This is a genomic window from Streptomyces sp. P9-A4 (assembly GCF_036634195.1).
Lineage (GTDB): Bacteria > Actinomycetota > Actinomycetes > Streptomycetales > Streptomycetaceae > Streptomyces.
This window is the reverse complement of sequence record NZ_JAZIFY010000001.1, coordinates 2,991,034-3,106,376: the sequence shown is the minus strand read 5'-3', so window position 1 is coordinate 3,106,376 and position 115,343 is coordinate 2,991,034. Positions and strand designations below refer to the sequence as shown.

Genomic DNA, 115,343 nt, shown 5'->3' with positions numbered 1-115,343 from the left:
GGTGAAGAAGCGCGTCCCCGGCATGCACGTGCACGCCTTCTCCCCGATGGAGGTCGTCAACGGCGCCTCCCGCACCGGGCTCTCGATCCGCGAGTGGCTGACGGCGGCGAAGGAGGCCGGACTCGACTCGATCCCCGGCACCGCCGCCGAGATCCTCGACGACGAGGTCCGCTGGGTCCTCACCAAGGGCAAGCTGCCCACGGCCACCTGGATCGAGGTCATCACCACCGCCCACGAACTCGGCATCCGGTCGAGCTCCACCATGATGTACGGGCACGTGGACCAGCCCCGGCACTGGCTCGGCCACTTCCGCACCCTCTCCCGCATCCAGCAGTCGGCACTGGAAGCAGGGCGGGAGGGCTTCACCGAGTTCGTGACGCTCCCCTTCATCCACACCAACGCCCCGGTCTACCTCGCGGGCATCGCCCGCCCCGGCCCCACGACCCGCGACAACCGCGCGGTCATCGCGATGGCCCGGCTGCTCCTCCACCCGTACATCCCCAACATCCAGACCAGCTGGGTGAAGCTGGGTACGGAGGGCGCCGCCGAGATGCTCCGCTCGGGCGCCAACGACCTCGGCGGCACGCTGATGGAGGAGACCATCTCCCGGATGGCGGGGTCGAGTTACGGCTCGTACCGCTCGATCCGTGACCTGGAGGCCATCGCGGAGGCGGCGGGCCGCCCGGCGAAGCCCCGGACGACCCTGTACGGCGAGGTGCCGGAGGAGCGGCAGCGCGCGGCACGCGCCTCGGACGGCCACCTCCCGGAACTGCTGCCGGTCCTTCCCCAGGAGGGCGGGGCCTGAGAGCAGGGGCCCGCCGGCCGGACACCCGGCCGTCGGGCCCCCGCGCCGGCCTGCCGTAGACCCCTGCGCCGCCCCCCTACGCCAGCCACCCCCGCTGCGCCGCCTGCCACACCAGCTGCGTCCTGGTCAGTGCCCCCGCGCGCTGCATCAGGGTCTGGATCCTGCGCTGCACCGTGCGCTGGCTGACCCACAGCTGGGAGGCGATGGCCTTGTCGGCGACCCCGGCGACGATCAGGGAGAGCAGATACCGCTCGTCGTCGGCCAGGTGCACCGCCGGGCGCGGGCCGCCGTCGACGTCGGCCAGCTCGCCGGAGTCGGTCACGTGCAGCGGGGTCGCCGCCGCCCACTGGCTCTCGAAGAGGGCGATCAGCGCGTCGAGCAGACTGCTGCTGTGGACCACGGCGGCCGTCGGCTCGCCCACCCGGTCGGCCGCCCCCGCCCTCGCCCCCTTGACGGGAGCGCCGCCCTCCCCGCTCTCGTACACCAGAGGGCAGATCGCCATCGAGCTGTCCGCGATCACCAGCCGCACCGGCAGCGTTCCGACGGCCCGCGCCTGCTCGCCCGCGCGGATGCTCCGGGCGACGTTGTCCACCATCCCGGGGCCTTCGAGGAGTTCGCGCTCGTAGATCGTCTTGTACCGCACGCCCCGGGCGAGCAGCTCCCACTCCTCGTCGTTCTCCGCCGCCGCCAGGGCCACCGGGCGGGCCTTGCAGAGCCAGCGCATCTCGGCCGCCCCGTACGCCATCTGCCGCAGCCGCTGCCGGATCACGCTCGCCCCGGTGATCACCTCGACCAGCTGCCCGGCGTCGTGCCGCCGCCCGCCCGCCCGGTACTCCTCGGCGAGCTGCTCCACGCCCCGCCGGGCCGATTCGAGCGCCTCGTGCCCGCGCAGCAGCAGCGGGCGCAGTGCCGCGTCGGGCGCCATCGGCACATACCGTTCGGGCCCGCCGTCCGGTGGTTCGGCGACCCGTCCGACCAGGCCCTTGTCGTGGAGCGAGGCCAGCAGCCAGTGGACCCGGGCCACGTCGAACCCCAACCGGGCGGCGATTGCGGCGGCGTCGGCCTCCCGCACCCCGACGAGGAAGCGGTACACCCGCTCCTCCACGGCGCCGACCCCCGCCGCCTCCAGCATGTGGCCTTCTCCCACGACGCCTTCCCCCACCCCGGTTGCCGTGACCACCCCCGTACCCGGCGTGATCAAATCACATCAGGACCGTCGGAAACGAGGGTCCCCATTACCACGTGGGCCCCAACTCCATGCGGTGCGCGGCGCAATGTGGCGGCGAGTGGACATGTCGCTTCTTCGTCAGCCGCAGCCCGTAGCGAAGGTGATCGTTCCTGTTGACTCTTGTTTCCGCCGGACACGGATCCCTCTCCGCCGGCGGAAGGAGTGCCCTCAGCATGCGCAGCAGACGGAGAACCGCACTGCTCGGCTTCGCCCTGACAGCCACCATGACCGCCGGCGGCCTCGCGTACGGCGCCGCCCCCCTCCCGGCGACCGGGGAGGACGCGGTGACCGCCGCGCCCCGCGACGCCGTCCGCACCGCGACGGTCACCCTGGTGACCGGCGACAAGGTGACGGTGGCCACCCGGGCGGGCAAGACCGTCGCCGTCGACGTCACCCCGTACCGGGACAGCGGCGCCGGACTCCGCACGTACACCGTCGGGACCGACGTGTACGTGATCCCCCGGGAGGCCGAGCCGCTGATCCGCAACGGCCGGGTCGACAAGCGCCTGTTCAACGTCACCCAGCTCGTCGCCCAGGGCTTCGACGACGCCCACCGGGCGTCGACCCCGCTGATCGTGCGCTACGACTCCGCCACCGCCGCCACTCCCGGCGGGGCCCGGCTCACCCGCGAGCTCCCCGGTGTGCGCGGCGCCGCCGTCACCGCCGACAAGTCCAAGGGCGACACCTTCTGGGAGGCCGTCGACGACGACAGCGCCCGCGCCGGAACCCCCGGGGCCCGTCTGTCGGGCGGCATCCAGCGCCTCTGGCTCGACGGCAAGGTGAAGGCGCTCCTGGAGAAGAGCGTCCCGCAGATCGGCGCCCCGGAGGCCTGGGCCGCCGGCTACGACGGCACCGGCGTCAAGGTCGCCGTGCTCGACACCGGCGTCGACGCCACCCACCCCGACCTCGCCGACCGCATCGTCGAGAGCCGCAGCTTCGTCCCCGGCGAGACCGCGCGCGACGGCCACGGCCACGGCACCCACGTCGCCTCCACGATCCTCGGCAGCGGCGCGGGCTCCGGCGGCAAGTACCGGGGCGTCGCCCCCGGCGCCAAGCTGCTCGTGGGCAAGGTGCTCGACGACGGCGGTTCCGGCTCGGAGTCCGGCATCATCGAGGGCATGGACTGGGCCGCGCACTCCGGCGCGAAGGTCGTCTCCATGAGCCTGGGCGGAGGGGAGGGTGCCGACGGCACCGACCCGATGGCGCTCGCGGTCAACGAACTCACCGCGAAGACGGGCGTCCTGTTCACCATCGCGGCCGGCAACAGCGGCCCCGGCGCACGGACCGTCGGCACGCCCGGCGCCGCCGCCGCGGCCCTGACGGTCGGCGCCGTGGACTCCGCCGACGCCGTCGCGAGCTTCTCCAGTCGCGGCCCGCGCGGCGACGGCGGCCTCAAGCCGGAGATCACCGCGCCGGGCGTCCGGATCGTCGCGGCCCGCGCGGCGGGCACGACCATGGGCACCCCGGTCGGCGACCTCTACACCACCGCGAGCGGCACCTCCATGGCGACGCCGCACGTGGCGGGCGCGGCGGCGATCCTCGCCCAGCGCCACCCCGACTGGTCGCCCGCCCGGCTGAAGAGCGGGCTCATCAGCACCGCGAAGACCACCGCCGACACCTCCGTGTACGCCCAGGGCGCCGGCCGGGTCGACGTGGCCCGCGCGGTCCGCCAGCCGGTGACCGCGAGCGGCACCGTCGACTTCGGCCTGCGCGGCTGGGACGACAAGGCCACCGTCGAGAAGAGCGTCCAGTACGTCAACGACGGCGACGCCCCGGTCACGCTGGCGCTCTCGCTGGACGAAGCGGGCGAGACCCTGCCGGCCGGCACCCTCGCCCTGGGCGCCGACTCGGTGACCGTCCCCGCGCACGGCACCGCCGAGGTCGCCGTCACCCTCGACAGCGCCGGCGTCACCACCGGCTCGCACGGCGCGCACGTCACCGCGCGGGCCACCGACGGGACGACGGCGGTGACCGCGATCGGCTTCGGCCGCGACGTGGAGCGCTTCGACGTCACGCTGAAGGTCCTCGACCGCGACGGCAAGCCGACCACCGGCATCGCCGCGATCAGCGACACCAACCTGGACAAGGCGGTCGTCCCGGAGACGTACCCGGTCGGCGAGGACGGCACGGTCGTGGTGCGGGTGCCGCGCGGTGAGCACGCCTTCGTCGCGGAGATCTTCCACTACAGCCCCGACTGGAGCATGCTCCACGAGTACACGTACGCGGCGCAGCCGGGCGCGCTGATCGACTCCGACCGGACCTTCACCTTCGACGGTTCCAAGGCCGGCCGGGTCACCATGACCACGCCCCGCCCGTCGGAGACGAACCGTCTCCGCGTCGGCATCGCCTCCCGTCCCTCCTCGCAGGCCCTGATCCACGACCGCGAGATGTGGCTGGGCGGCGAGACCGCGGTCTACTCCGTGCCGTCGGCCACCACCGACCCCGCGCTCTTCGAGTCCCGCGTCGCCTGGTCGCTCGGCGCCCCCGCGCTCTCGGCCCGGCTCACCGGACACGGCAGCCGTGACCTGGACGTCTCCTACTTCCAGGGCTGGACGGGCTCCGCGCGCTTCGACGGCCGCCGGACCCTCCGGGTCGCCAGGCCCGGTGAGGACGTCAGGGGCAAGCTGGCGCTGGTGAAGCGGGACCCCGACACCACCACGTACGCACAGGTCGACGCGGCGGCCGACGCCGGAGCGCTGGCCGTGCTCGTCTACAACGACACCCCCGGCGGCTGGCTGGCGGGCAACTGGAGCTCCAAGGAGACCCGTATCCCCGCGATGACGGTCTCCGGCACCGAGGGCGAACGGCTCCTCGCCCTGTCCGGCGCCCGCGTCACCTTCTCCGGCACGGCCGTCAGCCCGTACTCCTACGAGCTGCTCAAGTCCCGCGCCGGCTCCGTCCCCGCCGACCAGCGCTACCGCGTCCGCAGCGGTGAACTGGCCACGGTCGACTCCCGGTTCCACAGTGCGACCGCCGGCACCGAGGCCGGATACAGCAGGCAGACGAGCTCGCCGATGCAGCCGGTGGCCAACATCGCCTTCGGGCGGATCACGCTCCCGCGCACCCTGACCGAGTACGTCACCGCGGGCGTGCGGACGTTCGAGGCCATGAAGATCGGCCCCGTGTGGTCGGCGGGCGGCAGCTGGCAGATGACGGCCCCCACCACGTTCACCGCCGGCCAGCAGGTGCGCCGCGACTGGAACAAGGCCGTGGTCCGCACCGCGCTGCCGGGCGCCCTGGACAACGCCGCCGCCCGTGACGGCGGCGTGGCCGGGATCGCCGCGGCGGGGCTGCTCGACAGCGCCACCGGGCAGTGGGCCGTCATGCGCAACAGCACCGACAAGGAGCTGACCACGGTCTACCGGGACGGTGTGCTGCTCGGCACCGCGCCCTCCGTCAGCGTCGCCTTCCCGGTCGTCCCGGAGCGCGCCGAGTACCGCGTGGTCACCGACGTCCAGCGGGACGAGCCCGGCTGGAACACCTCCACCAAGGTGCGCACCGACTGGCGCTTCCACTCCGCGCAGGGCGAGGGCCGGACGCTGCTGCCCGTCCTGTCGGTCGACTACCGCCTCGGCACCGACCTGGCCAACAGCGCCCGGACCGCGTCCCGGACGACCGTCGGCCTCGGCCTGCGGCACCCCAAGGGCCTGGCCGGCCCGGCGATCACCGGGGTGAAGCTGTGGGCCTCGTACGACGACGGCGCCACCTGGCGGCAGGTCCGCCTGGACGGCGGTCTGAACGGCACCGTCGACAACCCGGCGACCGCGGGCTTCGTCTCGCTGAAGGTCACCGCCACCGACGCCGACGGCAACTCCGTCGAGCAGACGGTGACGCGGGCCTACCAGGTCCGGCGGTGACGGACCGGATCTGACGGTCCGCAGCCGAACGGCCGGGGCACCCGCGTGCGGGTGCCCCGGCTTTCCGCGTTCCCGGGCGCTTCCGGGGGAGCGGCGGTCTCAGCCGACCAGCAGTTCCTTCCTCAGCTCCGTCAGCTCCCGGTTGTCGATGCCGAGGCCCTCGGAGCCGGCGGCGACGACCGCGGCGGAGAGGGACTTGACTCGTGTCACGGGGTTCATGACGCGGATCGTTCGATTCGCGATCAAACCTCGGGTGAACTGCGGTCAAAAGCGGCCTGAAGGGCGTCGGATCACATAACGTTCCGGCCCCCGAACCGACGTACCCGGTCCATTACAGTGCTGCGCAGACCGGTCTACGGGGGGAGGGCACGTCGTGGCCACGACAGCCGCGGCCGTGTGGGGCCGCGCCGAACAGCAGGACTTCCGCGCCCGCGTACGGGGCTGTCTGCTCGGCGGCGCCCTCGGCGACGCGCTGGGCGCGCCCGCCGACGGACTCACCCTCGCCGGGATCCACGACGCCCACGGACCTGACGGACTCACCGAGCCGGCCGCCGCCTTCGGCCGGCGCGGCGCCGTCACCGCCGCCACCCAGATGGGGCTGTTCACCGTCGACGGCCTGATCCGTGCCCAGGTCCGCCGCGACACCGGCGCCTGGCACCCGCCCACCGACGTCCACCGGGCCCATCTGCGCTGGGCGGCCACCCAGCGCGACTGGGGCCCCGACGAGCGCCGCAAGGACAACGGCTGGCTGGCCGGCGAGGAGTGGCTCTACGCCCGCCGCAACCCGCCGCGCGCCTGCCTCACCGGCTTCGGCGACGACGTCCTCGGCACCCTCGACAAGCCCAAGAACCCCACCGCCGCCGACTCCGGCGCGCTCGTCCGCTCGGCCCCCTTCGGGCTGCTCGTCGGCTGGGAGCCGCAGCTCGTCTGCCAGCTCGCCGTGGAGTGCGCGGCGCAGACCCACGGCGCCCCCGCCGCCCTCCTCGCGGCGGGCGCCTTCGCCGTCACCGTCCACGGCCTCGCGCGCGGCGCCTCCGTCGGGACGGCCGTCGACGGGGCCCGCGAGCAGCTGGCGGCGCGCCCCGGCCACGAGGCGGTCACCGAGGCGCTCGGCCGGGCCCTCGGAGCCGTACGGGAAGGGGCGCCGGACCCGGAGCGGGTGGCCGCCCTCGGCGCGGACGAGGACCGGGCCGAGGGGCAGTTGGCGGCGGCGGTCTACTGCGCGCTGGTCGGCGAGGACGTACGGCACGGGCTGCGGCTCGCGGTGAACCACGACGGCCCCTCGTCCGTCACGGGGGCGCTCACGGGCGCGCTGCTCGGCGCCCTGCACGGCGAGACGGCCCTCCCGCCGGCCTGGCTGGCCGAACTGGAGGGCCGCGCGACGGTCCTGGAGCTCGCGGACGACTTCTCGATGGAGATGACCCAGGGAGCGGCGCTGCACGGCCCGGCGGAGTCGTCACCGGGGTGGCTGGCGCGGTATCCGAGGGGGTGACGGTTCGGGTGGGCGCCGGGGCGCGGCTCGGGGGAGAGCCGGCCGGTCCGCTCGGGGTCCGGCTCGGGCGAGGTCCGGCGACCCGCCCGGCTCAGCCGAGGGGCTGGTCGGTGCGCGCCCCCGCCTGAGCGGGTACGCCCGCCCCGCCCCCGTCCGAAGCGATCGTGGCCAGGAGCGCGTCCCGCTCCGGGGTGTCCTCGGGCTTCACGTACCCGATGAGGACGTACAGGACGAGCGAGGTCGCGAGCGGCGAGACGATCTGGATCTGGAGCTCGACGCCGTCGAGACCGTAGTTGGTGAGCCAGAAGGCGAAGAGTCCGGCGGCCCAGGAGACGAGCGCCGCGGTCGGGCCGGACTTCCGGAAGGCGCGGAGCAGTCCGAGCATGAAGGGGATCGCGATCGGCCCCATGAGCCCGGCGACCCACTTGATGACGACGGTGATGATGTCCTTGAAGGCGGGGGAGTCGACCTGGGTGGCGACCGCCATCGAGAGCCCGAGGAAGGCGATCGTCGACCAGCGCGCGGCGACGAGCCCGGCCCGCTGGGTCCAGCTCCGGGCGGCCCGGCTGAGGACGGGGGCGATGTCCCGGGTGAAGACGGCCGCGATGGCGTTGGCGTCGGAGGAGCACATGGCCATGGTGTGCGAGAAGAAGCCGACGACGACGAGCCCGAGGAGGCCGTGCGGCAGCAGCTGCTCGGTCATGAGGGCGTACGCGTCGGAGCCGTCGGGCTTCTTCGGGTCGACGAGCAGCGGCGCGACCCACATGGGGAAGAAGAGGACGAGCGGCCAGACGAACCAGAGGACGGCGGAGAGCCGCCCGGAGCGGGTGGCCTCGCGGGCGGACGGGGTGGCCATGTAGCGCTGGGCCTGGTTCCACATGCCGCCGCTGTACTCGAAGGTCTTGATGAAGAGGTACGCGAGGAGGAACGTCATCGTGTACGGGCCGGCCGTGGGCGCGGTGTGGCCCTGGAGTTCGGGCCGGTCCCACACGGTCCACAGCGCGCTGAAACCGCCGAGCCTGCCGAGGACGGCGACGAGCATCGCGACGCCGGCGAGGAGCTGGATGACGAACTGGCCGAGTTCGGTGAGGGCGTCGGCCCAGAGGCCGCCGACCGTGCAGTAGATCCCGGTGACGACGCCGGTGATGAGGATGCCCTGGTCGAGGGAGATCCCGGTGAAGACGGAGAGCAGGGTCGCGATGGCAGCCCACTTGGCGCCGACGTCGACGATCTTCAGGAGGACGCCGGACCAGGCGAGGGCCTGCTGTGTGGGGAGGTTGTAGCGGTCCTTGAGGTATTCCAGCGGGGAGGCGACGCGGAGGCGGGAGCGCAGCCGGTTGAGGCGGGGCGCGAAGAGGTGGGCGCCGATCGCGATGCCGATGGCGATGGGGAAGGACCAGGTGACGTAGGAGGTGACGCCGTAGGTGTAGGCGATGCCCGCGTATCCGGTGAACATCACGGCGCTGTAGCCCGACATGTGGTGGGAGATGCCGGAGAGCCACCAGGGCATCCGGCCGCCCGCGGTGAAGAAGTCGGAGACGGTGTCGACGCGCTTGTGGGACCAGACGCCGATCGCGACCATGACGCCGAAATAGCCGATGAGTACGGCCCAGTCGAGACTGTTCATTGCGCCCTCCATGAGGTCCGGTCCGCCTTGTGAACGCGGTTCATGGTGTGGGGAGTTGGGAGGCGCGGACAATCCAGAGGAGGGTCAAGGGGCAGTAAAATCGTTCGGCTTACTGACCCTTGTTCACGTCCATGAACGTGTCCCGATGGGGCGGGGAAGGGCTCAGCGCATCAGCTCCCCGGCGTTGACCAGCAGCGACTGCCCCGTGATCGCCCGGGCCCGGTCCGAGGCGAGGAACACCGCGGCCTCCGCCACGTCCCCGTCCGTCGCGAGCTCCGGCAGCGCCATCCGCTCGGTGAGCCGTCCGAGCACCTCGGCCTCCGGCACCTGCTCGGTGTGTGCGGTGAACTGGACGAAGGCCTGCACCGGCGGCCCCCACATCCAGCCCGGCAGCACGGTGTTGACCCGGATGCGGTGCGGCCCCAGCTCGTGCGCCAGGGAGTACATCGCTGAGGTCAGCGCCCCCTTCGAGGCCGCGTACGCCGCCTGCCGCACCTGCGTGGGCGCGGCCACCGCCGACTGCGTGCCGATCAGGACGACCGAGCCGCCGCGCTCCTTCAGTGCCGGAAGGCAGGCCCGGGTCATCCGCAGTGTGCCGAGCAGATTGACGTCGAGCACGCCCTGCCAGGTCGCGAAGTCGGCGTCCTCCAGGCCCCCGAAGTAGGAGTCCCAGGCGGCGACGTGGACGACCGCGTCGATCCCGCCGAAACGCTCGACGGCGAGCCCGGCGAGGGCCTCGCACTGCGCCTCGTCGGTGATGTCGGTGACCCGGTACGCGGTACGGCGCCCCTCCGGGTCGATCTCCGCCGCGGACTTGGCGAGGTTGGCCTCGGTGCGCGCGCCGAGGACGGCGTTGCCCCCGTCGCGTACGACCGTCTCCGCGATGCGGTGGCCGAGCCCGGCCCCGACCCCCGACACGACGACCGTCTTCCCCTGGAGCAGCATCATCCGACCCCTTCCGGACCCTGGTCATTCATCTGACGGCCCGTCAGAGTAGGTCCCTGTCACCGACATGGGAAGACTTGGGAGAGGGGTACGAGAGTGAGCGAGGAGACCCGCAGCGAGACGTACGCGGAACTGGCCTCCGTCGGCCCGTACGGCGTCCGGCCCGGCCACGCGCTGATCACCATGGTCGAGCCGCACCCGGGCCACGAGTACGCGTACAACCGCTGGTACGAGGACGACCACTACTACGCCGGCGCCATGGCCATGCCCTGGATGTACGCCGGCCGCCGCTGGGTCGCCACCCGGGAGCTCCAGGAACTGCGCGGCCCCGAGAAGTCGGCGGTCGCCCGGCCGGTCACCGCGGGCTGCTACCTCTCCACGTACTGGATCACCGAGGGCCGCTACGACGACCACATGAGGTGGACCGTCGGCATCAACAAGCGGCTCAACCGCGACGCCCGCGTCCACCAGGAACGGACCCATGTCTTCACCGCGTTCCAGGACCACGTGGCGACCGTCTACCGGGACGGGGCGGCGGGCCCGCGCGACTTCCACGCCCTCGACCACCCCTACGCCGGTCTGATCCTCCAGGTGATCGACGCCGAGGGCCCCGCGGAACGGGACGCACTGCTCGACCGGCTGCGGAACCGCGAACTGCCCCGCCGGCTGGCCGGCTCACCGGCGGCGATGGTCACCGTCTTCCGCCCGACCCCGCTGCCCGGCGACCGCATGACGTACGTGAAACAGGTCGAGGGCGTCGACACCCGACTGACCCTGCTGTGGTTCCTGGAACGCGACCCCAGGGCCTGCTGGCCGGACCACTTCACGGACCTGGAGACCCTGGTCACCCCGGACGGCGAAGCCCCGGGCGGCCGGGTGGAACTGGTGGCCCCGTTCATCCCGACGATCCCGGGGACGGACCGGTACGTGGACGAACTGCGCTGAGGCTCGGACGAGTTCCCGCTGATCCGTTCCGGAAAAGGGCCGAGCCCCCTCGGCCAGGACGGCGGACCGGTCGAAGGGGCTCTACGTACTGCTGGTGGTGCTGGTGGTGCGGGGAGTGCTGGTGGTGCTGTGACGGCTTGAGCGGCGGGGCTCAGAGGGCCCCGTTGCTCACCTCACCGACGAACGCGTTCCACGATCCCGGTCCGAAGGAGAGGGACGGGCCCTCGGGGGCCTTCGAGTCCCGCACCGCGACAGCGGCCACGAGGGGGGACTTCACTTCGACGCAGGCCCCGTTCCCTCCGGAGTAGGAGGACTTCGTCCAGGTGTCCGTGCCGCCCTGAATAATCGCCATGCTGCTCAGCTCCGGTTCTGCTCTGCCATTGGTGTCGCGCCAACGTTCTTGCCGGCGTGATCGACGCTACTCGCCGGTCCGGTCCTGCGGGACCGGCGTTCACACGTCCGAGTGGCATATACCAACTGAGCTTCCGTGGGAGCGAGTCCGGGGTGTACGGTGCTCAGCCCTTGGCGTGCTTCTTGGCCATCTCCGCGATGAACTCCCTGGTCTGCTCGGCGTTCAGCGCCTGCGCCCTGAGGTGCTCGTACATGACGCTGTACTTGCCGACGTCCTGCGTCTTCTCCAGATACAGGTCGCTCGTCACGCCCTCGATGTAGACGACGCTCGAATCCGATGTGTCCGGGAACTCCAGGATCGAGTACTGCCCGCTGATCCCCGGATGCGCGCCCATGTCGAACGGCAGGACCTGCACGGTCACGTGCGGCAGCTGCGACTGCTCGATCAGGTGCTCCAGCTGCTCCACCATCAGCTGCCGGTTGCCGACGGTCCGGTGCAGCGCGCCCTCGTCGATGACCGCCCAGAGGCGCAGCGGCCGTTCCTCGTCCCGGATGCGCTCCTGGCGGCGGGTGCGGACCGTGACCCGCTTCTCGATCTCGGCGGGCGTCGACTCCGGCAGCGCACCGGAGATCACGGCCTCGGCGTACGCGCGCGTCTGGAGCAGTCCCGGGATGATCTGGGGCTCGTACATCCGCAGGCTCTCCGCGTCGGTCTCCAGGCCGATGTAGACGCTGTACGGGATGTCGCCGAAGGCGTGCCACCAGCCCTGCTGGCGGGAGTCCTTGGCCATCTGCATGAGGGAGTCGACCATGCGCTCGTCCTCGACCTCGTACACGCCGCAGAGGTCGCGGACATCGCGCTGGCTGATCGAGCGACGGCCGTTCTCCAGCCGGCTGATCTTGGACTGGGAGACGAGGAGACGCTCGGCGACCTGCTCGGCCGTCATGTTCTTCGCTTCCCGGAGCCTTCGCAGCTCCTGGCCCAATCGGCGTCGCCTGACTGTGGGGTTGACGTTGGACGCCACGGAAACTGCACCTCCGGCTGTCTGCTGCGTAGCTGTGAGTGTCTACCGCTTGGCAGACTGCCACCAATGGCCGGGTGTGCGCTGGAAAACGACCACAACATATGCGTCCGGGAACGCACATGTGCGGGGCGGCCGTCCTGACCGCCCCGCACACCTGTGCGGCTCCCGGTGGGTACCTCGGGGTGGAGCGTGAAGTGCCTGCCGGTGCCTAGTGCGCCGCCACGCGGGCCATGTTGCTGCCGTGTGGCTGCGCCGGGACACCCGCGGCGCTCCGGCGCGGCTGTGCCGCCGCGCCGTTCTGGACGTCCATCACGGCGTGCGCCACGAGTCCGCCCATCGGGTCGTGCCGGATCAGATCGCGCAGCCTCGACCGCGACGACCGTCCTTCGTTTCCGGGGTAGAGGTGCTTCCCGAGTCCGACCGCGTGGGCCAGCGCGGCAAGCGCCGCGGTCCGCGGGTCCGGCGGTACGCCGGTGCGGATCGCACTGTCCAGCCGGGAACGGATCTCCCGACTGATCGCCGTGTCCGTCGCCTGGTAGCGAGTCGTCGGCAACACCCCGCACATCTGGCCCTCCACGGCATGCACCATGCCGCATCGCTCCAGATGCGAGAGATACGTCTGGCGGAGCCCCAGTCGGGGTCCGCCGATCCAATGGACGGCCCGAACCGGACTGCCACGCCTGCGCAGCAGCTCCAGTGCGGAGTCCAAGGTCGGATCTCCGGTCGGCCGTGGCATCACCACGGCGATACGATCCCCGTCAGGGGCTATCCGGCCTGCCAACGCCAGCTCCACTAGCTGTGCGCCGGCCAGGCCGAGGTCGAGCGACTGCGGCTGCGCTGTGGTACCCGTGGTCGGGTCCAGAGCGAGCAGCAGAAGCTCCTCCGGAATGGTTCTGCGGCTCCTGCCCATCCATGCCTCCCCGCGTGGATGAATGACAGGGTGACCCCTCTCACATTCATCTGTCGAGAGTGCCTGGGTGGTTCATCCGGGAACCAGTACGTATGTCGTTCTCGTCTAGCACGGGAGCCAAGGGGTTCACACAGGACACTGGTACACGGACCGGTACACGGTTCGAACGTACGCATGACGCATGGAGGAGGCACGGTGGCGGGCGAGTCCCCCGACAAGGCGGAGCAGCAGGGGTCGTCTCAGGAGACGACGGCCTCGGGCGGCGGCGGCCGGGATCCGCGGCTTTCCGTGCTCGGTGAGTCAGACGCCTCGTCGTCGGCTCCGGTTGCGGCGGCGTCGACGGCGTCGACGGTTCAGGTGGACCAGCCGACGGCCGTCTTCAAGACGCTCGCGCCGCGGACCCCGGAGGACGACGCGCCGGCGACGACGCCGGGGGCGACGGAGGCAGGGGCGGCGGAGCCGGGCGTTACGGAGCCTGAGAGCGCGTCCGAGACCTCGTCCGAGCCGGAGACGGGGGACAAGCCGGAGGGCGACCGTCTGAAGGCGGCCGTGGCGGCGTGGGTCGCGACGGACGAGCCGGAGACCGAGGCGGAGTCCGGGGAGCCGGACGACGGGGCCGAGGACGAGCCCGAAGGCGAGCCGGAGGACGAGACCGCGGCGGACGGCGAGCCGGAGCCCGGGGAAGAGCCGGAGCCGGAGGGCGAGTCCGAGTCCGACGACTCCGAGGCGGAGTCCGAGGACGAGCCGGAGCCCGACGAGGACGCCGAGGGCGACGACGACTCCGACGACGACTCCGACGAGGAGCCCGTCGAGGCGAAGGCGCCCGGGGAGTCCTGGTTCGCCGCGCGGAAGCCGGCGGCGGACGCGAAGCCCGCCCCCGAGGCGAAGGCCCCCACCGCCCCCACCGCCCCCGCGGCCCCTTCCGGCGCCACGAACGGCGACGACGGCGATGACGGCGATGACGGCGACGAGAGCCCGGTCGACCAGCCGACGACCATGTTCAAGGCCGTCAAGCTGCCCGTGGACCAGCCGACGACCGCGTTGAAGCTCCCGCCCTCGCTGACCGGTAACCCCGACAGCGAGCGCACCAGCACCTTCCTGCCGCTGCGCGCGGACATCCCGGCCGAGCGGAAGGCCGAGAAGGCCGAGAAGGCCCGGGCGGCCCAGGAGGCGGAGAAGGCGCCGGGGAAGGCCCCGGCCCCCACCCCCGTACCGAAGACGACCCCCACCCCCCCTCCGGCCCAGGCCCCCGCCCCGGCCGCGTTCGTGGAGGCGGAGCGGACGCGGCAGCAGCCCCTGCCCCCGCTGCCCCCGCTCGACCTGCTCGCCGAGCTGACGAACACGCCGCCCCCCGCGCCGACCCCGATGCGGACGACGCTGCGCCGGGTGCGGATCTGGACCCCGCTCGTCATCCTCCTGCTGATCGCCTTTGCGATCGCGCAGATGGTCCGCCCGCTGCCCGCGCCCGCGCTGACGCTCACCGCCGCGCCTACCTTCACCTTCGAGGGCGGCGAGCTGAAGATGCCGTGGCCGGGTGAGGGACAGGGCGCCGTCGAGGTCGAGGGCGTCGGTTCGGTGGGTACGTACGGGCCGCAGAAGCCCGCCCCGATCGCGAGCGTCACGAAGACGATGACGGCGTACGTGATCCTGCGCGACCACCCGATCAAGGGGAAGCAGCAGGGCCCCGAGATCACGATCGACAAGAAGGCCGCCGACCAGGCGAACGCGTCGCACGAGTCGACGGCGGCGGTCCAGGAGGGCCAGACGTACACGCAGAAGGAGCTCCTGGAGCTCCTCATGATCCCCTCCGCGAACAACGTGGCCCGGCTGCTCGCGCGCTGGGACGCCGGTTCGGAGGCCGCGTTCGTGGCGAAGATGAACGCCGCCGCGAAGGAACTGGGGATGACCGGGTCGACGTACACGGACCCGTCGGGTCTGCTGGACAGCACGGTGTCGACGCCGAAGGACCAGCTGAAGCTGGCGAAGGCGGTCATGCAGTACGACGTGTTCCGCGAGATCGTGAACATGCCGAACCTGACGGTGGACGGCATCCCCGGCCGCATCGAGAACAACAACAACATCCTGCTCGAGCCCGGGGTCAACGGCATCAAGACCGGCTCGTCCACCCCGGCCGGCGGCAACCTGCTGTGGGCGGCGAACACGGTCATCGACGGCAAGAACCGCCGGATCCTCGGCATCGTGATGGGGGCGAAGGACGCCAAGCTGCTGAACGACAAGCTGCAGCTCGCCATCGACAACAGCCTCAAGCTGATCCAGCAGGCCCAGAAGGACGTCACCTCGGCGGCCGTGGTCCGCAAGGGCCAGGTCCTCGGCTACGTCGACGACGGCCTCGGCGGCCGGACCCCGGTCGTGGCGACGAAGGAGCTCAAGGCGATCGGCTGGCCGGGCCTCAAGGTGGACCTGGAGCTCACCGACGGCGGCAAGGCCGTCCCGCACGCGGGCAAGGCGGGCGACATCGTCGGCCAGGTGTCCATCGGCACGGGCGCGGGCAAGGTCAGCTCTCCGGTCGCCCTCCAGGCGGACCTGGTGGAGCCCGGCTTCGACAAGAAGCTGACCCGCGTGGGCTGAGGCACCACCCGCTCGGCCGGGCGCCCCGGGTTGTCCGGGGCGCCCAGCTGTTAGCGTCTCCAGGGGAACGGGAGACGCGTGACACACGCGCGAGAAGCGAGACGGGCAGCACGGGAAAGGGCCGCAGTGACCACCGCCGAGCCGACACGCGCCGACCGCGCGGACTTCGCTCCGGACCCCGCCGCGGGGTCCACCTCGGGCTCCGCCCCGACGTCTTCTCCGGCCCCCACAAAGGCCCGTACTCCGGACCCCACCCAGACCGGCACTCCGGCCTCCGTCCCGGGCTCCGCCCCGGCCTCCACCTCGGACACCGATGACTCCGTATCCGACGCCGACGCGTCTCCCGACGCGTCTCCCGACGCGTCTCCCGACGCGTCTCCCGATTCGCTCCCGCGAATAGTGCTCCCGGCACAGCGGCCCGCCCCGGAGGCGGAAACCCAGGCGACCACGACCCCGGTCACGGCCCCTGCGGCGGCCCCGACGGCTCCGCGCCGGAAGCGCCGCTACACGGTCATGGCCGCCACCGGCCTCGCCGCCGTCACCCACATCCTGTGGTTCTTCTTCTTCGCGAACAGCGGAGGGGATCTGGCGGCGCAGGACGCGTGGGCCGAGTTCGTCGGCCGGCACCCGGACTCGGCGTACAACCTGGCCTGGTACGGCGGGATGCACCCGGTCTCGTACAGCGTCGTGTCGCCGTACCTGATGTCGGTGCTCGGCGTGCGCAGCACGATGATGGTCGCGGGGACCCTGTCGGCGGCGCTGACCGCGCTGATCCTGGTACGGGTACGGGCCGTCCGCAATCCGCTGGCCTGCTCGGTCGCGGCGGTCTTCGCCTTCCTCTGCAACGCCCTGTCGGGGCGGGTGACGTTCGGCCTCGGCATGATGTTCGCGCTGGGCGCGGTCGCGGCGGTCTTCTGCTGGCCGCACCGCTGGCGGCGCAAGCGCTGGGCGAAGGCGGTGGTCGCGGCGCCGCTGGCGGGACTGGCGACGGCGTGCAGCCCGGTCGCGGGCCTCTTCCTGGGGATCGCGGCGGCGGCGCTGTTCCTGAACGGCCGGCGCCCGGGGGCGTACGCGCTCGGGCTGGCCCCGGTGGCGGTCGTCGCGCTCTCCTCCTGGCTGTTCCCCTTCTCGGGCACGCAGCCGATGTCCTTCGGGTCGACGGCGCTGCCGCTGCTGTTCGGGGTGCTGGTGTTCCTGCTGGTCCCGAGGGACTGGCGGACGGTCCGCACGGGCGCGGCGGTGTACACGGTCGGCACGCTGCTGACCTGGCTGATCGACTCGCAGATCGGCTCGAACATCTCGCGGCTCCCGATGCTCTTCGCGGGCGTCGTGCTGCTCGCGGCGCTGCCGTACACGAAGCCGCGCTCGCGCCGCTGGTACGCGCTGCTGCTGGCCTTCGTGGGGCTGAACTTCTGGATCGGCTTCAAGGGCGTCGACGACGTGATCCGCACCGCCCCGGACGCCTCCTGGGCGCGGGAGGTCGCGCCGCTCATCAACCAGCTCCAGGTGCGGGGCGCGGGCAAGGCCAGGGTCGAGGTCGTCCCGGCCTCCAGCCACCGCGAGTCCTCGGCGCTCAGCCCGTACATCAACCTGGCGCGCGGCTGGAACCGGCAGGCCGACATGGAGCGGAACCCGCTCTTCTACGACGACACCCTGAACGCGGTGAACTACGAGGAATGGCTCGACCGCTGGGCCGTCCACTACGTGGTCCTGCCGACCGGGGCCCCGGACTCGGGCGCCCAGCAGGAGGCGGAACTGGTCGACGAGGGCCTGCCGTACCTGGAGCAGGTCTGGTCGGACGCGAACTGGCGGCTGTACGAGGTCGAGAACCCGACGCCCCTCGCGGACCCGCCGGCCGAGGTGCAGAGCGCGGAGGAGAACGAGGTCGTGATCCGGGTCGACAAGCCCGGCCGGGTCCTCATCCGCGTCCCGTACTCGCCGTGGCTGGCCCTGGTGGACGAGAACGGCGGCAAGATCGAGGCCCCGCAGGAGACGGAGGCCTCGAAACTGGCCCGCGAGGAGTCGGAGACGGACCTCCCGAAGGTCTTCGCGAACGAACAGGGCTGCCTGTTCAAGACGGAGGCGGACGCGGAGGGCGACGAATGGACGGAACTGATCGCCCCGAAGGCGGGCGTGTACCGCCTGGCGGCCCCGTACAAACTCTCCAGGGGCACGGCGTGCCCGGAGGAACTGCGGTGAGGGGTGGACGGGAGCCGGCCTGACGACTTCCCGGCGGCCTGCGGCGGGGCTGGTTCGGCAGGCCCCTCTCGGCCTCTGCCTCTGCCTCTGCCTCTGCCTCAGGCGGGGGCGGGGCCGGCCGGGCGATTCCCTCCGCGCTCAGGGCCGACGGTACGCGTCGAGCATCCGCCGCATGGCGAGGGCGTGGCCGCCGCTGCGGATGACGAGGAGCCGGTAGACCCACCCGGCGGCACCGGGAAACGAGGCCCGGGTCTCGGCACGCAGCCGGGACCGCCCGTCCGTCAGCTCCTGGATCCGGAAGACCAGCCGGTACGTGGAGAACAGATGCCGCCCTTCAAGGGCCAGCTCCCGCCCCGGCAGGACCCCGACGACCCGGAACCCGGGAAAGTCCGACCCCAGGGCGAGCGGCCGGGCCCCACCGAACCCCCGGGGAACGGTCCGCACGACCCGCGCGTACCGCGCCCCACCGCCCCGGGAGAGCGACCGCTCGACCCGGGGAAGAAGCCGCGCCCACAGCTCGGTGGCGGCGAGGTCGACGACGACGCAGTGCTCGTCGACGAACGGCAGATCACTCATGAGCCCCCTGCCCACCACGACGGCCCACCGGCCGCGCACCCATGTACGCCGATGGGCACCTGGTAACCACCAGATGCCCATCGGCCCCACTCGTGCCCCCGGCAGGATTCGAACCTGCGACACCCGCTTTAGGAGAGCGGTGCTCTATCCCCTGAGCTACGAAGGCGTGACCGCAGACAGCCTAGCTGATCGGGGTTGGGGAGGTCGCGTCCGATACCGGGATGTGGGGTCCGGGGTGGTCAGGATTGTTGCGGCCGAGGTGTTTGCGGGCTCGCCTTGGTGTTCGAAGCCGCTTGGGTATGGTGGCCGGTGGGGCAACAGTGACGAAGGGGGAACTGATGTCGTTCGACGAGGAATGGGCCCAGGTCCGGGAGGGCTCGGCCGTACATCAGGACTCCGCGATGAGACTGAACTCCGCGGCGGCATCCCCCGGGGGCGGTTCCGGACAGCCGGATCTCCGGACGAACGATCCGGGCAAGGCCGCCGCCGTGAAGGCCCTGGAGACGCGCATCCAGCCCGACACCCAGAAGGCGGGCGTCGTGGCGGACGAGTCCACCAGTGCGGCCCGGACCACCTTCGCCTCCTGGGCGACCAGCGCCGGTCTCAAGAGCGCGCACGAGCAGTGGGCGATGCAGGTCAAGTCGCTCCAGGCCAGGCTGGACGCCGACAAGTCCGCCCTGCAGGGCACCCGCAGCGGATTCACCGGGTTCGACAACGGGCTGCAGCAGCAGTGGCTGCTCCTCCAGCCACCGGCCGCCGGCGGACCACAGGGCCCGTTCGCCCCGTAACCCACGCGGCCCGGAAGCCCGAGGCCCGGAAGCCCGAGCCCCGTACCAGCCGAGGCCCGCACCCACCAAGGCCGTACCCGCCGAGGCCCCGTACCCGCCGAGGCCCGCACCCACCAAGGCCGCACCCGCCGAGCCCCGCACCCACCAGCCCCGTACGCCCGATCCCGTACAGACAGGTAACCCCCGGGGGACCCCATGCTGACCTACCAGGACGTCGTCACGATCGATCTCGCTCCGCTCACCACCGCCGCCGGCAAGTGGGACGAGATGGCGGCGAGTTTCCACACGCTGGAGACCGACTACAAGGATTCGGTGCAGTCCGTCGCCGAGGACGGTGTCTGGCTCGGGTTCAGCGCGAACTCCGCTTCCGGGCAGTTCTCCGGGACCCGTCAGCAGTACGCCGCCGCGCAGGTCGAGGCCAAGGCCATCGCCTCGCTGCTCCGGGACGCGCACACCCAGTTCGTGACGCTGGTCAAGGCCGTCAAGGACGTCGTCGTCCAGGCCCAGGCTGACGAGATGATCGTCGACGGCCAGGGGAAGGCGAGCTGGGACTCCTCCAAGTACAAGACCTCCCGCAACGATCCCGACTACCCCGAGTTCCAGCGCAAGCGGAACCAGGCCTCCGAGGACTGGACGCGACGGATCGACGCCGCCGTGAAGGCCGTCGACGACGCCGACCAGGGCGCGAAGCCGGCCCTGGTCCAGGCGGCCGGCGGGAACAAGGGTGTCATCCCGGGCGTGGCCAACCAGCAGTACGGCTTCAACGCCACCGCCGTCGGTGACATCGAGCTGTACGAGGCGCGCAAGGCCCAGGACATCGCCACCCGCATCAACAGCGGCGAGAAGGTGTCCGCCGCCGACTACGCCGAGCTGAACCGTTCCTTCCGCGACAACGCCGGCAACAAGGAGTTCAGCCAGACCTTCCTGGCCGGGCTCGGCACCGACGGGACCATCAAGCTCTCCGGCAAGCTGAACAACAAGGACCACCAGGACCTGGAACGGGGCCTGGCCAACATGGTGGCCGGCGCGACCCAGGTGCCGGGCAAGGTCTCCGACATGCCCCCGGGGTCGAAGAAGTTCAACGAGTGGCTGAACAGCCCGGACGGGAAGTTCTACAAGGACTGGACCGAGAGCCTCGACAAGACCGGCGTCAAGAACTACGGCTCCAACACCCAGCCGCTGCACGGCTACCAGTCGTTCGTCAGCATGATGCAGCACGCCGACACCGACTTCGACGACCAGTTCCTCTACCAGCTCGGCGACGACCTGATCGCCGCCGAGAAGGAGCACGAGGGCATCTTCACCAAGTGGGGCGGCGGCTGGGAGAAGCGGGGCATCGAGAGCGACCCGATCGACGGCCTCCTCGGCGTGATGAGCAAGAACCCGGACGCCGCGACCGCGTTCTTCGACCCGCAGGGCAACGGGCCGGCCGGCGACCACATCGGCAACAACCACCTGACGTACCTCCTCGGCAGCGGCGACGGCTCCCGCGACTGGCCCGACAACGTCATCACCGGCTACGGCGTCACCACCTACGACGACTACACCAGCCGCATCGGTCTCGGCGCGGCCCTCGAAGCGGCGACCACCGGCCGGGAGCCCGGCGCGCCCGGCGCCGCCTTCGACCAGCACTCGGAGTCCCAGGCCCGGGTGATGCAGGAGACCATCACCGTCCTCGACAAGGGCGGCAAGGGCGACGCGATCGAGCAGAACCTCAAGGTCCCGCTGGGCCGCGCCCTCGCCGACTACACCATGGACACCCACGCCATCCTCAGCGGCACCGAGAAGAGCAGCCCCGAGGGCGGCTCCGGGATCAACGCGAACGGCGAGGACTCCAGCATCACCAACAGCAAGCACAGCCTGCTCCGGGTGATGCGCGGGGTGTCCGACGCCGCGTACGGGACGACTCCCGGCGGCGAGCCCGTCCTCGTCTACGACATGCTGTACGAGAACGAGAAGCTCTACTCGGCGGAGTACCTGGCCACCGCGCGGCCCGCCGTGGACGGCCAGCAGAACAACGTCGTCGGCGACTGGGACAACAAGGCCCGTGACGTCGGCGAGGTGTACGGGGCGATGACCGCCATCGGATCCGACATGATCCTCGACGACCGCGACACCAAGATCGGCAAGCTCAACGACGCCATGCGCTACACGTACCACGGTGTCGGCGGCCTCTTCACCCAGATCCCCGTGGTCGGCGATCCGATCCAGCGCATGGTCGACGCGGCCACCTACGAGTACTCCAAGGACGTCGCGTCCGCCGCGGAGGACGTGGCCAGGTCCAAGGACAGCACCGCGACCTCCGCCGGAGTCGGCGGCACGAACGCGCTCATGGACGCCTGGGGCGGCACCCGCGGCGTCCAGGGCAGCGAGGCGCACGAGCACGCCAAGGGCGAGGCGCAGCAGAGCTTCATCACCGGCCGCGAGGACGCCTACTCGGCCCTGCGGACGAGGAAGTGAGATGGCGGAAGGAAGCGGCCGGGCGGCGCCCGGACGGAAGGTCCTCGCACCCGTCGTGGCGCTCGGCGTCCTGGCGGTGGGCGCGGTGGGCGCGCACCTCTGGCTGAACACCGACCTCCTCTCGGGCGACGAGATGTGCGGCGGCCTGGTGTCCACCGACGCGGCCGACGCCGTCCTCCCGTCGTCCGGCCGGGTCTCCGACCGCGACGGCCTCGACGAACGGCCGGGCGACCGGCTCGCGTTCAGCTGCACCGTCGAGAGCTCGTCGTTCCTGCCGGGCACGGACACCGCGCACATCCGCGTCTCGGCCGGCCGCGAGCGCGGCGACTTCCCCTTCACCGATGACGGCCGCTGGCCGAATCCGGCCACCGTGTCGTTCTTCTCCGGCGGCGCCACGGGCGCGGTGGGCGGGGTCGGCGCGGACCACGGCTGGGTCCTGCTGCCCGCGGGCTGTACGACGCAGGCCGGGCCGGCCGTCGTCGAGGGGTACGCGCCCGAGGGCTCCGACCCCGTGCGGCTCGCCGGGCTCCTGACCGACGTGGCCACCAGGGCGGCCGAACGGGCCGGGTGCCTCACCGGCGGGCCCCTGGTGGCGCCCGCCGCCCTGACGGCGTCCCCGGAACCCCGGCCGGTCGAGGACGGGGCAATGTGCGGGATCGAGGGACTCGGGTTCCCCGGACCGGGCGGCCGGACCCCGGAGGCAGCGGAGGACGCGGTGGAGGAGACCGTGACCGGCGTCCCGGGGGAGAGCGGTCGTCCCACCTGGGCCTGTGCGGTGGAGGGGTACGCCACCTACGCCGTGACCCGGGAGCCCCGGATCGTCGAGGGCATCCGCGCCTCGACCGGGTTCGAGGAACAGCCCCCGGTGGCGGGGCGCCCGGTCTCGGGCTTCGACCCCCGGCACGTGGTGGCCGACTGCGCGGGTGTTCCGACGTACTTCTCCCTGGGGTTCGGCCGGAGCTACCTGGACGCCGTCGGCTCGCCCGGCACCCCCCGTATGCGGGATCTCTTCGATGACTTCGTCCGAGCCGCAGGCAAGCGGCTCGGCTGTTCCGCCCCGACCTCCTGAGGACACGACACGTGACGTACGTACGACCCGGCCGGCCCCGACGCCACCTTCGACAGGGCCTGCTGATCGCCGCCGCCCTGACCACGGCGGCCCTGGTGACCGGCTGCCAGAGCGACACCGACACCGGCAGCGGTGCGGCGGCGCCGCTGAGCCTCGGCGGGCTGACCGGCACCGCCGACAAGATGCCCGACGGCGGGGCGAGCAGCTGCCCGCTGCCGTACGACATGGCCGCGGCGGCGAAGGCGGCGGGCCTGGAGGGGGCCGTCGGCCCGGGGCCGGTGAAGGCGGACGGCGATCCCGTCGCCACGGCCGAGGGCGGCAAGCGGGCGAAGCCCGGGGAGCCGCTGGCCGAGAACCCGGGTGTCCTGGTCAGCTGCACCTTCCACATCGGGAAGGACGACGTGGAGGTGCACACCGTCGCCACCGGCAAGCCGCAGGCGCTGGCCCCGCTCGCCCCCGTGATCCAGCGGCTGTCCGGGTCGTCCGTCGACGAGCTGGTCGCCTATCTGAAGGAGGCCGGTGAGGCGGAGGCCGGGAAGGCGGTCGTCACCGGCAGCGGCAAGGTCGCCGCCGTACGGCTGAAGCTCGACGGCGACGGCGACGCCTCCCTCCTGGTCGGCCTCGGGGAGGCGGGGGCCGGCTCCCCGGACCGTACGAAGCAGGCCGGTGACCTGGCCGGAGCCCTGGCCGCCCAACTGCCTTAGACCGACTGGCACATGGGGGGCGGCGTCTGGGCGGGGGCGGACTCCCGGAGGGTCCTGCGGGTCAGGGTGGCTGCCACGAGCGAGAGGACCGCGGCGGCCAGCACCGCCGTCATGGCCGCCGTGCCGCCCCGGTGCTCGACCACCGCGCCGACGACGATCGGGGCGAGGGAGGCCGCCGCCGTGGCCGAGAGGGCGACGACGCTGATGACCCGGCCCTGGATGTGGGCCGGGGTGGTCGCGGCGATCCGGCCGAAGAGGATCGAGTTGACGGCGGGGGCCAGGAACAGGCCCGTGGCCAGCGGGGCCACCATCGCCAGGCTGCCGTTGAGGACGGTGCTCGCCGCCAGCAGGACCACCAGGGCCGTCAGGGCCGTGAGCAGCAGGCGGTGGAAGGGCAGGAGCCGCTGGATGCGGGCCGCGAAGAGGGCACCGAGAAGGCCGCCGATGGCGATGCAGCCCTGCGCGATGCCGAGGGCGCGGGGGCTGTGGCCGCTCTCGGTGAGGGTCAGCACGGATGCGAACTGGGCACCCGTGAGGGCGAAGTTGACCGGCGCGGCCATCAGGATCACCGCGCGCAGGAAGGGGCTCGCGACGACGTGCCGGAGTCCTTCCAGCATGTCGTGCCGCAGCGAGGCCTTCTTCGCGGCGCCCTCGCCCTTCTCCTGCTCCCCCTTGGGGTCGGCGGGCCTGCGGATGAAGGAGACCGCCAGGAACGACAGCAGGTAGCTGAGGGCGTCGAAGAGGAACGGGACCGAGCGGCCGAACGCGTACAGGAAGCCGCCCAGCGGCGGGCCGGCCAGGGAGGCTCCGTACGAGCGGGCCTCGTTGCTCGCGAAGGCCTCCGGGAGCTGCGAGCGGGGGACGAGCTGGCTGACGATCGACGTCTCGGCCGCGCCGAAGAGGACGTCCAGGACGGCGGCGGCCCCGGCGACCGCGAAGATCACCGCGAGGGGCGCGCTGTCGAGCAGGATCGCCGTGGCGAGGGCCGCGAAGAGGACCGCCCGGCCCGCGTCGCAGACCTGCATGACGCGCTTCCTGTTCCAGCGGTCGGCGAACGCGCCGGCCGGGAGCTGGAAGGTGACCCGGATGACCGCCTGGAGGGTGCCGAGGGCGCCGGCCTGCACGGCGGAGCCGTTCAGGGCCAGGACGAGCAGGGGGAACGCGAGGACGGAGACGGCGGTGCCGAGCTGGGAGACGGTCTGGCCTCCCCAGAGCAGCGTGAAGTCCCTGTTCTTGCGCAGGGGCTTCGTGTCGTCGAGCTCCGTCGGCTCCGCTGCGGTTGCCGCCTCCGCGGTCATGGGTCCCCCTCGTGCGTCGGTGTGTTGTGTGTTGTGTGTGTGGTGTGTGGTGTGTGGTGTCGGGCGTGTGCGGTGGTCGTGGTTCGGCCGGTCCGGTCCGGTCCGGTCCGGCTCAGGCGAACGGGTGCGTGAGGACGACCACTTCGACCGCCTCCGCCTCCGGCGGCCGTGTGGCCGGGTCCCGCAGGCGGTCGCGGTAGCGCATCACCAGCGCGTCGATGTCCGCGCGGAGTTCGGCCGCCTCGTCCGGGGTGACCCACCAGACCGTGTGGGCCCGCTCGGCGCCGTGGTCGTGCGAGCGGTGCCGGTCCAGCTGGCGTTCCAGGGTCATGTCGCCGAGGTGCCGGGCCGCTACCGCGTGCTCCCTGGCCTCGGTGGTGCCGTCGGCCGCGTCGTTCTCCAGGGACCAGCCGAGCCGGGTGATGCGCCAGGGGCGCGAGCGGCCGGGCATGGGCCCCGCCTCCTCCACGAAGCCGTACTTGGCGAGCTGGCGGAGGTGGAAGGAGCAGGTGGTGGGGGTCTCGTCGATCAGTTCGCCGGCCTGGGTCGCCGTCAGTGCCCCCCGGAGCGTGAGGACCTCGATGAGGGCGAGCCGTACGGGGTGGGAGAGCGCCCGCATGGAGGCCGGATCGGTGAGGCGGCGAGGTGCTCGCTCTGCGGTTTCGTTCGACTGCTGCATGTAATGAGAGTGTTCTCTCGATAGAAGTCTGTCAATAGGACGGGGCCGCTCTCGGGGCATCCGGGCAGGGGGGTGCGTCGGTATCCGGCCACACCTGCTCACCTCGGCCGATGTCTGTTGACCCATTGACGTGAACATCTCTAGAGTTCCCCTTGGCCTGCGCGAATTCCTGGGGGGGAGTCGAGAACCGTGGTGCAATCCGAACCAGGACCGAGAGTCGAGTACCGCGTTCTCAGCCCACTCGAAGCCACCGTCGACTCCACCCCGCTCAATCTCGGCGGCATCCGCCAGCAGACCGTGCTGGCCACCCTCCTCCTCGACGCCAACCGCGTCGTCGGCGTCGACCGGCTCGTCCGCGCCGTCTACGAGGAGGCCCCGCCGGCCACCGCCCGCGCCCAGCTCCAGATCAGCGTCTCCGCCCTCCGCCGCCTCTTCGGCAACCACGGGGTCTCCGACGTCATCACCACCCACCCGCAGGGCTACATGGTCCGCGCCGCCGACGAGAACCTCGACGCCCTCCACTTCCGCGGACTCGTCGGCAGGGCGCGCAAGCTCCGCGACGCCGGGCAGCGGGGGGAGGCCGCCGCCACGTACCGCCAGGCGCTCGGGCTCTGGCGCGGGGTCGCCCTCGAAGGGATGTACAGCGAGGTCGTCCGCTCCGGCGCGGGCAAGCTCACCGAGCAGCGGACCGCCGCCGCCGAGGAGTGCATCCAGCTGGAGCTGGCGCTCGGCAAACACAGCGCGCTCGTCGGCGAACTCCTCGGCCTCGTCGACGAGTTCCCGCTCCGCGAGCGGCTGCGCGGACAGCTCATGCTGGCGCTCTACCGCTCCGGGCGGCAGACCGAGGCCCTCCAGGTCTACCGGGACACCCGCCAGTGGATGATCGACGAACTCGGCGTGGAACCCGACCCCCGCCTCAAACGCCTCGAACACTCCATCCTCGCCACGGACCCCCGGCTCGACCTCCCCGGCACCCGCAAGGCCGCCGCCCCCGAGGCCCCGGCAGCCGCCACCGAGGCAGCCGCTCCCGCCGCGCCCGTACCGGAGATGCTCCCCGCCGACATCGCCGACTTCACCGGCCGCGACGACCTGGTCGCCGGCATCAGGGAACGGCTGCTCCTCTGCTCCCACGACCAGTCCCGGCTGGCGGTGCCCATCGTCTCCATCGTCGGCAAGGCCGGCGTCGGCAAGACCGCGATGGCCGTCCACGTGGCCCACGAGGTCGCCGCCGAGTTCCCCGGCGGGCAGCTCTTCGCCGACCTGCACGGCGGCGCCCCCGACATGGTCGGCCCCGCCCAGATCCTCGAACGCTTCCTCCGCGCCCTCGGCGTCAGCGGCACCGCCATCCCCGACGGCCTGGAGGAACGGGCCGAGATGTACCGGGCGCTGCTCGCCGAGCGCCGCATGCTGATCGTCCTCGACAACGTCGCGGGCGAGAGCCAGATCAAACCGCTCCTGCCGGGCAAGCCCACCTCGGCGGTCATCGTCACCAGCCGCCGACACATCGGGAGCCTCGCCGGAGCCGTCCGCGTCGACGTCACCACCTTCGGGCCCGCGCAGTCCGCCGAACTCCTCGGCCGCATCACCGGCGCCGAACGCGTCGAGGCCGAACCCGAGGCCACCGCCGACCTCGCCGAACTCTGCGGCCACCTCCCGCTCGCGCTGCGCATCGCGGGCGCCCGGCTCGCCGCCCGCCCCCACTGGGAGGTCGCGGAGCTGGTCGAGCGCCTGGAGGACGAGACCCGCAGGCTCGACGAGCTGAACTACGCGGACGTCGGCATCCGGGCCAGCCTCTCCCTCACGTACGACAGCGTGAGCGAGGACGCCCGGCGGCTCTTCCGCCGGCTGGCCGTCGTCGAGGAGGGCCCGTTCTCCGCGTGGACCGGCATGGCGCTGCTCGACCTTTCCGAAGCGCCGGTACGGGACCTGATCGACGAACTCTCCGACGCGCAGCTCGTGGACACCGCGGGAACCGCGACCGGCCGCCACTCCCAGTACCAACTGCACAACCTCATCCGGGTCTTCGCCCGCGAACGGCTCGCCGACGAGGAGACCGTGGAGGCGCGCGAGGCCGCCCTGGCCCGGGTGCTCGGCTGCTTCCTCTTCCTGATGACCGAGGCGCGGCACCGCGAGTACGGGCAGGACGTGCTGATCCGCAGCCATGACGTGCCCCTTCATCCGCTGCCCGACAGGACCGTGGACCGCATCCTGGCCGAGCCCCTCCAGTGGTTCGCCCGGGAGCGCCAGATGCTGCTTCCGAGCGTCCGGCAGGCCGCCATGATGGGGCTCACCGCGCATTGCTGGGGTCTCGCCGTGACCGCGGTGACGTTCCTGGAGACCCATGTACGGCTCGACGACTGGCGCGACACCCACGAGGTCGCCCTCGCCGCCGCCCGCAAGGGCGGTGACCTGCTCGGCCAGGCCGCCACGCTCCAGTCCCTCGGTTCGCTCGCCGTGACGAAGCAGAACTTCGCCGCCGCCGAGACCCACTTCCGGCACTCCGCCGAGATCTTCGACGGCATCGGTGACGCGCTCGGCTCCGCCCTCGCCGCCCGCGGCCTGGGCTACCTCGCCCGGCTGCACGGCCGCGCCGAGGAGGCGACCGCCCACTACGAGGCGGCACTCAAGGTCTTCCGCGAGAGTGACGGCACCGTCGCCGTCGCCTACGTCCTGCACAACCTCGCCCAGCTCAGGCTGGGCAGCGGCGACGAGGACGCCGCCGGGCCCCTCCTCGACGAGGCCCTCCGGCTCAGCCGGGAGGGCCGCGGCCGTCGCGTCGAGGCGCAGGTGCTGCACCGGATGGGCCAGACCCGTCTGGAGCGCGGCGAGTACGACGAGGCCCTGGAGGCCTTCACCGAGGTCCACAAGGTGGTCCGGCTCATCGGTGACCACACCGGCGAGGCCTACGCCCTGCACGGCATCGGCTCCGCCCGGTTCCGCCGGGGCGAGACCGCCGAGGCCGCCGACGCGCTGCACCGCGCCCTCGTCCTCGCCGAGTCCTCCGACGAACGCCTCGTCATGGGCCGGACCCTGGTGACCCTCGGCGAACTGGCGCTCGCCATCGGGGAGCCGGGCCGGGCCGTGGCCCATCTGACCCGGGTGCTGCCGCTGTTCCGGCAGATGGAGACCCCCGCCCAGGAGGCCGGCGCACTGGTCCTGCTGCATGCCGCCCACCTGGCGGCCGGCGACCCCGAGGCCGCGGGACGGGCCCTGGCCGACGTACGGGAGCTGACGGCCACGATGGCCCCCGAGGCGGCGGGCCGCGTCCTCGCCCGCCTCACGGAGACGGCGGACCAGGACGCGGTGGCCACGGCGGGCTGAGCCGGTGACGGGCCGGCCCGTGCGGGCCGGCACGACGGTCGTCGCGGTCACGACGAGCTCAGGACCGCCGCGTACCGGTGGGGCGAGAAGGTGAGCGTCACCCGGTGTCCCGCCCCCTCCTCCGAGGCGCGGAACGTGGCCGACACCTCGGGATACCCCGGGGTCAGCCCCAGGCCGGCGAAGTACCGGTCGACGTCGAAGACGATCCGGTAGACCCCCCGGTGCCCGCCCGCGTGACCCCACTCGTCGATCCGGCCCTCCTCGTCCGTCCTGCGCTCGGCGAGCAGCACCCACTCGTTGTCGAGGAGCGATTCGAGGCGGGCGTTCAGCCCGACGGCGCTGCGTCCGTGGACGCTCTCCAGTGCTTCCGCGATGACGTTCAGCATGCTCAGCCCACCTGCTCGGTCACGTTCTCAGGGGTCGGGGACGGGGTGAGGAAGGTACGGAGCACCTTCGCGACCTTCTCGATGGCGGGCAGCTCCGTCATCATCGCCCCGTGGTCGCCGGGCGTCCGCTCCACCGCCGGGGCGGTGGTGTGGAGCGCCTGCCAGTGGCCGAGGTACTCGGCGAGGTCGCGCTCGTTCGCGACGGAACCCTCCTGGCTGAAGGCGACCTCGTCGCTCACGAAGAGCACGGCCGGGGCGGCCGACACCTCGGGCCGGTGCCCCAGCAGGGCGTCGAGGAGCAGACCGAGGGTCTCGTACGGCAGCCACTCGTCGAGCCCGACCGAGTCGGCCGGCACCTCCAAGGGGCCGGTGAGCGCTCGGAGTTCGGCCTCCAGGGCCGCTCTGGTCTCCGGATCGGCGTCCTGGCCGCGCGCCCACAGCTCCGCCGCCCGGCCGTACAGCTCGACGCCGGGCCGCAGCCGCTGCTCCAGGCGCGGGCCGTGGACGGGCGGTTCCACCAGGAAGACCGTGGCGGTCTCGGCCGCTCCCTGGCGGGCGATCTCATGGGCGACGACACCGCCGAGCGACCAGCCGAGGATGTAGTAGGGCCCTTCGGGCTGCACGGACTTGACGGCCTCCCAGTACCGCTCGGCGATGGCCCGGATGTCCCGCAGCGGCAGTTCGGAGCGGTCCATGCCGACGGCCTGGATGCCGTACGTGGTGCAGTCGGCGCGCAGCAGACGGGCGAGCTGCCCGTAGGCGTTCGGGGTGCCGCCGCTGGCGTGGACGCAGAACACGGTCGGGAGCGCGGGGTCGGCCGGGCCGGCCGACAGCTTGTAGACGAGGGGGTCGGAGCCGTCCTGCCTGGCGCTGTGGAGTCCGGTCAGGTCGGTCCCGGCCCCGAGGGCGGCGGCCAGTTCGGCGGCGGTCTGCCACTGCATGATCTGCCGCACCGTCACGTCCAGCCCGGCGTTCCGCAGGCGCTTCGCGGCCTTGGTGGCGAGGAGGGAGTGGCCGCCGAGGTCGAAGAAGTTGTCGTGGATGCCGAGGGGGGTGTTGAGGGTTTCGGCCCAGATGGTGGTGATGGTGGTCTCGGTGGGGGTGCGGGGCGGGGTGTGGCTGGTGGTGTCGCCGGTGGTGAGGGTGGGCGCGGGGAGGGCACGGCGGTCGACCTTGCCGTTGGGAGTGGTGGGGAGCTTGGCGAGGTGGACGAAGTGGTTGGGGACCATGTAGTCGGGGAGGTGGGTGCGGCAGTGGGCGCGGAGGTCGCTGGAGGTGTGGGGGGTGTTGGCGGGGGTCGTGTAGTAGGCGGTGAGTCGTTTGTCGCCGGGGGTGTCCTCTCGGACGATGACGGTGGTGAGGTTGATGTGGGGGTGGGTGGTGAGGGTGGCCTCGATCTCTCCGAGTTCGATGCGGAGGCCCCGGATCTTGACCTGGTTGTCGATCCGCCCGAGGTACTCGATGGTGCCGTCGGGGAGCCAGCGGACGAGGTCGCCGGTGCGGTAGGCACGGGTGGGCTCGGAAGTGTGGTGGGTGGTGGTGAAGCGGTCGGTGGTGAGTTCGGGGCGGTTGAGGTAGCCGCGGGCGAGGCCGGGGCCGGTGATCCACAGCTCGCCGGGGACGCCGATGGACGCCAGGCCGCCGTGCCGGTCCACGACCAGGTTGCCGGTGTTGGAGATCGGACGGCCGATCGGCATCGTCGTCATGTCCGGCCGGTTCTCGTCCACCACGAAGCAGGTCGCGAAGACGGTCGCCTCGGTGGGCCCGTATCCGTTGATCAGGGTGCCGGGGGCGTACGGCCCTGACATCAGGGCGTCGGCGACCGCGCGGTCCACGGCCTCACCGCCGTACATCACCGTCTTCATCCCGGCCACCAGGTCCGGCCGCTCGGACACATGCTGGTTGAACAGCGGGGCCGTCAGCCAGGCGACCGTCACCCGGTCCCGGCGGAACGCGGCGGCGAGCGCGTCGGAGTCGGACAGCTCCTCCTTGTCCACGACGGCGAGCGCCGCGCCCGTGATGAGGGCGCCCCAGCACTCGTACGTGAACACGTCGAAGCAGTAGTTGCACGTCTGCGAGACGACGTCCTCGGCGCCGATCGTGTTGAACCAGTTGTTGATCAGCAGCCGGCAGACGGAGCGGTGCTCGATCTGCACGCCCTTCGGGGTGCCCGTGGAGCCGGAGGTGTAGATGACGTACGCGAGGTCCCGGGGCCCGGTCGGGGTGACCGGGTCGTGCGCGGGGAACGCGTCGAAGTCGAACCGGTCGAGGGCGAGCAGCGGGGTGGGGGTGTGGTCGAGACGGCCGGTGAGCCCCGAGTGGGTGAGGACGAGCGGGGTCTCGCTCTCCTCCAGCATGAAGGCCAGCCGGGAGGCCGGGGTGTCGGGGTCCAGCGGGACGTACGCGCCGCCGGCCTTGAGCACCGCGAGCAGCGCGGTGATCATGTCGACCCCGCGGTCCAGGCAGAGCGCGACGAGGGTGTCGGTGGTGACGCCCCGGTCGATGAGGTGGTGGGCGAGCCGGTTGGCCCGCTCGTTGAGCTGCCGGTAGGTGAGGGTCGCGTCGTGGTGGACGACGGCGAGGGCGTCCGGGGTGAGCGCGGCCTGCTGCTCGAAGAGGCGGTGGACGGTGGTGTCGTCGAGGTAGTCGACGGTGGTGTCGTTGAACTCGTCGAGGATCTGGTGCTGTTCGGCCGGGGTGAGCAGCTGGACGTCACCGACGCGGCGCCCGGGGTCGCGGCAGACGTCGGCGAGGGCGGTGAGGAAGTGACCGGTCAGCCGCTCGACGGTGGCCGCGTCGAACAGTTCGGTGGCGAAGGTCGCCTCACCGGACAGGGTCCCGTCCGACTCCTCCGTCAGAAAGACGGAGACGTCGAACTTCGAGGTCCGCCCCGAGGTCTGGAGCAGTTCGACCGTCGTCCCCGGCAGGCTCCAGTCCTGCACCGGCAGGTTCTGCAGGGCGAACATCGACTGGATCAGCGGGTTGCGGCTGAGGTCGCGGTCGGGGGTGAGGTCTTCGACGAGGCGTTCGAAGGGGAGGTCCTGGTGGGCGTAGGCGTCGAGGGTGGTCCGGCGGACCTGGTCGAGGATGGTGGTGAAGGTGGCTTCGGCGGTGATGTCGGTGCGCATGACGAGGGTGTTGACGAAGAAGCCGACGAGGTCTTCGAGTTCGGTGCGGTTGCGGCCGGCGATGGGGACGCCGACGGTGATGTCGTTCTGTCCGCTCCAGCGGGCCAGGACGAGCTGGAAGACGGCGAGGCCGGTCATGAAGAGGGAGGCGTTGTTCCTGGCGGCGAGTTCGCGCAGGGCGGTGGTGGTGTCGGCGGGGACGGTGAAGGCGTGGGTGTCTCCGGCGCCGGAGCGGATACGGGGACGGGGGCGGTCCGTGGGGAGCTCCAGGGTCTCCAGGCCGGCCAGCTGCGTCCGCCAGTAGTCCAGGTGCCCGTCCAGCGCGTCACCGGTCAGCTGGTCCTGCTGCCAGAGCGCGAAGTCCGCGTACTGGAGCGGCAGTTCGGTCAGTGACGTACCGGCGTAGAGCCGTCGTAGTTCCTCCACCAGGACGCCCATCGACCAGCCGTCGACGACGATGTGATGCATGGCGAGGGCGAGGAGGTGGTCGTCCTCACCGAGGCGGACGGTCATCGCCCGCAGCAGACGGCCGGCGGAGAGGTCGAAGGGACGCTCGCCGAAGGACTCGACGGCGGCGCGACCGGCTTCGAGGGCCTCCGGAGCGACGCCTTCGGGAGTGCCGGTTTCCGGAGTGCCGGTGAGGTCGACGTGTTCGATCCCGACGTGCCAGGGCTCGTCGATCACCTGCACCGGGTCGCCGTCCGCGCCCGTCGTGAACCGGGTCCGCAGCACCTCGTGCCGTACGACCAGGGCATCGAGCGCCGAGTTCAGCGCCGCCGGGTCCAGCGGACCCCGCACCCGGAACGCCGTCGGCACCACGTACTCCGCGCTCCCCGGATCCAGCTCGTCCAGGAACCAGAGGCGCTGCTGCGCGAAGGACAGCGGGACCTCCCGTACCCCCTCCGCCCGGCGGGTGATCGGGGCGACGGTCAGCTCCTCGCACTCGGCGAGGCTCGCGGCCAGCTCGGCCACCGTCGGGTTGCTGAAGAGCCGGCGGACGGAGACCTCGACGCCGAGCGCCTGGCCGATCCGGTTGGCGGCCTTGGTGGCGAGGAGGGAGTGGCCGCCGAGGTCGAAGAAGTTGTCGTGGATGCCGAGGGGGGTGTTGAGGGTTTCGGCCCAGATGGTGGTGATGGTGGTCTCGGTGGGGGTGCGGGGCGGGGTGTGGCTGGTGGTGTCGGCGGTGACGGTCGGGGCGGGGAGAGCGCGGCGGTCGACCTTGCCGTTGGGAGTGGTGGGGAGCTTGGCGAGGTGGACGAAGTAGTTGGGGACCATGTAGTCGGGAAGGTGGGTGCGGCAGTGCGCACGGAGATCGCCCGAGCTGTGGGGGGTGTTCGTGGGGGTCGTGTAGTAGGCGGTGAGTCGTTTGTCGCCGGGGGTGTCCTCTCGGACGATGACGGTGGTGAGGTTGATGTGGGGGTGGGTGGTGAGGGTGGCCTCGATCTCTCCGAGTTCGATGCGGAGGCCCCGGATCTTGACCTGGTTGTCGATCCGCCCGAGGTACTCGATGGTGCCGTCGGGGAGCCGGCGGACGAGGTCGCCGGTGCGGTAGGCACGGGTGGGCTCGGCCGTGTGGTGAGTGGTGGTGAAGCGGTCGGCGGTGAGTTCGGGACGGTCGAGATAGCCGCGGGCGAGACCGGGACCCGTGATCCACAGCTCACCGGGGACGCCGACGGGAGCGAGACCACCGTGCCGGTCGATGACCAGGACCTGGGTGTTGGCCACCGGTGAGCCGATCGGCATGGAGGTGGTGCCCGGCCGGTTCTCGTCCACCACGAAACCGGTCGCGACGACGCCCGCCTCCGTCGGCCCGTAGAGGTGCGCGAGGCGCCCCGGGGCGTACGGACCCGACAGCAGCGCGTCCGCGATCGAACGGTCGCCGGCCTCACCCCCGTAGAAGACGGACTTCAGGTCCTTCAGCAGGTCCGGGCGCTCCACCAGGTACTGGTTGAACAGTGGTGTCGGGATGAGCGCGGTCGTGACGGAGTGGCGCACCAGCGCCTCCGCGAAGGGCTCGCTGCCCGCGAGGACCTTCGGGTCCAGGATCGCCATCGTGGCGCCGGAGGTGAGCACCGGCCAGCATTCGAGCGCGAAGGAGTCCCAGGCGAAGTTCAGGATCTGGGAGACGACGTCGTCGGCGGTGATCGTGTGGAACCAGTTGTTGGAGATCAGCCGGCACAGGGAGCGGTGCTCGATCTGCACGCCCTTCGGGGTGCCCGTGGAGCCGGACGTGTAGATCAGATAGGCGAGGTCCCGGGCGCCGGTGGGGGTGACGGGGTTGTCCGCGGGCCGGTCGTCGAGGGCGAGCCGGTCCAGGAGGACGAGGGGCGTCGGGGTGTGCTCCAGGCGCGGGGCGAGGTCCGAGTGGGTGAGGACGAGCGGCGCCCGGGTCTCCTCCAGCATGAAGGCGAGGCGGTTGGGCGGGTTGTCGGGGTCGAGGGGGACGTACGCGCCGCCGGCCTTGAGGACCGCGAGCAGCGCGGTGATCATGTCGATCCCGCGGCCGAGGGAGATTCCCACGAGGGTGTCGGTGGTGACGCCCCGGTCGATGAGGTGGTGGGCGAGCCGGTTGGCCCGCTCGTTGAGCTGCCGGTACGTGTACGAGCTGTCGCCGTGGACGACGGCGAGCGCCTCGGGGGCGAGCGCGGCCTGCTGCTCGAAGAGGCGGTGGACGGTGGTGTCGTCGGCGTAGTCGACGGTGGTGTCGTTGAAGTCCCTCAGGATCTGGTGCTGTTCGGCCGGGGTGAGCAGCTGGATGTCACCGACGCGGCGCTCGGGGTCGTGGCAGACGTCGGCGAGGGCGGTGAGGAAGTGACCGGTCAGCCGCTCGATCGTCTCCGTGTCGAAGAGCTCCGTCGCGAAGGTCGCCTCGCCCGAGAGGGTGCCGTCCGCCTCCTCCGTCAGGAACACCGACACGTCGACCTTCGACACCTTCGAGCTCACCGCGACCGGCCGCATGGTCAGACCGGGGATCTCCCACGGGTCCGAGGACGCGCCCTCCACGCTGAAGCCCACCTGCACCAGCGGGTTGCGGCTGAGGTCGCGGTCGGGGGTGAGGTCTTCGACGAGGCGTTCGAAGGGGAGGTCCTGGTGGGCGTAGGCGTCGAGGGTGGTTCGGCGGACCTGGTCGAGGATGGTGGTGAAGGTGGCTTCGGCGGTGATGTCGGTGCGCATGACGAGGGTGTTGACGAAGAAGCCGACGAGGTCTTCGAGTTCGGTGCGGTTGCGGCCGGCGATGGGGACGCCGACGGTGATGTCGTTCTGTCCGCTCCAGCGGGCCAGGACGAGCTGGAAGACGGCGAGGCCGGTCATGAAGAGGGAGGCGTTGTTCCTGGCGGCGAGTTCGCGCAGGGCGGTGGTGGTGTCGGCGGGGACGGTGAAGGCGTGGGTGTCTCCGGCGCCGGAGCGGATACGGGGACGGGGGCGGTCCGTGGGGAGTTCCAGGGTCTCCAGGCCGGCCAGCTGCGTCCGCCAGTAGTCCAGGTGCTTGCCGAGGGCGTCGCCCGACAGCTGCTTCTGCTGCCAGAGCGCGAAGTCCGCGTACTGAATGGGGAGTTCTTCGAGGGATGAGTCCCCGGTGTAGAGGCGTCGTAGTTCCTCCACCAGGACGCCCATCGACCAGCCGTCGACGACGATGTGGTGCATGGCGAGGGCGAGGAGGTGGTCGTCCTCGCCGAGGCGGACGGTCATCGCCCGCAGCAGCCGCCCGTCGGCCAGGTCGAACGGACGGTGCCCGAAGGACTCGACGATCGCCCGGCCGGCCTCCTCCGGATCCGGGGCCCCGCCCAGGTCCAGCTGCTCGACGGCCACATGCCAGGGCTCCTCCACGATCTGCACCGGGTCGCCCTCGGGGCCGGTCGCGAACCGGGTCCGCAGCACCTCATGGCGTACGACCAGGGCATCGAGCGCCGTGCTCAGCGCCGCCGGGTCCAGCGGACCCCGCACCCGGAACGCCGTCGGCACCACGTACTCCGCGCTCCCCGGATCCAGCTGGTCGAGGAACCACAGGCGCTGCTGCGCGAAGGACAGCGGAACCTCCCGCACCCCCTCCGCGCGGCGGCCGATCCGAACCGCAGCACCCGCACGCCGCATTCGAGAAAGAAGGCGTGCCTCGGAAGAGAATTCGCCCATTAAAATCACTCCTTGATTCGCCACTCGATGCATAGGGAAATGCGCGCTTGTAGCTCATTCTCCCGGGTCCCTCCATCGGATCGCTATCGGTGCTCTATTTTGCGGAAAAGGCTTGACGGGCTGCGTTCCCGGCCGCGTAAAGTCACCGCCGTCGGCCACAAGCCCCCGCTACCACACAGTGAGATCTCCGGATCCTGTGTCTCATGGCGGCGTTCCCGAAAGAGGCAGAATCATGACTTCGAGCCCCAACTCCCCGGCACGTCGGCTTCGCGTATTCGACTCGACTCTCCGCGACGGAGAGCAGGCCCCCGGCAACGCGATGAACGCGGAGCAGAAGCTGGAACTGGCCCTCGCCATCGAGGCCACCGGCGTCGACACCATCGAGGCCGGCTTCCCCAGCTCCTCCCCGAGCGACTTCCTGGCCACCAAGCTGATCGCCGAGGCGCTCACCACCGCCAAGGTCGCCACCCTCAACCGTGCGGTCCGCGAGGACATCGAGCTGGCGGCCGAGGCCGGCGGCATCGACCACCAGGTCCAGATCATGGCCACCGGCAGCGATGTCCACCTGGAGCACAAGCGCGGTCTGACCAGGGCCGAAGGCCTGCAAGAGATCATCGACAGCATCCGCTTCGCCCGTGAGCTCGGCTTCACCGACATCACGCTCGGCATCGAGGACTCCAGCCGCGGCACCGACGACCTGCTCCGCCCGCTGATCGAGGCGGGCGTCGCGGAGGGCGCGAAGACCGTCGCGCTCGCCGACACCACCGGCTGCATGCTCCCGTCGGAATACGGCGCCCAGGTGGCCCGGGTCCGCTCCTGGATCCCCGACGACGTCATCCTTTCCACGCACTGCCACCAGGACCTCGGACTTTCCCTCGCCAATGCCCTCGCCGGTATCGAGGCGGGCGCGGACGAGGTGCAGTCGACGCTCGCCGGAATCGGTGAGCGTGCCGGAAACACCCCCCTCGAAGAACTGGCCGCCGTCCTTCTCTACAAGGGCGAGCTGCTGGGTGTGACCAGCCGTCTCCAGACCGAGAAGCTGTACGACGCCTATCTGATCCTCAGCCGGATCATCGGAATGTCGACGCCGCGCAACAAGGCCGTATTCGGTGACAACGCATTCGCCACGCAGGCCGGAATCCACCAGGCGGGAATGCTGCGCAACCCGGTGACGTACGAATACGTCGAGCCGCACCTCTTCGGCCGCGACCGCGGAATTCTCATCGGCCGGCACTCCGGACGCAACGTCATCCGCAACCTCTTCGACCAGATGGGTCTGGGCGTCGAGCGCGACCTGCTCGACGAGATCTACGACACCTACATCGCCAACCGCGCGGACGGCACCTGCATCGAGCTGGGCGACCTGCGCGAGATCATCACCGGCCGGCTGCTGCGCGCCTCGGCGACCGCCGCTGCCGCCGCCACGACCACCGAGATGGCGGTGGCCGGCCGATGAGCACCATCACGCAGCCGGAACGCGCCGAGCGCAACCTGATCGAGAAGGTGTGGGAGAACCACGTCGTCGACCGGGCGCCGGGCGAACCCGACCTCCTCTACATCGACCTGCACCTGCTCCACGAGGCCAGCTCGCCGCAGGCCTTCGACGGCCTCCAGCTCACCGGACGCCGGGTCCGCAGACCCGACCTGGCGCTCGCCCTGGAAGACCACAACGTGCCCACCAACACGCTGTTCGTGAAGGACGCGATGGGCAGCGCACAGCTGGAGCGGCTCCGCGAGAACTGCGAGAACCAGGGCATCGAGCTGTTCTCGCTGGGCGACGACCGGCAGGGCATCGTGCACGTCGTGGCACCGGAGCTGGGCTTCGTCCGCCCCGGCATGACCGTGGTGTGCGGCGACAGCCACACCTCCACGCACGGCGCCTTCGGCGCCCTCGCCTTCGGCGTCGGCACCAGCGACGTCGAGCACGTCCTCGCCACCCAGACGCTGGCCCTCCAGCGGCCCAGGACCATGTCGGTCGAGTTCGTCGGCGAGCCGCCGGCGGACGTGACGCCCAAGGACCTGATCCTCGCGCTGATCGCCCACATCGGGGCCAACGGGGCCAACGGCTACGCCATCGAGTACCGCGGCAAGGCCGTCGAGAACCTCTCCATGGAGGGGCGGATGACGGTCTGCAACATGAGCATCGAGGCCGGTGCCCGCGCCGGTCTCATCGCCCCGGACCACAAGACGGTCGACTACCTGCGCGAGCGCTGGGACCCGGCCGCGGACGCCGAGTGGGAGGAGGCCTGCGCCTACTGGGATTCGCTGCGGACCGACGAGGGCGCCGCCTTCGACCGGGTCGTGGAGCTCGACGTCACCGGGCTGAAGCCCTTCGTCACCTGGGGCACCAACCCCGGCCAGGCCGTACCGCTGGACGCCGAGGTCCCCGCCCCCGAGTCCTTCGGCAGCGACGCCGAGCGGGCGGCGGCGCGCCGCGCCCTGGAGTACATGGGCCTCGAAGCGCACGTGCCGATGCGGGACATCGACATCAACACGGTCTTCCTCGGCTCCTGCACCAACGGCCGCATCGAGGACCTGCGGGCCGCGGCCGACGTGCTGCGCGGCCGCAAGGTCGCCCCGTCGATCACGATGCTCGTCGTCCCCGGCTCGATGGCCGTCCGCGCCCAGGCCGAGGAGGAGGGCCTGCACCAGGTCTTCCTGGACGCGGGTGCGCAGTGGCGGCTCTCCGGCTGCTCGATGTGCATGGGCATCAACGCCGACCGCCTCCAGGGCATCCAGCGCGTCGCCTCCACCTCGAACCGCAACTACGAGGGCCGGCAGGGCACCCACGCCCGCACCCACCTGGTCTCGCCCGTGGTGGCCGCCGCCACCGCCGTCGTCGGGCGACTGGCCACCCCGAGCGAGCTGACCGACCCGAAGAACGAGCAGGAGGACCAGGCATGAGAGAGCCGATGAAGGCGCACACCGGCCAGGCCGTGGCGCTGAGCAGGGACGACGTCGACACCGACCAGATCATCCCCGCCGAGTTCTGCAAGCGGCTCACCAAGTCCGGTTACGCCGACACCCTGTTCGGCCACTGGCGCAAGGAGCCCGACTTCGTCCTGAACCGGCCGGAGCACCAGGGCGCCAGCGTCCTGGTCGCGGGACACAACTTCGGTACGGGCAGCTCGCGCGAGCACGCCGTGTGGGCGCTGCGCGACTGGGGCTTCCGTGCGGTCATCGCCACCAGCTTCGGCGACATCTTCCTGCGCAACGCCCTGAAGAACGGCCTCCTCGCGGTGGCCCTGCCGGTGGACGTCGTCGCCGAGCTGGCCGAACTGTCCCTCGCCGACCCGGAGTTCCGGATCTCCGTCGACCTCCAGGAGCTGACCGTCACCGCCGACGGCCGGAGCTGGGAGTTCGAGGCGGACCACCGTGCGCGCTGGCTCCTCCTCAACGGCCTCGACGACATCGACGTGACCCTCCGCAAGGCCGACGTGATCGCCGCCTTCGAGGAGCGCCGGCCGGCCTGGATGACCAGCATCACCCGCGGCACCTTCTCCTCCCCGGACGCGGCGAAGCTCCGGCGGGCCTCGTGACGGCGGAGACCGCCACGGCGGAGACCGCCACGGCGGTGTCCGCGACCGCGACGGGCGGCCGGGCGGCCGTCTCCGAGCGGGCCGGGCGCATCCCCAAGGGCAACCTCGCGGAGCTGTTCCTGCTGGCCCGCGAGCGCGGCGCCATCGACCTGGCCGTGGGCACGCCCGGCGCGCCGGAGACCCCGAAGCCCCTCGTCGAGGAGGCCGTACGGGCCCTGCGCGGCGGCGTCAACCAGTACGAACTGCCCCACGGCGGCGCGGACATCCGCCGCCGGATCGCGGAGTCCTTCACGACCCCCGCCGACCCGGACACCGAGCTGACCGTCACGGTCGGCGGCACCGAGGCGCTGTGCGTGGCGCTGTTCTCGCTGGTCGACCCGGGCGACGAGGTCGTCCTCCTGGACCCGTACTACGAGAACTTCCTCGGCGCCGTCGAACTGGCGGGCGCCCGGCCGAAGTTCGTCCGCCTCCACGAGCCGGAGGGGCCGGTGAGCCCCGACTGGCGGCTCGACCCGGACGAGCTGGCCGCGGCCTTCGGTCCCGCCACCCGGGCGATCATCCTGAACACCCCGGCCAACCCGACGGGCCAGACCCTGTCGGCGGAGGACCTGGAGCGGATCGCCGCACTGTGCGAGCGGTGGGACGTGACGGTCATCTCCGACGAGGTGTACGCCAACCTCGTCTTCGACGACCGCCCGCACCTCTCGGTCGCCGACGTCCCCTCCCTGCGGGACCGCAGCGTGGTCGTCGGCTCGCTCTCCAAGAGCCACGCCATCAGCGGCTGGCGGCTCGGGTTCCTGCGGGCCCGGCCGGAACTCACCCGGGTCTTCCGGCGGGTCCACGAGATCACCACCAACGGCGCCGGCGCCCCGCTCCAGCTGGCCGCGGGCCTCACCGACCTCTTCGACGCGGCCTCCCTCACGGCCGCGAAGGAGCTGTCCCAGGCCCGCGACGAGACGGCGGACATCCTCGCCCGGATGGGGCTCACCTTCCGGCTGCCGGAGGGAGGCTGCTTCGTCCTCGCCGACATCCGCGGAGCCACGGACGAGGACTGCCGGACCTTCGTCCGCCGCGTCCTGGAGGAGTCCTCCGTCCTCCTCGCCCCCGGCACGCCGTTCTTCGCCGACGAGGAGCGCGGCCGGAACTACGTCCGCGTGGCCTTCAACCGCTCCCCGCAGATCCTCGCGGCGGCCCGCGCCCGCCTCCTCCCCTGAACGACCACCCGCCATCAGCCAAGAAACGGTGAGACCCCTCATGACCAGGACAGTGACCGTCATACCCGGCGACGGCATCGGCCCCGAGGTGACCAGGGAGGCCCTGGAGACCATCGACGCCCTCGGCCTCGACCTGCGCTTCGACGTCCTCGACCACGTCAACGCCGACACCTACCTCCGTACCGGCGTCTCCCTCTCCGACGAGGACTTCGAGCGCGTCAAGGCCAGCGACGCCGTGCTCTTCGGCGCCATCGGCGACCCCCGCGTCAAGACCTCCGACTACGGCCGCGGCGTCCTCCTGCGCCTCCGCTTCGACCTCGACCTCTTCGTCAACCACCGCCCGGCCGCCCTGCTCGACGAGCGCCTCAGCCCGCTGCGCGACGAGCGGACCCGCAAGCTCGACTGCGTCATCGTCCGCGAGAACACCGAGGGCCTCTACACCGACATCGGCGGCGTCCTGCGGGCCGGCACCGAGCACGAGATGGCCGTCGACGCCGACGTCAGCACCCACATGGGCGTCTCGCGGATCATGGAGTACGCGTACTCCATCGCCAAGCGCGGGGTCTGCATGGTCGACAAGTCGAACGCCGTCCGGCACGGCGGGCAGGTCTGGCAGCGGGCCTTCCAGGAGGCCGCAGCCAAGCGCCCCGACATCAAGTCCACCCACCTGTACGTCGACGCGGCGGCGATGAAGTTCATCTCCGACCCCTCCCAGTTCGACGTCATCGTCACCAACAACTCGTACGGCGACATCCTCAGCGACCTCGCGGCGATGCTCGCCGGCGGCCTCGGCAACGCGGCCTCCGCCAACATCAACCCGGTCACCGGCTTCGGCCTCTACGAGCCCGTGCACGGCAGCGCCCCCGACATCGCGGGCCAGGGCATCGGCAACCCCTTCGGCGCCATCCTCAGCTCCGCCCTGATGCTCGAACACCTCGGCTGGGCCACCGAGGCCGACGCCCTGCGCCGGGCCGTCGGCGTGGCGATCAGCGAGGGGCAGTGCACCCCCGACCTGGGCGGAGTCCTCGGCACCAAGGAGGCCGGCGAGGCCGTCAGGAACGCCCTCGCCGCCGCGTGACGGCGCCTCCCCGGCCCACCGCGCGTCCCTGCCCCTGCCCCCGCCCCCGTCATCCGCTCATCCACTCATCCACGAAAGGAAGCCCCGGTGACCACCACGACCGTGCGAACCGCCGTACGCGCCAACGCCGTTCGCGCCGCCGCCCCGACCGTCCCGGCGCCCGCGCCCACCGCCGTCCTCGACTGGCGGACCACCCCCGGCAAGCCCGCCACCGCCGAGGCCCCCGCCTTCGCCGGCATCGACGAGGCCTGCGCCTGGCTCCAGGAGCGGCTGCCCGAGCTGACCGGGGCCCTCCATGTGCACGGCGCCCTGTACCTGCGCGGCCTGCCGGTGCGTACGGTCGAGGACTTCGCCCGCGTCCGTGACGTGCTCGTCCCCGAGCGCACCCCGTACCGCGAGAAGGCCACCCCGCGCAGCAGCTTCGGCGACGACGTCTTCTCCTCCACGGACCTGCCGCCGTCGCAGTCCATCCGCATGCACAACGAGAACAGCTACACGCTGACCTTCCCCCGTGCCCTCCTCTTCGGCTGCCTGACCGCCCCCGCCGAGCAGGGCGCGACCCCGGTCGCCGACGTCCGCAAGGTGCTCGCGAACGTCCCGCCGGCGCTCGCCGAGAAGATGCGCGAGCACGGCTGGCTGCTCCAGCGCAGCTACTCGGAATACATCTCCACCGACTGGAAGACCGCCTTCGCCACCGAGGACCCGGCGGACGTCGAGCGCTACTGCGCCGAGAACCGCATCGCCCTCGACTGGCAGGAGGACGGCAACCTGCGCACCAGCCAGGTCCGCCCCGGCACCATCCGCCACCCGGACACGGGCGAGGAGGTCTGGTTCAACCACCTGGTCTTCTGGAACGAATGGGCGCTCGACGAGGAGCTGCGCGAGACCCTGGTCGACGAGTTCGGCCGCGAGGGCCTGCCGTTCAACACCGCCTTCGGCGACGGCACCCCGCTCAGCCGCGAGGACCTGGACGCGCTCCAGGAGGCGTACGACAAGGCGACCGTCCGCGAGCGGTGGCAGGTCGGCGACGTGATGCTCGTCGACAACATCCTCACCTCCCACGGCCGCGACCCCTTCCGCGGCGACCGGAAGATCGTCGTCGCCATGGGCAACCCGGCCGACGTCGAGGACTGCCACCCGTCGGTACGCCCGGCGGCACGCTTCGCCTGAGCCGCGCCACCACACCATCCCCGCCCCACCCGACCCTCCCGTACCAAGGAGCGTGTTCCATGGCCGTCCTCCACGAGGAGCCCATCGACGCGCCGGCCCGTTTCCTGCGGGTCGCGCGCAGCCACCCCGACCGTCTCGCCGTCCACGGCTCCGACGCCACCCTGACCTTCGCCGCGCTGGAGGAGCGCACCCGCCTCCTCGCCGGTGAGCTGATCGCCCGCGGTGTCGCCCCGGGCGACCGCGTCGGCATCCACCTGCGGCGCGGCGCCGGACTCGTCGTCGCCCTGCTCGCCACCTGGCGCGCCGGAGCCGCGTACGTCCCGCTCGACCAGGCCTATCCGCACGACCGCCTCACCTTCATGGCCGAGGAGTCCGGCATCCGGGTCCTCGTCGCCGACGCGGGTGCCGACACCGGGTTCGCCCCGGCGGGCGTCGAGCTGGTCGACCCGGCGGCGCTGCCCGAGCGCTCGCCCGCCCCCGTACCGTTCGACGACCTGCCGGCCGCCGACGCTCCGGCGTACGTCATCTTCACCTCCGGTTCCACCGGCCGCCCCAAGGGCGTGGAGGCCACCCGGGCCGGTGTGGCCTCGCTGGTCGCGGCGCTTGAGGAGTTCGGGGCGTACGCCCCCGAGCCGCGTACCGTCGCCTGGAACGCCGGCGTCTCCTTCGACGCCTCCGTCCAGCAGTGGGTCCGGGTCTGCCGGGGCGACAGCGTCGTCGTCCTGGACGACGAGGTGCGCAAGGACCCGGAGCGCCTGGAGGAGCTGTTCGACCGGCTCGCCGTGACCGACCTCGACCTCACGCCCTCGCACTGGGAGATGCTCCGCGCCACCCTGCTGCGGCCCCGCGCCGACGGCCGGGTCCCGCGCCTCTTCATGGGCGGCGAGCCGGTCCCCGAGCGGACCTGGCGCGAGCTGTCCGAGGCCACCGCGAACGGCGTCCTCGACGCGCTCAACCTGTACGGGCCGACCGAGTGCACCGTGGACGCGACCGCCGCCTGGATCACCGGCGAGGGCCCGCACATCGGCGACGCCCTGCCCGGCAACCGGCTCCACGTCCTGGACGCGACCGGACGCCAGGTCCCGGACGGCGAGCCCGGTGAACTCTGCATCGCGGGACCGCGACTGGCCCTCGGCTATGTGAACCAGCCGGAGCTGACCGCCGAGCGCTTCCCGGCCGACCCCTTCGGTACGCCCGGCAGCCGGATGTACCGGACCGGCGACGTGGTCCGGCGCACGGCGCACGGCCTGGAGTTCGTCGGCCGCGCCGACCGGCAGGTCAAGTTCCGGGGCTACCGCATGGAGCTGGGGGAGATCGAGCACGTCCTCGCCTCCCACCCGGAGGTCGCCACGGCCGTGGTCCAGATCCGCCCGGCGGCCGACGCCACGGACGGCGCCGAGGCCTCCGGCGACCGTCTCGTCGCCTACCTCGTCCCCGCCGCCGGTACGGAGACCGCCGCCGGTACGGAGACCGGCACCGGTACGGAGCCGGGCGCGGCGCTGCTGCGCAAGCACGCGGCGCAGGCGCTCCCGGAGTTCATGCTCCCCTCCGACTACGTGTTCCTCGACGCGCTGCCGCTGACCCCCAACGGCAAGCTCGACACCGCCGCCCTGCCCGCCCCCGAGGCGGCCGGCGGTCCGGCCCAGGCCGCGGGCGGCGCCCCGGCCACCGAGACCGAGCGGCTGATCGCGGGCGTCTGGTCCGAGGTCCTCGGCCGGGCCTCGATCGGTGTCGACGACGACTTCTTCGCCCTCGGCGGCCACTCCCTGATGGCGCTCCGCGTCGTCGGACGCCTGAAGAAGAGCCTCGGCCGGCCGGTCCCCGTCAAGGACGTCTACAAGCACCCCCGGCTGCGCGACCTCGCCGACCACGTCGACGCCCTGCGCGCCACGACCGCGGCCTGACACCCCCCCCACTTCGACGACGTAAGGACAGACCGTGCAGGACACCATTGTGGTCCGCCCCCGGCAGGACCCCGACGCGCGCCTGAGGCTCATCTGCCTGGGCTTCTGCGGCGGCGGCGCCGGCTCGTACATGCCCTGGGCGGACGTGCTGCCCGAGGGCGTCGAACTGGCCGCGATCTGCTACCCCGGCCGTGAGGGCCGGTTCGCCGAGGACTGCCCCGACAACTGGGACGAGCTGGCCGAGGACGCCGTGGCTGCCGTGCTCTCCGCCGCCGACCGGGACTACGTCCTCTTCGGCCACAGCATGGGCGGCTGGATGGCCTTCGACGTCGCCGCCCGCATCGAGGAGCGTGGCGGCCCGCTCCCCAAGGCTCTGGTCGTCTCCTCCGCGAACGCCCCGAGCCGGGGTCTCACCGTCCAGGACATGTTCCCCGCGCAGCGGGACACCGACGAGCAGATCATGCATTGGATGGAGACGTTCGGGCTGCTGCCGCAGCACGTCCTGGACGACCCGGACCTGCGCGAGATGGCGCTCGACCTGATGCGCGCGGACGTGCGCATCCGCGACACCTTCTACTACCGCGACGGCGCCCAGGTCTCCGTGCCGGTCCAGGTGATCAACGGGGATGCCGACGAGGTCATCGACCCGCGCGCCGCCGAGCAGTGGCGCGACCTCGCCGCCGGCGAGTACCGCCACGACGTGCTGCCGGGCGGCCACTTCTACACCCCCGAGACCTGGGGCTCGCTGCCCACCCGTATCCCCGCCCTGTACGAGACCGCCCCCGCGGCCACCGCCCCGGCGACGGCCGCCCCGGCCCTCGCGGCCTGACGGAAGAGAGAGCGAGCCATGACCCCCGAGATCGACGCGATCTTCCAGGACGTGAAGGACCGGCACGGAGCCGACTCGATCGTCCGTGTCGAGGACATGCTGTACCGCAAGCAGCAGGAGCGGCACCCGCTCCAGAAGAACGCCAAGTGGATCATGCCGGGGATCTCCCAGACCCCCTGGCACGACCCCTACGGGCACCCCGAGGTCGCCCCGGTCGTCCGCGCCTTCGAGGCCGGCCACGCCGCGATCAGACGGGAGCTGGACGAGGCCTGGGCCGAGCGGAAGAGCGCCTTCTCCGACTACGAGCACTACCTCACCCGGCAGGAGAACTGGCAGGCGCTCTACCTGTTCCGGGACGGCGCGCCGGTCGAGTCCTCGGCCCCGCTCGTGCCCACCGCGTACGACGTCCTGACCCGCGAGGTCCTGGAGCAGGGCAAGCTCTGCACCCTCCTGGAGAGCCACTTCTCCACCCTGCTGCCCGGCGCCTCGATCGCCCCGCACTGCGACCTCTGGAACTTCAGCATCAACCTGCACCTCGCGGTCGACATCCCGGAGGGGTGCGGGATCACCGTGGCCGGCGAGACCCGGCAGTGGAAGGAGGGCGAGTGCCTGCTCTTCGACTACTCCTTCGAGCACGAGGCGTGGAACGACGGCGTCCGGCCGCGCACCTGCCTCCTCGTGGACCTGTGGCACCCGGAGACGACCGTCCCGGAGCGTGAGGCCCTCGTCGGCCTCATCACCGAGATCCGCAAGCTCATGGCCTAGAGGGCCCAGGCGGCCCAGGGCTGCCCTTTCCTGCGGAGCAGTCCGGCAGTAATCCGCTTGTCCCCTACGGAATTTCTTTCGATCGACGACTGAGGAGTGAATGGTGAACGTGTCCGTGCAGGAAGAGATTCTGTGTGGGTTGTTCGGCGAGGTGCTGGGTGTGGAGCGGGTGGGGGTGGACGACAACTTCTTCGCCCTCGGCGGTCAGTCCCTCCTCGCGACGCGCCTGGTGAGCCGGGTGCGTGCGGTGCTCGGTCACGAGGTGGGGGTGCGCGATCTGTTCCGTGCCCCGTCGGTACGGGAGTTCGCTCGGCGGCTCGCGTCGGTGGCGGCGGGCGGCGAGCGTCCGGTGCTGGCTCCGGTGGAGCGGGCGGCGGAGGTCCCGGTGTCGTTCGCGCAGCGCCGGCTGTGGTTCCTGGGCGAGCTGGAGGGGCCGAGTTCGACGTACAACGTGCCGTGGCTGATCCGGCTCTCGGGCCGGGTGGACGTGGACGCGCTCGACGCGGCCGTGAACGACGTGGTCGGACGGCACGAGGCACTGCGGACGGTCTTCCCCTCGGTGGGCGGCGAGCCCCAGCAGTCGGTCCGGCCGGCCGGGGACGTGCGGGTGCCCGTGGAACGGGTGGACGTCACCGCCGAAGGTGTGGACGACGCGGTGGCCGCCGCGTCGGAGCGGGTGTTCGATCTGTCGTCCGAGATTCCGGTGCGCGCGTGGGTGTTCCGGATTTCGGAGGACGAGCACGTCCTGCTCCTGCTGCTGCACCACATCGCGAGCGACGGCTGGTCGGTCGGCCCGCTGGGCCGGGACCTGAGCGTGGCGTACGGGGCGCGGCTCGCCGGGTTCGCCCCCGCGTGGGAGCCGCTGCCGGTGCAGTACGCCGACTACGCGGTCTGGCAGCGGGGTCTGCTCGGTGACGCCCAGGACCCGGAGAGCCTGGAGGCGCGCCAGCTCTCGTACTGGCGCGGTCAGTTGAGCGAACTGCCCGAGGTTCTCGACCTTCCGTCGGACCGCACCCGCCCGCAGGTGGCCTCGTACCGGGGCGGCATCCACCGCTTCGGCGTCCCGGCCGCCCTGCACGGCCGGCTCTCCGAGCTGGCCAGGGACAACCAGTCGACCCTGTTCATGGTGATGCAGGCGGCGATGGCCGCCCTGCTGACCCGGCTGGGCGCGGGCACCGACATCCCGATCGGCGCGCCGCTGGCGGGCCGTACCGAGGACGGGCTCGACGACCTCGTCGGCTTCTTCGTGAACACCGTCGTGCTGCGCACGGACACCTCCGAGGACCCCTCGTTCCGTGAGCTGCTGGAGCGGGTCCGGTCCACCGACCTGGAGGCGTACGGCCACCAGGACATCCCCTTCGAGCGGCTGGTCGAGGAGCTGAACCCGACCCGCTCGACCGCCCACCACCCGCTCTTCCAGGTCATGCTGGCCTTCCAGCACAGCTACGAGGGCCGGATCGAGATCCCCGGCGCCGAGGTCACCTGGACGGACGTGCCCAGCGGCACCGCCAAGTTCGACCTCGCCGTCTCCGTGGCCGAGCGCCACACGGCGGACGGCGGCCCGGCGGGTCTGACCCTGGAGTGGAACTACGCGAAGGACCTGTTCGACGAGGAGACCGTCGCCGCGTTCGGCACCCGGCTGGTCCGACTCCTGGAAGCCGTCACCGCCGACCCCGACCGGCGCATCGGCACCCTGTCCGACGCGCCCGCCGTCACCGCCGCCGGCACCGGCACGACCGTGATCGACACCGCCGTGATCGAGGAGGCCCTGCGCACCCACGAGCAGGTCGCCTCCGCCGTCGCACTGGTCAGGAACGAGTCCGCGAGCGGTGAGCGGTCCGGGGGAGCGGCGGGGCGGATCGTCGCCCATGTCGTGCCCGCCGCCGGTGCCGCCTTCGACGAGACCGCCGTACGGGAGCACCTGGCGGCCGTCCTGCCCGCCGCCCTGATCCCCGGTGTCTTCGTCGTCCGCGACGGCGGCCCCGCCCCGGCCCCCGCGACGGCCGCTCCGGCCGCCGCCCCGGTCCGGGCCTCCCTGACCGCCCAGGAGGAGATCCTCTGCGGGATCTTCGGCGAGATCCTGAAGGTCGAGCGGGTCGAGCCCGACGACAACTTCTTCGCCCTCGGCGGCCACTCCCTCCTCGCGACGCGTCTGGTGAGCCGGGTGCGTGCGGTGCTCGGTTACGAGGTCGGGGTGCGGGACCTGTTCCGTGCCCCGTCGGTACGGGAGTTCGCTCGGCGCCTGGCCTCGTCGGCGGCGGGCGGTGAGCGTCCGGTGCTGGCTCCGGTGGAGCGGGCGGCGGAGGTCCCGGTGTCGTTCGCGCAGCGCCGGCTGTGGTTCCTGGGGCAGCTGGAGGGGCCGAGCTCCACATACAACGTGCCCTGGCTGATCCGGCTCGCCGGCCGCCTGGACGTGGACGCCCTCGGCGCGGCCGTGAACGACGTGGTCGGGCGGCACGAGGCGCTGCGGACGGTCTTCCCCTCGGTGGGCGGCGAGCCCCTCCAGTCGATCCGGCCGGCCGAAGAGGCCCTGGTCGCCCTGGAACGGGTCGACGTGGCGGCCGACGGCGTCGACGAGGCCGTCTCCGCCGCCTCGCGCACCCCCTTCGACCTGGCGGCCGAGATCCCCGTGCGCGCCTGGGTGTTCCGGGTGTCGGACGAGGAGCACTACCTGCTGCTGCTCCTGCACCACATCGCCAGCGACGGCTGGTCCGTCGGCCCGCTCGGCCGGGACCTGAGCACCGCCTACGGCGCGCGGCTCGCGGGCGGCGCGCCCGGCTGGCAGCCGCCGGCCGTGCAGTACGCCGACTACGCGGTCTGGCAGCGCGAGCTGCTCGGCGCCACCGACGACCCCGGGAGCCTGGACGCACGCCAGCTCGCCTACTGGCGCGGACAGCTGGCCGACCTCCCGCAGGAACTCGCGCTGCCCGTCGACCGCACCCGCCCGCAGGTGGCCTCGCCCCGGGGCGGCATCCACCGCTTCGGCGTCCCGGCCGTCCTGCACGGCCGGCTCTCCGAGCTGGCCAGGGACAACCAGTCCACCCTGTTCATGGTCGTGCAGGCCGCCGTCGCCGCCCTGCTGACCCGGCTGGGCGCGGGCACCGACATCCCGATCGGCGCGCCGCTGGCGGGCCGTACCGAGGACGGGCTCGACGACCTCGTCGGCTTCTTCGTGAACACCGTCGTGCTGCGCACGGACACCTCCGAAGACCCCACCTTCCGTGAACTGCTGGAGCGGGTCCGGTACACCGACCTGGAGGCGTACGGCCACCAGGACATCCCCTTCGAGCGGCTGGTCGAGGAGCTGAACCCGACCCGCTCGACCGCCCACCACCCGCTCTTCCAGGTCATGCTGGCCTTCCTCCAGGCGACCGACGGCGAGCAGCTGGCGATGCCGGGACTCTCGACGAGCTGGCACGACGTGGTCACCCACACCGCCAAGTTCGACCTCGACTTCGGCATGACCGAGCGGCACACCGCCGACCGGGAGCCGGCCGGCATCGACGCCCACATCGAGTACCTCTCCGACCTCTTCGACCACGACACGGTCGTCACGATCGGCGACCGGCTCGTCCGTCTCCTCGAAGCGGTCGCCGCCGACCCCGACCGCCGTATCGGCACCCTCGACGTCCTCGGCGACGAGGAGCGCGCGGCCCTGCTCCGCACCGGCGGCGACACCCGCGTCGACCACGCGGACGAGCGGCCCGTCCACCGGCTGTTCGCGGCCCGCGCCGCCGAGACCCCGGACGCCGTCGCCGTCGTCTGCGGGGACGTCCGGCTCACCTACCGGGAGCTCGACGTGCGCGCCGGGCAGGTCGCCCGCCATCTGATCGCACGGGGCGCGGGGCCCGAGGTCCCGGTCGCGATCTGCCTGGAGCGCGGGCCCGACATGATCGTGGCGATGCTCGGCATCCTCAAGGCGGGCGCGGGATACGTCCCGCTCGACCCGGCCAACCCCGTCCAGCGCCTGCAGTTCATGCTCGACGAGACCCGGACGCCGCTGGTCGTCACCCAGGAGTCCGTCGCGGGCCGGCTGCCGGTGGCGCCCGGCCGGCAGCTGCTCCTGATGGACCGCGACCGCCCGCTGCTCGACGCTCTCGACGGCACCGACCCGGCGGTCCCGGTCGATCCCTCCTCGCTGGCGTACGTCATCTACACCTCCGGCTCCACGGGCACCCCCAAGGGCGTCATGATCGAGCACCGCTCGATGAGCAACCGGCTCCAGGAGATGCGGCAGCGCTACGGGCTCGGGCCGGCCGACCGGACCCTTCAGTTCGCGTCGATCAGCTTCGACGCGGCGGCCGAGCAGATCTTCCCGACGCTGATGGCCGGCGGGCGGATCGTGCTCCGCGACGGCGAGACCTGGACGCCCGCGCAGAGCCTCCGGGTGATCCGCGAACAGGGCGTCACCGTCGCCGAGTTCACCCCGGCGATGTGGCAGCAGGTCGTGGCCCGCCTGGAGGCGGGCGACACCCACGGCGACTCCTTCCGGCTTCTCGTCCTCGGCGGCGAGGCGGTCCCGGTGAACCTGGTCGCGCAGTGGTTCCGCGCCACGACGGTGCCGATCTGTAACACGTACGGCCCCACGGAGACGACCATCTCCGCGACGGCGTACACGCTGACCGGCCCCGTCGACCGGGTGCCGATCGGCCGGCCCATCGGCAACACCGAGGCGTACGTGATGGACCCCGGCGGCGGCCTCGCCCCGGCCGGTGTCCCCGGCGAGCTGTGGATCGGCGGCGTCGGTGTCGCCCGCGGCTACTGGGAGCGGCCCGAGCTGACGGCGGGGGTCTTCGTCCCGCACCCCTTCTCGGCGGACCCGGAGGCCCGGCTCTACCGGACGGGCGACCTGGTGCGCTGGCTGCCCGACGGCAACCTGGAGTTCCTCGGCCGCATCGACCACCAGGTCAAGCTGCGCGGTCTGCGGATCGAGCTGGGCGAGATCGAGGCGGCGCTCGTCGCCCAGGAGGAGATCGCCTCGGCGGTCGTCCTGGTCCGCGAGGACGAGCCGGGCGACACCCGGCTGGTGGCCTACACCGTGCCCGCGCAGGGGCGGACCGTGGACGTGCCCGCCGTACGGCTGCGCTGCAAGGACGCCCTGCCGGAGTACATGATCCCGGGCGCGTTCGTGGTCATGGAGGCGCTGCCGCTCACCACCAGCGGGAAGATCGACCGGCAGGCGCTGCCCGCGCCGGCGGCCGAGCGCGAGCATCTGGCGAGCGACTACAGCGCGCCGCGCAACGAGATCGAGTCGGCGCTCGCCGAGGTCTGGAAGGACGTGCTCGGCGTCGACCACGTGGGCATCCACGACAGCTTCTTCGAGCTGGGCGGGCACTCGCTCCTGGCGACCCGGGTGGTCAACAAGGTCGATCTGCTCACCGGTCTGGAGATCTCCCTCAAGGAGTTCTTCGCGGCCCCGACGGTGGCCTCGCTGGCCGCCCGGCTGCTGGAACTGATCGCCCTGGAGGACGAGGAGGACGGGGCGGAAGGGGCGGCAGAGGTGGGTGAGGTGTTCGAGGACGCCGGGGTCGCGGGCTGAGACCCGGCCGGAGGCTCGTACGGCCGAACGGCCTTGGCCGTGCTCACCGGATGCCCCGGGATTCCGGGAGCGGTGAACACGGCCAGGGCCGATCGGACGGGCTGGGCGTCAGGCGCGGGAACGGGCGCTGGGAGAGCCGCCGGCGCGGACGGAGGGACAGGCACTGGGAGACGCGGCGGGTGCCGGGCCGGTTCAGCCCCACGGGTTGTGCGGGTCCGGGGTCTCGGTGACGACGACGCCGGGGGTGGGCTCGGCCTGCGGGGTGGTGACGTCCTCGGCGTAGGCGGTCGTCGTGACGGACGCGGCGGCGGCGACGAGAAGGGCGAGACCGGCGATGCGGAGCGCGATGTTCTTGATCATCTTCTACTGACTCCAAGTCCGTGAGTGCGGCCCGAGCGGCTGCTCCTTGAGGAATGACTGAAGCTTGGCAGCGGCGGCCATCGGGTCACTATCGATGGACTCCCGAGGCGGATAGACGGTCCATGGGACCGCCTCTGACCTGGTCTTTCGGTCCTATCGACAGCTATGGAAGAGCGCCGCGGGCGCTCGCTTTCCGTCCATTGAGGAGTTGAGGATCCCCATGAAACTCATGAACCCGCCCCTCGTCGGCCGCGCCGGTGCGCGGGAGGCGCAGGCGGTCGACTGCCACGTCTGGCTCTCCCGCGTACCCGAGAACCCGACACTCCGTTTCGAGCTGCTCGACGAGGCGGAACGGGCCCGCTGCTCGCGGTTCCTGAACGGGCGGGACCTCGCCCTGTTCGTCACCGGCCGGGCCCTCGCCAAGACGGCGGTGGGGCAGCTCGCCGGCGTCGCCCCGGAGGACGTGTTCCTGCGGGCCCTGTGCCCCGACTGCGGTGGCCCGCACGGCAAGCCGTGGGTCGAGGGGGAGGCGGCGGGCTGGGAACTGTCGCTGTCCCACTCGCGGGACATGGTGGCGGTCGCGGTGGCCCACGGGCACCCGGTGGGCGTGGACGTCGAGTACTTCGTACCGCCCGCGCTGCCGGGCGTCCCCGTCGAGTTCGAACTGGTGCTCACCCCCGCCGAGCGCGCGGTCGTCGACGCCCTGCCCGTGGAGCGGCGGGCCGCTGCCTGCCTGACGCTCTGGACACGGAAGGAGGCCGTCCTGAAGGCGACCGGCGAGGGCCTGAACACCTCGATGGAGTCGTTCACGGTGTCCCCGGCGTCCGCGCCGCCCGAACTCGTCGCCTGGCACGGCCCCGACGCCGCGGGCCGCGCCCGGATCGCCCTGGCGGACCTGCCCAGGATCGGCGACTGCCACGGCGCCCTCGCGGTGACCGGAGCGCGGTCCGTGGCGCTCGACGTCCACACGGACGCGGGGGCGTTGCTCGGGGGCGGCCCGGCCGGGGTTGACCTGGTCGGGGGGCGGGCATAGCGTCGCCGCGCGAGGTGAGCAGGCGCTCAGGAGGTTTGCCGTGGTGGACGCACGACCGACGGAAGCCGGCGGGGAGCTTCCGGAGACCCCGGAGGCGAGGCTCACCGCGCCCGGCGCCCCCTTCGCGGTGAGCGAGGGGGTGTACGTCTCCGGGCCCCGCACGCTCCGCGAGTTCGTGGAGACGACCTGGGCCTACGGCGACCGGGTGTTCCTGGTCTCCGAGGACGGCGCCACCACCTACCGGGAGTTCTTCGACGCCGCCTGCGGGCTCGCCCGGCAGCTGACCGGGGAGTACGGCCTGCGGCCGGGCGACCGGGCCGTGGTCGCCATGCGGAACCTCCCGGAGTGGCAGATCGCGTTCTGGGCCGCCCAGCTCGCCGGCCTCGTCGCCGTCCCCCTCAACGCCTGGTGGACCGAGGACGAGTTCGCCTACGCGCTCGACGACTGCGCGCCGGGCGTGCTCCTCGTCGACGGGGAGCGGGTCGCCCGGGTGCGGGCCTGGGCCCGCGAGCGGAAGGTGCCCGGGATCGTCTTCCACGGGGAGGCGGAGGACGGCTTCCGGGCGTACGTCCCCGACACCGATCCGCACCTCGGGCCGCCCGATGTCGACGTGCTGCCCGAGCAGGACGCCACCGTCATCTACACCTCAGGGACCACCGGCCGCCCCAAGGGCGCCGTCGCCACCCACCTCGCGCAGGCCGGGGCGGCCATGAACCCCCGCTACTTCGCCGCCGCCGCGGCCCTCGCGCGCGGGGACGTGCCGGGGACCGGGCCGGCGCCCGTGTCGCTGACCACCTTCCCGTTCTTCCACGTCGCCGCGTTCACCTCGTTCTACGCGGTGATGTCGGCCGGCGGGACCCTCGTCATGATGCGGAAGTGGGACGCGGACCGCGCCCTCGAACTGATCGGGACGCACGGCGTCACCCACTACGCGGGTGTGCCGACGACCGCGCTCCAGCTGCTCGAAGCGGCCCGCGCCGCCGGCGACGAGCTGGCGACGCTCACCCTCCTCAGCACCGGCGGCGCCGCCGCCCCGCCCGGCATCGTCGCCGGGATCACCGAGGGGTACGGGGAGCGCGTCGAGCCCCGCAACGGCTACGGGCTCACCGAGACCAGCGGCGGCGTCCTGTCGAACGTCGGCGCCGAGTACCGCGCCCACCCGGACAGCGTCGGCCGGCCCACGCCCACCACCGAGGTGCGGATCGAGGGCCCCGACGCGGCGGGCGTCGGCGAGCTGTGGCTGCGCGGTCAGGCGCTGGTCCGGGGGTACTGGGGGAACGAGGAGGCGACCCGCGCGGCGTTCTCCGAGGACGGCTGGTTCCGTACCGGGGACCTCGCGCGCGTGGACGCGGACGGCCGTGTCACCGTCGTCGACCGGCTCACCGACATGGTGATCCGGGGCGGCGAGAACGTGTACTGCGTGGAGGTGGAGGGGGTGCTCCAGGGCCACCCGGACGTCCTCGACGCCGCCGTCCTCGGCGTCCCTCACCCGCTGCTCGGGGAGGAGGTCGCGGCGGTCGTCCGGCTGCGGCCCGGCGCCACGACGGGCGCCGAGGACCTCCGTACGTACGTGGGCGGGCGCCTGGCCGCCTTCAAGGTCCCCGCCCGGGTCGTCGTACGGGAGGAGGAGTTGCCCCGGAACCCGACGGGGAAGCTCCTCAAGCGGGAACTGCGGGGAGGCCTCGCAGCCGGGTGACCCGGTCGCGGGCCGGTCGCCCGGACAGGTCAGCCGCGGGTGATCCGGACCCGGTAGGCGCCGTCCTCGTCCTCGTCGAGGACGCTGATCCGGATGCCGTTCGCCCGGTCGGTGAACGTCTCGCCGGGGCGGTACGGGGCGTCCGACAGCTCCGCCTGGACGTTGGCCCTGCGGGTGCAGCCGCCGCTCGCCCGCTCGCTGTCGGCGACGGTCACCGGACCGTGGCCGGTGTCCACGTCGGACTCGACCCGGTAGACCAGGACGCCGTCCTCGCAGACGGCCTCGTCGTTGCCGCCCTTGCCGCGGACCTCGACCGCGTACCCCGAGGTGCCGGAGAGCGGGACGAACGCGAGCTTGGGGCCGCCGGGGACGGCCAGCGGGGTGAGCGTGTAGTCGCCGCTGCCGGGGCCGTAGGCGCAGCCGACCTGGTCGTTGTCGAGCCAGCCCAGCTTCCACTTGTGCCAGCCGAGCAGGTCGTTGTTGGCGCCCCAGTCCTCGGACATGATGTCCCAGTGCCCGACGGTGCCGCCGCCGTCCGAGGTGTAGAGGTCGGGCAGCCCGAAGACGTGGCCGTTCTCGTGCGGCAGGACCCGGTAGCCGGTCTCCGCGAAGCTGCCGGAGCCGTCGTCCTGGCGGCTGTAGACGAAGGACGTGTTGGCCAGCGGCACGCCGTCCGCGTAGGGGGCGTCGTCGTTGCCGGAGAAGGTCACGGACAGGACGGTGTCGAGGGCGGAGGGCCCGGCGTTCGGCGTGACGAGGATGTTGACCAGGTCGTACGCGCTGAAGTCGACCTTGGGGTCGGCGGCCTTCACGATGTCCTCGACGAGGGAGCGGTAGCCCGGTTCGTAGGGTGAGCCGCGCTCGATCCCGTACGCGGAGAACGCCTTGGGCATGCGCAGCCAGTCCGGTAGCGGGGCCTCGGCGCGGTAGTGCAGCCGCCCGTACGAGCTGGTGCGGAACCAGTCGGCGGTCTGCGGGAAGAACTCACGGAAGCGGCCCATCGCGGTCCCGTCGCCGGGCGCGTCGGGGAAGTCGACCATCAGGTTGAGGGCCCTGACCTGGCCGGTGGAGCGCACGTACCCGGGGGCGGTGGGCAGCCCCTCCGACATCTGCACGCCCATCGTGGTGGCGATGCGGCACGGTCCCAGCTGGGCGCCGTTCGGCGCGGCGGCCACGGGGCCGGCCGAGGCCGGGGCGGGGCCGGGGAGGGTGCTGCTCGCGGAGGCGAGCAGCGCCAGGGAGAGCGCCGTGGTCGCGGCCAGTGCGACGGGTCTGCGTATCCGTCGGCGGGGGTGCTGCATACGGACGCCTCTCCGGTGGGGGCAGGTCGGCGGCACGGCCCCTTCCGGTACTCGCGAGGCCGCGCCGTGCGATCAGCCTGTGGCGAGAGGTTCCGGCGCGCGCGCCGGGTGGCCCGATCGTGGGTATTCCGGCCCGAGGGGTCATGTGACCCAGGTCACACAGGTTGCGGGAAATAACCGGGGACCGGATCCCCGTTTGGCACTGTGTTGAACGAAGCGGGGATTCCTTCCCCGGATGTCCGAGTGACGTAGTGAAGTGAGGAGGCCGCGGCGTGACCACCAGTGCCGACGCAGCCGAGACCGCCGGGACGGCGCCCGCCCGCCGTGTGCCCCGCCCGCGGGCCGACGCCCTGCGCAACCGCGAGCGGATCGTCACGGCGGCCCGCGAGATGTTCGTCGAGTTCGGCCACCAGGTGCCGTACGACGAGGTCGCGCGCCGGGCCGGCGTCGGGAACGCCACGCTCTACCGGAACTTCCCCGAGCGCGCCGAACTCGTCCACGAGGTCGTCCTCTCGATCATGGCCCGCCTCACCGAGCTGGCCGAGCGGTCCACCGAGGAGGAGGCCGACCCGTTCGCCGCCCTCCGCCGCTTCACCCACGGCGCCGCGGACGAGCGCATCGGGGCCCTGTGCCCGATGCTCGACGGCGCCTTCGACAGGGAGCACCCCGACCTGATCGCCGAACGCCGGCGCCTGGAGGAGGCCGTCCAGCGCCTCGTCGACCACGCGCAGCGGGCCGGCCGGCTCCGCGCCGACATCGGCGTCGGCGACCTGACGGTGGCGATCTCCCAGCTGACCCGACCGCTGCCGGGAACGGCCTGCGGAGGCAACTTCGACCAGTTCGTCCACCGTCACCTGCAGCTGTTCCTCGACGGCCTCGAGGCGCCCGCCCGCTCCGCACTGCCGGGGAAGGCCGCGACCCTGGAGGACCTGAGACGCGACTCCTGCCCGTCGTGACCCGACGGGCGTCGGCGGCGCTCTGACGTCACGCACCCCGCACTTACTTACGCCCTTTTTCCACCAGTACGCGCCAAGAGGTGGCTACACCCATGCCGAAAATCCCCGAAAGCACCGTGACCCACGCCGACCCCGGCCGCTGGAAAGCGCTCGTCTTCATCGCCCTCGCCCAGCTGATGGTCGTGCTCGACGCGACGATCGTGAACATCGCCCTGCCCTCCGCCCAGCAGGACCTCGGCATCTCGGACGGCAACCGGCAGTGGGTCATCACCGCCTACGCCCTCGCCTTCGGCGGTCTGCTCCTCTTCGGCGGCCGGATCGCCGACATGTGGGGCCGTAAGCGCACCTTCGTGGTCGGCCTGATCGGCTTCGCCGCCGCCTCCGCCCTCGGCGGCGCCGCGACCGGCGAGGCCATGATGCTCGGTGCCCGCGCGCTCCAGGGCGCCTTCGGCGCACTCCTCGCGCCCGCCGCGCTCTCGCTGCTCGCCGTGACCTTCACCGACGCCAAGGAACGCGCCAAGGCCTTCGGCATCTACGGCGCGATCGCCGGTGGCGGCGGCGCCGTGGGCCTGATCCTCGGCGGCTTCCTCACCGAGTACCTGAACTGGCGCTGGACGTTCTTCGTCAACATCCCGTTCGCGATCGTCGCCGCCGTCGGCGCGTACCTCGTCGTCCGCGAGCCCGCGGGCGGGCGCAACCGCTCCACGCTCGACATCCCCGGCGTGATCCTGTCCACCCTGGGCCTGGTCTCGCTCGTCTACGGCTTCACCCGCGCCGAGTCCGAGGGCTGGAGCGACGCCGGCACGATCGGCCTGTTCGTCGGCTCCGCGGTGCTGCTCCTCGCCTTCGTGCTCACCGAGGCCAGGGTCAAGTCCCCGCTGCTGCCGCTGCGCGTCCTGACCGACCGCAACCGCGGCGGTGTCTACCTGTCGCTGGGTCTCGCCGTCATCGCGATGTTCGGCCTGTTCCTCTTCCTGACCTACTACCTCCAGGTCGTGAAGGGCTACTCGCCGGTCATGACGGGCTTCGCGTTCCTCCCGATGATCGCGGGCATGATCATCGGCTCGACGCAGATCGGCACCCGTCTGATGACCCGCGTCCCGCCGCGGCTGCTGATGGCCCCCGGCTTCCTGACCGCCGGTCTCGGCATGCTGCTGCTCACGCAGCTGGAGGTCGGCACCTCGTACGCCGGTCTGATCCTGCCCGCGCAGCTGCTGCTCGGCCTGGGCATGGGTACGGCGTTCATGCCGGCCATGTCCCTGGCGACGCTCGGCGTGGACCCCCGGGACGCCGGTGTGGCCTCCGCGATGGTCAACACCTCGCAGCAGGTCGGCGGCGCCATCGGTACGGCCCTGCTGAACACGATCGCCGCCTCGGCGACGACCGCGTACCTGACGGACCACGCGGCGGGCGCGACCACCCCGGCCGCGCAGAAGCTGGTCCAGCTCCAGAGCATGGTCGAGGGCTACACGGCGGCCATCTGGTGGGCGGTCGGCATCCTGGTCGCCGCGGCCACGATCGCCTTCGTCCTGATCAACACCGGGAAGCCGGACACGGGCGCGGTCGCCGGGTCGGGCACGGGCGCGGACGACGAGGTGAGGATCCCGGTCGTCGCGCACTGATTCCCGTACGGGATTCGCCCCCTGCCTGTCCTGCCCGTCCTGCCCGACCTGCCTGCCTGACCTGCCTGTCCTGCCCCGGTTCCGTCGTTCGGCGGAGCCGGGGCAGTTCGCGTCTCGGGTCTCAGGTCTCGGGTCTCGGGTCTCGCGTCTCGGGGTCTCAGCTCTCGCGTCTCAGCGGAGCCAGGGCAGGTCCGCTTCCGGGTCCTGGGGTTCGAGGCCCTCGGCCATCACGCTCATGATCGTGCCGAGCTGCTCCACCTGTTCGGGGGAGAGGCGGTCGAACAGCGCCTGGCGCACGGCCGTGACATGGCCGGGCGCGGTCCTGCGCAGCACCTCGGCGCCCTCGTCCGTCAGCCGGGCGAGCTGGCCGCGCTTGTCGGAGGGGCAGTTCTCGCGCTGCACCCAGCCGCTCTTCTCCAGGCGGGCGATGGCGTGGGAGAGGCGGGAGCGGGTGATCTTGGCGCTCTTGGCCAGCTCGGTCATCCGGAGCCGGCGGCGGGGCGCCTGGGAGAGCTGCACGAGCAGCCCGTAGTAGATGTGCGGCATTCCGGCGTCGCGCTGCAACTGGCGGTCGAGGTGGTCCTCCAGGAGCGTGGTGGCGTGCAGGTACGAGCGCCAGACGTGCTGTTCCTCGTCGCTGAGCCAGCGGGGCGCGGTCATGTCTCCCATGGGTCCCATCGTACGACTCATTCTTGAAAGTTGAACTACATACGTTTACTCTGCAGCCAGTGAGCTTGAAGTTTCAAGCACGCACCGCACCCAGGACCACAGGACCACGAGGAAGCCGGAGCCCTTCGCCATGGACGCCACGCTGGAACGGATGCCCGCGCTCTACCTGTCCCACGGCGCCCCGCCGCTCGCCGACGACCCCCTCTGGCCCGGCGAACTCGCCGCCTGGTCCGCGGGACTCCCGCGCCCCAAGGCGATCCTCATGGTCTCCGCCCACTGGGAGGAGGCCCCGCTCGCCCTCGGCGCCACCGAGACCGTCCCCCTCGTCTACGACTTCTGGGGCTTCCCCGAGCACTACTACCGCGTCCAGTACGCCGCCCCCGGCGCCCCGCGGCTCGCCGAGTCCGTCCGCAAGCTGCTCCGCGGGCCCGGCCACCCCGTACAGGACATCCCCGACCGGGGGCTCGACCACGGCGCCTACGTGCCGCTCGTCGAGATGTTCCCGGACGCGGACATCCCCGTACTCCAGATCTCCATGCCCACCCTCGACCCCCGCCACCTCATGGACATCGGGCGCAGGCTCGCCCCGCTGCGCGACGAGGGCGTCCTGATCGTCGGCAGCGGCTTCTTCACCCACAACCTCGCCGCCCTCCGGCACACCGGCGGCGGGGTGCCGGGCTGGTCCGCCGAGTTCGACGCGTGGGGGCACGAGGCCCTCGCCGCGCACGACATCGACGCCCTCCTCGACTTCGAGCGGAAGTCGCCGGCCGGCCGCCTCGCCCACCCGCGCACGGAGCACTTCGCCCCGCTGTTCGTCACGATGGGTGCGGCCGACGCGGCCGGCGACCTCGACGAGCAGCGCTCGGTGATCGACGGCTTCTGGATGGGGCTCGCGAAGAGGTCGGTGCAGTTCGGCTGAGCCGCTGCGGTCCGCGCGGGCGGCCGAGGCCGGTGCGGTTCGGCCGATCCGCTACAGGACGGGCGGGTTGAGGTCGACCGAGCGGACGGCGGCGGCCAGCGCGAGCGGGTCGCCCACGTCGAGCGCGGTGTCGGTGAACTTGATCGTGTGGTCGTCGCCGTGCGCCGCCGCCCGCGCGAAGACCTCCTCGGGGGTGAGGGCCGTGCCCGGGTACGGGGCGGCCTCCGCCGGGGTGTACGCGGCGGTCACCGCGGCCGCCGCCGCCCACGCCGCCGCCAGGCTCGGCGCCCACAGCTCGCGCGGGAGCGCGGGCAGGGCGCGCAGGACGGCGTTCGGCGCGGTCGCCGCGTGCACCAGCATGATCGGCTCGCCGTGGCCGTGGGTCGCGTACCGGTGGGTCGCCGCCGTCACCAGCTCGGTGAGCCGCGCCTTCGCCGCGTCGGGGTCCGGGGCCGCGCCCCAGACCGGGAACGCCGTCAGCTGCGCGAGCCGGGCCCTGATCCCGCCGTCCTGGTCCGGAACCGGCGGTACGGCGTCGAGCGCCGCCGCCGCCGAGGGCACGGCGGCCAGCGGGGCGAGCGCGGGCAGCGGCTGGTGGCGGGCCGCCCAGTAGCCGAGGGCGTGCGCCAGCTCGGCGCGGCGGGGGGCCGTCACGCCCTCGGGATCGCTCAGGAGGGTCCGTACGGCGTGACCGGTACGGATCACCGGATGCGTCGCCCCGCCCGCGATGCCCGGCAGCAGCCGGGGCCACCACTCGGCGAGGACCTCCCGCCAGGGGCGCCCGTCCAGCTCGCGCCCGAAGAAGAGGGTCCAGTCCGTGATCCGGGCCGGGTCGCCGAGCGCCTCGGCCCAGTTGTCGTCGGTGACGCGGAGGGATGCCGACGGCAGCTCCTCCAGCTTGGGCGCGTAGTGGTCGAGCCAGCGGTGCACCGCGGGGGCCTGGCCGTGCCGGACCAGAGCCTCGACGGCCATCGGGGCGTGATTGCTGAGCCAGCCGTTGCGCTCGGGGCCGGTGGTGTGAAGACGCTGGAGGGCTTCGTCGAGGGTTCCGGTGGTGTCGCTCATGACCGAGACGCTAGGGCGGGGGAGGGGAGGTACGGAACGGGCGGGAGACCTAGTCCGGGAGGCCGAGGAGGGGTGGTCCGGAGGAGGGGGCGGCATGCGCGGGGGGTCCGGGGGGCGGGTTCGTCGCTCGTGTCAGGGCTCGGGTTCGTGTCAGGGCTCGGGCTCGGGCTCAAGTTCGGGTTCGGGCTCGGGCTCGGGTTCGGGCGGGGGCAACCCGATGGCCCGCCCCGGCGTCTTGAAGGGTGGCGCCGCATGTGATCGCGGTCTCACCGACGGTGTGGTCGAGTCCCCCGCGAGCGGCGCCGGAACACCCTCCGCGCCTGCTCTGACCTGCGCATCCGTGGGTTCCGCAGGCATAGCCGCAGGGGCGACGGCGGCGCAGGATACTGCATGATCGCGAAAATCCATGTGCCGGGTGGGAATTCTGTCCTGATTCCAGTCGTTGTTTCCGTCGGATGCAGGGCACCCGAAAAGGTGTCGCGACCTACTCAGCAAGGGAGCACGCATGGCAACCCGTGCCGTCGCCCGTCGTCAGACCTCCGCCAAGAGCGGGGCCGCACGGGCAAGCAGCGTTCGCGCCGTGGGCGGGGAGATCGCCGACCGCGACCTGGTCGGCATGTACCTCGACGAGATCGCGCGCACACCCCTGCTCGACGCCGCCAAGGAGGTCGAGCTCTCCCAGACGATCGAGGCCGGGGTGTACGCCCGGCAGATACTCGACGGCGCTGTGGAGAGCGAAGCCGGCGGCGCTTCCCGTGAGGAGCTCGAAGCGCTCTACGCCGAGGGCGAGCGTGCCAAGGACCTCTTCATCAAGTCCAACCTGCGGCTCGTGGTGGCCGTCGCCCGGCGCTACCCGCGCAGCGGGCTGCCGCTGCTCGACCTGATCCAGGAGGGTAACGCGGGCCTGGTGCGCGCGGTCGAGAAGTTCGACTACGCGAAGGGCTTCAAGTTCTCCACGTACGCGACGTGGTGGATCCGTCAGGCCATCACCCGTTCCATCGCGGACCAGTCGCGCACGATCCGGCTGCCCGTCCACTTGGTGGAGGAGCTGGGCAGGATCCGCCGGGTGCAGCGCGAGTTCAACCGGGAGCACGGCCGCGAGCCGGAGCCGGTGGAGATCGCGGCGGAGCTGGACACGAAGCCCGAGCGGGTCGTCGACGTGCTGGACTGGGCGCGGGACCCGGTCTCGCTGAACATGTCGGTGGACGACGCGGGGGAGACGCAGTTCGGCGACCTCCTGGAGGACACGTCGGCGGTCTCGCCGGAGCAGTCGGTGCTCACGCTGCTGCGCAGCGAGGAGCTCGACGACCTCATCGCCAAGCTCGACCACCGGACCGCGTCGATCATCCGCATGCGGTACGGCATCGAGGACGGCCGCGAGCGGACGCTGACGGAGGTGGGCAAGCAGCACGGCCTGACCCGGGAGCGCATCCGCCAGATCGAGAAGCACGCCCTGCTGGAACTGAAGAAGATGGCCCACGACACGGGCTTCGACGCGGTGGCCTGAGGCGCCCGGCAGCCAGGAGGAAGGGGCCCCGAGGGGCCCCTTCTCGCAACCCGGCGAGGACACACGGCCCGGGGATGCAGGTCCCCCGGCGCACGCCACGCGCTGCCGCTCCCGCCCCTCCCGCCCCTCCCGGCGCGCGCCTGCTGGCGAGGCGTCCCGCGCGGGGGCCGCTCGCCCACCGCCGTGTGGGCAATCGTCCCGCTGGGGCGGGACGGGTGGGCACACGGGACGGCGCGCTTGGCCGCGCCTCGGCCCCCCGTGCCTTGGCCCGCACCACCAGCGCGGTGCACAGGGTGCGGGTTCAGGCGCTGGAGCCTGGGCCCGGCGAGGGGCTGCGTCCGTTGGGCCCACCCGTCCCGCCCCGCAGGACGATTGCCCACAACGCGGCCGGGCGCCCACAACGCGGCCGGGCGCCCACGACGCGGCCGGGCGCCCACAACGCGGCCGGGCGCCCACAACGCGGCCGGGCGCCCACAACGCGGCCGGGCGCCCACAACGCGGCCGGGCGCCCACTACAGGGCGGCGGGCCCGCAACGACGCGGCTGGTGTACCACCGCTCAGGCGCCCGTCGCCGCCGCCAGCCTTCCCGACAAGTCCCTCATGTACGTGATCAGTGGTTCCGGGCCGTGGACCGTGAAGTCGACGTCCATCAGCGCGAGCCGCAGCGCCAGCCATTCCACCGAGTCCGCGACGCGGGCACGCAGCCGGCAGCGGCCCGGCGCCGTCACGGTCGGCACGAGGTGGGAGGGGAGGCGCGCGACGACGAACTCCGCCGGCGCGGCGAACTCCACATCGAGATCGACCTCCCCCTGGGCGCGCGCCATGGAGCGCGCCATGTACGTCGCGGCGTCACCCGAAGGCAGCTCCCGGGGCGAGAAGCGCGCCCCCGTGGCGAAGGGCTCGCTCACCCGGTCCACCCGGAACGTCCGCCAGTCCTCGCGCCCGAGGTCGTACGCCACGAGGTACCAGCGGTGCCCCGTGGAGACCAGCCGATACGGCTCCACGAGCCGTTTCGTCTCCGTCCCGTCCCCCGCCCGGTAGCCGAACCGCAGCCGCTCGTGCCCGGTCACCGCGCCCGCGAGCGCGGTGAGGGTGGCGGGCGCGACCGTGGCCCCGTCCCCCCGGGTGAGCGGGATCGTCGCGTTCTGGAGGGTGGAGACCCGGTGCCGCAGCCGCGCCGGCAGGACCTGCTCAAGCTTCGCCAGGGCCCGTACGGACGCCTCCTCCACGCCCTCGATCGCGTGCCCGGCCCCCGCCCGCAGCCCGACCGCGATGGCGACGGCCTCCTCGTCGTCGAGGAGGAGCGGCGGCATGGCCGTACCGGCGACGAGCCGGTAGCCCCCGACCGCGCCGAGCGTCGCCTCGACGGGATAGCCGAGGTCGCGGAGCCGGTCGATGTCCCGGCGGATGGTGCGCGGAGAGACCGAGAGCCGTTCGGCGAGCTCGCTTCCGGGCCACTCGCGCGGGGTCTGGAGGAGCGAGAGCAGATTCAGGAGTCGTGCCGGGGTGTCCGTCATGTCTCCCAGGATGCGGCTCATCTAGGACATGACCTGACCTAGATGGCTCTTATCTTCTTCGTATGAGTTCACACGACGCCGCCACGGAAGCCGCAGCGGCCAGCGACAAGCGGCGATGGATCGCCCTCGCCATCGTCATGACCGCCGCCTTCATGGACCTGGTCGACGCCACGATCGTCAACATCGCGATCCCCAGCATCGAGAAGGACCTCGGCGCCTCCTTCGGGGCCATCCAGTGGATCACCGCCGGGTACGCGCTCGCGTTCGCCGCCGGTCTGATCACCGGCGGGCGGCTCGGTGACATCTACGGCCGCAAGCGCCTCTTCCTGCTCGGCACCGCCGGCTTCACCCTCGCCTCGGCGCTCTGCGGCTTCGCGGCCAGCCAGGAGATGCTGGTCGGCTCCCGCCTGCTCCAGGGCGCGGCGGCCGCGATGATGGTGCCGCAGGTGCTTTCGATCATCCACGTGACCTTCCCGGCGCACGAGCGCGGCAAGGTCTTCGGAATGTTCGGCGCGATCATCGGCCTCGGCGCGGTCTCGGGCCCGCTGCTCGGCGCGCTGCTCACGCAGTGGAACATCGCGGGCCTGGAGTGGCGCCCGATCTTCCTGATCAACCTGCCGGTCGGCGTCGCCGCCCTGATCCTGGGCCGCAGGTTCATCACCGAGTCGAAGGCGCCGAAGGCGCTCAAGCTCGACATCGTGGGCGTGCTCCTGGTGACGGCCGCGCTGCTGATGCTGGTCTACCCGCTGACGCGCGGCCGTGAGCTGGACTGGCCGCTGTGGGGCCACCTGATGATGGCCGGCAGCCTGCTCGTGTTCGGCGCGCTCGTGGCGTACGAGAAGTACAAGACGAAGAAGGACGGCTCGCCGCTGGTCGAGCTGTCGCTGTTCAAGGTGAAGAGCTTCGCCGCCGGTATCGCCGTACAGCTGACCTTCGGTGTGGTGCTCGGCATCTTCTTCCTGGTCTGGACGCTGTACATGCAGATCGGCCTGGGCTGGAGCCCGCTGAAGGCGGGCCTGACGGGTGTGCCGTTCTCGATCGCCGTGTCGGTGGCGGCCGGCATGTCGGTGCAGAAGCTGGTGCCGCGCTTCGGCCGGAAGGTGCTCCAGGCGGGCGCGCTCACGATGATCGCGGGCGTGCTGCTCTACCTCTTCGAGGCCGGGCGCTACGGCACCGGGATCGAGCCCTGGCAGATGATCCCGCCGCTGGTGGTCATGGGTCTGGGCATGGGCCTGATCGTGGCGCCGCTGACGGACGCGGTGCTCTCGGAGGTGCCGAAGGAGCACGCGGGTTCGGCCTCGGGCCTGATCAACACGACCGGGCAGATGGGCAACGCGCTGGGGCTCGGCCTGGTGTCGGTGGTCTTCTTCGGCGTGATCGACGGCAAGCCCGCCCCGAAGTCCCCCGCCGAGGCGGGCGCGGCGTTCGCGGACGCCTTCCAGAACGCGATGGGCTGGGTCGCGGCGGTGCTCGCGGTGATCTTCCTGGTGATGTTCGCGCTTCCGGCGAAGCCGAAGCAGCACCTGGAGGGCGGCGACGACGAGGCCGAGGTCGTGATCGAGAAGGAGCCGGCGCTCACCCACTGAGCGCGGAGCGGCAGCGGAGGGGCCCCGCCCCCGGGATTCGTCCCGGGGACGGGGCCCCTCCCGGCTGTCCGGCCGGTTCCTCCGGTCAGTTCCGGTCGACCGCGCCGTCCGTCTTCAGGTCACCCGTGAACGGCTCGGACCGCAGGACGACGGGGGTCGGTGTCGCCTGCTGCACCCATGCTCTGTCCCAGAGGAAGGCGCCGCCCATGATGTTGCCCGCGGTCTGCCAGACGGTACCCGTCGTGGTGATCACCTTGACGAAGGCGTCGTTGCCCTGGGCCTCGATGGCGATGCCGCAGGCGTTGGCGGGGAAGCCCGGGTTCGTGGGGTCCGTACCGACCGGCGTCGGGTTGGTGAGGTCCTGCCAGACGATCGCCCCGCCCGGCACGCTCGCCTTCCCGACGAAGGCCTTGCCGTTGTAGAGCGCGGCCTGGAAGTCCTCGGTGTTGGACGGGCTGTAGGTGTCGATGTCGACACAGGGGCCGGTGGCTCCGGTCGCGCCAGTCGCTCCGGTAGCCCCTGTCGCGCCAGTGGCACCCGTGGCGCCCGTCGCTCCGGTCGCCCCCGTGTTCCCCTTGGGCCCCGTCGCTCCGGTCGCCCCCGTGTTCCCCTTGGGCCCCGTCGCTCCGGTCGCCCCCGTGTTCCCCTTGGGCCCGGTCGCCCCCGTCGCCCCGGTGTTGCCCTTCGGCCCGGTCGCCCCCGTCGCCCCGGTGTTGCCCTTCGGCCCGGTCGGCCCGGTCGGCCCGGTCGGCCCGGTCGGCCCGGTCGGCCCGGTCGGTCCGGTCGGTCCGGTCGGGCCGGTGTTGCCCTTCGGTCCCTTGGGGCCGGGTGGGCCCGTCGGGCCCACCTCGCAGCCGTCGTCGTCACCGCCGCCCGCCGTCGTGCGCACCGCCTGCCGCCCGTGACCGCCAAGGAGGGGCTGGATCTCCTGGTCCAGGAACTCCTGGAGCGCGTCCCTCCGGGGCTGCTCCCCCTCGTGCGGGTGCGATCCACGCTTCTCGCAGCCGTGGGCCGACGGGGCGCCGGCCGGCGTCGTGCCCGCCGTACCCGACGCTCGGGTGGCGGAAGGGCTGCCCCACGCGGCTGCCGCCGGCGAGGCGAAGCCCGTGAGGACGAGGGCGACCGAGGCGACCGCCCCGCCGCCGAGCCACGCGCGTCGTCGGGGGAGCGGGCCCAGCGGGGTCCGGGTCCGGGTCCTGGAATCAGGACGCATGCAGTGCTCCTTCTCCTCCGCCGGCCAGGAGGGCGGCGCAAGTGATGTCCGGGAAGCAGCCATGTGCTCCCTTTGTCGGATCATCGGATCGCATGGGGGAGGGCTTGACGGTCCGGCGGCACTGCTAACGCCATGGCCTATCGCCGACAGCCGAATGGATGCGTACACGACGGGGAACTACGGACCCCCCGTCGGCGCGCCGGGGCCGCGCCCGGCCCGGCGTCCGTAGGGTCGCGCACCCGCCGGCTCCTCCCGCACCACCGGACGTGGTGTTGCGGTGCAGCCGTCCATCTGCCTGTGCGTGATCGTCAAGAACGAGGCCGCCGTCATCGACCGCTGCCTCGCCTCCGTCCGGGTCCTCGTGGACACCTGGGTCATCTCCGACACCGGTTCTTCGAGTACTCGATCAGCACGTACGGGATCGGCGGCCACGCCGCCTCGCCGGCAGCCTGCGACCGGCTGCCCGCCCTCCCCGACCTGTCGGACACCTACCGCGAACAGGCGAGGGCCAACCGCGAGTTCGCCGTACAGCGCCTGGCGGAGACGGGGATCCCGACCCCGGCCCGACCCCGGCCCCGGCACCCGCCCGACCCCACGCCGGCCCGGTGGCCCGTACCGACGCGGGGCAGGTACGGGCCACCCGGCGGGCGTCACGTGAACGCCCGCCGGGCCCGTGTCAGCGGACGCGGGAGCGGGACTCCATCGCCCCGCGGGCCGCGCGCTCGCTCTCGTACACCTCGCACATGTGCCGACCGTCCGGCGTCGCCGTGTGCTCGACCTCCCAGAGGCTGATCTCGCTGCCGTCCAGCAGCAGGAACTGGTGCTCGTAGAGGGTGAATCCGGCGTCCCGGCCGCCCTCCACCGGGCAGTGCCGCCCGAAGGCCTGGGTGATGTGGTGCGCGAAGGCCAGCCGCAGCCGGCGGGCCGTCCGCTCGCCCGGCCGGTCCGCGTTCTCCGCGCGCCGCAGGACGCGGCGCGCGTGGTCGGCGGAGTTGTCCGGCACGTACATCCGGGGCTGGGCGGGTATCGGGCGGGCGAGCAGGGCGCTCAGCAGCTCCAGGTCGTCGTCCTCGTCGAGGACGCGGCCGTCGGAGCGCTCGGCGGTCCAGCCGGGCAGCGGTCCGGTCGGGAGCCGGGACGCGGCGAGCCGCGCCTCCGCCTCCTCCGCGTACAGCTCATGCTGCTCGACGCCGTCCCGCCCGGCGTTGTGCGTGATCTCCCAGAGGGAGAGCGCGCTGCCGTCGCCGAGCAGATACGTATGGCGGTAGGTGGAGCGGTGCAGCGACGCGCTGTGGTGCGAGGAGTGCAGCGCGGTGGAGTGCGCGAGCGCCGTGCCGAGGCGCTCGACGGTCGAGTCGGGCAGGTCGAAGGAGTTGAGCGCCCGGCCGAGGAGCCGCGCGAGGTGCGTCTCGGTCGTCTCGTAGGGATCGTGAGGATCCTGCGGATCGTTCAAGAGGGTCTCCAGGCCGTCGCCGCATGTCACTTGGTGCTTGCTTAACGTAGTCCCTGGGGCTGACATCGTGTCCGGGGTTCCGGAAAACGAAGGGCGTGCGCCGGAAGTTCCCGCCCCGTCCCCGTCCGCTCCTTTTCTCCTCCCTTTCCCTTTTCTTTCAACTCCCTTGGTTTTCAAGGGGGTACGGGCCCCCGTCCGGCTCGTACAGCTCGCGGTACGAGGGGAAGTCACCGCCCGCCCCTCGCAGCCCGCCGGGGGCCGCGAGCACCGCCCGGACGATCGCCCGGGTCACCAGGTCGGCGCCGGCCGCGAGGACCTCGTTCAGGGCGAGCGGCCCGGGGCCCTCCGGCAGTTCCCGCCGTCCGGTGGCGAGCGCGAAGACGGTGTCGCCGTCGTTCATCAGGTGCACCGGGCGCAGAGCGCGCGCGATGCCGTCGTGCGCCGTGCCCGCGACCTTCCGCGCCTGCGCGCGCGTGAGCACGGCGTCCGTCGCGACGACGGCGAGCGTGGTGTTCAGCGGGGGCGGGGCGGCTGCCGCCCGCGCCTCGGCGAGCCGCCGTACGGCCGCCTCGTGCACCCCGCTCCCGGGGAAGGCCGGCGGGCCGTCGCCCGCGTAGTAACTCCCGTACAGGGCGCCGGTGGCCGGGTCGACGGCCGAGCCCACCGCGTTCACCACCACCAGCGCGCCGACGGTGATCCCCGACTTCAGGACCGTACTCGCGGTCCCCACTCCGCCCCGCAGCCCGCCGACCACCGCGCCGGTGCCCGCGCCGACCGCGCCCGTCTCCACGCGCGCGTGGTCACCGCTCGCGTCGGCCGCCGCCACCGCGGCCCGGCCCGTGGCGGCGTCGGGGCGGGCCGTGAAGTCGCCGCCCCTGCCCAGGTCGAAGACGCACGCGGCGGGCACCACCGGCACCACGTGGGAGGGATCGGGGCCCACGCGCACGCCCCGGTGGTGCTCCTCCAGCCAGGCCATCACGCCGGCGGCGGACTCCAGGCCGTACGCGCTGCCGCCGGTCAGGACGACCGCGTCGATGCGCTGGACGACGTTCCTCGGGTCGAGCGCGTCGGTCTCCCGGGTGCCCGGGCCTCCGCCCCGTACGTCCACGGCGGCGACCATCCCGCCCGCCGGGGCCAGCACCACGGTGGTGCCGCTGAGCGCCCCGGACCCGGCCACGCGCGCGTGGCCCACGCGCAGCCCGCCCACATCGGTGATCCCGTCGGTCCCGTCGTGCCGTCCGCGCGTCTGCTCGGGCTGTGTCATGTCCCTTGCCTACCACGGGGACCGGTTCAGCGCTTGGGGCCGAGGTAGGTACCGCCCGAGGCGTCGATCACCGTGCCGGTGATCCACCGGCCGTCCTCCGAGGCGAGGAAGGAGACCGGGTCGGCGATGTCCTCGGGCTGCCCGACCCACGGCAGTGCCTGACCGCCGATCAGCATCCCCTCCAGCTCGGGCATCGCGGCCATCGCGGCGGTGAGTCCGGCGGTCTGCGTCGGTCCGGGGGCGACCGTGTTGACGGTGATCCGGCGCTCCCCGACCACGTTGGCGAGGGTCCGGGAGAAGGTCTCCATCGCGCCCTTCGTCATCGCGTAGGCCAGCTCGTCGGAGAGCGCGATCCTGGTGACGGCCGACCCGATGTTGACGATCCGGCCGCCGTCCCTGAGCACCGGCAGCAGCCCCTGCACGAGGAAGTACGGCGCCCGGACGTTGACCGCGAAGAGCCGGTCGAACAGCTCCGGGGTCTCGTCCCGGAGGTGCCCGCCCGAGCGGCTCGCGGCGGCGTTGTTGACGAGGACGTCGAGGGCGGTCTCCCCGGCGTGGGCGGCCAGCCCGGCCCGGACGCCCTCGACCAGCGCGAGCACACCCTCGTGCGAGGCCAGGTCGGCACCGACGGAGAAGGCCCGGCCGCCGTCCCGCACGATCAGGTCGACGGTCTCCTGAGCGGCGCCGGCGTCGTGCCCGTAGTGCACGGCGACGACCATCCCGTCGGCGGCGAGCCGCCGGGCGACGGCCCGCCCGATACCACGGGAGGACCCGGTGACGAGGGCGGTGCGGGGGGTGGTGGCAGTGGTGCCGGTGGCGGCGTGCTGCGTCATGGCGGTCTCCTCGGGTGGTCCGTCTCCCCAGGCTCTCCCCGGGGCACGGGTGAACCTTCGCGGGGACCGCTGACGAGGGGCTGACGGCCGGCTGACGGGGTCTGACGGCGCGGGCGGGCGGGCGTCGGCCGGGCCGTGAGCCGGGGGTCCGTCAGCCGTGGACGGTGGGCCGCGGCCCGGCTCCCGGCGCGGGGAGGGCGAGACGGACCTCGTGGGCGAGCCGGGCGAGGCTGGCGGCGTCGACGGGCCGGTTCGTGTCGACCACGAGGGGGCGTGCGCCGGGCGTACGGGCCGGGCCGAGCCCGAGAGGGCCGGGGCGGGCGGCCCAGGCGGCGACGCGGTCGCGGAGCTGCTGGGGACCGAGTTCGTGGTCGAGATGGCCGGGATGCCGTTCGCGCGTACGGAACCGCTCGGTGACCAGTGCCGGGTCGCAGGCGCAGAACACCTCGACGAGGGTTCCGCCGAGTGCCCGGAGACGGTCGGGGGCGGTGTCGCGGTGCCACCAGTTGACGAGGACGGCACGCCCGGCGTCGGCGGCGAGGGCGTACAGGACGTCGTTTGCGGCCCGGCTCAGCCGGTGCCGCCAGGAGTGGTCGCCGACGCCGAGGGAGTCGTACAGCGACTCCAGGATCACGTCCTTGTCGAGGACGGGGAGGCCGAGCCGGGTGGCGAGCCCGTGGGCGATGGTGCTCTTCCCGCTCGCGGGCAGCCCGGAGACGACGACGAAGGCGTTGCCGGTGGCGGTCACGGGGACAGTGTGGCGGTCGGGTCGGTGAGGCCCGCGCGGTGGGCGGTGTCACGTGCGCGCGTGCGGTCGGACGTCGCCGATTCGGGGGCGCCCGCGGCTTCGTGGAGGGCGGCTCGGCGGAGGAGCAGGTCGACGACGTCCTCGGCTACGCCCAGCGACTCGAAGAGCGCCAGGGCCTCCGCGAGGAGCGACAGGGGACGGTCCGAGAGTGCGGCGAGACCCTCCAGGGCGGTGGCCGTCCCCCAGCGCTCACCGAGCGCGCGGAAGCCGGCGAGGGCGTCGGTGAGGAGCGCCTCGGCCTCGGCGGGCACGGTCGTCAGGTGGGCGCGGCCGACGAGCCCCAGGGCGCGGGACCAGGGGTCGTCCCCGAGCCGGATCCCGTCCAGGGGGCCGATCGCGGTCGACCAGAGGAACGCGGTGTACGGCTGACGGAGCGGGGAGGTACGGGCACGGAGGAACTCCCGTGCGCGCTCGACGTGGACACCGTCCCGCACCCCGGCGGCGAGCACGCACAGCGCGTACTCCTCACCGAGGTCCGCGCCGCCCCCCGTCCCCGCGTCCGCCGTCGGCGCCACGCGGTCCAGGAGGTCCGCCGCCATCGCCGCGACCTGGGCCCTGAGGCCGCGCAGCCACCAGTACGGGGTCAGCGCCGCCACCAGCCGCAGTCCCTCCTCCGGCGCGCCCCTGCGCAGCGCCGCCCGCAGGTTCGCGTCCTCGGCGTCGAGCCGGGCCAGCCACTCCAGCTGGGCGGGACCGCGCAGTTCCGGGTCGGCCGCCTCCGCGAGCGCCCGGTAGTACGCGTGATGGGCGGCGAACACCGGGTCTCCCTCCGGGAGCCGCTCCGCCGCGTGCGCGCGGATCGTCTCCAGCATCCGGTAGCGGCCGTCCCGCGCCTCCACCAGCGACTTCTCCACGAGCGAGGCGAGCGTCCCGCGCCCCGCCCCGCTCACCCGGGCCACCGCATCGGCCGTGGCGCCGCCCCGGAACACCGAGAGCCGTGCGGCCAGTTCCCGTTCGGCGGGTTCGAGCAGCGACCAGCTCCAGTCGACCACCGCCCGGAGCGTACGGTGCCGTTCCGGCGCGGTGCGGTCACCGCGCGACAGCAGCTCGAAGCGCTCGCCCAGGCCGTCCGCGAGCTCCTCCACGGACAGCGACCGCAGCCGGGCCGCCGCGAGCTCGACGGCCAGCGGGAGCCCGTCGAGCTCGGCGCAGAGCTCCGCCACGCGCGCGTGCCCGGTGAAACCGGGCCGTACGGCCGCCGCCCGGCGGACGAACAGCTCCCGCGCCGCCTCCGGGGCGAGCGCCCCCAGCGGCAGCAGCGATTCGCCGGTGATCCCGAGCGCCTCCCGGCTCGTCGTGAGGACCCGGAGCGCGGGGCAGGCGGCGAGCAGGCGCCGTACGAGGACGGCCGTCTCGGCGACGACGTGCTCGCAGTTGTCCACGATGAGCAGCACGGGCCGCCCGGCCAGCGCCGTCTCCAGCCGGGCAGTACCGCGCAGCCCGAGCGCGGCGGCGAACGCGGCGGACACGTCCCCGAACCCGTCCCCCTCTCCCGAAGCCCCTCCGTCGGCACCCACCCACACGTCCGCCGGCCCTGCACCGGGCCCAGGGTTCGTTCCGGACCTGGTGCTCGGACCCGGCCCGGCCGCCCCGGCTCCGGTGTCCGGCCGTGCGGCTGCCCCGGGCCCGAATCCCGACGCCTGCCCCGGCCTCGTGCCTGCCCCCGCCCCCGCAACCGCCGCCAAGTCCACGAACCTGACCTCGCCCGGGAGTTTTGCGCCCACCTCCAGTGCCAGTCGTGTCTTGCCCGCGCCGCCCGGCCCCACCAGGGTCACCAGCCGCGCGGCCGTCACCAGCGTGGTCAGCCGCTCCCGTTCCCGTTCCCGGCCGACGAAGTCGGTCAGCGGTGCCGGCAGGGGCGGAACCGTTCGCTCCGGGGTCGTCCCGCCGCCCTTCGGACCCCCGCCCCGCAGCACCTCCAGGTGCACGGCGGACAACTCCGGCGACGGATCCGCCCCCAACTCCCCGGCCAGCGCCGCCCGTACCTCCTCGTACACCGCCAGCGCCTCCGCCTGCCGCCCCGACGCGGCCAGCGCCCGCATCTGGAGCCCCCGCAGCCGCTCCCGCAACGGATGCTCCCGGGCCGCCCCGTCCAACTCCCCGGCGAGTGCGGTCAGGTCACCGCCGACCGCCAGCTCCGCCGCCGCGCACTCCTCGACCGCGTTCAGGCGCAGCCCCTCCAGCCGCGCCGCCGCACCCGCCGCGAAAGGCGCGTCCCGTACGTCCGCGAGCGCCGGTCCCCGCCACAGCCCGAGCGCCTGCCGCAGCAGCACGCGCGCGCGTACGGGGTCCCCCGCCGCCCGCACCCGCGCCCCCTCCCGTACCAGCCGCTCGAACCGGAGCGCGTCGACGGCCTCCTCCGCGTCCGCGAGGCGCAGCCGGTATCCGGCGGGGGAGAACTCGACCGTCGCGTCCGGCGGCAGCACCCGGCGCAGCCGGGAGACCTGGGCCTGGAGGGCGCCCCCGGCCCCGGCGGGCGGAGTCTCCCCGTACAGGCCGTCGACGAGCCGCTCCACGGAGACCGTCCGGCCCGCGTCGAGCAGCAGCAGCGCGAGCAGCGCCCGCACCTTGGGGCCGCCGGCGACGGGTATCGGGGCGGCGTCGGCGTCGGCGCCGGAGACGGAGAGCGGGCCGAGGACACGGAAGACCATGGGCCGGATTGTCGCGCAGGGCGCGGCGGTTCAGGAGCGTTCGGCGCCCCGGAGGGAACCCGTACCCCCGCCGCCCCCACGCGTCGCCGGGTTCCCCGCCGTCAGGGTCACCCCGATCGCCACCGTCGCCGCCGCGACCAGCCCGGCCGCCAGGACCGCCCAGCGGCCCGCGAAGGAGCACAGCAGGATCGCGAGCGCCGAGACGGGCAGCACGAGCTGCTGGGTCAGGCCGACCTTGAAGTAGCGCGCGTGGAGCAGCCACACCGACATCAGGAACACGGCCGACGGGATCGTCACCGCCGACGCGGCGGCGAGGGCGGAGATGTGCGCCTTGCCCACGGCCTGTTCGACGGCGATCTCCAGGCCCGCGCCCACCGCGGCGGCCGACGCGAAGATCACGTAGTGGCCGTAGCCCCACAGGAAGCCCTGGCGGCTGGAGGTCAGCCGGTCGTGGGCGGGGACGACGAAGTAGATCCACCAGGCCGAGAACACGAGCAGCAGACCGCCGGCGGCGATCGGCAGGACCTCGCCGAGGGCGTCGTTCTCGGCGATGCCGGTCTTCACGGCGACCGTCGCCGCGGCGACGGTCTCGCCCAGCACGATGATGGTGAACAGGCCGTACCGCTCGGCGATGTGGCGCGGGTGCCAGGTGCTGGGCGCGTCCTTCTCCGCGTACAGCGGTACGGCCATCTCGGCCAGCGCCATGACCAGGAAGACCCACGGACGGGCGGGTTCCGGCGCGAGGAGGAGGGCGAGCCAGCCGACCTGCACGGTGAGGACGCCGCCCGCGTACCGCCGGCACATCGTCCGCTCGACGGGGTCGGTGGCGTGGTGCGCGGCGCGCAGCCACTGCGAGGCGAGCGCGAGCCGCATCACGACGTAGCCGAGGTAGACGACGAGGAAGTCGTGCTCCTCGAAGGCCCGCGAGACTCCGGCGGCGAGGACGAGCACACCGGTGATCTGGAGGAGGGTGATGACGCGGTACAGGACGTCGTCGTTGTCGTAGGCCGAGGCGAACCAGGTGAAGTTCATCCACGCCCACCAGATCGCGAAGAAGATCATCGCGTAGTTGATGATCCCCTCTCCGGCGTGGCCCTCGGCGACCGCGTGCACGAGTTCGGCGCCGGCCTGGGCGACGGCGACGACGAAACACAGGTCGAAGAAGAGTTCCAGGGGCGTGGACGCCCGGTGCGACTCCTCGCGGGAGCGTGCGGTGAGGGGGAGGAACGGTTGTGTCATGACCCCAGCACAGCAGAGCGGAAGGGCCTCCCGCGCCTGTGCCACGCGCTGCGCGACCGCGCCCGGCGTTGTACGGACCTCAGGCGACCCGCACCGTACGGACCTCAGGCGGCCCGTGCCTCCGCCGTGGAGGCGCGTACCTCCGTGCCCGGGGCCCGTACTCCCGACGCCGTACGCCCGCTCGCGGAAGCCCCCGCCTCCGCCACCGTCCCCGCGTACCTCGCCGCCACAAGTCCCGCCACGCGCGCGTGGTCCGCGAGCGGGGCCGCCACCGTCCAGGTGCCCGGGACCGTCGCGAGCGCGCGGGTGAAGCGGCCCGGGGCCAGGAGGTGGGCGGCGACCGCGACCCGCCGGAAGCCGTCCGCGTGCAGTCGGGCGACCGCCTCGGCCGGGGCCGGGGTGCTCGCCGAGCAGTACGCGACGGTCACGGGCACCGGCAGCAGAAGCCGCAGTTGCCGGGCCGCCGTGAGGGTGCCGTCGTCGCCGCCGGGCCGGGAGGAGCCCGCGCCCGCGACCACGACCGCGTCCGCCGGGCCGCCCGCCGTGCGCTCGGCCGCCCGCAGCCGGCCGTACAGGGCGAGGGCCACCGCGTGCTCGCCGCTCAGCCCGCGTGTGACGGCGCAGTCGAAGCGGCGGGCGACGGCCGGGATGTCGACGGTCCGGTGGTAGCCGTCGCCGAGGAGCAGCGGGACGACGACGGCGCCGGGCCGGTCGGCGAGGACGTACGGCAGCGAGGGCGTCCGGTGGTCGAGATGGCCGACGGCGACCGGCGCGCCCGTCAGCCGGCGGACGTGGTCCGCGAGCCGGGCCACCGCCTCGCCCGCCTCGGGCACGGCGCTGCCGTGCACGGCGAGGACCAGATCCCGCGTCATCCCTGCCTCCATCCGGTCCCGGCGACTCCTGGCTGTACGCCCCGGAGCCCGTCACCTGATCGCGCCGTGCGCGCCGGGGGGCCGCCGCCCGGACACGCCCCACGCCCCGCTGGGCCGCGCTCCGGTCACCTCGTAAGTCCCGAAGGGCCGCGCCGCGGTGTCGTTCGTCGGCGCGGCCCCGCCCGTTCACGCTAAGCCCGCGCCGCGCTCCCGTACCCGCGCCGTTCGGCCCCGGCGGCAGGGCCACAAGACCCTGATCCTCGGGCCCTTCACGGCCCCGACACGCCCGTCCCACCCCCCTACGGTCGGAGGAGAACCCGTACGGGAGAACCCGTACGGGAGAACCGGTACGGGAGAACCGGTACGGGAGAACCGGTACGGGGAACCCGTACGTACGCGACCCCCACGGAGACCGCCATGGCCGCCCAGCGGACACAGACCCTCGTCCTCATCGGCCACGGCATGGTCGGCCACCGGCTCCTTGAGGCCCTCGCCGAGCGCGGGGCGCTCGCCGACCCGGCCGTCCCCGACGGCCCCGGCTGGCGGGTCACGGTCCTCGCCGAGGAGGATGTGCCCGCCTACGACCGGGTGCACCTGTCCTCCGTCTTCACCGGCACCGACCCCAACCAACTCGGTCTCTCCACGCCGGAGTTCCTCACCGGCCACGGCATCGACCTGCGGCTCGGGGACCCCGCCGAGCACATCGACACGGCCGCCCGCACGGTCACCACCACCTCCGGCGCGGTCGTCGCGTACGACGCCCTGGTCCTGGCGGCCGGCTCGTACCCCTTCGTGCCGCCGATCCCCGGCGCCGACGCGCCCGGCTGCTTCACGTACCGCACGCTCTACGACGTCGACGCCCTCACCGCGTACGCCGAGCAGGCCCGTACGGGTGTCGTCATCGGCGGCGGCCTCCTGGGCCTGGAGGCGGCCGGGGCGCTGCGTACCCTCGGACTCGCCACCCACGTCGTCGAGTTCGCGCCCCGGCTGATGCCGCTCCAGGTCGACGACGGCGGCGCGGCGGCCCTGCGCGCCACCATCGAGTCGATGGGCGTGGCCGTGCACACCGGGGTCGGCGCCGCCGAGGTCGAGACGGACGGCGAGGGGCGGGCGCGCCACCTCAAGCTGTCGAACGGCGAGCGGCTCGCCGCCGACGTGGTGGTCTTCTCCGCCGGGGTACGGCCGCGCGACCGGCTGGCCCGCGAGGCGGGGCTCGCGGTGGGGGACCGCGGGGGAGTGGCGGTGGACGAACGCTGCCGTACGTCCGACCCCTACGTGTACGCCGTAGGGGAGTGCGCGCAGACCTCCGACGGGCGGGTGTACGGGCTCGTCGCCCCCGGCTACCAGATGGCGGAAGCGGTCGCGGACCAGCTCGCGGGCTCGGGCGCGACGGTGTTCACCGGCGCCGACACCTCCACGAAGCTGAAGCTGCTCGGCGCGGACGTGGCCTCCTTCGGGGACCCGTTCGCGGACGGCCGGGACGGCGGTCCCCGGGCCACCCAGATCGTGTTCTCCGACGGGCGCGAGGGCGTCTACAAGAAGCTGCTGCTCGGCCCGGAGGGGCAGCTGCTCGGCGGCATCCTGGTCGGCGACGCCGAGGCGTACGGCTCCCTCAAGCCGCACGCGGGGCGCCGCCTCCCCGCGCCGCCCGAGGCGTTCCTGCTCCCGGCCGGAGCGGCCGGGGCGCAGCCGCCCGGCGCGGACGCGCTCCCCGACGACGCCGTCGTCTGCTCCTGCCACAACGTGACCAAGGGCGCGGTGTCCGCGGCCATCGCCGAGCACGGACTGACCGATGTCGGCGGGATCAAGCGCTGCACCAAGGCGGGCACGGGCTGCGGCGGCTGTGTGAACACGCTCCGGGCCGTCCTCGACGCGGCGGGGGTGGAGCGGCGGAAGGGCCTGTGCGAGCACTTCCCCGAGCTGTCCCGCCCGGAGATCTACGCCCTCGTGAAGAGCGAGCACATCCGGTCCTTCACCGAATTGATGGAGCGGTACGGCTCCGGCCCCGCGAGCGCGCCCGCGGGCACCGGCACGGACGCCTCCGCGCAGGCTTCAGCGGACGCCTCCACGCATGCCGGCTCCGGCTGCACCGTCTGCAAGCCCGTCGTCGCCAACGTCCTCGGCACCCTCGCCCCCGAACTCGGCCTCCGGCACGTCCTCGACGGTGAGCAGGCCGCCCTCCAGGACTCCAACGACCTCTTCCTCGCCAACCTCCAGAAGGACGGCACGTACTCCGTCGTGCCCCGCGTCCCGGGCGGCGAGATCACCGCGGAGCAGCTGATCGCCATCGGTGAGGTGGCCCGCGACCACGGCCTCTACAGCAAGATCACCGGAGGTCAGCGGATCGACCTGTTCGGCGCCCGGAAGGAGGAACTCCCCGCCATCTGGCGGAAGCTGATCGCGGTCGGTTTCGAGTCCGGGCAGGCGTACGGGAAGTCGCTCCGCACGGTCAAGTCCTGTGTCGGGTCCCGGTTCTGCCGCTTCGGGCAGGGCGACTCCGTGCAGCTCGCGATCGACCTGGAGCTCCGCTACCGGGGCCTGCGCGCCCCGCACAAGATCAAGGGCGGGGTCTCGGGCTGTCTGCGCGAGTGCGCGGAGGCCCGCGGCAAGGACATCGGGGTGATCGCGACCGCCGGCGGCTGGAACCTGTACGTCTGCGGCAACGGCGGCACCAGCCCCCGCCACGCCGACCTGCTCGCCTCGGACCTTTCGGCCGCCGGGCTGTTCGCGCTGATCGACCGCTTCCTCATGTACTACGTACGGACCGGCGAGCGGCTCGAGCGGACCTCGGCGTGGCTGGAGCGGATCGGCGGCGGCACCGCGCACCTCAGGGAGGTGCTGATCGAGGACTCGCTCGGGATCTGCGCGGAGCTGGAAGCGCAGATGGACCGGCACGTCGCCGCCTACCGCGACGAGTGGCAGGCCGTCCTCGACGACCCGGCGGCGCTGGCCCGCTTCGAGCCGCACGTGGCCGGGGTGGAGTTCCTGGAGCCGGGCCGGGGCCGGGCCGCGGTGCTCGCGGACGGCACCGAGGCGGCGCTGTTCCGGGACGGCGACGGCGAGGTGTACGCGGTGGGCAACCGGGACCCGTTCACGGGCGCCGACGTCATCGCGAACGGGATCATGGGCAGCCGGGACGGGGTGCCGGTGGTGGCGTCCCCCCTGCACAAGCAGGAGTTCGACCTGAGGACCGGCGCCTGCCTCGACGACCCGGCGATCTCACTGCCGGTCCTGCCCGTCCCTCCGACCCGTCGCTGACAGGCCCCAGGTCCGCCGGACGGGCGACCAGACGCCCGCCCGTCCGGCGACCATCGGCACTCACGGACCCCCTGTCCCGCCGCGCAGCCTGGAAGGGCAAGCGAAGCCTCGGGAACGTCGAAGCCTCGGGAACGTCAGGGAAGTCAGGGAAGCGCCATGGGTTCCGTAGTGCACCCCGGAGCACACCGGGGCGCTGAAGCAGGCGGAGATGGAGTCCGGCGCGGTCACCGGTTTCACCTCGGCCATCGCCGCCCACGGCTTCTTCTTCATCCCGGCCCTGTTCGGCTCGGTGGCCGTGACCAGCGCGATGTGGGGCTTCGTCGCCTTCTACGTCAGCTGCATGGTCGTGACCTGGTGGTTCTACGCCCGTAAGAACGCCGAGGCACCCAGCTGAGCCCCGCTCCGCACCCCTCTCGGAAGGTCCCGCTCCGGTGGGGCCTTCCGGCGTTCCCGGCACAGGACCAAAGGCCGTCGACCGGTGACCAATGCCGACCGGGATGATCGATCAGAAGGAGTGCAATGGAGGTAAGCAACGACGCGATCGAATGACTCGAAGAGGGCGGTGCGGGCAGTGACTGCGACTCCTGCTGAGGCAACGGTGACCGAGCGGGCCTGGAAGGGCTTCAAGGGCGGACTCTGGCGCGACGCCATCGACGTCCGCGACTTCATCCAGCAGAACTACACGCCGTACGAGGGCGACGACTCCTTCCTCGCCGGCCCCACCGAGCGGACCACCGCCGTGTGGAAGGCCATCACGGACAAGTTCCCCGAGGAGCGCGCCAAGGGCGTCTACGACGTCTCGTACGACGTGCCCTCCACCATCACGGCCCACGCCCCCGGGTACATCGACCGCGACAAGGACCTGATCGTCGGCCTCCAGACCGAGGCCCCGCTCAAGCGGGCGATCATGCCCTACGGCGGCTGGCGCATGGTCGCCGGCGCCCTGGAGACCTACGGCTACCCCGTCTCCCAGGAGCTGGAGAAGGTCTTCACCGAGTACCGCAAGACCCACAACGCCGGTGTCTTCGACGCCTACACCCCCGAGATCCGCGCCGCCCGCAAGGCCGGCATCGTCACCGGACTCCCCGACGCCTACGGCCGCGGCCGCATCATCGGCGACTACCGCCGGGTCGCCCTCTACGGCGTCGACCACCTCGTCCAGGTGAAGAAGGAGGAGAAGGAGGAGCTCAACTCCCTCCCCGCCGGGAACCGTTCGCTCGAAGAGACCATCCGGCTCCGCGAGGAGCTGTCCGAGCAGATCCGCGCCCTCGGTGAACTCAAGGCGATGGCCGCCTCCTACGGACACGACATCTCCGGCCCCGCCACCACCGGCCGCGAGGCGATCCAGTGGCTGTACTTCGCCTACCTCGCCGCCGTGAAGGAGCAGAACGGCGCCGCGATGTCCCTCGGCCGCACCTCCACCTTCCTCGACGTCTACCTCCAGCGCGACATCGACGCCGGTCTCCTCACCGAGGAGCAGGCCCAGGAACTCGTCGACGACTTCATCATCAAGCTCCGCATCGTCCGCTTCCTGCGCACCCCGGAGTACGACGAGCTGTTCTCCGGCGACCCCACCTGGGTCACCGAGTCCATCGCCGGCATGGGCGAGGACGGCCGCCCGCTGGTCACCCGGACCTCCTTCCGCTACCTCCAGACCCTCTACAACCTCGGCCCGGCCCCCGAGCCGAACATGACCGTCTTCTGGTCGCCGCAGCTCCCCCAGGGCTTCAAGGAGTTCTGCGCGAGGGTTTCCATCGACACCTCCTCCGTGCAGTACGAGTCGGACGAGCTGATGCGCCCGCGCTTCGGCGACGACACCGCCATCGCCTGCTGCGTCTCCGCGATGCCCGTCGGCAAGCAGATGCAGTTCTTCGGCGCCCGGGTGAACCTCGCCAAGACCCTCCTCTACGCGATCAACGGCGGCCGGGACGAGAAGTCCGGCGCCCAGGTCGGCCCGTCCACCGGCGCCCTCACCTCCGAGGTCCTCGACTACGACGAGGTCATGGCCAAGTTCGACGAGCAGATGGAATGGCTCGCGAGCGTCTACGTCCACGCCCTGAACGTCATCCACTACATGCACGACCGGTACGCCTACGAGCGCATCGAGATGGCGCTCCACGACCGCGACGTGCGCCGCACCATGGCCTGCGGCATCGCCGGCCTCGCGGTCGCCGCCGACTCCCTCGCCGCCGTCAAGTACGCCAAGGTCAGCCCGGTCCGGGACGAGACCGGCCTCGCCACCGACTACGTCATCGAGGGCGACTACCCGGCATACGGCAACAACGACGAGCGCGTCGACGAGATCGCGGTCCGGCTGGTCGAGGAGTTCATGCGGAAGGTCCGCAAGCACCCCACGTACCGCGAGGCCGAGCACACCCAGTCCGTCCTGACGATCACCTCCAACGTCGTCTACGGCAAGAAGACCGGCAACACCCCCGACGGGCGCCGCGCCGGCGAGCCCTTCTCGCCGGGCGCCAACCCGATGAACGGCCGCGACACCCACGGCTACGTGGCCTCGGCCCTGTCGGTCGCCAAGCTCCCGTACGAGGACGCCGAGGACGGCATCTCGCTGACCAACACCGTCACCCCCGACGGCCTGGGCCGCACCCCCGAAGAGCGGATCAGGAACCTCGCGGGCGTCCTCGACGGCTACATGGCCAGCGACGGCTTCCACATGAACGTCAACGTCCTCAACCGCGACGTGCTGATGGACGCCATGGAGCACCCGGAGAACTACCCGCAGCTGACCATCCGGGTCTCCGGATACGCGGTCAACTTCGTCCGGCTCACCCGCGAGCAGCAGCTCGACGTCCTGAACCGCACCTTCCACGGCTCGCTCTGACCCACCCGGTCATGACGAGCGTCTGACCCGCGCGGCCCCGGGGCCCGGTCCCTCGACCCTCACCCGGGCCCCGGAGCCGCGCGCATCCCCCGCCCCCCACACCCTCGCTCCACCCCTTCCCGGAGGCCCTGCCATGGCCGTACTCCTCGGACCCGACATCCCGGTCCTGTCCGCCACCCCGGCCGCCGCGGCCACCCAGCGGCCCTCCGAGGGCTCGGTCCACTCCTGGGACCTCTCCACCGGCGTCGACGGCCCCGGCACCCGCTTCGTCACCTTTCTCTCCGGCTGCCCCCTCACCTGCCTCTACTGTCACAACCCCGACACCTGGAAGATGCGCAACGGCAAGCGGACCTCCGCCGCCGACGTGATCGCCGAGGCGAGCAAGTACGTCCGCTTCATCTCCGCCTCCGGCGGCGGCGCCACCATCTCCGGCGGCGAACCGCTCCTCCAGCCCGTCTTCACCGGTGAACTCCTCCACCGCATGAAGCACGAGCTCGGCCTCCACACCGCGCTCGACACCTCGGGATTCCTGGGTGTCCGCGCCACCGACGCCCTGCTGCGGGACACCGACCTGGTGCTGCTCGACATCAAGTCCTGGGACCCCGACACGTACAAGAAGGTGACCGGCCGGCCCCTCAGGCCCACGCTCGACTTCGCAAGGCGGCTCGCCGACCTCGGCCAGGAGGTCCATGTCCGCTTCGTCCTCGTCCCGGGCCTCACCGACGACCCCGCCAACGTCGAGGGAGTCGCCGCCTTCGCCGGGGGTCTCGGCAACGTCACCCGCGTGGACATCCTGCCCTTCCACAAGCTCGGCGAAGCGAAGTGGCAAGCACTCGCCAAGCCGTTCACCCTGCACGACACACCGTCCCCGAGCCCCGAACAGGTCGCCGAGGTCCGTGAGGTCTTCCGCGCCCACGGCCTGAACGCGATCTGAGGACCGGGCCGCCACGCGACGGGGCCGCCACGCGACCGGGCCGCCACAGGACCGGGCCGTCTCAGCACCGGGCCGGGCCGTCTCAGGGAGAGCCCGGAACGCCGTCCGGGCGAAGCCCTCACCCCAGAAGACTCCAAAACGGGGCAAAGGATTACGTACGGCCCTACCGTGGCCGCGTGACCGAGCCACCGCAGACCGCCGAGCCGACACCCCCGCCGGGCGACCCGGCCACCGGAACCGCCGTGAACGCCCCCGACCGGGGGAGTCCGCGAGACCCGGCGGCGGGCCTCCCGCCCCAGACCCCGGCAGCCGTCCGCCGCCGCGCCACCCTCGCCGGGACCGCCGTCTCCGTCCTGCTGATCCTCGCGATCGTCCTCGGCAGCCGCCTGCTCCGCGACTTCGACTCTGCCCTCCTGCCCTACGCCGTCGCCACCGTCTTCCTCGCCTTCGGCATCGCCTACCGCTACACGGTCTGGATCTCCGCCCCCGGCGCCCGCCGCCTCTTCCGCAAGGGCTGGGGCTCCTTCTTCTCCGCGGCGAACTTCCGCAGAGCGCCCACCGCGCTGCCGAAGATGATCGCCACCTACCTCGGCTTCCAGAAGTTCCTCGGCGCCCGCTCCCACGCCCGCTGGGCCGCCCACCAGCTCGTCTTCTGGGGCTGTCTGCTCGCCGCCGCGATCACCTTCCCGCTGACCTGGGGCTGGTTCACCTTCACCTCCTCCACCGGCTCGGGCCCCGGCTACGAGATGCGGATCTGGGGCCTCAAGATCATCGGCTTCGACTCGCTCAGCGTCTTCGGCTGGCTGATGTTCCACGGCCTCGACATCGCCGCCGTGCTCGTCATCTCCGGCGCCGCCTACTTCCTCTGGCGCCGCATGAAGGACCGCGGGGCCGTCACCGGCCAGCGCTTCGCCTACGACCTGGTGCCGCTGATCGCCCTCGTCGTCATCTCCGTGACCGGGCTGCTGCTCACCTTCTCGTCGATCTTCCTGCACGGCGGAGGCTACGAGTTCCTCGCGATCCTCCACATGGTGTCGGTGGTCTTCACCCTCATCTACATCCCCTTCGGGAAGTTCTTCCACATCGTCCAGCGGCCCGCCGCCGTCGGCATGCAGCTCTTCAAGTACACCTCCCGCCGCAAGGACGAGGAAGCCCTCGCCTGCCGCCGCTGCCACGAGCCCATCGACACCGCCCCGTACATGGCGAACCTCCAGGGCACCATGCGCGACCTCGACCTCGGCTTCGCCGAATGGGCCGAGTACTGCCCCCGCTGCAAGCGCGTCCTGCGCGGCAACGCCTACCTCGACCAAGTGAAGAAGGGCTTCAAGTGACCGCGACCGACCCCAGCCGGGCGCTGCCGCTCGACCCCTCTCTCGCCCCGCCCGGGACCCGTGACTTCCGCGACGCCGGTGGCATCCCCGCCGACCGGTGGCGCGCCGACCAGAACGGCGAGACCCTCGTCCCCACCCACTGCTGCTTCTGCGGCGTCCAGTGCGGCATGTACCTCCGCGTCGACCGCGGCGGCAAGGTCTTCGGCGTCGAGCCCCGCAACCACGACATCAACCGGATGCGGCTCTGCCCCAAGGGCATCAACGCCTACCAGCAGGTCAACCACCCCGACCGGCTCACCGCCCCGCTGATGCGCCTGGGCCGCGACGAGGAGTTCCGCGAGGTCAGCTGGGACGAGGCCCTCGACCACACCGTCTCCGAGATCCGCCGCATCCAGGGCGAGTACGGCAACGACGCCTTCGGCCTCCTCGGCGGCGCGAGCCTCTTCACCGAGAAGACCTATCTCGTCGGCAAGTTCGCCCGGGTCGCCCTGAAGTCCCGGCACGTCGACTACAACGGACGCCTCTGCATGGTCTCCGCCGCCGGCGCCAACAAGCTCGCCTTCGGCATCGACCGCGCCGGGAACCCCTTCTCCGACATCCTCCTCACCGACTGCCTGCTCATCGCGGGATCCAACGTCGGCGAATGCTTCCCCGTCATGACCCAGTACCTGTGGGGAGCCCGCGACCGGGGCGCCACCCTGATCGTCGTCGACCCGCGCGAGACCGCCGTCGCCCGCACCGCCGACGTCCACGTCGCCCTCAAGCCCGGCACCGACTCCGCCTTCTTCAACGCCGTCCTCCACGTCGTCGTCGCCGAGGGCCTCGCCGACGAGGCCTACCTCGCCGCCCACACCACCGGCTGGGCCGAGGTCAGGCAGACCGTCGCCGACTACCCGCCCGCCAGGTCGGCCGAGACCTGCGGCGTCCCCGAGGAGCAGATCGTCCAGGTCGCCCGCATGTTCGCCGGCGCGGGCAAGGCCATGGCCTGGCACGCCCGCGGCGTCGAGCACCACTCCCAGGGCGTCGAGAACTGCCTCAGCATCATCAACCTCTGCGTCGCCACCGGGAACATCGGCAAGCCCGGCGCCGGCTACGGCACCATCACCGGTCAGGGCAACGGCCAGGGCGGCCGCGAACACGGCCAGAAGTCCGACCTCCTCCCCGGCGGCCGCTCCATCACCAACCCCGAGCACCGCCGCCAGATCTGCGAGATCTGGGGCATCGACGAAGCCGAACTCCCGCCCGCCGGCACCTCCATGATGGAGATGGTCTGGCAGATGCAGCGCGAGGAGATCCGCGGCCTCGTCGGCATCTGCAACAACCCCTTCGTCTCGCTCCCGAACTACGCCACCGTCAAGGACGGCTACGACACCCTCCAGTTCCACGCCCAGTTCGACTTCTTCCTCTCCGAGACCGCCGCCAACGCGCACGTGGTCTTCCCCGTCACCGTCTGGGCCGAGGACGAGGGCGTCATGGCCAACGCCGAGGCCCGGGTCGTCAAGCACAACAAGGCCCAGGAACCCCCGGCCGGCGTCCGCACCGACACCTGGGTCATGTGCGAGCTGGCCAGGCGGCTCGGCGCCGGCGACAAGTTCGAGTTCCCCGACTCCCGCTCCGTCTTCGAGGAACTCCGCATCGCCTCCGCCGGAACCGTCAACGACTACTACGGCATCACCTACGAACGCCTGGAGGAGACCGGCGGCATCGCCTGGCCCTGCCCGACCACCGAGCACCCCGGCACCCCCCGCCTCTTCGAGGACGGCGGCAGCTACCACCCCGACGGCAGGATCCATCTGCAGGTCGTCGAATGGCACCCGCCGATGGACCCGTACAGCGAGGAGTACCCCCTCTCGCTCACCACCGGCCGCACCGTCGCCCACTTCCTCTCCGGCAACCAGACCCGCCGCCTCGGCGCCCTCGTCGAACAGACCCCCCGCCCCTGGGTCGAGGTCCACCCCTCCCACGGCTTCCGCAACGGCGACCCCGTCCGCGTCGTCACCCGCCGCGGCAGCGAGGTCCTCCCGGCCCTGGTCACCGAGGCCATCCGCCCCGACACCGTCTTCATCCCCTACCACTGGCCCGTCCCCACCTCGGCCAACGCCCTCACCATCGACGCCCTCGACCCCCGCTCCAAGATCCCGGAGTACAAGGTCTGCGCCGCCCGCATCGAGGCCGCCGAACGCATCGACGAGGTCCCCGCCCCGCCCACGGCCCCCGGCCAGCAGGCCTACCCGGAGACCCAGGTCTCCCGCACCGACCCGCTGCCCCCCACCTCCCCCCAGGGCCGCGGCACCGCGGAGAGGAGCTGACCCGCACATGATGGGCCGCACGATCTTCATCGACCCGGGCCGCTGCATCGGCTGCCAGGCCTGTGTCTCCGCCTGCCGCGAATGCGACTCCCACCGCGGCAAGTCGATGATCCACCTCGACTACCCCGACGAGGGCCATTCCGTCGCCTCCCTCCCGACCGTCTGCATGCACTGCGAGGACCCCGTCGCCCCCTGCGCCGAGGTCTGCCCCGCCGACGCGATCCTCGTCACCGCCGACGGCGTCGTGCAGCAGGCCGACACCACCCGCTGCATCGGCTGCGCCAACTGCGTCAATGCCTGCCCCTTCGGCGTACCGAAGATCGACCTCCAGGCGAAGCTGCAGATGAAGTGCAACCTCTGCTACGACCGCACCGCCTACGGCCTCGCCCCGATGTGCGCCACCGTCTGCCCCACCGGCGCCCTCTTCTACGGAACCCTCGAAGAGCTCCAGGCCGAACGCCCCGGCGTCCAGGTCGCCGACTCCTTCACCTTCGGCACCACCACCGTCTCCACCGGAGTGGCGATGGTCGTCCCCGCCGACCGGGTCCAGTGGCCGGTACCCGGCGGCCTGCCCGTCGTCGAGATCAATGGAAGGGATGTCCGTTGAGCGTCACCGACCCCCAGCCGCCCGCCTCGGACCCCCACTCCGACGCGGCACAGGCAGCGCTCCACGACCGGATCGCCGCCGACGCGCTCACCTCCCGCCGCGACTACCTGCGGATCGTCGCCACCGTCTCCGGCGGCCTCGCCGTCGGCGGTGTCGCCGTCGCCTCCGGCATCCTGCACCGGCACGGCGACAGCGACGGGGCGCCCGAGCCGAAGAAGGTCGCCGACCGGATCGAGCCCGGCGAGTCCCTCGCCTTCCGCTACCCCGGCGACGGGGATCGCGCGGTCGCCGTTCGCCTGGACGACGGCACCCTGGCCGGCTACTCCGCCGTCTGCACCCATCTCGCCTGCGCCGTGCTGTGGCGCAAGGAGCGGGGCAGCGAGGGCGAGCTGTACTGCCCCTGCCACGAGGGGATCTTCGACGCGCGGACCGGCGAGGTCACCGCTGGACCCCCGCCCCGCGCCCTGCCGAAGGTGCTGCTCGTGGAGCAGGTCGACGGCAGCGTGTGGGCGATCGGCACCGCCCGCTCGGGCGAGAGCGCCAGGGACGGCCTCTGCCGCGAGCAGGGCGACGCCCTCCGTATCTGCCGAAGCGCCGCCGGCCCGGAGCGGAGTGAGCGCACATGACCGAGAGCCCGTTCCCCCGGGACCCGGAAGCCCCGACGACCCCGGCAGCCCCCAAGACCCCGGAAGCGGCGGCGGCTCCGGCCGTCCCGGAAGCCGCTCCTCCCCGCCCCGTGTACACCCCCGGCAGCGCGCAGCCGCGCCTGAACCGCCCCGTGCGCGAGCGATACCCGCAGATCCGCGCCACCAGCGGATACGGCGACCCCCGGATCACCCGCACCGGGCCGGGTCCCGGGGCCGGCACGGAGCAGGAACCCGAGCGCTCCGCCAAGCTGACGGCCCGGCTGACGCTGGCGCTCACGGTGGTCATCGGCCAGCTCTGGGGGCTGACCATCGTGGTGGACGAGTGGATGACCGGCGACACCGGCACCGCGTGGTGGGGTGCGGGCTTCCTCGTCCTGTCGTTCCTCGTCGTGCTCGGCCTCTGGGTCGTCGACCCGAAGGACCGCTGATGCGGTGACCCGGCGACCCGCTGACCCGCAGTCCCACCGGCGTACCCTGGAGGTATGAGCACCGCCCCCGCCCACGGACCGCGAGACGCGAAGCGGCCCGGCGTAACTTCCAGCCCCGAGAACAGTCCGAAGCCGAGACTCGTCTTCGACGATCCGCTGGATCGGCAGTCCGCGGACGACACGGACCGTGGATGGGGCGAGCGGCCTCCGGCCGGTGGCGACAGCGCCGCCGACCTCGCGCGCTTCCTCGACGAGAAGCCGCCGCACCACCTCTGATCCCGGCACGGGGTGCCGGTCAGGAGGTGGGGTGCGTCCCCGATCCACCGCCCGCGCCCGAACCGGCGCCCGTTCCCGTGCCCGACGAGGGTCCGCGCTGCGAGACGAGGTGGTCGCGGATCTCCTTGAGCACCTCCAGCTCGCTGATCTCCATGGTCTCCGCGACGCCCTCCTTCGCCTTGTCGTGCGCGGCGCGCTTCGCGAGGATCTTCGCCATCGGCAGGACCATCAGGAAGTAGACGACGGCCGCGGTGATCAGGAAGCTCAGCACGGCGCTGAGGACCAGGCCCCACTGGAGCTGGACGCCCTGCACCTCCCCGTTGACCACCTTGCACGTGCCCTTGATGCAGGACGCGTAGCTCTCCAGGTCCTTGGTGCCGAAGGCGCCGACGATCGGGTTGATGAGGCCCTTGACCACCGAGTTCACGATGTTCGTGAACGCGGCACCGATGACGACCGCCACCGCCAGGTCGATCACGTTGCCGCGCATCAGGAAGGCCTTGAAGCCTCCCAGCAAACTTTCCTTCTTGTCGGCCACCGAGGTGCCTTTCGTCGCTTGTGTTGCAGGGTGCGGAGCCATTAGGCCGTGAAGGGCGCATAGGCGTCCAATCCGTACACACGGAACGGTGACTTGACAGAGCGTCAGTGCTAATCAGCACACTGTCACCGCCAGTTGGGATGTGACACCGGCACCTGCGAGGGCCGCCGCCGTCGCCCGTGGCACGGACAGGACGACGAGCGCCCCTCCGTCCGAACGAGTCTCACCCGGGTGTGGAACTTCGGCCACTCGGGCGCCCGTCGCGACCACTCGCGCCTCACCCGCCCCGCCGAGCGTCGAGTTGGGAGCGGCGATCACATCGACCCGGTCGCCGGGACGCAGCAGCCGTACGGTCGCGGCGTCGGCGATCCGCACCGGGACCGACACCGGCCGGACGACCACGGGCGGCCGGGCGCGAGCGGCGACGGCGGTCGCCGGGGCCTCCGGCCGTGGACCGCCGCCCCCGACGGCCAGGGCCACGGCCGCCAGGGCCAGCAGCACGGCGGGCAGGTGCCGGCCCCGTCGCAGCGCCCTGCGCAGCCGGTGCCGGGTGCCCCGCACCCGTAGCGGCTCGAAGAACGGCACCACGCACGGCGCCGGCACGGGCGAGGGAAGACCGGCTGGTGAAAGACAGGAAGAGGGAGAAGAAGGAAGGGAAGGAGTCGTCATCGTGGCCGCCGTCGTCCTGGTCGGGAGTGGGATCGGCTCCCACTCTCCCGGCCCCGCCTCCTGCCCGCTCCGGCCTGGGGACCACCCCATGCCTGTGGACAACTCCCTCACCCCCCAGGGGGGTTTACGGCAGCTCGATCCCCAGATCCCAGCCGTCGTGCGCGTGGGTGCACAGGCAGTCCCGGTCCAGCGTCGCCGGCAGGGCGCCGACCGCGTCGAAGAGGACCTCCCGCAGGCGGCCCACGTTCTCGCCGAACACCCGCAGCACCTCGGTGTGGGAGACGCCGTCGCCGGTCTCGGCGCCCGCGTCCAGGTCGGTGACGAGCGCGAGGGAGGTGTAGCAGAGGCCCAGTTCACGGGCGAGGACGGCCTCGGGGTGCCCGGTCATGCCGACCACCGACCAGCCGGCCGCCGCGTGCCACCGGGACTCGGCCCGGGTGGAGAAGCGCGGCCCCTCGATCACGACCATGGTGCCGCCGTCGACGGGCTCCCAGCCCCGCCCCCGTGCGGCCTTGACGGCGACCCGCCGCCCGTCCGGGCAGTACGGGTCGGCGAAGGTGACGTGGACGACGCGGGGTGTGGCGCCGTCGGCCCGGCGTACCCCGTCGAAGTAGGTCTGCTCGCGGTGCTTCGTACGGTCGACGAGCTGGTCGGGGACGACGAGGGTGCCGGGCCCGTACTCCTCGCTCAGCCCGCCCACGGCGCAGGGCCCGAGGATCTGCCGTACCCCCACGGACCGCAGGGCCCAGAGGTTGGCGCGGTAGTTGACGCGGTGCGGCGGGACCGTGTGGCCGCGGCCGTGGCGGGGGAGGAAGGCGACCCGGCGGCCGGCGATCTCACCGAGGAAGAGGGAGTCGCTGGGGCTGCCGTAGGGGGTGTCGACGGAGACCTCCGTGACGTCCTCCAGGAAGGAGTAGAAGCCGGAGCCGCCGATCACACCGATGTCCGCGTACGTGTCTTGGGTCGCCATGGCGGCCACCCTATGCGGGGCACCGGGAAACGCCGAGGCCCCGTCGCGAACGACGGGGCCTCGTACGAGAACCGTAGGAACCGGCCTTGGTCAGGCGGCCGAGGTCGAGCTTCCCGCGCTCGACGACGACGAGCCGCTCGACGACGAAGACGCCGTCGAAGAGGAACCGGACGACGAGCTCGAAGCGGCCGGCTTCGCGTCCGAAGAGGACGCCGACGAGGTCGAGGACTTCGACGCGGCCGGCGAGCTGCTGGACGACGAGCCGCGGCTGTCGTTCCGGTAGAAGCCGGATCCCTTGAAGACGATGCCGACGGCCGAGAACACCTTCTTCAGGCGGCCCTTGCACTGGGGGCACTCGGTCAGCGCGTCATCGGTGAACTTCTGCACCGCCTCGAGGCCCTCGCCGCACTCGGTGCACTGGTACTGGTAGGTCGGCACTTGTCTTCCTCCTGGCACTCACACTCATCGAGTGCTAACGACGATCCATACTGACGTATTCCGCGGGATCAGTCCACCGCCACCGGCACGCGGTGACCGACACCACGCGCCGCGACGCGGCTCGTCTCGCGCGGCCTGAGGCGCGACCGCAGGGCCAGGAGCGTGGCCAGGGCCAGCGCCGTGCCCACCATCGGGACCAGGAATCCGGTGCTCGCGCCGTGGGCGTCGGCGAGGCGGCCGGCCACCGTGACGGCCGCGGCCTGGCCGAGCGCGACGGCGCCGGTGAGCCAGGTGAAGGCCTCGGTACGGGCGGACGCCGGGATCAGGGTCTCGACGATGGTGTAGCCGGTGATGAGGGCGGGGGCGATGAACAGACCCACGACCAGGCCCAGGGCGCCGAGGAGCAGCACCGAGTGGGCGGTCCACAGCAGGGACGCGGCGACGGTGAGGCCGGCGTAGCCGAGGATCAGCCGGCGGCGGGGGCCGGACTTCCAGGCGACGGCGCCCATGGCGATGCCCGCGAGCATGTTGCCCGCGGCGAAGACGCCGTAGAGCAGGCCGTTGGCGCCGGGGTTGCCGATCTCCGCGGTGAAGGCGGTGAGGGAGACCTGCATGCCGCCGAAGACGGAGCCGATGCCGAGGAAGGCGACGATCAGGACCCGGACGCCGGGGATGGAGAGCGCCGAGCGGTGGGGTTCGGCGGCGTGGGCCGAGGAGGCGCCGAACGCGGGCTGGGTGGCGCGCTGGGCGGCGAAGAAGAGCCCGCCGACGAGGGTGAGGGCGGCCTCGGCGATCAGGCCGGCGGCCGGGTGGACGCCGGTGCACAGGGCGGTGGCGAGGACCGGGCCGACGACGAAGGTGAACTCGTCGGTCACGGACTCGAAGGCGGCGGCCGTCGGCATCAGCGGGGTGCCGTCGAGCTTGGCGGCCCAGCGGGCCCGGACCATCGGCCCGACCTGCGGCACCGAGGCACCGGCCGGGACGGCCGCGAGGAACAGGGCCCAGAGCGGGGCGCCGCCCAGCGCGAGCGCCACGAGCAGCGAGACGGACGCGGTGTGGACGAGGACGCCGGGGATCAGGACGGCCCGCTGGCCGAAGCGGTCGGCGAGCTTGCCGCTCTGCGGGGCGAACAGCGCCATCGAGACGCCGGTGGCGGCGGCGACCGCCCCGGCGCTGCCGAAGGAGCCGGTGGTGTGCTGGACGAGCAGGACGATGCCGATGGTCAGCATCGCGAAGGGCTGCCGGGCGGCGAAGCCGGGGAGCAGGAAGGACAGCGCACCGGGGGTGCGCAGGAGCTGCCCGTAGCCGGGCCGCTTGTCGGAGATGACCGTGGATGCCACGGTCCTGGCCTTTCTGCCGCCTGGTAGCGCGCCCCGGCACGGTGGTGCGGGTGTCGCCGAGAGCTGTCCTCATGCGCGTTACTGCGGTAGATACCGGGCCGGCCCCACTGAGGAGGGGCGCCGCGGCCGCCATACGGTCGCGCCAGCTCTGCGTCAGGCAGAGTTGGTTCGATCAAGTGTGCCTTCATGGTACAGGGAGGAGCGTCCTCCCGCCTGGGAAAACGCTCCCTCCCTTGAATTGATGCCTGGGATCAACCGGATGTTCGTCTGTGCTGCTCGCTGTGGCGGTGGAACCGCTGTGCCGCGCCCGAGGGGGCCGAGGCCGCGGTGGCCCCGCTGGTGCCCAGCCAGCCGGCCAGCTTGCCGCCCTGGCCGACCGCGCGCAGCCGCCGCTCGGTGGCGTCCCGTACCGGATCGGTCGCGACGACGAGGAGTTCGTCGCCGTGCCGCAGGACGGTCGCGGGGCCCGGTACGAAGCTGGTGTCCTCGCGCACGACGAGGGTGACGGCCGCTCCGGCGGGGAGGCGCAGTTCGGCGACCTCGACGCCGTGCATCCGGGAGTGCTCCGGGACGGCGACGGAGAGGAGATGGCCGCGGAGCCGTTCCAGGGGCGCGGATTCGACGCCGAGGTCGGCGGCCTCGCCGGAGTCGCCGAGCTTCAGCGCCTTCGCCAGCCAGGGCAGGGTCGGGCCCTGCACGAGGGTGTAGACGACGACGAGCACGAAGACGATGTTGAAGATCCGTTCGCTGCCCTCGATGCCCGACACCATCGGGATGGTGGCGAGGATGATGGGGACGGCGCCGCGCAGGCCGGCCCAGGACATCAGGGCCTGTTCCTGCCAGGGGATGCGGAAGGGCAGCAGGCTGACCAGGACTTCCATCGGCCGGGCGACCATCGTCAGGACCAGGCCGATGACGACGGCGGGCCAGAAGTCGTGGCCCAGCTCGTGCGGGGTGACGAGCAGGCCGAGCAGGACGAACATGCCGATCTGGGCGATCCAGCCGAGTCCCTCGGCGAAGCCGCGGTTCGCGGGCGCGTGCGGCAGCTTGGCGTTGCCGAGGACCATCGAGGCCAGGTAGACGGCGAGGAATCCGGAGCCGTGGGCCATGGCGCCGGCCGCGTACGCGACGACGGCGATGGCCATGACGGCGATCGGGTAGAGGCCGGAGGCGGGCAGCGCGATGTGACGCAGCCCATAGGCGCCGAGGAAGCCGACGGTGAGGCCGACGGCGACGCCGATGGCGAGTTCGAGGGCGATCGTGCCGACGAGGACGTACCAGTGGTCGACGGGTCCGGCGGTGGAGAAGGCGACGACGAGGATCACGACGGGGGCGTCGTTGAAGCCGGACTCGGCCTCCAGGACACCGGTGACACGGGACGGCAGGGGCACCTTGCGCAGGACGGAGAAGACGGCGGCGGCGTCGGTGGAGGAGACGACGGCGCCGATGATGAGCGCCTGACGCCAGTCGAGGCCGACGAGGTAGTGGGCGGCCGAGGCCGTGATGCCCACGCTGACGGCGACGCCGACGGTGGAGAGGACGACCGCGGCGGGAAGGGCCGGCTTGATCTCCTTCCACTTCGTGCCGAGGCCACCCTCGGCGAGGATCACGACAAGGGCCGCATAGCCGATGACCTGCGTGAGTTCCGCGTTGTCGAAGGCGACGTTGCCGATGCCGTCCTGGCCTATGGCGATGCCGATGCCGAGGTAGAGCAGCAGGCTGGGGAGCCCGCTCCGGGACGAGATCCGTACGGCCGCGACCGCGATCAGCAGCACGAGTGAGCTGATGAGCAGGAGTTCGTTGAGATCGTGGACAGTCAGTGGCCGGTCCTTCCCCTCACATGCAGCTGGATCGTTCCTCCAGCGGCCGGTACTTCGTTACCTTACCTAATCTTTAACGCTTTCTTGACGCGCTCTTTGCATCTCGTCGCTCATCAGTACGGTTCTCTTCCTGACACCGCGTCCGGGTCGTCCGGACGCTGCGCCTAAGGTTGCTCCCGTACTCCAGGACCACCCTGCCCCTCGAAGGACAGCGATGCCCTCCAACACGACCGCGCCTCCCGCCAAGAAGAAAGGGCGGCGCGCCCGCCTGATCCTCCTCGTCCTGGTCCTCGCCCTGGTCGCGGGCGTCGGATACGGCGGGTACTGGGGTGTGAGCACCGTCCGGACCTCGTTCCCGCAGACCACGGGCGAGATCCGGCTCGACAGGCTCTCCGGCGAGGTCGAGGTGAAGCGGGACGCGAACGGCGTTCCGCAGATCTACGCGGACAACGAGACGGACCTGTTCCGCGCCCAGGGCTACGTCCAGGCGCAGGACCGCTTCTACGAGATGGACGTCCGGCGGCACGTGACCGCGGGCCGGCTCTCGGAGATGTTCGGCGAGAGCCAGGTCGAGACCGACTCCTTCCTGCGCACGCTCGGCTGGCGCCGGGTCGCGCAGCAGGAGTACGACTCGGTCCTCTCGCCGGAGACGAAGAAGTACCTCCAGGCGTACGCGGAGGGCGTCAACGCCTATCTGAAGGACCGGGACCCGGCCGGCATCTCCGTCGAGTACGCGGCCCTGGCCCTCACCAACGACTACGCGATCGAGCCGTGGACGCCGGTGGACTCGGTGGCCTGGCTCAAGGCGATGGCGTGGGACCTGCGCGGCAACATGCAGGACGAGATCGACCGCTCGCTGATGACGAGCCGGCTGAGCGCGAGCCAGATCAAGCAGCTGTACCCGGAGTACCCGTACGCGCTGCACCAGCCGATCATGGACCGGGGCGCCGTCGACGAGTCGACCGGGAAGTTCGACCCGAAGGCCGGCGGCGGGGACGACGAGGGTGACGGGGTCACCACCGGCGACACCCAGGGCGACGGCTCCGGCGCGCAGTCCCAGCTCGGGGCGCTCTCCGAGGTCCTGGACACGATCCCGGCGCTGCTCGGCCCCAACGGCAACGGCATCGGCTCGAACTCCTGGGTCGTCTCCGGGAAGCTCACCACCTCCGGCAAGCCGCTGCTCGCCAACGACCCGCACCTCGCGCCCCAGCTGCCGTCCCTCTGGTACCAGATGGGTCTGCACTGCCGCTCGGTCTCGGCCACCTGCCGTTACGACGTCGCGGGCTACACCTTTTCCGGCATGCCCGGTGTGATCATCGGACACAACGACAAGATTGCCTGGGGTCTCACCAACCTCGGCGCCGATGTGACCGACCTCTACCTGGAGAAGATCGGCCCGGACGGCTACCTCGTCGACGGCAAGGTCAAGCCCTTCACCAGCCGCGAGGAGACCATCAAGGTCGCCGGCGGGGAGGACCGGAAGATCACCGTCCGATCCACCGGCCACGGCCCCCTCGTCTCCGACCGCTCCTCCGAACTGGAGACGGTCGGCCAGAAGGCCCCCGTCGGCAACGCCGCCCCCGACCGCGGCACCGGCTACGGCGTCTCCCTCCAGTGGACCGCCCTCCAGCCGGGCAGGTCGATGGACGCGATCTTCGCCCTCGACCGCGCCAAGGACTTCGACTCCTTCCGGGCCGCCGCGAAGAACTTCGAGGTCCCCTCGCAGAACCTGATCTACGCCGACACCGAGGGCAACATCGGCTACCAGTCCCCGGGTAAGATCCCGCAGCGCGGCACCGGCGACGGCACCCTGCCGGCACCGGGATGGGACTCCAGGTACCGCTGGAAGGGCTACATCCCCTTCGCGCGGCTGCCCTACGAGTACAACCCCGAGCGCGGCTACATCGTCACCGCCAACCAGGCCGTCATCGACGAGAAGGCCTACCCCGACCTGCTCACCAAGGACTGGGGCTACGGCTCGCGCAGCCAGCGGATCAACGACCTCATCGAGTCGAAGACCAAGGACGGCGGAAAGATCTCGCCGGACGACATGCGGACCATGCAGACCGACAACCGCAGCGAGATCGCGACCCTGCTCAACCCGCTGCTGCTGAAGATCGACATCTCCGACCCGTACGTCCGCGAGGCGCAGAAGCTCCTGGAGGGCTGGGACTACACCCAGGAGCCCGACTCGGCCGCCGCCGCCTACTTCAACGCGGTCTGGCGCAACGTCCTCAAGCTGTCCTTCGGCAACAAGCTGCCCAAGGAACTGCGCGCCGAGGGCGACTGCATCAACGTCCGCCCGGCCGAGGCCACCGGCCCGGTCGACGAGCAGAACAAGCTCGTACGGGAATGCGGCGAGCGCGACCCCGACTCGGCGCAGCCGGACGGCGGCGACCGCTGGTACGAGGTCGTCCGCCCGCTCCTGAAGCAGGAGAAGAGCGAGTGGTGGACCACCCCCGCCAACCGCCTGGACCCGGCCACCGAGACCCGTGACCAGCTGCTCGCCCGCGCCATGAAGGACGCGCGCTGGGAGCTGACCGCCAAGCTCGGCAAGGACGTCTCCACCTGGAGCTGGGGCCGGCTGCACCAGCTGACCCTGAAGAACCAGACCCTCGGCACCGCCGGACCCGGAGTCGTGCAGCAGCTCCTCAACCGCGGCCCGTGGAACCTGGGCGGCGGCGAGGCGGCCGTCGACGCCACCGGCTGGAACGCGGCCGGCGGCTACGACGTGATCTGGGTGCCCTCGATGCGCATGGTCGTCAACGTCGGCGACTGGGACAGGTCCCGCTGGATCAACCTGACCGGCGCCTCCGGGCACGCCTTCCACTCGAACTACACCGACCAGACGGACGCCTGGGCGAAGGGCGAGCTCTACGACTGGGCGTACGGCAAGGCGGCCGTCGACGCGTCGACGAAGGACACACTGGTCCTCAAGCCGTAGGGGCCGGACGGAAGCGGGTGACCCCCTCGGGGGTCACCACCGCGTGAACGGGGTGGTCGTGGGGTTCCTCCGGGACCCGGGCGACCACCTCGTCCGCGTACAGGAGCACCACCAGGGCCGGATCCACGCCCGCGCGTGCGAGCCGGGCGAGCACCCGGTCGTACGAGCCGCCGCCGCGGCCGAGCCGCATCCCGCGCCCGTCGACCGCGAGACCCGGCAGCAGGACGGCGTCGGCGGCGCACACGGCCTCGGGGCCGAGCCGGGGGCCGAGCGGTTCGAGCAGTCCCCGGCCGGCCTTCGCGAGCCGCCCCGGACCCTCGTACGCGGCCCAGTCCAGGTCGTTGTCGGGGAGCAGGACGGGGAGCAGGACCCGCACCCCGCGCGCGTGGAGCGCGTCGAGCAACGCGCGCGTGCCCGGTTCGCGGCCGACCGACACATAGGCGGCGACCGTGGACGCCTGGGAAAGTTCGGCCAGTTCCAGTCCCTGACGGGCGAGGGAACCGGCCGTGTGCGCCAGGGAATCGGCGTTCAGTGCGGCGCGGGCGGCCAGAAGCCGACTGCGCAGCACGGTCTTTTCGGACATCTCAGGTGTCATGACGGCCTCATGGGTATCCGTGGAATTCTCGTAACTGTGTTTATCCGGAGGAAGTTAATCAAAGGCACATCTTCCTCTCATTTCGAACGGCTAAGGTGCACCGCATGAATCAGTCGCTTCCCAGGCTCGGCCGGATCAGCAAGGCTGTCATCCCGGCCGCCGGCCTCGGCACCCGCTTCCTCCCGGCGACCAAGGCGACGCCCAAGGAGATGCTGCCGGTCGTCGACAAGCCGGCCATCCAGTACGTCGTGGAGGAGGCCGTCGCGGCCGGTCTCTCCGACGTGCTGATGATCACCGGCCGGAACAAGCGTCCCCTGGAGGACCACTTCGACCGGAACTACGAGCTGGAGGAAGCCCTGAGCCGGAAGGGCGACGCCGAACGCCTCTCCAAGGTCCAGGAGTCCAGCGACCTCGCCACCATGCACTACGTCCGCCAGGGCGCCCCGCGCGGCCTCGGCCACGCCGTCCTGTGCGCCGCCCCGCACGTCGGCGACCAGCCCTTCGCGGTCCTCCTCGGCGACGACCTCATCGACCCGCGCGACCCGCTGCTCGCGCGGATGGTGGAGGTCCAGGAGCGGGAGGGCGGCAGCGTGATCGCCCTCATGGAGGTCGAGCCCTCGCAGATCCACCTGTACGGCTGCGCGGCGGTCGAGGCGACCGTCGACTCCGACGTGGTGAAGGTGACGGACCTGGTCGAGAAGCCCGACGCGGGCGAGGCGCCCAGCAACTACGCGATCATCGGCCGGTACGTACTGGATCCGGCCGTCTTCGGGATGCTGCGGGAGACCGAGCCGGGCCGCGGCGGCGAGATCCAGCTGACCGACGCCCTGCAGAAGCTCGCCTCCGACGAGAAGATCGGCGGCCCGGTGCACGGGGTCGTGTTCAAGGGCCGCCGCTATGACACCGGTGACCGCGGGGACTATCTGCGTGCCATTGTCAGACTCGCGTGCGAACGTGAAGATCTGGGACCGGACTTCCGGGCCTGGCTCCGGAGATACGTCAGCGAGGAGATGTAGCACCTTGAGCAGCAGCACGGCACCGTCCCACGACGACCACGAGCACGGCCACGGAGACGAGGAGAAGCCCGCCGACCCCTGCGCGGGCCCCGCGCGCGGTCTGTGGTCGGTGGACGAGCACCTGGCCGACATCCTCGCGACCGTCGGCCCGCTCGAACCCATCGAGCTGCAACTCCTCGACGCCCAGGGCTGCGTCCTCGTCGAGGACGTGACGGTGCCGGCCGCGTTGCCCCCCTTCGACAACAGCTCCATGGACGGGTACGCGGTGCGGGTCGCCGATGTCGCCGGTGCCACGGAGGAGTTCCCCGCCGTCCTCACCGTCATCGGCGACGTCGCCGCGGGCGCCGGAGGCCTCCCCGAGGTCGGCCCCGGCCAGGCCGCCCGGATCATGACCGGCGCCCCGCTGCCGCCCGGCGCCGAGGCCGTCGTCCCCGTCGAATGGACCGACGGCGGTACGGGCGGCGGCGCGGCCACCGGCATGACCGCCGCCAGCACCGCCCCCGAGGGCGCGGCCGGCGAGGTCCGGGTGCACCGCGCCGCCGAGGCCCGCGCCCATGTCCGCGCCCAGGGCAGCGACGTCCGCGCGGGGGAGCTGGCCCTCGCGGCCGGCACCGTCCTCGGGCCCCCGCAGATCGGGCTGCTCGCCGCGATCGGGCGGGGCACCGTCCGGGTGCGGCCCCGCCCCCGGGTGGTCGTCATGTCCACGGGCAGCGAGCTGGTCCAGCCCGGCGAGCCGCTGGGCGAGGGCCAGATCCACGACTCCAACAGCTTCGCGCTCGCCGCGGCGGCCCGGGACGCGGGCGCGCTCGCGTACCGGGTGGGCGCGGTCGCCGACGACGCCGAGTCGCTGCGCGCCACCGTGGAGGACCAGCTGATCCGTGCGGACCTCATCGTGACCACGGGCGGGGTGAGCGTCGGCGCGTACGACGTGGTGAAGGAGGCGCTGAGCGCGGACGGGCAGGTCGACTTCCGCAAGCTGGCGATGCAGCCGGGCAAGCCGCAGGGCTTCGGCGCGGTCGGGGACGAGCAGATCCCGCTGCTCGCGCTCCCGGGCAACCCGGTCTCCTCGTACGTCTCCTTCGAGCTGTTCGTCCGCCCCGCGATCCGCGCCCTGATGGGCGTCGAGGACCTGCACCGGCCGCGGGTGCGGGCGGAGCTGGCCGGGGACAGGGCGCTGTCCTCGCCGGCCGGGCGCAGACAGTTCCTCCGGGGGAGGTACGACCCGGAGGCGGGCACCGTCACCCCGGTGGGCGGCGCCGGCTCCCATCTGATCGCGGCCCTCGCGCACGCGGACTGCCTGCTCGTGGTCCCGGAGGAGACGGTGAGCGTGGAACCGGGCGCCGAGCTGGAAGTGGTCCTCCTCGGCTGAGGGGGCGAGGGTGGGGGTACGGTGTCGTCCCACACAGCGACCGGGAGTGTCACGGCCATGAGCACGCAGCAAGGTCTCACCCACATCGACGAGGCGGGCGCCGCCCGCATGGTCGACGTATCGGCGAAGGACGTCACGTCCCGCACCGCCAGCGCCAGCGGGCGGGTCCTCGTCTCGCCGCGCGTGATCGAGCTGCTGCGCGGTGAGGGCGTCCCGAAGGGCGACGCGCTGGCGACCGCCCGGATCGCCGGGATCATGGGCGCCAAGCGGACCCCGGACCTCATCCCGCTCTGCCACCCGCTCGCCGTCTCCGGCGTGACGCTGGACCTGGCGGTCACCGACGACGCGGTCGAGATCCTGGCGACGGTGAGGACCACGGACCGGACGGGCGTCGAGATGGAGGCCCTGACGGCGGTCTCCGTGGCGGCCCTCACCGTGGTCGACATGGTGAAGGCGGTCGACAAGGGCGCGGTCATCTCCGACGTACGGGTGGAGGAGAAGACGGGCGGCAAGTCGGGCCACTGGACGCGGAGCGGATCGTGACGCGCGCGGGCCGGGTGTCGGGAACCCATGACCACGAGCACGAGGACCTTCCGGCGGCGCTCGCCGCGGGCCTCGGCGGCGCCCTGCTCGCCCCGTACTCCGCGCTGGTCGTCACCGCCTCCAACCGGGCGGCGGCCGGCGTCTACGAGGACAAGGGCGGCCCGCTGATCGCCGAGGGCCTCACCCGGATGGGCTTCGCCGTCGACGGCCCGCAGGTCGTCCCGGACGGGGCGCCGGTCGAGGCCGCGCTGCGGGCCGGGATCGCCGCCGGGTACGACGCGATCGTCACCACCGGCGGTACGGGCATCTCGCCCACCGACGAGACCCCCGAGGTGACCCGCCGGGTCCTGGACCGGGAGATCCCCGGCATCCCGGAGGCGATCCGGGCGTACGGCCGGGGGAAGGTGCCCACGGCGGCGCTCTCGCGGGGCCTCGCCGGGGTCGCGGGCGGCACGCTGATCGTGAACCTGCCGGGGTCCACGGGCGGGGTACGGGACGGGCTGACCGTCCTGGAGCCGGTCCTGCGGCACGCCGTCGACCAGATCCGCGGCGGCGACCACCCGAGACCGTCGTGATCCCCTCCTGGCCGGTGGTCCTCGTCGACGGCGAGGTGCTGCTCCGTCCGATAAAGATGCGCGACCACGCCGCCTGGCGCGAGGTGAACCGGCGCAACCGCGAGTGGCTGCGGCCCTGGGAGGCGACGGTTCCGCCGGCGCCTCCGGGCGCCCCGGTCGCGCAGCGCCCCACGTACCGTCAGATGGTCCGCCATCTGCGGTCGGAGGCGAACGCGGGCCGGATGCTGCCGTTCGTCATCGAGTACCGGGGGCGGCTCGTCGGCCAGTTGACGGTCGCCGGGATCACCTGGGGCTCCATGTGCTCGGGACACGTGGGCTACTGGGTGGACAGCGAGGTCGCCGGGCGCGGGGTGATGCCGACGGCGGTCGCGCTCGCCGTCGACCACTGCTTCCGCACGGTGGGTCTGCACCGGATGGAGGTCTGCATCCGCCCGGAGAACGGACCTTCGCGGCGGGTCGTGGAGAAGCTCGGCTTCCGCGAGGAGGGGCTGCGGCCCCGCTACCTCCACATCGACGGCGCCTGGCGGGACCATCTGGTCTTCGCGCTGACGGCGGAGGAGGCCCCGGAGGGGCTGCTCCGGCGCTGGCACCGGGCAAGAATAAAATAAGTGTTCGAATTCAATCGGTAGTTGGCGGTCAATCGATCTGAACAATCACAAAAAAGTTCAGTGATATCAGCCAGATCGTGCGACACACCGGGCCAATTGGCCGATGCGTGTTACGGAACCCCTCTACCGTGTGAGTCGTGAGCAGCAGCGGCCTCATCTACGCAGTCATCGTCGGGGCCTGGGCCGCCTACTTGGTGCCGATGTGGCTCCGCAGGCAGGACGAGCTGAACGAAGCCCGTCCGACGGAACGCTTCAGCACCGCCATCCGGCTGCTTTCCGGACGGGCGGGCATGGAGCGTCGGTACGCCAAGGAGCTCAAGGAGCGGGACCGTACGGCGGAGGGTCCGACGCCCGACGTGGACCCGGACGTGGAGACCGAGCATCTCAGCTCGGTCGACGTCCGGGCCTTTTCCGCGCCCGCGGCCAGGACGGAAGCGCGCCTGGAGATCCCGGCGCCGGAGCCGGAACGGCCCCCGGCCCAGGTCCAGGCGCCGGCCCAGGCCCCGGGTCCGCACTCCGCCCAGGCCCGCCCCGCCTCGGGGGCCGCGGCCGAGCGCGCCCGCCGCGGCGAGGTGCTCGCTCGGCGCCGCAGGACCACGACGCTCCTCTTCGCCGGGTTTACCCTCGGCGCGGTCGTCGCGGCCGTCGGCGGCGTGCCCTTCCTGTGGGCGCCGGCCGTCCCCGCGCTGCTGCTGAGCGCGTACATCGTGCATCTGCGCGTCCAGGAACGGCGCCGCTTCGTGTACGTGATGGACCGGCAGCGCGCCGAAGCGGCGGCGGCCCGGCTGCGGGAGAGCCGGCGCCCGGCCCCCACGCCCGAACCGTCCCCCGAGGAGGCCCCCTCCCCGCAGGAGGCGGACCGCCGGGCCCTGGTCGAGCAGACCGACCATGCGGAGTGGGTGGACCAGCAGCGTGAGCGCGGCCCGGCCCGGGGCGACAGCTGGGACCCGGTCCCGGTGCCGCTGCCCACGTACGTCACCGCGCCGGTCGCCCCGCGCGCCACCAGCGGCATCGACATCACGGACCCGGAGACCTGGAGCGCGGCCCGCTCCTCCACGGCGGCCGACCCGGCCCCCGCCCCCTCCCCGGCCCCGCGCCGGCGCACCACCCCGCCGCGCCGCAGCCACGACCACGGCCGCACCCCGCTCTTCGACCAGTACGCGGACGACGACCGCCCCCGCGCCGCCAACGAATGACCCCCACCGACCCCCCCTGGGCTGACCTGCGAGGAACGGATTTTTGCCTGAGCGGGTCGGGGTGCTAATGTTTCACACGTCGCAAGGGCCTGTGGCGCAGTCTGGTAGCGCACCTCGTTCGCATCGAGGGGGTCTGGGGTTCAAATCCCCACAGGTCCACAGACAAACGGAGATCCCGTCCGATCGGAAGATCGGGCGGGATCTCCGTCGTTTCCGGGGAAGCGCCGCCGATCTCCCGCCAGGGTGTGCGCGGGGGATTTCCTGGGGGTGGGACCGCGACCTCCGTGTGGTTCCGTGAGTTAGCCGGGCATGGTTGATTCGTTCAGTTCCGCGCCGTGGCCGTTTCCCGAGGGGGAATCTCTCTTTCTGACGCCTCGCCACTCCGTTCAGACTCCGCACGGGTGGGAGGTCTCGGTGTCGGCCGCGGACCTCGCGCCGTTGGCGATGGGTACGGACGCGGCGCGGCGGCTCGGGGCGCGGCGGGGGTATCTGGGGGACACGCCCGTCAACCGGGAGCTCTGGGCGACCCTGCGGGATCATCCCGAGCGGTTCGGGCGGGTGGGCAGTGTCGTTCTGGGGGCGGACGAGGTGCGGGTGCCCGAGTCGGCGGGGCCGCGCGGGTTCGTGGACTCGCTGGCGGTGTACGGCCTGGAGAGCATCGACGGCTTCCAGCGGCTGAGCATCATCGCGGCGGGCCGGGCCGAGTGGGGTGTGGAGCACATCGCCCGGTCGACCGTACGGCTGGAGATCCAGTGCGGGCGGGACCGGGACGTCGCGCGGATGCTGCACGACACGGCCCATGGGTACGTCAACCGGCCGACGGCGCAGGACGGGCTGATCCGGTGCCCGCGCATCCAGGCGCTGATGGCCTGCAACTGGGAGGGGATGGGATACTTCGACCCTCGGCGCGGTGCCTCCGTGGGGCCGCACCGCAAGCCCTTCCCCATGCCGGAGGTCACCCGGGCGCTCGCCTGTCTGGCGCCCCGTGACGATGTGGACGCCGTGCACCTGGCGGCGACGGACGAGGGCCTGGACAGGCTCTGGGGAGGCATCGGATCGGAGCTCTACCGCGGGGTCTTCCCCGAGGGGATGAGCCCGCTCGGCGTCGTGCGGGCCGTCGAGGCGTACCGGGCGGCCCACGGCGCGCTGCGGGAGATGCCCGCGCGGCAGAAGGCCGGAGCGGGGCACCTGATCGTCTACGCGCCCGACCTCGTCTGCCGGGTGGCCTGTCAGCGGCTGCTGCCCGTGGGGATCCTGCACGACGAGCAGCGCTCCCGCTACGACTGGCAGACGGTGATCAGGCACCAGCTGCCGGCCGTCGTGCGGCAGGTGGCGGAGGAACTCGTCCGGCGCTACGAGGCCGTCCGCCGGGTCCGGGGGAGCCGGCGGAACTACAAGGACGAGGCCGTCCTGCTCGACGTCTGGCGGGAGATCCTGCGGTGACGCCTCAGACCAGCGGCTTCGCGAAGCAGCGGCTCGTGGGGTAGTCGCGGTAGTGGCCGAACTTGGCGCAGGGTTCGTAGCCGCTGGAGAGGTAGAGGGCTATCGCCTCCGGCTGGGCCGTGCCCGTCTCCAGGACCATGCGGACGCGGCCGGCGGCGCGGGCGTCGGATTCCAGGGCGGCCAGGACGCGGCGGGCCAGGCCGAGGCCGCGGGCCTCGGGGGTGACGTACATGCGCTTGAGTTCGGCGTCGCCGTTGTCGTAGCCCTCGTCGTTCTTGTCCTGGGTGCGCCAGCCGCCGGTGGCGACGGGGCGGCCCGCGGGGTCGTACGCGAGCAGGTACAGGCCCTGGGGCGGGGAGAACATCCAGGCGGCCAGCGGTGTGACATCGCCCTCGTCGCCGTAGCGGGCGGCGTACTCCGCCTGGACGGCGGCGTCGAGGGCGACGGCGTCGGGGTGGTCGTAGGGCGTCGACTGGATGTGCATGCGATGTATCGTACATGTATGCGGACATCGGGTGTCGGTATTCTCCCGGGATGCTCACTGTGACCAGCAACAGCGTGTGCAAAACATCCCGCCTTTGACCTGTGGAAACGCAGCGGCCCCGCCTCCCAATCGGGAAGCGGGGCCGCCGTGCGTACGGATCAAACGGTCCGGCCGGGGCCGTGCCGCTACAGGGCGGGCTGGCCGCTGCCGGGGCAGGTCTCGGTGCCGGTGCCGCCGCGTTGGTGCATGGTGGTCGGTTGGCCGGTCGAGGCGCCCACGCCGGCGCCGCAGACGGGGCAGTTTCCCTCACACATACCGGGGTCGAATCGCTTACTCACAGTGCAGTCCTCCTGAGATAGGTGGTGCTGACGGTGGTGCGATGTGCACTCCCCGGGCGATGCCGGGGAGGGACTAGAGCTGGCGCGCGAAGATCCGCGAGCCGTCGTGGAAGTCGACGGTGATGCCACGCTGCGCGCCCGTCTCGGAGCTGGTGGACCACCGGCCGATGGCAGAGATCTCCGGGCACTCGGCCCCGGCGAGGACGGCCGCGAGCCACGCCTCGGGGGAGTCGGCGGCGGCCGGGTCGCCCAGCGTCGGCGCCGGAGTACCCGTCACCGGCTGATCGGTGAAGCCCGTGTGCTTCTCCCCGTCCGGGAGCTGCCCCACGAACTGCCACCGGGTCTCGCCGTTCGCCGTCGTGATGGCCAGGCCGAACGGCCGCTGGGCGTCCCCGACCTCGGCGAGGGTCTGCACGCGGGTCGCGCTGGGCGCGTTCTTGGCGAGGTCGAGGACGTAGTCGGTGAATCGCTGGGGGCGCATTTGTGATCATTTCCTCTCGTGGCGGCCCGCCCATCCTATGGACCGGGAGCGGGTGCCGAGGGCGTCAGGTGGTGATGCCGAGACAGAGCGCGGCGAGCATGCCGAGGACGATCACGCAGTAGATCGCCTGCCGGTGCCACTCCCTCACAGGGCGGTCGGAGTGAGCGGGGGCAGCTCGCGCCGGCCGACGTACGGGGCGCGGGCCTCCGTTGCCGCGCGGTGATCGCGGATCGCGGTGACCATGTTGCGCGCGACCGTGGCGAGCTGCCGGGTGTAGGACCACGTGCCGAGGGGCCCGTTGCCGGGCCCGTCGGCCTTGAGCTGGGCCCAGTCCCTCAGGGCGCCCTGCCCGCGCGTCGGACGCTCGTGCTCGGGGATGGTCTCGACGCCGACAGCGAGGCTCGCGCAGTGCGTCAAGAGGTCGTCCGTCAGCCGCGCGAGCTCCAGGGCGTCGAGGCTCTGCTGCATCGTGAGGGCCCGGCGGATGGTGGCAAGGGCGGCGTCCTCGGCGCGCTCCTCAACAGTCGTGGCGATCTGGAGGAACCCGACGAGATCCTCGGCCGCTCGGGTGTGCTCGGACTGTTCGGGCATCGGCTGCTCCCACCGTCGCTGGGCTGCTGGTACTGCGACGGTAGGCGCACGCGGAACTGACGGGAGGTAGGGTCCCTACCCCCTTGCTGAGGGGTACGGTTCCTACCCCTTAAACGATCACACCGGGACGCCGAGGTCGAGGGCGAGCGCGTGGGCGTCCTCGCGGACCATGCGGGGGCCGGTCTTGGCCAGCTCGGGCAGCACCATGCGGGTGTGCATGTTGAACCGGATGGTCTCGGGTGACTCGCGGTGCGCTTTCTGTAGGAGGGCGACCGCTGCGACTCCCTCGTCCTTCATGCCGTGAGCGCGGGCGGTCTCGATCAGGTGGTATGAGCGGCGGGTGGCGGACGGGATGCTTCCGACGTCGAGGGCGAGGGCGACTTCGAGTGCCTTGCCGGGCTGCATCAGGTCGTTGTGCATGGTGAGTGCGTAGGCGTCGACGACGCCCTGCCCGAAGATCAGCCAGGGGTGGGCGTAGTCGGAGCCGAGGCGGCGGGCGGCGTCGTTCGCGCGGTCCCAGTATCGCCAGGCCTGGCCCTCGCGGCCGATTTTGGCGTAGCTGAGTGCGACGGCCAGTTGCAGGAGTCCCCAGCGCGCCAGGTCCTCTTCGTCGTCCTGGCGGAGCAGGGCGGATGCCTGCTCCGCCAGCTCAACGCGTGCCTCCGCCGCGTCGTTGGCGTCGCGGTGGACGTGGTTCACGTACCAGGCGGCGCCGGCCATCGCGCGAGGGCTGTCGGCGTCCTGCGCTGCGGTCATGGATCGGTCGCCGGTCAGCATGACGAGGTCGGGCGCTGGCTGGAACGACAGGAACAACTGCGCAAGGTGGTAGGCCTGCCCCTGGGTGATGAGTGCCCGACGCCGGTCGGCGCCTTCGAGGACGCGGGAAGAGTGCTGGGTGTCGGCGAGCAGGTCGGGTAGGAGCGCCGCCACGCGTGAGCGGTGGTCGCCCGTGCCGTGCCAGAGCTTCCAGGCCTGCCGGACGCGGGCGCTCAGCGCGGCTGCGGACTCCGGCTCGGTGTTGCCTGGGGTGAGGCGGTAGGTGGTGAGGGCCCGCTTGATCGCTGGAAGGTCGGGGTGCGCGGCCTTGGTGTAGGTGGCGGCTGCGATGCGGTCGTCTCCCGTGAGGTCGGCGATGTCGCATTCGTAGACGGTGGCGAGGCGGATGAGCATGGGCAGACGGGGCATTCCGATCGCGCCGGTCTCGATGCCCTTGACCCACTCGGCGGAGCGGCCGACCAGGCCACCGGCGACGGGGCGGGGCAGGCCCGCTCTGTCACGGGCCATCCGGGCGCGCTGGGCAAATGTCTCAGGGGCGAGTGCGGGGCTGTGCTGCTCGGGCATACTGGGCTCCGTCCGTTCTGACCTAGACACTCAGAACGCTACTCCCCGACTACAACGGGGAAACGACGAATGCGCCCCCTCCGCCTGAGCGGAGGGGGCGCGGTCTACTTCTGGACGAGCTGGTAGATGAGCCCGGCGAGGGCGACGAGCACGGCGAGGGACGGTAGCGGCCAGCGGGCCCGTTCGAGGGCGTCGAGGCGGCCATCGTTGCGCTTCTGCCGCTCGGTCTCGCCGCGCTCGATGGTGTCGAGACGGGTGTCGTGGCCGTCGAGACGGGAGGCGTGGTCCTTGAGCGCCTGGTCGGTCTGGTCATGCCGCTGGACCAGGAGGGCGAGGGACCCGTCGGTGCGGGTGAACCCCACCTCGATCGTCCTTCTGATCCTCTCCAGCTCAAGGGCGACGGCGGCCGGGTCGGACGGCGAGGGCTGAGTCACTGCCGGAACTCGTCGACCAGGCCGAGGCCGACACGGTCGAGGAGCGCCTCGACGGCGGGCAGGGCCATGACGCGGGCGAGGCCGCCCGAGATGGCGAGGGCGCCGGCCACCCAGGGCAGGGCGGCGGGGATGCCGGACGCGGCGACGATCGCGGGGAGCGCGAGCGCCAGGGCCACGGTGGTCTGGAGCACGGTGCGAATGGTGCGCTTCGTGACGGGGGACATGCGGGGGACCTCCTGTGAGGGGTGGGGGGTGGGAGGCTCGAGCATTTGTTCAAAGTTCAACTAAAGCTCGAGGTTCGGACGCGATCAGCGGCCGTACGCGAGGCGGTGCAGGTACGCCCACCCGCGCGGGCCGATGTTCGGGTCGTACGTCTTCCCGGCCGCGCGGTACTGCGGGTGTGCGGCGTGGAAGCGGTTGACGGACGCCTCGGTGACCGGGCCGTAGTTGTCGGCCTCGGGCGTGGCCTTCGGCATGAAGCCGGTGGCCTTGAGCACGCGCTGAAGTGCACGGGCGGACGGTGTGGTGCGACCCGGGGCGAGGCCGGCCGGGAACACGGGCGGGACATACGGCTTCGGCGTGGGGGTGGGCTTCGGCGCCGGCTTCGGCTTGTCGCCGAGGCGGTCGGCGACGCGGTCGCGCATCGCCGGCATGGTGAAGCCGCGCGGGTCGGACTTGCCCGGCTGCCACTCCAGGTGTCCGATGACGGGCCGCTCGTCCCAGCCGTGGACGCGGCACAGGGCGGCGGCGGCCTTCTCGATCGCCTCCAGCTGGGCTGGCGTCCACGGGTCCTTGCCGTCGTTCAGGTTCTCGCACTCGAACCCGTAGAAGTGCCGGTTGCCGTCCGTCGTGGCCTCGTTGTCGGCCGGCAGGGGCTTCTCGTTGATGACGGCCCGGAGGACATCGGGGTCTCCGCTGCCCGCGTGGTTGGTACGGCCGTAGCCGACGAGGTGTACGGAGCCGTCGCGGCGGATCACGCCGTGACACAGCGGGCCCGGCAGGCCCTCGTACCCGTCGCGGCAGATGCGGACGCCGTCGACCTTCGGGCCGGTCACGGTCGCGTGGACCATTACGCCGTGGACGGGCCCCCACGGGCCCTTGTGGTTGCGGTTGCGGGTTTCCCACCCGGGGGTGGTCACGACGGTGAGTCCCTCGTTGCGGAGGGCCTGGAGGAAGCGCGCGGCGCTCATGGGGGTGGACATGGTGGATGCCTCCGAAGATGCGGAAGGGCCGCCCGGCGCGGTGCGCGGGGCGGCCCTTGGGGAAGGGGTCAGGACTGGACGCCGTACAGGAAGCGGGTCATGCCGTAGACGGTGCCGGTGCCGGCGGTGATGCGGGCCTGTAGTTCGAACTCGAACTCGCCCTCGTACGTGTAGGACGGCACGGCTGCCTCGGTCACGAGCGGCTGGCCCACTGAGGCCGTGGCGACTACGGTGCCGCCCACGAGAAAGCGGATCTGCCCGGACGATCCGGCCGAGCTGGCCATGGCGGCGTAGATCTTGAGCCGGGGGTGTTGGACGATTCCGGCTGAGCGGCCGATCGTCGTCCACGCGGTGGACGTCGTGCGGGGCCACCGGGTGACGTCCTCTTCCGTGGGGATCGGCAGTGGAAGGTACGGGCGGGCGAGGCCGTGGGCGACGGTGTCCTCGGCGAAGATCTCGTGCCCGTCGGCGTCGAGGAAGCGGAGTGCCTGCGGTTGCGTGGTAGGGGCGTTCCCCCGGTAGACCCCGAAGGCGATGGAGTTGTCGTCTCGGCGGATCACGGCGCCGAACTCGCCCGTGCTGGGAAACAGCTTGCCGACCCGGAGGGTTTCGGCTCCGCCGGGGCCCATGACCGAAAGGGCGCCGCCCTCGCCGACGGTAACGTTGCCGTTGAGGACCTGGTTCATTGCCGGGCGGATCTGAGAGCGTCCGCGCAGCTCGCGTACCTCGCGTTCGAGGCTGCGGATGCGGTCGAGGATGGACAAGGCCGCCCCCGCCATCGACGCGACCCCCAGCGTGCCCTCACCGAGGGCACCGAAAGCAGACCCGCGCGCAGCCGCCGCGCGCGAGCGGGCCCGCCTGGAGGCCGAAGCGGACAAGCAGAAAGCTGCGCTCGCACGGCTTCGAGCGGACCGAGCTGCCGACCCAGACGAGTACGGGCCCGGTGAGTACGAGGCCGCCCGCGACGTGATCCGCACGCAGCAGGCCGCCACGACGGCCGCCCTAGAGCGGCTCTCCGTTGTCGTACTGACCCCGCACCAGGAGGACTATGTTCCCGTCGTCGCCGCTCTCGCGGTCGGCTGGAAGCTCATGAACGACGTCGAACGGAACAGCCTTCTGCGGCAGCTCGCCCGCCGGGTCGTGCTCGCGCGGCAGCCGGAAGGAGGTACGACGGTCACCGTGCACCCCGTGTGGGAGCCTGACCCCTGGGCCTAACCTTTCACCCGTCAAGGGGCATGTTTTGTACACTGTGACCAGCGTCAATGTCAACGGGCTCCGTGCCGCCGCCAAGAAGGGGTTCGTCGAGTGGCTGGGCGGGACCTCCGCCGATGCCGTCTGCCTCCAGGAGGTGCGCGCCGAGGAGGCGCAGCTGCCCGAGGAGGTGCGGGCTCCCGAGGGCTGGTTCACCGTCCACGCGCCCGCCGCCGCCAAGGGCCGCGCCGGTGTCTCCCTCTACACCCGCCGCGAGCCCGACCGGGTCCGCGTCGGCTTCGGGTCGAGCGAGTTCGACGGCAGCGGCCGGTACGTCGAGGCCGACCTGCCCGGCGTCACCGTCGCCAGCCTCTATCTGCCCTCCGGCGAGGTCGGCACCGAGCGCCAGGACGAGAAGTACCGGTTCATGGACGCCTTCCTGCCGTACCTCAAGGAGCTGCGCGAGAAGGCCGCCGCCGACGGGCGCGAGGTCGTCGTCTGCGGCGACTGGAACATCGCCCACCGCGAGGCCGACCTCAAGAACTGGAAGGCCAACAAGAAGAACGCCGGCTTCCTGCCCGAGGAGCGGGAATGGCTCGGCCGGGTGCTCGACGCGGCGGACGGGGGCTACGTCGACGTCGTACGGGAGCTCCACCCCGAGCAGGAGGGGCCCTACTCCTGGTGGTCCTACCGCGGGCGGGCCTTCGATAATGACTCCGGCTGGCGCATCGACTACCAGATGGCCACCGCCGGTCTCGCCGCCAAGGCCGTCAAGGCGTACGTCGAGCGGGCCGCCACCCACGAGGAGCGCTGGAGCGACCACGCCCCCGTGACGGCCGTCTACGACCTGTAGGGAGCGGCAGCGGAAGGCCCCGTCCGGCTGTGTTGCTCGCCGTCGCCGGACGGCTCCGGCGGCGGCGCGGGGCCGGGGCCGGTTCCGGAGCCGCGTCCGGGGCCGCGACCGTGTCCCCGTCGGCCTTCTCTTCGGTGAACATCCCGCTCACCCCTTGCCCGGACCCTGGTCGACCGGGTCGGCGATGATCGGGGCGCAGTCGCGGGCGGCCCGCTTGGCTGCGGCCGTGGTCGAGTCCCAGGTGACGTCCCCGTAGACGTTGCCGTCGGGTTCGGGGTCGGGGAAGTCCGGGGCGCCGTTCCTCCGCATGCGCGCGGCGAAGGCGAACTGGGTCCTGACCTGCTCGGGGGTGAGCTTCGGCGCGAGTGTGAACGCCACGATCGCAGCCGCCGCGGCCGGCAGCACCCGCTTGCTCCCGTCGGTTCTCCCGGTCAGCCCGTTCCTCGGTAGGTGGACCGACCGTAGGACCGGGGTGATGAAGAACCGTTGAAGAACCTGTCAGGCGGTCATGAGGCCGGTTCCGGGTCCTCCCCGGCGCGGAGCCGTCGGTCGAGGGCCAGGGACAGTTCCGCCTCCACCACGCTCTTCGCGAGGGGGCGCAGCCGCCACACGTCGTCCTCGCCCGCGTGGGTGCGCAGGAGTTCGGTGAAGAGTTCCGCGAGGGCGTCGGCGTGCTCGCGGACGCGGGAGCCCGCCTTGAGGACCTCGGCGAGTGGGATGCCCTCGCGGACGAGGGCGGCGGAGACGTCGAGCAGCCGGCGGCTGATGTGGATGATCTCCTCGCCGTCGGTGACGAGGTAGCCGAGGTCGAGCGCGGCGGCGAGGTTCTCGGCGGTGACCTCGCCGGCGAAGTGGTCGGCCAGCTCCTCGGGGGTGAGGCGGACCGGCTCCTCCTCGGAGGGGGCGGGGAGGGCGAGGACCTCGTGGACGTTCCGGCCGCTCTCGAAGGCGGTGGTGAGGTCGGCGATGCCGTTGAGGGTGTGGCCGCGCTCCAGGAGGGCGGCGATGGTGCGCAGCCGGGCCAGGTGCCGGGTGTCGTACCAGGCGATCCGGCCCTCCCTGCGGGGCGGCGGGATCAGTCCGCGCTCGCGGTAGAAGCGCAGGGTGCGCACGGTGATGCCGGCGGCGGACGCCAGTTCCTCCATGCGGTACTCGCGTTCGTCCTCGTCCGCCACGGTGTCGGTTCCCGATCCCTTGCCCGATCCTTCTGCCACGCCCGCCAGCCTATGTTGTACCGCCGGTAACTTTCCCTCGTCGTACCCCTACCGCTCGGTATGGAGCTGCTCTACAGTCCCGACTGTGCCAGTGATTGCTGGCGCGATCAGTCGGGCCCGCGGGAGGCGGCATGGCGAAGCACGAGCACGTACGGGTGGCGGTGATCGGATCCGGATTCGGTGGCCTCGGCGCCGCGGTCCGGCTGCGCCGCGAGGGGATCACCGACTTCGTGGTCCTGGAGCGGGCCGACTCCGTGGGCGGCACATGGCGGGACAACAGCTACCCGGGCTGTGCCTGCGACGTCCCCTCCCACCTCTACTCCTTCTCCTTCGCGCCCAACCCCGACTGGCCCCGGACCTTCTCCGGCCAGCGCCACATCCGGGCCTACCTCGAACACGTCACCGACACCTTCGGCATCCGCCCCCATCTGCGCCTCGAACACGAGGTGCTGCGCATGGCGTGGGACACCGAGACGCTCCGCTGGGAGATCGAGACCAGCCGCGGCGGCTTCAGCGCCGAGGTCGTCGTCTCCGCGACCGGGCCGCTCTCCGACCCCAGGATCCCGGACATCCCCGGCATCGCCGACTTCCCCGGCAAGGTCTTCCACTCGGCCCGCTGGGACCACGACTACGACCTCACCGGCAAGCGCGTCGCCATGGTCGGCACCGGCGCCTCCGCCATCCAGATCGTGCCCGCCATCCAGCCGAAGGTCGGGAAACTGACCCTCTTCCAGCGCACGCCCCCCTGGGTCATGCGCCGCATGGACCGGGCCATCACCGGCCCCGAGCGCTGGCTCCACCGCGCCCTGCCCGTCACGGGCACCCTGCGCCGGGGCATCCTCTGGGGCATCCGCGAACTCCAGGTCGGCGCCTTCACCAAGCACCCCAACGAACTCGGGCTCGTCGAGAAGCTCGCCAAGGCCAACATCGCCAAGTCGATCAAGGACCCGGTGCTGCGGGCCAAGCTGACGCCCTCGTACCGCATCGGCTGCAAGCGGATCCTGCTCTCCAACGCGTACTACCCGGCGCTCGCGCAGCCCAACGTCGATGTCGTCGCCTCCGGGCTCCGCGAGGTCCGCGGCTCCACCGTGGTCGCCGCCGACGGCACCGAGACCGAGGTCGACGCGATCGTCTTCGGCACCGGCTTCCACGTCACGGACATGCCGATCGCGGAACGGGTCGTCGGCGACGAGGGGCAGACCCTCGCCGAGTCCTGGAAGGGCGGGGTGGAGGCGCTGCGCGGCGCCACCGCCGCCGGCTTCCCCAACTTCATGACGGTCATCGGCCCCAACACCGGCCTCGGGAACTCCTCGATGATCCTGATGATCGAGTCCCAGCTGAACTACATGGCCGACTACCTGCGCCAGCTGAACGTTCTCGGCGGGCGCGCCGCCCTCGCCGCC

The 115,343-nt window shown here is 72.2% G+C and carries 89 protein-coding genes, 2 tRNA genes and 1 pseudogene (2 of these 92 only partly in view); 50 read left to right on the top strand and 42 right to left on the bottom strand.

Going from position 1 to position 115,343, the window contains the following annotated elements; genetic code table 11:
• Positions 1-805: the end of a bifunctional FO biosynthesis protein CofGH gene (locus tag V4Y03_RS13850; protein WP_332435123.1), read on the top strand. Its footprint begins 1,805 nt before the window's first position; only the last 805 of its 2,610 coding nucleotides appear in the window; the start codon falls outside the window, past its left edge; it ends in the stop codon at positions 803-805.
• Positions 806-881: 76 nt separating this feature from the next.
• On the opposite strand, the gene V4Y03_RS13845 is transcribed toward V4Y03_RS13850, so the two are convergent.
• Positions 882-1,937, bottom strand: a complete 1,056-nt coding sequence (locus tag V4Y03_RS13845; protein ID WP_332437173.1) for a helix-turn-helix domain-containing protein — start codon at positions 1,935-1,937, stop codon at positions 882-884.
• A 269-nt stretch (positions 1,938-2,206) separates the two neighbouring features.
• On the opposite strand from V4Y03_RS13845, the gene V4Y03_RS13840 reads away from it, so the two are divergent.
• On the top strand, positions 2,207-5,890 hold the full coding sequence (locus V4Y03_RS13840) for a S8 family peptidase (RefSeq protein WP_332435122.1): 3,684 nt from the start codon (positions 2,207-2,209) through the stop codon (positions 5,888-5,890).
• A gap of 373 nt (positions 5,891-6,263) precedes the next feature.
• Positions 6,264-7,382, top strand: coding sequence for an ADP-ribosylglycohydrolase family protein (locus V4Y03_RS13835; protein WP_332435121.1), 1,119 nt, complete (start codon positions 6,264-6,266; stop codon positions 7,380-7,382).
• Between the two features lie 91 nt (positions 7,383-7,473).
• Here V4Y03_RS13835 and V4Y03_RS13830 read toward each other — a convergent pair whose 3' ends face one another.
• Together V4Y03_RS13830 and V4Y03_RS13825 are read right to left on the bottom strand one after the other, a co-directional pair.
• Positions 7,474-9,009, bottom strand: coding sequence for a sodium:solute symporter family protein (locus V4Y03_RS13830; RefSeq protein WP_332435120.1), 1,536 nt, complete (start codon positions 9,007-9,009; stop codon positions 7,474-7,476).
• Between the two features lie 162 nt (positions 9,010-9,171).
• On the bottom strand, positions 9,172-9,957 hold the full coding sequence (locus V4Y03_RS13825; protein WP_332435119.1) for an SDR family oxidoreductase: 786 nt from the start codon (positions 9,955-9,957) through the stop codon (positions 9,172-9,174).
• 93 nt (positions 9,958-10,050) lie between these two features.
• Here V4Y03_RS13825 and V4Y03_RS13820 point away from each other — a divergent pair, with 93 nt between their 5' ends.
• On the top strand, positions 10,051-10,899 hold the full coding sequence (locus V4Y03_RS13820) for a hypothetical protein (RefSeq protein ID WP_332435118.1): 849 nt from the start codon (positions 10,051-10,053) through the stop codon (positions 10,897-10,899).
• A gap of 151 nt (positions 10,900-11,050) precedes the next feature.
• Here the strand turns inward: V4Y03_RS13820 and V4Y03_RS13815 are convergent, their stop codons facing one another.
• From V4Y03_RS13815 to V4Y03_RS13805, 3 genes are all read right to left on the bottom strand, one after another.
• Positions 11,051-11,251, bottom strand: coding sequence for a DUF397 domain-containing protein (locus V4Y03_RS13815; RefSeq protein ID WP_332435117.1), 201 nt, complete (start codon positions 11,249-11,251; stop codon positions 11,051-11,053).
• 163 nt (positions 11,252-11,414) lie between these two features.
• On the bottom strand, positions 11,415-12,275 hold the full coding sequence (locus tag V4Y03_RS13810; protein WP_332435116.1) for a helix-turn-helix domain-containing protein: 861 nt from the start codon (positions 12,273-12,275) through the stop codon (positions 11,415-11,417).
• Between the two features lie 208 nt (positions 12,276-12,483).
• Complete coding sequence (locus V4Y03_RS13805; RefSeq protein WP_317873160.1) at positions 12,484-13,185, bottom strand: GOLPH3/VPS74 family protein; 702 nt, start codon at positions 13,183-13,185, stop codon at positions 12,484-12,486.
• 174 nt (positions 13,186-13,359) lie between these two features.
• Here V4Y03_RS13805 and V4Y03_RS13800 point away from each other — a divergent pair, with 174 nt between their 5' ends.
• Positions 13,360-15,774 carry a D-alanyl-D-alanine carboxypeptidase family protein gene (locus tag V4Y03_RS13800; protein WP_332435115.1) on the top strand — a complete coding sequence of 805 codons (2,415 nt, stop codon included), beginning with the start codon at positions 13,360-13,362 and terminating at the stop codon, positions 15,772-15,774.
• Between the two features lie 513 nt (positions 15,775-16,287).
• A complete protein-coding gene (locus V4Y03_RS13795; RefSeq protein WP_317873173.1) occupies positions 16,288-17,973 on the top strand; it encodes an MFS transporter in 1,686 nt (561 codons plus the stop codon).
• Between the two features lie 138 nt (positions 17,974-18,111).
• Here V4Y03_RS13795 and V4Y03_RS13790 read toward each other — a convergent pair whose 3' ends face one another.
• A complete protein-coding gene (locus tag V4Y03_RS13790; RefSeq protein WP_332435114.1) occupies positions 18,112-18,549 on the bottom strand; it encodes a hypothetical protein in 438 nt (145 codons plus the stop codon).
• A gap of 93 nt (positions 18,550-18,642) precedes the next feature.
• Positions 18,643-18,715, bottom strand: a tRNA-Arg gene (locus V4Y03_RS13785).
• A 172-nt stretch (positions 18,716-18,887) separates the two neighbouring features.
• On the opposite strand from V4Y03_RS13785, the gene V4Y03_RS13780 reads away from it, so the two are divergent.
• From V4Y03_RS13780 to V4Y03_RS13765, 4 genes are all read left to right on the top strand, one after another.
• A complete protein-coding gene (locus V4Y03_RS13780) occupies positions 18,888-19,337 on the top strand; it encodes a hypothetical protein (protein ID WP_317873141.1) in 450 nt (149 codons plus the stop codon).
• Positions 19,338-19,532: 195 nt separating this feature from the next.
• Positions 19,533-21,797, top strand: a complete 2,265-nt coding sequence (locus tag V4Y03_RS13775; protein ID WP_332435113.1) for a DUF6571 family protein — start codon at positions 19,533-19,535, stop codon at positions 21,795-21,797.
• A gap of 1 nt (position 21,798) precedes the next feature.
• Entirely contained in the window at positions 21,799-22,866 is a 1,068-nt protein-coding gene (locus V4Y03_RS13770; RefSeq protein ID WP_332435112.1) for a hypothetical protein, read from the top strand.
• 11 nt (positions 22,867-22,877) lie between these two features.
• Positions 22,878-23,570 (top strand): hypothetical protein, encoded by a 693-nt coding sequence (locus V4Y03_RS13765; RefSeq protein ID WP_332435111.1) that lies wholly within the window; start codon positions 22,878-22,880, stop codon positions 23,568-23,570.
• Here the strand turns inward: V4Y03_RS13765 and V4Y03_RS13760 are convergent.
• Complete coding sequence (locus V4Y03_RS13760; RefSeq protein WP_332435110.1) at positions 23,567-24,868, bottom strand: MFS transporter; 1,302 nt, start codon at positions 24,866-24,868, stop codon at positions 23,567-23,569. The genes V4Y03_RS13765 and V4Y03_RS13760 overlap by 4 nt on opposite strands.
• Positions 24,869-24,980: 112 nt before the next feature.
• Positions 24,981-25,547, bottom strand: a complete 567-nt coding sequence (locus V4Y03_RS13755) for a winged helix-turn-helix domain-containing protein (RefSeq protein WP_332435109.1) — start codon at positions 25,545-25,547, stop codon at positions 24,981-24,983.
• Between the two features lie 189 nt (positions 25,548-25,736).
• On the opposite strand from V4Y03_RS13755, the gene V4Y03_RS13750 reads away from it, so the two are divergent.
• Complete coding sequence (locus V4Y03_RS13750; protein WP_317873135.1) at positions 25,737-28,868, top strand: AfsR/SARP family transcriptional regulator; 3,132 nt, start codon at positions 25,737-25,739, stop codon at positions 28,866-28,868.
• 47 nt (positions 28,869-28,915) lie between these two features.
• On the opposite strand, the gene V4Y03_RS13745 is transcribed toward V4Y03_RS13750, so the two are convergent.
• Both V4Y03_RS13745 and V4Y03_RS13740 read right to left on the bottom strand, forming a co-directional pair.
• Positions 28,916-29,254, bottom strand: coding sequence for a hydroxyisourate hydrolase (locus V4Y03_RS13745; protein WP_332435108.1), 339 nt, complete (start codon positions 29,252-29,254; stop codon positions 28,916-28,918).
• A gap of 2 nt (positions 29,255-29,256) precedes the next feature.
• The gene (locus V4Y03_RS13740; protein WP_332435107.1) at positions 29,257-36,426 is read right to left on the bottom strand and encodes an amino acid adenylation domain-containing protein; all 7,170 of its coding nucleotides are present in this window, start codon (positions 36,424-36,426) and stop codon (positions 29,257-29,259) included.
• Between the two features lie 319 nt (positions 36,427-36,745).
• On the opposite strand from V4Y03_RS13740, the gene V4Y03_RS13735 reads away from it, so the two are divergent.
• The 10 genes and pseudogenes from V4Y03_RS13735 to V4Y03_RS13690 all read left to right on the top strand — a co-directional run.
• Positions 36,746-37,969, top strand: a complete 1,224-nt coding sequence (locus V4Y03_RS13735) for a LeuA family protein (RefSeq protein WP_317873895.1) — start codon at positions 36,746-36,748, stop codon at positions 37,967-37,969.
• Complete coding sequence (gene leuC / locus V4Y03_RS13730; protein ID WP_332435106.1) at positions 37,966-39,417, top strand: 3-isopropylmalate dehydratase large subunit; 1,452 nt, start codon at positions 37,966-37,968, stop codon at positions 39,415-39,417. The genes V4Y03_RS13735 and leuC overlap by 4 nt, the downstream gene beginning before the upstream one ends.
• Positions 39,414-40,052, top strand: a complete 639-nt coding sequence (gene leuD, locus V4Y03_RS13725) for a 3-isopropylmalate dehydratase small subunit (protein WP_317873897.1) — start codon at positions 39,414-39,416, stop codon at positions 40,050-40,052. Before leuC ends, leuD begins: the two co-directional genes overlap by 4 nt.
• Positions 40,049-41,266 carry a pyridoxal phosphate-dependent aminotransferase gene (locus V4Y03_RS13720; protein ID WP_332435105.1) on the top strand — a complete coding sequence of 406 codons (1,218 nt, stop codon included), beginning with the start codon at positions 40,049-40,051 and terminating at the stop codon, positions 41,264-41,266. The genes leuD and V4Y03_RS13720 overlap by 4 nt, the downstream gene beginning before the upstream one ends.
• A 40-nt stretch (positions 41,267-41,306) precedes the next feature.
• The gene (locus V4Y03_RS13715) at positions 41,307-42,344 is read left to right on the top strand and encodes an isocitrate/isopropylmalate dehydrogenase family protein (protein WP_317873899.1); all 1,038 of its coding nucleotides are present in this window, start codon (positions 41,307-41,309) and stop codon (positions 42,342-42,344) included.
• 87 nt (positions 42,345-42,431) lie between these two features.
• Positions 42,432-43,514, top strand: coding sequence for a TauD/TfdA family dioxygenase (locus V4Y03_RS13710; protein WP_332435104.1), 1,083 nt, complete (start codon positions 42,432-42,434; stop codon positions 43,512-43,514).
• 59 nt (positions 43,515-43,573) lie between these two features.
• Positions 43,574-45,418, top strand: coding sequence for a non-ribosomal peptide synthetase (locus tag V4Y03_RS13705; protein ID WP_332435103.1), 1,845 nt, complete (start codon positions 43,574-43,576; stop codon positions 45,416-45,418).
• A gap of 34 nt (positions 45,419-45,452) precedes the next feature.
• Positions 45,453-46,247, top strand: coding sequence for a thioesterase II family protein (locus tag V4Y03_RS13700; RefSeq protein ID WP_317873902.1), 795 nt, complete (start codon positions 45,453-45,455; stop codon positions 46,245-46,247).
• Between the two features lie 18 nt (positions 46,248-46,265).
• Entirely contained in the window at positions 46,266-47,012 is a 747-nt protein-coding gene (locus V4Y03_RS13695; protein WP_317873903.1) for an aspartyl/asparaginyl beta-hydroxylase domain-containing protein, read from the top strand.
• A 115-nt stretch (positions 47,013-47,127) separates the two neighbouring features.
• Positions 47,128-52,551, top strand: a pseudogene (locus V4Y03_RS13690) (amino acid adenylation domain-containing protein); the annotation flags it as partial.
• Positions 52,552-52,743: 192 nt separating this feature from the next.
• Here V4Y03_RS13690 and V4Y03_RS13685 read toward each other — a convergent pair.
• The gene (locus V4Y03_RS13685; RefSeq protein ID WP_317873905.1) at positions 52,744-52,911 is read right to left on the bottom strand and encodes a hypothetical protein; all 168 of its coding nucleotides are present in this window, start codon (positions 52,909-52,911) and stop codon (positions 52,744-52,746) included.
• 220 nt (positions 52,912-53,131) lie between these two features.
• Here V4Y03_RS13685 and V4Y03_RS13680 point away from each other — a divergent pair, with 220 nt between their 5' ends.
• A complete protein-coding gene (locus tag V4Y03_RS13680; RefSeq protein ID WP_332435101.1) occupies positions 53,132-53,944 on the top strand; it encodes a 4'-phosphopantetheinyl transferase family protein in 813 nt (270 codons plus the stop codon).
• Between the two features lie 40 nt (positions 53,945-53,984).
• On the top strand, positions 53,985-55,640 hold the full coding sequence (locus V4Y03_RS13675) for a class I adenylate-forming enzyme family protein (RefSeq protein ID WP_317873907.1): 1,656 nt from the start codon (positions 53,985-53,987) through the stop codon (positions 55,638-55,640).
• 29 nt (positions 55,641-55,669) lie between these two features.
• Here V4Y03_RS13675 and V4Y03_RS13670 read toward each other — a convergent pair whose 3' ends face one another.
• The gene (locus V4Y03_RS13670) at positions 55,670-56,941 is read right to left on the bottom strand and encodes a M6 family metalloprotease domain-containing protein (protein ID WP_332435100.1); all 1,272 of its coding nucleotides are present in this window, start codon (positions 56,939-56,941) and stop codon (positions 55,670-55,672) included.
• Positions 56,942-57,213: 272 nt separating this feature from the next.
• Between V4Y03_RS13670 and V4Y03_RS13665 the strand changes: the two genes are divergently transcribed.
• Together V4Y03_RS13665 and V4Y03_RS13660 are read left to right on the top strand one after the other, a co-directional pair.
• The gene (locus V4Y03_RS13665; RefSeq protein ID WP_332435099.1) at positions 57,214-57,897 is read left to right on the top strand and encodes a TetR/AcrR family transcriptional regulator; all 684 of its coding nucleotides are present in this window, start codon (positions 57,214-57,216) and stop codon (positions 57,895-57,897) included.
• A 92-nt stretch (positions 57,898-57,989) separates the two neighbouring features.
• Entirely contained in the window at positions 57,990-59,519 is a 1,530-nt protein-coding gene (locus V4Y03_RS13660) for an MFS transporter (protein WP_332435098.1), read from the top strand.
• 171 nt (positions 59,520-59,690) lie between these two features.
• Here V4Y03_RS13660 and V4Y03_RS13655 read toward each other — a convergent pair whose 3' ends face one another.
• A complete protein-coding gene (locus tag V4Y03_RS13655; RefSeq protein WP_317873911.1) occupies positions 59,691-60,197 on the bottom strand; it encodes a MarR family winged helix-turn-helix transcriptional regulator in 507 nt (168 codons plus the stop codon).
• A 121-nt stretch (positions 60,198-60,318) separates the two neighbouring features.
• On the opposite strand from V4Y03_RS13655, the gene V4Y03_RS13650 reads away from it, so the two are divergent.
• Positions 60,319-61,107 (top strand): dioxygenase family protein, encoded by a 789-nt coding sequence (locus V4Y03_RS13650; RefSeq protein ID WP_332435097.1) that lies wholly within the window; start codon positions 60,319-60,321, stop codon positions 61,105-61,107.
• Positions 61,108-61,158: 51 nt separating this feature from the next.
• Here V4Y03_RS13650 and V4Y03_RS13645 read toward each other — a convergent pair whose 3' ends face one another.
• The gene (locus V4Y03_RS13645; protein ID WP_332435096.1) at positions 61,159-62,172 is read right to left on the bottom strand and encodes a questin oxidase family protein; all 1,014 of its coding nucleotides are present in this window, start codon (positions 62,170-62,172) and stop codon (positions 61,159-61,161) included.
• Between the two features lie 505 nt (positions 62,173-62,677).
• On the opposite strand from V4Y03_RS13645, the gene V4Y03_RS13640 reads away from it, so the two are divergent.
• Positions 62,678-63,679: a sigma-70 family RNA polymerase sigma factor gene (locus tag V4Y03_RS13640; RefSeq protein ID WP_317878937.1), complete on the top strand. Its 1,002-nt coding sequence runs from the start codon at positions 62,678-62,680 to the stop codon at positions 63,677-63,679.
• Positions 63,680-64,236: 557 nt separating this feature from the next.
• On the opposite strand, the gene V4Y03_RS13635 is transcribed toward V4Y03_RS13640, so the two are convergent.
• Positions 64,237-65,196 carry a helix-turn-helix transcriptional regulator gene (locus V4Y03_RS13635; RefSeq protein WP_332435095.1) on the bottom strand — a complete coding sequence of 320 codons (960 nt, stop codon included), beginning with the start codon at positions 65,194-65,196 and terminating at the stop codon, positions 64,237-64,239.
• 62 nt (positions 65,197-65,258) lie between these two features.
• On the opposite strand from V4Y03_RS13635, the gene V4Y03_RS13630 reads away from it, so the two are divergent.
• Positions 65,259-66,782 (top strand): MFS transporter, encoded by a 1,524-nt coding sequence (locus V4Y03_RS13630; RefSeq protein ID WP_332435094.1) that lies wholly within the window; start codon positions 65,259-65,261, stop codon positions 66,780-66,782.
• An 85-nt stretch (positions 66,783-66,867) separates the two neighbouring features.
• Here the strand turns inward: V4Y03_RS13630 and V4Y03_RS13625 are convergent, their stop codons facing one another.
• The 8 genes from V4Y03_RS13625 to V4Y03_RS13590 form a co-directional block, all read right to left on the bottom strand.
• On the bottom strand, positions 66,868-67,995 hold the full coding sequence (locus V4Y03_RS13625; protein WP_332435093.1) for a collagen-like triple helix repeat-containing protein: 1,128 nt from the start codon (positions 67,993-67,995) through the stop codon (positions 66,868-66,870).
• Between the two features lie 676 nt (positions 67,996-68,671).
• Positions 68,672-69,514, bottom strand: coding sequence for a DUF6227 family protein (locus V4Y03_RS13620; RefSeq protein ID WP_317878018.1), 843 nt, complete (start codon positions 69,512-69,514; stop codon positions 68,672-68,674).
• Between the two features lie 91 nt (positions 69,515-69,605).
• Positions 69,606-70,712, bottom strand: a complete 1,107-nt coding sequence (locus tag V4Y03_RS13615) for a P1 family peptidase (RefSeq protein ID WP_332435092.1) — start codon at positions 70,710-70,712, stop codon at positions 69,606-69,608.
• 26 nt (positions 70,713-70,738) lie between these two features.
• A complete protein-coding gene (locus V4Y03_RS13610) occupies positions 70,739-71,545 on the bottom strand; it encodes an SDR family oxidoreductase (protein WP_332435091.1) in 807 nt (268 codons plus the stop codon).
• Positions 71,546-71,696: 151 nt separating this feature from the next.
• Positions 71,697-72,293 (bottom strand): AAA family ATPase, encoded by a 597-nt coding sequence (locus V4Y03_RS13605; protein WP_332435090.1) that lies wholly within the window; start codon positions 72,291-72,293, stop codon positions 71,697-71,699.
• Positions 72,290-75,004 carry an ATP-binding protein gene (locus V4Y03_RS13600; RefSeq protein WP_332435089.1) on the bottom strand — a complete coding sequence of 905 codons (2,715 nt, stop codon included), beginning with the start codon at positions 75,002-75,004 and terminating at the stop codon, positions 72,290-72,292. Before V4Y03_RS13600 ends, V4Y03_RS13605 begins: the two co-directional genes overlap by 4 nt.
• Positions 75,005-75,034: 30 nt before the next feature.
• Entirely contained in the window at positions 75,035-76,243 is a 1,209-nt protein-coding gene (locus tag V4Y03_RS13595; RefSeq protein WP_332435088.1) for a low temperature requirement protein A, read from the bottom strand.
• A gap of 104 nt (positions 76,244-76,347) precedes the next feature.
• Positions 76,348-77,115 (bottom strand): sirohydrochlorin chelatase, encoded by a 768-nt coding sequence (locus V4Y03_RS13590; RefSeq protein ID WP_332435087.1) that lies wholly within the window; start codon positions 77,113-77,115, stop codon positions 76,348-76,350.
• A 417-nt stretch (positions 77,116-77,532) separates the two neighbouring features.
• On the opposite strand from V4Y03_RS13590, the gene nirB reads away from it, so the two are divergent.
• From nirB to V4Y03_RS13540, 10 genes are all read left to right on the top strand, one after another.
• A complete protein-coding gene (nirB, locus tag V4Y03_RS13585; RefSeq protein ID WP_332435086.1) occupies positions 77,533-80,373 on the top strand; it encodes a nitrite reductase large subunit NirB in 2,841 nt (946 codons plus the stop codon).
• 208 nt (positions 80,374-80,581) lie between these two features.
• Positions 80,582-80,767, top strand: coding sequence for a hypothetical protein (locus tag V4Y03_RS13580; RefSeq protein WP_332435085.1), 186 nt, complete (start codon positions 80,582-80,584; stop codon positions 80,765-80,767).
• A 177-nt stretch (positions 80,768-80,944) separates the two neighbouring features.
• Positions 80,945-83,215 carry a formate C-acetyltransferase gene (gene pflB / locus V4Y03_RS13575; RefSeq protein ID WP_443079783.1) on the top strand — a complete coding sequence of 757 codons (2,271 nt, stop codon included), beginning with the start codon at positions 80,945-80,947 and terminating at the stop codon, positions 83,213-83,215.
• 133 nt (positions 83,216-83,348) lie between these two features.
• On the top strand, positions 83,349-84,149 hold the full coding sequence (pflA, locus tag V4Y03_RS13570) for a pyruvate formate-lyase-activating protein (protein ID WP_317876105.1): 801 nt from the start codon (positions 83,349-83,351) through the stop codon (positions 84,147-84,149).
• Between the two features lie 242 nt (positions 84,150-84,391).
• Positions 84,392-85,480 carry an MFS transporter gene (locus V4Y03_RS13565; RefSeq protein WP_332437172.1) on the top strand — a complete coding sequence of 363 codons (1,089 nt, stop codon included), beginning with the start codon at positions 84,392-84,394 and terminating at the stop codon, positions 85,478-85,480.
• Positions 85,477-87,789, top strand: a complete 2,313-nt coding sequence (locus V4Y03_RS13560; protein ID WP_332435083.1) for a molybdopterin oxidoreductase family protein — start codon at positions 85,477-85,479, stop codon at positions 87,787-87,789. Before V4Y03_RS13565 ends, V4Y03_RS13560 begins: the two co-directional genes overlap by 4 nt.
• Positions 87,790-87,796: 7 nt before the next feature.
• Entirely contained in the window at positions 87,797-88,396 is a 600-nt protein-coding gene (locus tag V4Y03_RS13555; RefSeq protein WP_056554403.1) for a 4Fe-4S dicluster domain-containing protein, read from the top strand.
• Positions 88,393-89,022 carry a QcrA and Rieske domain-containing protein gene (locus V4Y03_RS13550; RefSeq protein WP_317876107.1) on the top strand — a complete coding sequence of 210 codons (630 nt, stop codon included), beginning with the start codon at positions 88,393-88,395 and terminating at the stop codon, positions 89,020-89,022. The genes V4Y03_RS13555 and V4Y03_RS13550 overlap by 4 nt, the downstream gene beginning before the upstream one ends.
• On the top strand, positions 89,019-89,471 hold the full coding sequence (locus V4Y03_RS13545) for a hypothetical protein (protein ID WP_332435082.1): 453 nt from the start codon (positions 89,019-89,021) through the stop codon (positions 89,469-89,471). The genes V4Y03_RS13550 and V4Y03_RS13545 overlap by 4 nt, the downstream gene beginning before the upstream one ends.
• Before the next feature lie 54 nt (positions 89,472-89,525).
• The gene (locus V4Y03_RS13540) at positions 89,526-89,747 is read left to right on the top strand and encodes a hypothetical protein (RefSeq protein WP_317876109.1); all 222 of its coding nucleotides are present in this window, start codon (positions 89,526-89,528) and stop codon (positions 89,745-89,747) included.
• A 19-nt stretch (positions 89,748-89,766) separates the two neighbouring features.
• On the opposite strand, the gene mscL is transcribed toward V4Y03_RS13540, so the two are convergent.
• The 6 genes from mscL to V4Y03_RS13510 all read right to left on the bottom strand — a co-directional run bounded on the left by mscL (position 89,767) and on the right by V4Y03_RS13510 (position 95,477).
• The gene (mscL, locus tag V4Y03_RS13535; RefSeq protein WP_317876110.1) at positions 89,767-90,285 is read right to left on the bottom strand and encodes a large conductance mechanosensitive channel protein MscL; all 519 of its coding nucleotides are present in this window, start codon (positions 90,283-90,285) and stop codon (positions 89,767-89,769) included.
• A 114-nt stretch (positions 90,286-90,399) separates the two neighbouring features.
• Positions 90,400-90,888 (bottom strand): hypothetical protein, encoded by a 489-nt coding sequence (locus tag V4Y03_RS13530; protein ID WP_332435080.1) that lies wholly within the window; start codon positions 90,886-90,888, stop codon positions 90,400-90,402.
• 190 nt (positions 90,889-91,078) lie between these two features.
• Complete coding sequence (locus V4Y03_RS13525; RefSeq protein ID WP_317877017.1) at positions 91,079-91,924, bottom strand: S-methyl-5'-thioadenosine phosphorylase; 846 nt, start codon at positions 91,922-91,924, stop codon at positions 91,079-91,081.
• 90 nt (positions 91,925-92,014) lie between these two features.
• Entirely contained in the window at positions 92,015-92,362 is a 348-nt protein-coding gene (locus tag V4Y03_RS13520) for an FmdB family zinc ribbon protein (RefSeq protein WP_317877016.1), read from the bottom strand.
• Between the two features lie 68 nt (positions 92,363-92,430).
• Positions 92,431-93,702 (bottom strand): MFS transporter, encoded by a 1,272-nt coding sequence (locus V4Y03_RS13515; protein ID WP_317877015.1) that lies wholly within the window; start codon positions 93,700-93,702, stop codon positions 92,431-92,433.
• Between the two features lie 251 nt (positions 93,703-93,953).
• Positions 93,954-95,477: a potassium/proton antiporter gene (locus tag V4Y03_RS13510; RefSeq protein WP_317877014.1), complete on the bottom strand. Its 1,524-nt coding sequence runs from the start codon at positions 95,475-95,477 to the stop codon at positions 93,954-93,956.
• 259 nt (positions 95,478-95,736) lie between these two features.
• Here V4Y03_RS13510 and V4Y03_RS13505 point away from each other — a divergent pair, with 259 nt between their 5' ends.
• Positions 95,737-98,466 (top strand): penicillin acylase family protein, encoded by a 2,730-nt coding sequence (locus V4Y03_RS13505; protein WP_332435078.1) that lies wholly within the window; start codon positions 95,737-95,739, stop codon positions 98,464-98,466.
• Here V4Y03_RS13505 and V4Y03_RS13500 read toward each other — a convergent pair.
• Positions 98,456-99,061 (bottom strand): 5-formyltetrahydrofolate cyclo-ligase, encoded by a 606-nt coding sequence (locus V4Y03_RS13500; protein ID WP_317877012.1) that lies wholly within the window; start codon positions 99,059-99,061, stop codon positions 98,456-98,458. The genes V4Y03_RS13505 and V4Y03_RS13500 overlap by 11 nt on opposite strands.
• 104 nt (positions 99,062-99,165) lie before the next feature.
• Here V4Y03_RS13500 and galU point away from each other — a divergent pair, with 104 nt between their 5' ends.
• The 8 genes from galU to V4Y03_RS13460 all read left to right on the top strand — a co-directional run bounded on the left by galU (position 99,166) and on the right by V4Y03_RS13460 (position 105,811).
• The gene (gene galU / locus V4Y03_RS13495; RefSeq protein ID WP_317877011.1) at positions 99,166-100,077 is read left to right on the top strand and encodes a UTP--glucose-1-phosphate uridylyltransferase GalU; all 912 of its coding nucleotides are present in this window, start codon (positions 99,166-99,168) and stop codon (positions 100,075-100,077) included.
• Between the two features lie 100 nt (positions 100,078-100,177).
• Complete coding sequence (glp, locus tag V4Y03_RS13490) at positions 100,178-101,446, top strand: molybdotransferase-like divisome protein Glp (protein WP_332437171.1); 1,269 nt, start codon at positions 100,178-100,180, stop codon at positions 101,444-101,446.
• Between the two features lie 57 nt (positions 101,447-101,503).
• A complete protein-coding gene (gene moaC, locus V4Y03_RS13485; protein ID WP_056554365.1) occupies positions 101,504-101,989 on the top strand; it encodes a cyclic pyranopterin monophosphate synthase MoaC in 486 nt (161 codons plus the stop codon).
• Positions 101,990-102,003: 14 nt separating this feature from the next.
• The gene (locus tag V4Y03_RS13480) at positions 102,004-102,564 is read left to right on the top strand and encodes a MogA/MoaB family molybdenum cofactor biosynthesis protein (RefSeq protein ID WP_443079872.1); all 561 of its coding nucleotides are present in this window, start codon (positions 102,004-102,006) and stop codon (positions 102,562-102,564) included.
• Positions 102,561-103,172, top strand: a complete 612-nt coding sequence (locus V4Y03_RS13475) for a GNAT family N-acetyltransferase (RefSeq protein ID WP_317878803.1) — start codon at positions 102,561-102,563, stop codon at positions 103,170-103,172. Before V4Y03_RS13480 ends, V4Y03_RS13475 begins: the two co-directional genes overlap by 4 nt.
• A 137-nt stretch (positions 103,173-103,309) precedes the next feature.
• Positions 103,310-104,368 (top strand): divisome protein SepX/GlpR, encoded by a 1,059-nt coding sequence (sepX, locus tag V4Y03_RS13470; RefSeq protein ID WP_332435077.1) that lies wholly within the window; start codon positions 103,310-103,312, stop codon positions 104,366-104,368.
• An 85-nt stretch (positions 104,369-104,453) separates the two neighbouring features.
• Positions 104,454-104,527, top strand: a tRNA-Ala gene (locus V4Y03_RS13465).
• 255 nt (positions 104,528-104,782) lie between these two features.
• Positions 104,783-105,811, top strand: a complete 1,029-nt coding sequence (locus tag V4Y03_RS13460) for a hypothetical protein (protein ID WP_332435076.1) — start codon at positions 104,783-104,785, stop codon at positions 105,809-105,811.
• 4 nt (positions 105,812-105,815) lie between these two features.
• Here V4Y03_RS13460 and V4Y03_RS13455 read toward each other — a convergent pair whose 3' ends face one another.
• From V4Y03_RS13455 to V4Y03_RS13420, 8 genes are all read right to left on the bottom strand, one after another.
• Positions 105,816-106,295: a GNAT family N-acetyltransferase gene (locus V4Y03_RS13455; protein WP_332435075.1), complete on the bottom strand. Its 480-nt coding sequence runs from the start codon at positions 106,293-106,295 to the stop codon at positions 105,816-105,818.
• Positions 106,296-106,706: 411 nt separating this feature from the next.
• Positions 106,707-107,114 carry a hypothetical protein gene (locus V4Y03_RS13450; RefSeq protein ID WP_332435074.1) on the bottom strand — a complete coding sequence of 136 codons (408 nt, stop codon included), beginning with the start codon at positions 107,112-107,114 and terminating at the stop codon, positions 106,707-106,709.
• Positions 107,115-107,258: 144 nt separating this feature from the next.
• Complete coding sequence (locus V4Y03_RS13445; RefSeq protein ID WP_332435073.1) at positions 107,259-107,705, bottom strand: DUF6415 family natural product biosynthesis protein; 447 nt, start codon at positions 107,703-107,705, stop codon at positions 107,259-107,261.
• A 117-nt stretch (positions 107,706-107,822) separates the two neighbouring features.
• Entirely contained in the window at positions 107,823-109,046 is a 1,224-nt protein-coding gene (locus V4Y03_RS13440) for a helix-turn-helix transcriptional regulator (RefSeq protein WP_332435072.1), read from the bottom strand.
• Between the two features lie 104 nt (positions 109,047-109,150).
• Positions 109,151-109,480 (bottom strand): hypothetical protein, encoded by a 330-nt coding sequence (locus V4Y03_RS13435; protein ID WP_332435071.1) that lies wholly within the window; start codon positions 109,478-109,480, stop codon positions 109,151-109,153.
• Positions 109,477-109,704, bottom strand: a complete 228-nt coding sequence (locus V4Y03_RS13430) for a hypothetical protein (protein WP_332435070.1) — start codon at positions 109,702-109,704, stop codon at positions 109,477-109,479. The genes V4Y03_RS13435 and V4Y03_RS13430 overlap by 4 nt, the downstream gene beginning before the upstream one ends.
• Positions 109,705-109,788: 84 nt before the next feature.
• Positions 109,789-110,682, bottom strand: coding sequence for a peptidoglycan recognition protein family protein (locus V4Y03_RS13425; protein ID WP_332435069.1), 894 nt, complete (start codon positions 110,680-110,682; stop codon positions 109,789-109,791).
• Positions 110,683-110,750: 68 nt separating this feature from the next.
• Positions 110,751-111,446, bottom strand: a complete 696-nt coding sequence (locus V4Y03_RS13420; RefSeq protein WP_332435068.1) for a hypothetical protein — start codon at positions 111,444-111,446, stop codon at positions 110,751-110,753.
• Between V4Y03_RS13420 and V4Y03_RS13415 the strand changes: the two genes are divergently transcribed.
• Complete coding sequence (locus V4Y03_RS13415; protein ID WP_332435067.1) at positions 111,439-111,897, top strand: hypothetical protein; 459 nt, start codon at positions 111,439-111,441, stop codon at positions 111,895-111,897. The genes V4Y03_RS13420 and V4Y03_RS13415 overlap by 8 nt on opposite strands.
• 25 nt (positions 111,898-111,922) lie before the next feature.
• Positions 111,923-112,726: an exodeoxyribonuclease III gene (locus tag V4Y03_RS13410; protein ID WP_332435066.1), complete on the top strand. Its 804-nt coding sequence runs from the start codon at positions 111,923-111,925 to the stop codon at positions 112,724-112,726.
• 147 nt (positions 112,727-112,873) lie between these two features.
• Here V4Y03_RS13410 and V4Y03_RS13405 read toward each other — a convergent pair whose 3' ends face one another.
• Positions 112,874-113,104 carry a hypothetical protein gene (locus V4Y03_RS13405; protein ID WP_332435065.1) on the bottom strand — a complete coding sequence of 77 codons (231 nt, stop codon included), beginning with the start codon at positions 113,102-113,104 and terminating at the stop codon, positions 112,874-112,876.
• Positions 113,105-113,232: 128 nt separating this feature from the next.
• Positions 113,233-113,871: a MerR family transcriptional regulator gene (locus tag V4Y03_RS13400; protein WP_332437169.1), complete on the bottom strand. Its 639-nt coding sequence runs from the start codon at positions 113,869-113,871 to the stop codon at positions 113,233-113,235.
• Between the two features lie 200 nt (positions 113,872-114,071).
• On the opposite strand from V4Y03_RS13400, the gene V4Y03_RS13395 reads away from it, so the two are divergent.
• Positions 114,072-115,343, top strand: the 5' portion of a protein-coding gene (locus V4Y03_RS13395) for a flavin-containing monooxygenase (RefSeq protein WP_317877916.1). The gene runs 288 nt beyond the window's last position; 1,272 of the gene's 1,560 nt are visible here — the first part of the coding sequence; its start codon is at positions 114,072-114,074; the stop codon falls past the right edge of the window.

What these genes read in the sequence shown, in the direction of transcription:
- V4Y03_RS13845 (WP_332437173.1), bottom strand. Translation starts at nt 1,937, where the DNA reads ATGCTGGAGGCGGCGGGGGTCGGCGCCGTGGAGGAGCGGGTGTACCGC.
- V4Y03_RS13840 (WP_332435122.1), top strand. Translation starts at nt 2,207, where the DNA reads ATGCGCAGCAGACGGAGAACCGCACTGCTCGGCTTCGCCCTGACAGCC.
- V4Y03_RS13830 (WP_332435120.1), bottom strand. Translation starts at nt 9,009, where the DNA reads ATGAACAGTCTCGACTGGGCCGTACTCATCGGCTATTTCGGCGTCATG.
- V4Y03_RS13825 (WP_332435119.1), bottom strand. Translation starts at nt 9,957, where the DNA reads ATGATGCTGCTCCAGGGGAAGACGGTCGTCGTGTCGGGGGTCGGGGCC.
- V4Y03_RS13815 (WP_332435117.1), bottom strand. Translation starts at nt 11,251, where the DNA reads ATGGCGATTATTCAGGGCGGCACGGACACCTGGACGAAGTCCTCCTAC.
- V4Y03_RS13805 (WP_317873160.1), bottom strand. Translation starts at nt 13,185, where the DNA reads ATGGGCAGGAGCCGCAGAACCATTCCGGAGGAGCTTCTGCTGCTCGCT.
- V4Y03_RS13800 (WP_332435115.1), top strand. Translation starts at nt 13,360, where the DNA reads ATGACGCATGGAGGAGGCACGGTGGCGGGCGAGTCCCCCGACAAGGCG.
- V4Y03_RS13795 (WP_317873173.1), top strand. Translation starts at nt 16,288, where the DNA reads ATGGCCGCCACCGGCCTCGCCGCCGTCACCCACATCCTGTGGTTCTTC.
- V4Y03_RS13790 (WP_332435114.1), bottom strand. Translation starts at nt 18,549, where the DNA reads ATGAGTGATCTGCCGTTCGTCGACGAGCACTGCGTCGTCGTCGACCTC.
- V4Y03_RS13780 (WP_317873141.1), top strand. Translation starts at nt 18,888, where the DNA reads ATGTCGTTCGACGAGGAATGGGCCCAGGTCCGGGAGGGCTCGGCCGTA.
- V4Y03_RS13775 (WP_332435113.1), top strand. Translation starts at nt 19,533, where the DNA reads ATGCTGACCTACCAGGACGTCGTCACGATCGATCTCGCTCCGCTCACC.
- V4Y03_RS13770 (WP_332435112.1), top strand. Translation starts at nt 21,799, where the DNA reads ATGGCGGAAGGAAGCGGCCGGGCGGCGCCCGGACGGAAGGTCCTCGCA.
- V4Y03_RS13760 (WP_332435110.1), bottom strand. Translation starts at nt 24,868, where the DNA reads ATGACCGCGGAGGCGGCAACCGCAGCGGAGCCGACGGAGCTCGACGAC.
- V4Y03_RS13755 (WP_332435109.1), bottom strand. Translation starts at nt 25,547, where the DNA reads ATGCAGCAGTCGAACGAAACCGCAGAGCGAGCACCTCGCCGCCTCACC.
- V4Y03_RS13745 (WP_332435108.1), bottom strand. Translation starts at nt 29,254, where the DNA reads ATGCTGAACGTCATCGCGGAAGCACTGGAGAGCGTCCACGGACGCAGC.
- V4Y03_RS13735 (WP_317873895.1), top strand. Translation starts at nt 36,746, where the DNA reads ATGACTTCGAGCCCCAACTCCCCGGCACGTCGGCTTCGCGTATTCGAC.
- leuC (WP_332435106.1), top strand. Translation starts at nt 37,966, where the DNA reads ATGAGCACCATCACGCAGCCGGAACGCGCCGAGCGCAACCTGATCGAG.
- leuD (WP_317873897.1), top strand. Translation starts at nt 39,414, where the DNA reads ATGAGAGAGCCGATGAAGGCGCACACCGGCCAGGCCGTGGCGCTGAGC.
- V4Y03_RS13715 (WP_317873899.1), top strand. Translation starts at nt 41,307, where the DNA reads ATGACCAGGACAGTGACCGTCATACCCGGCGACGGCATCGGCCCCGAG.
- V4Y03_RS13705 (WP_332435103.1), top strand. Translation starts at nt 43,574, where the DNA reads ATGGCCGTCCTCCACGAGGAGCCCATCGACGCGCCGGCCCGTTTCCTG.
- V4Y03_RS13695 (WP_317873903.1), top strand. Translation starts at nt 46,266, where the DNA reads ATGACCCCCGAGATCGACGCGATCTTCCAGGACGTGAAGGACCGGCAC.
- V4Y03_RS13685 (WP_317873905.1), bottom strand. Translation starts at nt 52,911, where the DNA reads ATGATCAAGAACATCGCGCTCCGCATCGCCGGTCTCGCCCTTCTCGTC.
- V4Y03_RS13680 (WP_332435101.1), top strand. Translation starts at nt 53,132, where the DNA reads ATGAAACTCATGAACCCGCCCCTCGTCGGCCGCGCCGGTGCGCGGGAG.
- V4Y03_RS13670 (WP_332435100.1), bottom strand. Translation starts at nt 56,941, where the DNA reads ATGCAGCACCCCCGCCGACGGATACGCAGACCCGTCGCACTGGCCGCG.
- V4Y03_RS13660 (WP_332435098.1), top strand. Translation starts at nt 57,990, where the DNA reads ATGCCGAAAATCCCCGAAAGCACCGTGACCCACGCCGACCCCGGCCGC.
- V4Y03_RS13655 (WP_317873911.1), bottom strand. Translation starts at nt 60,197, where the DNA reads ATGGGACCCATGGGAGACATGACCGCGCCCCGCTGGCTCAGCGACGAG.
- V4Y03_RS13650 (WP_332435097.1), top strand. Translation starts at nt 60,319, where the DNA reads ATGGACGCCACGCTGGAACGGATGCCCGCGCTCTACCTGTCCCACGGC.
- V4Y03_RS13645 (WP_332435096.1), bottom strand. Translation starts at nt 62,172, where the DNA reads ATGAGCGACACCACCGGAACCCTCGACGAAGCCCTCCAGCGTCTTCAC.
- V4Y03_RS13640 (WP_317878937.1), top strand. Translation starts at nt 62,678, where the DNA reads ATGGCAACCCGTGCCGTCGCCCGTCGTCAGACCTCCGCCAAGAGCGGG.
- V4Y03_RS13635 (WP_332435095.1), bottom strand. Translation starts at nt 65,196, where the DNA reads ATGACGGACACCCCGGCACGACTCCTGAATCTGCTCTCGCTCCTCCAG.
- V4Y03_RS13630 (WP_332435094.1), top strand. Translation starts at nt 65,259, where the DNA reads ATGAGTTCACACGACGCCGCCACGGAAGCCGCAGCGGCCAGCGACAAG.
- V4Y03_RS13625 (WP_332435093.1), bottom strand. Translation starts at nt 67,995, where the DNA reads ATGCGTCCTGATTCCAGGACCCGGACCCGGACCCCGCTGGGCCCGCTC.
- V4Y03_RS13620 (WP_317878018.1), bottom strand. Translation starts at nt 69,514, where the DNA reads ATGTCAGCCCCAGGGACTACGTTAAGCAAGCACCAAGTGACATGCGGC.
- V4Y03_RS13615 (WP_332435092.1), bottom strand. Translation starts at nt 70,712, where the DNA reads ATGACACAGCCCGAGCAGACGCGCGGACGGCACGACGGGACCGACGGG.
- V4Y03_RS13610 (WP_332435091.1), bottom strand. Translation starts at nt 71,545, where the DNA reads ATGACGCAGCACGCCGCCACCGGCACCACTGCCACCACCCCCCGCACC.
- V4Y03_RS13600 (WP_332435089.1), bottom strand. Translation starts at nt 75,004, where the DNA reads ATGGTCTTCCGTGTCCTCGGCCCGCTCTCCGTCTCCGGCGCCGACGCC.
- V4Y03_RS13595 (WP_332435088.1), bottom strand. Translation starts at nt 76,243, where the DNA reads ATGACACAACCGTTCCTCCCCCTCACCGCACGCTCCCGCGAGGAGTCG.
- V4Y03_RS13590 (WP_332435087.1), bottom strand. Translation starts at nt 77,115, where the DNA reads ATGACGCGGGATCTGGTCCTCGCCGTGCACGGCAGCGCCGTGCCCGAG.
- nirB (WP_332435086.1), top strand. Translation starts at nt 77,533, where the DNA reads ATGGCCGCCCAGCGGACACAGACCCTCGTCCTCATCGGCCACGGCATG.
- V4Y03_RS13580 (WP_332435085.1), top strand. Translation starts at nt 80,582, where the DNA reads ATGGAGTCCGGCGCGGTCACCGGTTTCACCTCGGCCATCGCCGCCCAC.
- pflA (WP_317876105.1), top strand. Translation starts at nt 83,349, where the DNA reads ATGGCCGTACTCCTCGGACCCGACATCCCGGTCCTGTCCGCCACCCCG.
- V4Y03_RS13555 (WP_056554403.1), top strand. Translation starts at nt 87,797, where the DNA reads ATGATGGGCCGCACGATCTTCATCGACCCGGGCCGCTGCATCGGCTGC.
- V4Y03_RS13545 (WP_332435082.1), top strand. Translation starts at nt 89,019, where the DNA reads ATGACCGAGAGCCCGTTCCCCCGGGACCCGGAAGCCCCGACGACCCCG.
- V4Y03_RS13540 (WP_317876109.1), top strand. Translation starts at nt 89,526, where the DNA reads ATGAGCACCGCCCCCGCCCACGGACCGCGAGACGCGAAGCGGCCCGGC.
- V4Y03_RS13525 (WP_317877017.1), bottom strand. Translation starts at nt 91,924, where the DNA reads ATGGCGACCCAAGACACGTACGCGGACATCGGTGTGATCGGCGGCTCC.
- V4Y03_RS13505 (WP_332435078.1), top strand. Translation starts at nt 95,737, where the DNA reads ATGCCCTCCAACACGACCGCGCCTCCCGCCAAGAAGAAAGGGCGGCGC.
- V4Y03_RS13500 (WP_317877012.1), bottom strand. Translation starts at nt 99,061, where the DNA reads ATGACACCTGAGATGTCCGAAAAGACCGTGCTGCGCAGTCGGCTTCTG.
- galU (WP_317877011.1), top strand. Translation starts at nt 99,166, where the DNA reads ATGAATCAGTCGCTTCCCAGGCTCGGCCGGATCAGCAAGGCTGTCATC.
- moaC (WP_056554365.1), top strand. Translation starts at nt 101,504, where the DNA reads ATGAGCACGCAGCAAGGTCTCACCCACATCGACGAGGCGGGCGCCGCC.
- V4Y03_RS13455 (WP_332435075.1), bottom strand. Translation starts at nt 106,295, where the DNA reads ATGCACATCCAGTCGACGCCCTACGACCACCCCGACGCCGTCGCCCTC.
- V4Y03_RS13450 (WP_332435074.1), bottom strand. Translation starts at nt 107,114, where the DNA reads ATGCGCCCCCAGCGATTCACCGACTACGTCCTCGACCTCGCCAAGAAC.
- V4Y03_RS13445 (WP_332435073.1), bottom strand. Translation starts at nt 107,705, where the DNA reads ATGCCCGAACAGTCCGAGCACACCCGAGCGGCCGAGGATCTCGTCGGG.
- V4Y03_RS13440 (WP_332435072.1), bottom strand. Translation starts at nt 109,046, where the DNA reads ATGCCCGAGCAGCACAGCCCCGCACTCGCCCCTGAGACATTTGCCCAG.
- V4Y03_RS13430 (WP_332435070.1), bottom strand. Translation starts at nt 109,704, where the DNA reads ATGTCCCCCGTCACGAAGCGCACCATTCGCACCGTGCTCCAGACCACC.
- V4Y03_RS13425 (WP_332435069.1), bottom strand. Translation starts at nt 110,682, where the DNA reads ATGTCCACCCCCATGAGCGCCGCGCGCTTCCTCCAGGCCCTCCGCAAC.
- V4Y03_RS13415 (WP_332435067.1), top strand. Translation starts at nt 111,439, where the DNA reads ATGGACAAGGCCGCCCCCGCCATCGACGCGACCCCCAGCGTGCCCTCA.
- V4Y03_RS13400 (WP_332437169.1), bottom strand. Translation starts at nt 113,871, where the DNA reads ATGGAGGAACTGGCGTCCGCCGCCGGCATCACCGTGCGCACCCTGCGC.